We start from the raw sequence: 115343 nt of genomic DNA, 5'->3' as shown, positions 1-115343 counted from the left end.
AGGTCACGAGTAGTCATACGCTCACGTACAACCTTCTCAAGACGTGATAAACCAATTCTGTACTGGTTCTGTAATAACTCGCCAACAGCACGGATACGACGGTTACCAAGGTGATCGATATCATCTTCCTTACCAACACCGTACTCAAGATGCATGTTGTAGTTGATAGAAGCAAAAATATCCTCAACAGTAATGTGCTTTGGAATAAGATCTGCTACGTTTCTTTCGATAGCATCTTCGATATCTTCTTTTGTTGTGTTCTCAGAGAGAATTCTCTCAAGAACTGGGTAGTAAACAAGCTCGGTAATGCCAAGCGAAGCTGCATCACAATCAACAAACTTTGTGATGTCTACCATCATATTAGAAAGAACCTTGACATTGCGTGTCTCAGTCTGAACATATACATGTGTAACTGCAGCGTTCTGGATTTCATCAGCCTTCTCGATAGTAATCTTATCTCCAGCCTTTGCGATGATTTCACCTGTTGTTGTATCAACAACATCCTCTGCCAAAATCTGACCTGCGATACGGTTACGAAGCATAAGCTTCTTATTAAACTTATAACGACCAACCTTAGCAAGATCATAACGTCTAGGGTCAAAGAACATACCGTGGATAAGTGATTCAGCACTATCCTTAGCAAGTGGCTCACCTGGACGAAGCTTACGATATAACTCTAAAAGGCCGCCTTCATAGCTACCCTGTGGATTCTTTTCTGTGATAGAAGGATCCTTTGCAAATGTAGCAAGAATCTTTGGTTCCTCACCGAAAACATCTATAATTTCCTGGTTTGTTCCTAAACCAAGTGCACGAATAAGTACTGTAACAGGTACCTTTCTGTTACGGTCTACACGTACATAGAAAACGTCATTGGAATCTGTCTCATACTCTAACCAAGCACCACGGTTTGGAATTACAGTACAAGAATATAACTCCTTACCAATTTTATCGTGACCGATTGCATAGTAAATACCTGGTGAACGTACCAACTGGCTGACGATAACACGCTCTGCTCCATTGATTACGAATGTTCCGGTCTCAGTCATAAGTGGTAAATCACCCATAAAGATTTCGTGCTCCTGCATATCGCCGGACTCCTTGTTAACAAGGCGCACTTTCACCTTTAATGGCGCAGCATAAGTTGCATCTCTTTCCTTGCACTGTGGGATTGTATATTTCACCTCATCCTTGCACAGTGTAAAGTCAACGAAATGTAACTCAAGCTGGTTACCCCTATCCTGAATAGGAGAGATATCTGCGAATGCTTCTTTTAATCCGTCCTTAACGAACCAGTCGTAACTGTCCTTCTGGACCTCGATTAAATTAGGCATCTCAAGTACCTCTTTTTGTCTCGAGTAACTCATACGCAAGTTCTTTCCAGCTTTCACTGGACGTATTCTGTTTTTCTCCATTGACGTTCCACCTCTCATAATATTTTAAATTTGGAAAAATCTTACCTAAATCATGTGTGAAAATCTGTACATAAAAATAAGCATAGAAGTACACACTGCACCATAATAGTGCAAACTACATTCTATGCCAAAAGCAACAATAAAGTCAAGTATTTATTTGTATATTTTAAAAAAAATTTGGCAGGCCCTTACGAACCTGCCAATAATTAACAATCGAGTTTAAATTACTTTAATGTAACCTTTGCACCGATCTCTTCAAGCTGAGCCTTGATTGACTCTGCTGTAGCCTTGTCAGCTGCTTCCTTGATTACCTTTGGAGCACCATCAACAAGTTCCTTTGCTTCCTTAAGACCAAGTCCAGTTGCCTCACGAACAACCTTGATAACCTTAACCTTCTCAGAACCTACTTCTGTAAGCTCTACGTCGAACTCGTCCTTCTCCTCAGCTGCTGCTGCACCGTCAGCTGCTGCTGCAACTACAACGCCTGCTGCTGCAGAAACGCCGAACTCTTCCTCACATGCCTTTACAAGGTCATTTAACTCTAATACGCTAAGCTCTTTGATAGCTGCGATAAACTCTTCTGTTGTCATCTTTGCCATGATTATTTTCCTCCATTAAATGATTAATTAAAAAATAAATTAAATTACTCTGCATCTGCTGCTGGAGCTTCCTCTGCTGGAGCTGCCTCTGTAGATGCATCACCCTGCTCTGCGATCTGGTTGAGTACGCGAGCGAAGTTTGTGATTGGTGACTGTAAGCTTCCAAGTAACTTTGAAAGAAGTTCCTCTCTGCTTGGTACAGCTGCTACTGCTGTCATGCCCTGTGCATCGTAGAATGTTCCTTCTACAACACCTGCCTTGATCTCAAGGTTCTGAGCTGTCTTACCGAACTTAGCAAGAATTCTTGCTGGAGCTGTAGCATCGTCCTTAGAAACAGCGATTGCGCTTGGTCCCTCAAGAACTTCGTCAAGCTGAGCAAAATCAGTTCCTTCAAAAGCACGCTTCATAAGAGTATTCTTGTATACCTTATATGTAACGCCTGCTTCACGAAGCTGCTTACGTAACTGTGTGTCTTCTGCAACTGTAAGTCCACGAGCGTCTACAACTACAACTGAAGCTGCATCCTTAATCTGCTCTGAAATCTCGTCAACTATTGGCTGCTTTAATTCAACTTTTGCCACGAATTTTTCCTCCTTATAATTTTCTTTGTGTTGCTTATATGAGGATAAGTAAAAAACCTCTATGCCATAAAGACATAGAGGTGATTAATCGATAAATACTTAATCGTCCTCGGCTGGTAGATAAAAATCTTTACGGCTAACGCCACCTGCTGTCTTCGGCAACAACTTTGTGCATTATATCATTTTGTATATTGTGCTGTCAACTATTAGTTTGAAACTTTAGCAACATTAAGCTTAACGCCAGGTCCCATTGTAGGAGCAAGTGAAATGCTCTTAATGTACTGACCCTTTAAGCTTGATGGCTTAGCCTTGTTGATAGCGTCCATAAGAGTCTGGAAGTTGTCCGCTAACTGCTCCTCTGTGAAAGAAGCCTTTCCGATAGGTACATGGATAATGTTTGTCTTATCAAGTCTATACTCAATCTTACCAGCTTTGATTTCTTCAACAGCCTTTGCAACATCCATAGTAACTGTACCAGCCTTAGGGTTTGGCATAAGTCCTCTAGGTCCAAGTACACGACCGAGACGACCAACAACACCCATCATATCTGGAGTAGCAACTACAGAATCGAAATCAGACCATCCTTCGTTCTGGATCTTTGGAATGAGTTCCTCACCGCCTACGAAATCAGCGCCTGCAGCCTGTGCCTCGTCAAGCTTAGCACCCTTAGCGAATACTAAAACTCGAACTGTCTTACCTGTTCCGTGTGGAAGTACAACTGCTCCACGGATCTGCTGCTCAGCGTGACGTCCGTCACAACCAGTTCTGATATGAGCTTCAATTGTCTCATCAAATTTAGCAGTAGCATTCTTCTTAACCTGAGCGATTGCTTCTGCTGGATCGTATGCAGCTGACTTATCATATGAGCTAACAGCTGCTACGTATTTCTTTCCTCTTTTCATGTTTACCTCCTGTGGTTTATCGAACCGTTTGGTTCTCCCACTCAATTAATTAATAGTAAGAACGTTGTTTTCGCTAAGCTGTGATTACTCTACAACCTCAACGCCCATTGATCTACATGTTCCTTCGATCATGCTCATTGCAGCTTCGATAGATGCTGCGTTAAGGTCTGGCATCTTTGTCTCTGCGATTTCCTTAACCTGAGCCTTTGTAATCTTTGCTACCTTTGTCTTATTAGGTGTGCCTGATGCCTTAGCAATCTTGCAAGCCTTCTTAATAAGAACTGGAGCTGGTGGAGTCTTTGTGATGAAGCTGAAGCTTCTATCTGCATAAACAGTGATGATTGTAGGAACGATTGTGTCTCCCATATCTGCTGTCTTTGCATTAAACTGCTTTGTAAACTCCACAATGTTTACACCATGCTGACCAAGTGCTGGACCAACTGGTGGTGCTGGTGTAGCTTTACCAGCTTGAATCTGCAACTTGATATAGCCTTCAATTTTCTTTGCCATGATATTCCTCCTGCTTAATAAGCGTTAGCACCTTCGTACCTTTTTATGTGTGCTAACCTAATCCATCTTTCGTACGTCCGTGAAATCAATCTCAACCGGTGTTTCACGTCCGAACATTTCAACGCTGATTGTAACTGTCTGCTTCTTAGCATTGATAGACTTAACAACGCCGACAGTATCTTTCCAGGTACCATCTACGACGCTAAGTGTATCGCCGATTTCGAAGTCTACCTCAACGTTTACTTTTTCAGTGTTAGAACCTAGTAAGTATGCCTGCACCTCTGCTTCTGACAATGGCACTGGCTTACTTCCTGGTCCAACGAAGCCTGTAACACCTCTAGTGTTTCTGACAACGTACCAAGTTTCATCATTCATAATCATCTCAATAAGAACGTAACCAGGGTACATCTTCTTTGAAACTTGCTTTTTAACGCCATCCTTAGTTTCGGTAACCTCAACCATAGGTACTCGTACATCAAGAATCTGCTCTTCGAGATGCTGTGTCTCGATTGCCTTTTCAATGTTTGTCTTGACTTTGTTCTCGTAGCCTGAGTAAGTATGAACTACATACCACTTTGCCTCTGCCATATGCGATGCCTCCATTAAAAGTTAACTAGGATATTAACACCCTTGTTGATCAATGCATCTAATACGATGATGATCACTGCTACAACTACTGACACAGCAACAACTGCTGTTGTCTGCTTTGACACGTCCTTAGGGTCTGCCCAAACGATTTTGTTAAATTCCGCTTTCAGACCTGCGAAACGTCCTGACTTTACCTTCTTCTCTTCTGCCATTTTGCACCTCCGCTAGACTACTTTGTCTCTTTGTGCATAGTGTGCTTCTTGCAGAATCTGCAATACTTCTTTGTTTCCATTCTGTCAGGGTGAGTCTTTTTGTCTTTTGTCATGTTGTAATTACGCTGCTGGCATTCTGTACATGCCAATGTTATCTTTGTGCGCACAACTTCCACCTCCGTTAAATTTCTACTTTGGTCCCCTTATACTCACTCACTTTAGCGAACAATAAGTGAGGCGAAAAAAGAGCATAAAAAAAAGACCTGCTTTTCTTAGTCGCTAGCTAAATTTATCATAGCTTGCAATAAGTGTCAAGTCTTTTTTTATTAGTCAATATTAACCCTTTACGCCACCGAGTGTTACGCCACCTACGATGTGCTTAGAAAGTACTAGGTATACTATTATAACAGGGAAGATTGAGAATGCAATCATCATGTAAACCTGTCCCATATCAAACTTAAGCCAGTCTGCGTTACGGAGCTGAGCAATAAGAATAGGAAGAGTCTTCTTTGCATCATCATGAAGTACAAGCGCTGGTGTGAAGTAATTGTTCCAGCTACCTACGAAGCTGAAGATTGCCTGTACAGCAATAGCTGGCTTCATAAGTGGTACAACAATCTGGTTAAAGGTTCTAAATTCTCCTGAGCCATCGATTCTGGCTGCCTCTACAAGTGATAGAGGAAGTGTAGCATCCATGTATTGCTTCATATAGAAGAATACTGCAGGGGATGCTATTGCAGGTACAATAAGAGGTATTGCACTGTTATCAAGCTGCATCTTACCAATTAACTGTAAGAAACCAAGTACAGTTACCTGTGTTGGAATCATCATAATCATTAATATGAAAGTAAAGATGAACTTCTTACCCCTAAAGTCGTATGCGTGAATAGCATAGGCTGTCATTGTTGAGAAATATGTAGCTAAGGTTGCTGTTAAAAATGCAATTATTAACGAGTTGAACATACCTCTTATAATAGGTAAAGTTCCGTTTTTAAGGTTTACCCAGTTCTCAATAAAATGATTACTTGGGATTGCTGTAAAGCCTGCACTCAATTCTGAATTACTTCTTGTAGCGTTAATAAACAATACATAGAACCAGAATAAGCATAGGAAAGATATTAATATTAATACAATGTAGGCAATTAGTCTTCTGGCATGAATACCACCGCCGGATTGTTTCTTTTTTTCTGCCATTGTTATTCTCCTTGTTTATTTCTTTTCTGAATTTGTAAACTTATAAACAATCATGCTTAGTATTCCAGTGATTATAAACATGTATACTGAAAGTGCACCGGCAAGACCGAAGTTCTTGCTAAACAAATGCTTGTTCAAGTACATGATAAGTGTCATTGATGAACGCATTGGATCACCAGTACCGTTTGTTAAAATCTGTGGAACATCAAACATCTGTAAACCACCGATAAGTGATGTAATCATTACATATACCAAGATTGGTCTAAGTAATGGCAGAGTGATTTTATAAAAAATCTGATTAGCAGTTGCTCCATCTACCTGAGCAGCCTCAAAAAGAGATGGGTCGATTCCCATCATACCTGCCATCAGAAGAATAGTCGTATTTCCAAACCACATAAGGCAGTTCATTGTAGCCACAAGTCCTCTAACAGTTCCTGCGTGGCTCATAAACTTAAATGCTTCCTTAAAAACGCCAATCTGAATTAATAAAGAGTTGATTGGGCCGCTGTCAGCGAATAATGTAAAGAATAACATTGCAAATGCAGATGCCATGATAAGGTTAGGCATGTAAATTACAGTCTTGAAGAATGTCTGGCACTTTAATCTAAGTGATGGATCTGTAAACCAGGCACCTAATAATAATGAAAGAACAATCTGTGGAATGAATCCTAAAATCCACATAATCATTGTGTTCTTAAAGTATAATGGCAAGTCGCCATTTGTAATTATTGTCTTATAATTTTCGAGTCCAACAAAGTTAGGACCAATCTGTGTTAATCCCGAACGATAATTCTCAAAAAACGAATTGTATATTGTAGATACTAAAGGTATCAACTGAAACAATATAAATACAACAAGGAAAGGAATAAGGAATATGTAGCCCCACTTGTTATATCTAACTACTTTACTTTTCTTAGCCATAAATGCTCCCTTTTTCTTTTAAATAGGGCGCATAGAGCCTATCCCCCACGCGCCCTAAATTTAATTATCCATCAATTGAGTATATTGATTAGTCTACTGTTACATCTGGATACTTCTCATGAACAGCCTTCTTGAACATATCAAGAGCCTCATCCTTTGTAGCGTTGCCGAGGAAGTAGTTCTTCATAGCCTTCTCAAGCTCTTCTGTACATCCCTGATCATAAGCAGAAAGGTTAGAAAGGTCGATCTTCTCTGCACCTTCAGCAAGCTGTGCATATGGGTTCTGTCCGCCAAGAAGCTCAAGGTTACCTGAATCATCAGATGCAAGCTCCTTAAGAACTGTCTTAGAGTTTACGCAGTCAGCATCCTGCTGAGCGATTTCCTTAAGAACAGCCTTGTCTGTTGTCATTGTAAGGATGATATCCTTTACAAGGTTAGCATTATCTGTACCTGTTGCAGCGCAGATCCATGTACCACCCCAGTAGTAAGACTGTGGTCCAACGCAGTAGCCCCAGCCACCCTGGTTAGCGATTGTGCCTTCTTCGTCAGCTGCAAGGCAGAAGTTGAAGAACCAAGCTGGTCCAAAGTAGCAGAAGATGTTTCCTTCTGGTCTCTTACCCTTTGCCCAGTCATCACCCCAAAGGTCATCTGTTGTCTCAGCCTTAGCATCAACAAGCTCCTTAGAGTCATCGATCCACTTCTCGATGTTCTTATCCATTACTAACTTGCCATCCTGTACCCACTTACCAGATACGTTGTTTGAATATGTACGATATGTATCAAATGCTGAGCACATCTTGTAACCAGCAGCAACAATCTTATCTGATGTCTCTTTGAACTTATCCCAATCAGATACAAGTGCCTGTACTTCATCAGGATCATCTGTTCCAAGAACTTCCTTAGCCATCTCTCTGTTGTAGATAAGACCAGCTGAGCAAGCCTGCCATGAAGCACCCTTTAAGTTACCGTTTGAATCTGTAACGATATCCTGTGTGTACTTGTACTGATCAGCAAGGTCAGCATCTGTAATACCAAGGTCCTTAAGAGGCATAGCATAATCTGTATCAACATACTTTAAAGCGTAATCAGCTTCAACAAGGAATAAATCCACCTTGTCGTCTGCAGATGCAGATTCCTGAGCTAAAAGAGCTTCATCAAGGTTGTTCTGATATGCGTTGTCTGTAGAAGGTGTGATTGTCCAAACAACATCAACATCACCAATCTTACCATGAGTAGCATCTACTTCTTCATAATCCTTGTAATGTGATTTAAGTCTTGACTGGAACTCATCATTCCAGCAGTGAATGTTGAGAACCTTACCTGTGTCCTCAGCAAGTTCAACTGCAGCATCAGCTGATTCTGTTGTTTCATCAGCAGGTGCTTCTGTAGAAGCTGATTCTGTGCTTCCACATCCAGCAAACATAGTTGCTGTCATTGTTGCTATTGCTAGCAAACTCACAATTCTTCTTTTCATTTGTGTTCCTCCCAATTTTTACGCGCCTTGCGCGTTTTGATTGATTGTTCTTGCATTTATATTAAGTTGATTTCTCAACCAAATGCCTAATTTAGTTTTTGAAGTGTATCGCCTTCGAGCAATCGTCCCTTTACTACAACCTGTTTAACAAGTGTTGTCTTTGGTCTTTCGATTAAATCAATAAGATTTTTAGCTGCCTGCAAACCAAGCTCATCTGCATCCTGTCGGTATGTAGTAAGTCTTGGTCTGATGTGTCTGGCAACTTTGATGCCATCGAAGCCTACAACTGAAACATCATCTGGCACCTTTAATCCCTTTTCCATGACAGCTCTCATTCCGCCATAAGCTGCATAATCATCTGGATAAAAGATGCATGTTGGTCTTTCTGGTAAATCCAGAAGTTCAAGTGTTGTCTCGTAAGCCCCATGTGTATCTCTATATGGTGACTCCCTCATATATTCATCTGGAACGGTAATACCATGTTCTTCTAATCTCTTATTGAAAGTAATGATTCGTGTTCTTGTAACTGAAGAATCAGCTCCATGTATATATGCTATTTTCTTATGACCATTTTCCACTACAAAATCAACCAGCTTATTAATTCCATCTACATTATCTGAAAGGATTGTTGTTGTATCATTGTAGATGTGATCAATTGTTACAACTGGAATATCACTCTTTACCAGTTCCACAACCTCTGGGTCATCGAAATGAACATTCGCAATTATGATTCCATCAAATCTTCTGTATCTGGCATGATTAAGATATGATGTTCTGCCTGGTGTGTTTCTATCATTAGAAATAAAGGTGATGTCGTACCCTTCTCTTTCAACTTCTTTTTTGAAGCTCTCGAGTACGCTAGCGAAAAAGTCGTGTTGCAATCCACTGTTTGCATCATCCATGAACAAAACTCCTAAGTTGTGAGTTCTATTTGTTTTCATAGACTTTGCTGCCGCATTTGGTACGTAACCCAACTCCCTAGCTGTCCTTCTGATTCTTGCTTTTGTCTCTGCTCCGATGTCACTATGATCATTAAGTGCTTTGCTGACAGTTGCTACGGATACATTACACTGGCTTGCAATATCCTTTAATGAGACCATTATTCCTCCCTTTTCCCTTCTGAAAACGCTTAATCGTTTTCGTAACTTAAATATAGCTCTATTTTCGTAAATCCACAAGAGATTTTCGAAAATTTGTGTTTTCGTGAAAGTTTCGTTAGTCGTTTTAGTGAAACATGCACAAATATATTGTACCCCATTTGCTTTTTAACCTCAATATGTTATTCTTAGTGCGTGAGAAGTATGCCTAATCGCTTAATCGTTTACGTACGATTTTGCCCACATTTTACGTACTTTTCTAATAGTAGACTACTTAAACGTTTACTATCATTAATTTCAATTTAAGTTTAGGGAGGATCATATGAAATACGGTTTTTTCGATGATAACAATAAAGAATACGTTATCACCACTCCAAAAACTCCTTTGCCTTGGATTAACTACCTGGGCTGTACGGATTTTTTCACACTGATATCTAACACCTGCGGTGGCTATACCTTCTATAAGGATGCAAAGCTTCTTCGTATGACTAGATATCGTTACAACGACACAACACCAGATACTAACGGAAAATATTTCTATATTAAGGATGGGGATACAATCTGGAACCCAGGTTGGCAGCCTACAAAAACTGAGCTTGATTCTTACGAATGTCGCCATGGTATTGGCTACAGCAAATTCACAGGCGCAAAGAACGATATTAAGGCTAGCCTTACAACATTCGTTCCAATTGGTGACCCTGTAGAGCTTACAAAGGTTACATTAACAAACACAGGCTCAGCTAAAAAGGACATTACACTTTTCTCTTATGTAGAATGGTGCTTATGGAATGCTGATGATGATATGAAGAACTATCAGCGTAACCTTTCAATTGGTGAAGTTGAAGTAATAGATTCTACTATTTATCACAAGACAGAATACAGAGAGCGCCGTAACCACTACGCAGTTTACTCTGTAAATACAAAGATTGACGGCTTTGAAACAAGCCGCGATGAATTCCGCGGTGCTTACAACGGACCAGATAAGCCAGCAGCTGTTATCGAAGGTAAGCTTCATAACACAATCGCTTCTGGTTGGTATCCAATCGCTTCTCATCAGATTAATGTTAGCCTTGAAGCCGGCGAAAGCAAGACTTTCGTATTTGCTTTAGGATACGTTGAGAATGCTGAGGATGATAAGTGGGAAGCACCTGGTATCATCAATAAGAAGAAAGCTAACGCTCTTCTTGCTAAGTACCAGACAACAGAAGATTTCGATAAGGCTTTCGCAGCTCTTAATACATATTGGAATGACCTTCTTAGCAAGTTCCACATCGAATCTAAGGATGAGCATGTAAACCGTATGGTTAACATTTGGAACCAGTATCAGTGTATGGTTACATTTAACATGTCACGTTCTGCTTCTTACTATGAGACAGGTATTGGCCGTGGAATGGGATTCAGAGATTCTTGCCAGGATCTTCTTGGTTTCGTTCACTTAATTCCTGACAGAGCTAGAGAGCGTATCATTGATATCGCTTCAACTCAGTTCCAGGATGGTAGCGCTTACCATCAGTATCAGCCTCTTACAAAGAAGGGCAATTCTGATATCGGTTCAGGCTTTAACGATGATCCATTATGGCTAATCGCTGGAACAAGCGCTTATATTCGCGAAACAGGTGATACTTCAATCCTTAAGGAGATGGTTCCATACGACAATGATATGTCAGTGGCAACTACTCTTATGGAGCATTTGAAGCGTTCATTTGATTATATTGTTAATCACAAGGGTCCACATGACCTTCCACTTATTGGTCGTGCAGATTGGAATGACTGCTTGAACCTTAACTGCTTCTCTGAGCATCCAGGTGAAAGCTTCCAGTGCTTCGGACCTTCAGAGGGACCTGTTGCTGAATCAGTATTTATTGCTGGTATGTTTGTAAAATATGGCCGCGAGTACGCAGATCTTTGCAAGCTCATGGGCGACAATGCTGAAGCTGACAGAGTTTTAGCTGAGGTTGATAAGATGATTAAAGCCATTGAGAAGGATGGCTGGGACGGCGAGTGGTTCGTACGTGCTTATGATGCTTACAGCCACAAGGTCGGTTCTAAGGAATGTTATGAAGGACAGATTTATATTGAGCCACAGGGTATGTGCGTAATGGCTGGTGTTGGTATCGAGGATGGCAAGGCAAAGAAAGCCCTTGATTCAGTTAAGGAAAAGCTTGATACAAAGTATGGTGTTATGATTCTTCAGCCTGCTTACACAAGATATCATCTTGAGCTTGGTGAAATCACATCATATCCACCTGGATACAAGGAAAATGCTGGTATCTTCTGCCACAACAACCCATGGATTTCTATTGCAGAAACATGTATCGGTCGTGGCGACAGAGCATTTGAAGTTTACAAGAAGACTTGTCCATCATATATTGAGGACATTTCTGAGATACATAGAACTGAGCCTTATGTTTACTCACAGATGGTAGCAGGAGCTGATGCTAAGTTCCACGGTGAGGCAAAGAACAGCTGGCTTACAGGTACTGCTGCTTGGACATTTACAAATATCTCTCAGTACATTCTTGGAATTTATCCTACACTTGAGGGACTTTCAGTAAATCCATGCATTCCAGCAGAATTCGGCGATTTCAATATCACACGTGTTTACCGCGGTGTAACCTACAATATTGAAATCAAGAACCCTAACAAGGTTCAAAAGGGCGTTGCATCACTTACAGTTGACGGCGTAGAGGTTAAGGGAAATGTAATTCCTTTCGACGGAAGCAAGAAGACTGTAAATGTAATCGCTACAATGAATTAGTTTCTTTTTCTTCATTAAATATTATTATTCTCCTTCTATGAATGAGCCAGGCATTGACATGCCTGGCTCTTCTGCTTAATAATTATCCTTATGAAAAGAACATTAAAATACGAAATAGCAACTGAATACGATGGATTTCAGATAGATAAATATCTTAAAGCTCAAGGTTACTCTTCTGCTAACATCACCGCCATCAAAAAGATGCCAAACAACGTTGTAATCGATGGCGAGTGGGTTCATATGAACTATAAGCTAAAGGCAGGAGAGATTTTGACTGTGAATATCACCGAGGAGGATTCTTCTGAAAAGATTCCTGCTGTTAAGATGGATTTAGATATTGTTTATGAAGACGAGGATATTATTGTAATAAATAAGCCTGCTGGGCTGCCTATACATCCTAGTCTTAATCATTACGAGGATTCTTTGGCCAACGGGCTGGCCTATTATTATGAGTCCCAAGGTAAGCCTTTTATTTTCCGTTGTGCCAACAGATTAGATAAGAATACTTCTGGCCTTACTGTTATAGCCAAGCATTTGGTTAGTGCCAATATTATTTCTACAGCTGTTAAAAACAGACAGTTTCACAGGGAATACTACGCTATTGTAAGAGGTTCCTTAGAACAAAAGGAAGGTACTATAGATGCGCCTATTGGGCGTGTTGGAGAATCTATTATTACCAGACAGGTTGATTTTGAAAACGGTGAGCGTGCCGTTACCCACTATAAGGTTGTAGAGGAAATGAATGGGCATAGTCTTGTTTCCATACATTTGGAAACAGGGCGCACTCATCAGATTAGGGTGCACTTCAAATATATCGGACATCCGCTGATTGGGGATTATTTGTATAATCCGGATTTTGAATGGATGGATAGACAGGCGTTGCATTCACGTAGGATTGAGTTTAGGCATCCGATAACAAAAAAAGAGATGTCATTCACAGCGGATTTGCCAAGTGATATGGCTGCTGTAGTAGACACCTCATCCGGTCCTTCGGACCACCTTCCCCTCAAGGGGAAGGCATTTTAATTCATAGACTCTTTTAAGTCTTCGTATTCGCGGTTTATCTCGGCCACGGTGGCGTTGTCGCCGGACTCGCCATCTGGGTGATAAATCTTAATCAAATCCTTATAGCGCTTTTTAAGCGCTTTCTTATCAGATACACCAGAAAAGAACATCTCTCCTTGGACGATGTTGTCTGGTTCATAGTATGGCTCCATGTAGCTGGACTGAACCTGCTCATAGAATTTTTTTCTACGCTCAAACTGTTCTTTGTCTTCAGCGAACCTGGCGGTTTCCTGAATAAGCAAATCCCATTTAAGCTTAAACTGTTTCTCTCTTTGTTCAAGTGCGTGGATGCGCGCCTCAAACTCTCTTCTTTCCATTAGCAAATCGTTCCATGCTTTTTCTAACTCTTTATGTCGATCCTCAAGTGCCTGCATGTCGATATTGCTTTGACATGTGCGATCTTTTGCCATAATAACTCTCCCGTATAACCCAATTACTAGTGCAGGTCTGCTGCTAATGTCTATATATTGTACTACTGCCTAAACTTATACTGATTATACTAAATGCAAAACTACTTGTAAAATACAATATAAGCTCTATCTTTTGTACACTATGCCAGTATATGGTGTGAGCTCAACATGTATATTTCCACCTTCAACATTTATATCGGTCGGCATAATGGAATAGCCAACCTCGTTGGTCAAAATAACCCTTTCCATTTGAGAATTCATTGGTATGCCAGCAATCCAAACTGGTATATCCACTTCCATGGAATTTCCATTGGAATTGATTACCACAACAACCTGCTCGTTGGAATTAAATCTGGCATAGCTAATAAATCCCTGACCACATTTAAGAAATCTAAAAGAACCATCCTTAATAGCACGACTCTGTTTGTGAACCATAATCATATCACGGGTGTAATCTATAAGATTGTAATCGCAGTGACCCCAAGGGAAGGTACGACGGCTATCTGGGTCGGTAAAACCACATACCCCTGCCTCATCTCCATAATACAGGGTAGGAGCTCCTGGCCAGGTCATCTGTACCATTTCTGCCAGCTTCATAATAGGGATGCTTACACCGTCTTCTGCGGCTCTGGCGCCCTTAGAATCTAAACGTCCTACAACGTGATTAGTACGGGTCAAAAATCTGGAATGGTCATGGTTTGATAGCTGATTCATAGCACAGTACAAAGATGGTGTCTTCAATCTTGCCATAAAATGCAGCATGGTATTTTTAAATCTTTCGCCATCACCAATGGCACTAGGCTGGAATTCATCTGAATGCTTTTCCATTCCTGTTAAAAAGAATGTAAGCGGTTCCATAAATGCATCATAGTTCATTACCGTATCCCACTGGTCACCCGCCAGCCAGGCACTAGGATTGCCGTAATGCTCCGCAAGGATGATTGCATTAGGATTGGCAGATTTTACTACATCTCTAAAATCATGCCAGAATTTATGATTGAATTCCTCTGAGTGACCCAAATCCGCTGCAACGTCAAGTCTCCAGCCATCGCAGTTATAAGGTGGGCTCACCCATTTCTTTCCAATGTTGAGAATATAATTGTAAAGCTTTTCTGAAGCCTCATAATTAAGCTTTGGAAGTGTGTCATGACTCCACCAGCCATCATATGATTTGTTATCTGGCCAAGAGTCTTCGTAAAACCAGAAAAAGTCGTGATATGGACTATCCTTGCTTTCGTAAGCTCCCGGTTCATAGCCTTCTTCCTTGGAATAAATTTTCTCTCTATTAAGCCATTTATTAAAGGAACCACAGTGATTGAATACACCGTCAATAATAACTCTGATTCCCTTTTCATGGGCCTCAGTAACGAAATCTGCAAAGAACTGGTTACTAGCCTCTAAGTTCTCTTTGTTTGTAACTCTAAGCTTGTATTTGGTGGCATGACTGTTGTCATAGTCACCGTTCTTCAGGCATTCTCCTCCATCATTTTTGATGATAGTGAGATGTGGGTCGATATAATCATAATCTGATGTGTCGTATTTATGGTTAGAAGGGGATACAAATAGTGGATTGAAATAGATTACTTCTACCCCCAGACTTTTCAGATAGTGGAGCTTCTGCCTAACGCCTTCCAAATCGCCACCGTAGAAACGTCCAATATCCAAGTTAGCAGGAATACTATCCCAATCTGTGACACGCTGCACAGGAGCACCTACATAATGATATTCGTTTGTCTCTACATCGTTAGATTCGTCCCCATTGTAGAATCTATCCACGAGAATTTGGTACATAACTGCACCTTTAGACCATGCAGGTGTGGAAAACCCTGGAGTGATTGAGAAGTCATAGTGCTCACGTGGGTCACGCCATAGTCCAACCCTGTCGTAATAATAGACTCCTGCATCGCCAGATATTTCAAAATGATATCTTAATTCCTGGTCCGAAAGCTTTACATCGCAGGAATAATAATCAAAGTCTCCCCTTGTTCTTTCAAGATGAAGTCGTTTAGGGGCTTCTAGTTGTCTGGAAACCAAATAAGCCTCTACATCCTCTTGATGAAAGACTCTTAGCCTGATAGTTACCAAATCATAAGGCTCTGGCTCCATTGGCGTTCTGTATTCTGCTGTTCCATCTGAATATATTGCTTGGATATTCATAACCGAATTCCCCTTTGAATATTTTTAGATAGTAAAAAAGACAGCTACGATCGCTGTCTTTTTAGGAGAAGGTATTTTTACTATGGGGTTAGTAAAAATTATATAATGTATTGGGGGGTTTTTACGATGTTTATTATATGGCGGTGCAACACTTAAGTGTGCACAAATATAACAAAACATCATAACCATTTTTGTGCATATCGCACTAAACTCCCCGGATTATTCCTTCTACAGCGATTGTTTGCTAGTTTTCACTATCAAATAGTGCTTCGAATTCGTCTCTACCAATTCTTTCGTTCTCTATTAATAGATTAGCACATTTATGTAGTATCTGTTCATTTTCTTTAAGAATTTTCACAGCTTTTTCATAACATTCATCGATGATGTTTTTAACTTCGTCATCGATAGCCTTCGCTGTAGCATCGGAAAAGCCCTTGGCATGGGCAAGGTCACGGCCTATAAATACTTCCTCTTCATCGTCGCCATAGTGAACCATGCCGATTGTCTTAGAAAATCCATATTTTGTAACCATGTTTTTGGCCATCTGAGTGGCCTGTTTAATATCATTTGATGCACCTGTGGTAACATCATCAAAAATAAGCTCTTCTGCAACTCTACCGCCCAATGAAACAATAATATTCTGGAGCATTTTGCCCTTGGTGTTAAACATATTATCGTTTTCATCTATAGGCATTGTATAGCCTGCTGCGCTCGCACCTGTAGGTATGATAGAAACAGTGTAAACTGGACCTACATCTGGAAGCACATGGAATAGAATGGCGTGTCCTGCTTCGTGATATGCGGTGATTCGCTTTTCTTTGTCAGAAACCACTCTACTCTTCTTTTCTTTACCAATTCCAACTTTAATGAAGGATTTCTTAATATCCTCTTGTACTATGTACTGTCGATTCTCACCTGCTGCAAGAATGGCTGCTTCGTTAAGAAGATTTTCAAGGTCTGCACCTGTGAAACCAACTGTCGACTGCGCAACCTGGTGCAAATCAACATCATCACCTAAGGCCTTGTTGGTAGCATGAACCTTAAGGATTTCCTCACGGCCCTTAACGTCAGGTCTGCCAACATAAACCTTTCTGTCGAAACGTCCTGGACGCATGATAGCCTGATCAAGGATATCTACGCGGTTTGTAGCTGCCATAACAATGATGCCTTCGTTGACACCAAAGCCGTCCATCTCTACAAGAAGCTGGTTAAGTGTCTGCTCACGCTCATCATGGCCGCCACCCATACCAGTACCTCTGCGTCTGGCAACTGCATCTATCTCATCGATAAATACGATACATGGTGCATTCTGCTTGGCCTCTGCGAATAAATCACGTACACGGGAAGCACCCACACCAACAAACATCTCAACGAAATCAGAACCTGATATTGAGAAAAATGGAACTCCTGCCTCGCCTGCAATAGCCTTGGCAAGAAGTGTTTTACCTGTTCCTGGAGGGCCTACTAAAATAACACCCTTTGGAATACGTGCGCCAAGCTTTGTGTATTTGCCTGGGTCCTTAAGGAAATCAACAAGCTCTTCGACTTCTTCCTTTTCCTCTTTAAGACCTGCCACATCATCAAATGTGGTATTGATGTCTTCTTTGTTAGTCATCTTGGCACGACTTTTGCCAAAATTCATCATTTTAGCATTAGTTCCGCCGCTGCCGCCTGCGTTCTGAGCATTCATCATTATCATAAACAGGATGAATACTGCACCAAGCACAACAAGCATTGGAAGTAACTCTGATATCCAGCTGTCCTTTGGAACATCTGAAAGTGTGTATGTTATCCTTTCTTTTGCTAATGTGTCCTGTAAGGAATTAACATCTGAAACATACAAAATAACTGTGGAACCATCGGAAAGCTTTATGTTTGCAGCTCCTGTTGGAACCTGTTCGTTCTGAGTGATAGCAACGGATTCGACTTCGCCCTGCTTTATTGCTGATTTAAACTGTGACATTGAATAGGTTGTTGTTGATTTGCCCATGCTTGTGTACAGCATAACCAGCACAACAGCAACAAACAATGCATAGATTATCATTCCTGAAGCTCTAGATTTCTTCAAATTATCCTCCTAGTCTAGCTCCACTACGCCGATGTATGGAAGGTTACGATATTTCTGGTCGTAATCTAATCCGTAACCAACTACAAACTGGTCTGGAATAGTGAAACCTGTGTAATCAACGTGAACATCCACTTCTCTGCGGTCTGGCTTATCAAGCATAGTAACCATACGTACTGATTTTGCTCCGCGGTCCTTGAAATAATGACCAAGGAAGTTAAGTGTATTTCCGCTGTCTATAATATCCTCAACAATGATGACATTCTGTCCTGTTGGGTCTAAATCCAACTCTTTCTTAAGCTTTACAACACCTGTAGAAACTGTGCCGCCTTCATAGCTAGATGTAGCGATAAAATCCATGATAACTGGAACTGTGATACGCTTAGCAAGCTCGCATGCAAACATAGCTGCGCCCTTCAAAACACATACCAAAAATACTGATTCGCCTTCATAATCCTTGCTAATCTGTGCTCCTAGCTCTGAAATTCTTTCAGCCAATTCCTCTTCTGGTAATAGAACTTTAATGTTCTCACTCATTTTATTATTCCTCCGTGTAACTTATCTCTAATACTCGAGTGGTATTTTCAGAAATCTTGTAATATTCGCTAACCCTGTGGCCTACAACCCACATAACATGATTGCCATCACAAACCAATGGCACTTCGTCTCTCATGTGGCGAGGGATTTTCTCATCAACAAAATAATCTTGAATAGATTTGCGATTTCCTTTAGAATCGATGACCAGATAGTCCCCTTCAGCACGGGTTCTTATTACAATATTAGCCATTATTCTATCACAATCGAACCATTTCGTATAGGTTTCTTTAGGGTAATTCATGGCTTTTTCGTAGGCAAATTCCCTGTATTCAAAATGAGGTTCACCCTTTTTTTCATCCTTGTCTATCACGTACAGCTTCTCGTATGAAATCACCAATGTTTTCTTGTATGGAAGCTGAACCTGGCGCTCGCCGTCCTCGTTCAAAAGCTCCAGGATAGAATCGATGTGAACTGCCGTAACATCCTTCTGATATGGCATGAACTGGCTTAGATATTCCTTTAGGGCCTGGCTTGCAATAACATGTGGCGCAGTTGCAATTGCGCGCTTCCTTAGTGAGCCATCCTCTTCCTTAGCAATCTGAAGCAGACCATTAGCCTCGAAGGAGATGTATTCTGCCACCTCAGAAAGTCGTTCTGTCATGTCAAATATGTGCTCAAGGGCCTTATCGTTAATCTTTCCAAGCTCTGGCATGATATTGTGTCTGATTCTGTTTCTATCGTAATCCACCTGCTGATTAGTGGCATCAATGCAATAGCCGATGTCGTTAGCTTCCAGGAAATCAAGGATATCCTTTTTAGGAACAACTAACAGTGGCCTGATAATGCCATCCCTTACAGGGGCGATACCACACATGCCGTCTAAACCTGTGCCTCTGGCCATGTGAAACAGTACTGTTTCTGCATTATCGTCTGCATTGTGGGCAACTGCAATCTTTACAGGCATTCCATTCGTAGCCAGTTCCTTAGACACCCTGTCAAAAGCCTCATATCGTGCCATTCTAGCCTCTTCTTCGATTGAACGGCCGCTTGCCTTAGCCAGTGAAGGAATATCGATTTTTTCAACGATTAAAGGCACTTCAAAGTCGTTGCACAGCCATCTGACGTATTCTTCATCCTCATCAGCATCCTTACCACGTATCATATGGTTAATGTGGACTGCGTTTATTGTAAGATTGTATTCCTCCTTAAGGGCTAAAAGTACAAAAAAGAGGCATACGGAATCTGGCCCTCCTGACAGGCCGAGCACAACTCCATCGCCTCTAGTTAACATATTGTATTTCTCAATATATTCTTTAATTTTCTTTTTCTTTAAAAATGATCCAATTGTCATGTGTTAATCCAAGCTTCTCAGATGCTTCTTTTTCTATATATTCGTCACTACCGACGTATTCTTCATCTTCTTTTAATTTGTTCTGTTTCTTTTTAGCAGTCTCAAGCTGCTTTTCAAGGGCCTCTTCTGTCCTTTTGTATTCCTGGTTCTTTCTGTAAAGATTAACCATTTGGACAGTCATAGCACCAATCATGAAAAGCATGATTACAGCTACATATATTCTACCTGTGGAGGTTTTCTTTCTTCTTCTAACTCTTCTAACTCTTCTACCCTTATTAGACATACTTAAATAGCTCCGCTGCTGCATCCTTCTTAGTGGTATCCTGAATATCCAGGACTTCTACTTTAACATTTTTATTACCAAATGCTATTTCAATTATATCACCAATCTTGACGTCAGTGGAAGCTTTCGCAATTTTTCCATTAATTTGTACTCGGCCGCTGTCGCATGCCTCGTTGGCTACGGTGCGTCGTTTTATAAGTCTACTTACTTTCAAATATTTGTCTAATCTCATTTTATCACCTCATCAGTCAGCAAAGCTGACAGCTTCCCCTCAAGGGGAAGCCTTTAAAAAAGGGGTTCGGCAATGCCGAACCCCACCATCATCTAATAGAAATCAAGAAATATATTAGTTGATAGAATCCTTAAGAGCCTTACCAGCCTTGAACTTAGGAGCCTTAGATGCAGGAATCTTCATCTCTGCGCCTGTCTGTGGGTTTCTACCTGTACGAGCTGCTCTCTCAGAAACTTCGAATGTACCGAAGCCTACAAGCTGAATCTTCTCACCCTTCTTAAGTTCTTCTGCTACTACCTCTGTAAATGCCTTAACAGAAGCTTCTGCGTCTTTCTTAGAAATGTTAGCCTTGCTAGCGATTGCTGCTACTAATTCTGTCTTGTTCATTACTATTCCTCCTCGAGAATTTTATTTGATTTATAGTTGGGAACTCCCTTTGACTACAATATCCTTTATAATTGTTTTAGATTATCATGTCAACAATAAAACCCTAAAAAATCCCGATTTTATAAGGTTTTTATGGATTATTACAAAAATTTTGCGGAATTTTTAAACATTATTACTATTTACAAACCCTTGATTTTTCGGGAAGTTCACATCTTTTTCACATTATGTCAATTCATGAGATTGCTGATAAGGTCTGAAATTGTCGACAAATAATCGACCTCATAATCATAATTGTCCTTTATAGTGCTTCCAGCCGTTTCTTTTTCTGACAAATTTCTTCTTGGTTGTTGACTAGTATCTGTCGTATTTGTGGTCTGATTTGCAGTGTTTTGTTCTGTGCTTTGTTCTGTATTTTGTTCTGTATTTTGTTCTGTATTTTGTTCTGCACTTGGAGCCGGTTTTTCAGCCACATTTGATGCTGATTGTTCATCACCAGACTCCATGGCAAGAGTGATTGTGGCGGACTCTGAATTCACCACTAAAGTCTTGTTCCATGATGTGTATCCATCACACTGAACCACAAGCTTGTGAGCACCGTACTGTACTTCCTGTGGCTCCGTAACATCTACCTGCTTTCCATCAAGAAAAACATAAGTGTCTGGTACTGTAACTAAAAACGTAAGCAAACAGAAGGATGGGCCCTCACCCTTTAATTCATCCAGATTAACCACCGTGGTAGTGTTTCTTGCAATTGTGTATTCGCCGCTTCCGCCCCAGCCGTTATTAGCAACTGTAACCTTATACGTGCCCTCAGGGACCTCTATAAGCTCATCGCTATATACTGTGGATACGATTTTATTTCCAATAAAAATCATACTTCCATCAAATAACGATGTATTAGCGAGCTTAATATAGCCGTGACCTGTTGTAACAGCTATGGAAATAACGTTCTTTTCCTGGCCTACAACAGTGATTTTGTCATCCTCATCAATATCAGACGGCTGTATCTTCAGATTATCGGAATAAACCTTGGTTTTATCGGTAATCTTGTAGTTATGGCCGTCGATGGTGATAAGATTTCTGTCGGCCTCCAGCTTGTATTTGGAAATATCTTCATAAATCCAAACATCACCACTCTTTTGGATTGATGCTAATGCTCCTGAAGCTGGTAGGAAATCACCTATAGTTACAACCGTGCCGTTTGTGAAGCTGGCCCACACGCTATTTGTACCAAATTTGTCCAAAAATCGGGTAGTCATGTTGTAATTGTAGCGAAGCTGCTTGTCCTCATCCAAAGAATAAAGGGATATTGTCTCATCATTCATGTCTAGATTTTCTACTACAAATAAGGCACTATCCTTTTTTTCAAGCTCGTCATCAGCTAAAGTCTCGGTAGTTTCCACTTCTTCCTTATTCTGCCTTATGGCTGAGCCTGTATGGTTGGTAACAGTGGCATTATTGGGATGCTTTCCGCAACCCATAAGCGCAAAAGCCAGCACCATTACAATAAATATTAATTTTTTCGTTTTTGGTGTAAAAATCCCTCTCATAACATTATTGTAGCATATCTTTAACTCGATTTAGCAAATAATCTCTGTCGTTAAGCTCAGGATTATCTACAACCTCATCAAAAACTGCTTTTAAAATCTCCCCTATACGCTGTCCCTGTGGGACTCCCATATCTATTAAATCCTTGCCGTTCACCTTTAAATCCTTGATTCTAAGGCAATCTCCTGCTGCAATGACCTGTCTGTAAACCTGTTCCAGCTTATCGATATAAGCAAGCTTCTCTTCACGGTTATACATACTCTGAGCCAGGCAATCAGCACGTTTAACAGCAAGTAAATCATCGAAATTATCCTGTCCAACACGTATTATCATCCTGCGGACATTACGCTCGTTGATTTCTGGTCTGTCGTCATGATTCTTAACCAGATTACAAACCTTATCTGTAGTATCATTATCAAACTTAAGGCGTCTAAGAATATCTCGCGCCATCTCGGCTCCCCTTACAGGGTGCATTTTAAAATGGTCCTGCCCATTTTCATCGGTAGTCTTGCAGGCTGGCTTAGCCACGTCATGAAGCATCATTGTAAGGCGAATCACCTTGTCAGCAGGTGCTAGTTCCATAGATTTAATAGTGTGCTCCCCTACTGTGTACATGTGATGTTTGTTATGCTGCTCACATTCTAGCATCACATCAAGCTCAGGGAAGAATACTTTGGAAAGGCCTGTGTTATATACCTCTCTAAGGCGCTCTGGATGGTCTGATGTAACAAGCTTCACCATTTCTACCTGGATACGCTCTGCGCTGATTCTATCTAAGGTTGGCGCCAGCTTGCAGATAGCATTATAAGTCTCAGGCTCTATCTCAAAGCCTAACTGGGCTGAGAAGCGCAAAGCTCTAAGCATACGAAGTGCATCCTCTGTAAAACGCTCTGTAGGATTGCCAACTGCCTTGATAATGCCTGCATCCAAATCCTCCTTGCCACCAAATAAATCCACAAGGCCTCTGTTTTCACTGTAGGCCATGGCGTTGATGGTGAAATCGCGGCGCTTAAGGTCTTCCTCTAAGGATGCTGTAAATGTGACCTCCTTAGGGTGACGGCCATCCTCGTATTTGCCATCCACGCGATAGGTGGTTACCTCGTAGCCCTCGCCGTGGAGCAGTACAGTAACGGTGCCGTGTTCAATTCCAGTGTCAAAGGTTCTATCAAAAAGAGACTTTACCTGTTCTGGCAAAGCCGATGTTGTGATATCCCAATCGTGTGGAATTTTCCCTAGAATGCAGTCACGGACACAGCCGCCTACTGCATAGGCTTCGTGTCCGTTAGATTCTAAAATATTTATTATTTTTGAAACGTCTGCTGGTAAATTCATATTAATAAGCTTTACCCCAATATACTAATTTCTTAGCTGGCTTGCCGCAGCATGCACATACATCAGAAATGTGTTCCTGATCATTGAATGGCATACAACGTGAAGTTACAGCTAAATCCTCTTTAATCTTGTTCTCACAAGCTACATCGCCGCACCACATAGCACGAATGAAGCCTGGCTTGTTGTTAGCGATTTCTGTGAACTCAGCGTAGTTGTGAGCATCCCATATATGGCTATCACGGTGAGCCTTTGCTCTTTCAAACATATCCTTCTGGATTGTCTCAAGAAGCTCTGCTACCTTTGTCTCCACCTGATCAAGTGGGCACTCTATCTTTTCACGTGTATCACGGCGAACAAGTACGCACTTGCCTGCCTCGATATCCTTTGGTCCAAGCTCTACACGAACAGGGATACCGCGCATCTCTGCCTCAGAGAACTTCCAACCTGGTGACTTATCTGAATCATCAAGCTTAGCACGCATTGTCTTACCAAGGCGTTCACAAACCTCGCCTGCCTTCTCAAGTACGCCTTCCTTCTTCTGCTGAATAGGAATAACTATTACCTGTGTAGGTGCGATACGTGGTGGAAGTACAAGACCTGAATCATCACCATGTACCATAATGATAGCACCGATAAGACGTGTAGTCATGCCCCAAGATGTCTGGTGAACATACTGAAGCTGATTGTTCTTATCTGTGTACTGAATACCAAATGGCTTAGAGAAGTTCTGGCCAAAGTTATGTGATGTACCTGACTGTAAAGCCTTACCATCATGCATGAGTGCTTCGATTGTGTATGTAGCCTCTGCTCCGGCGAACTTTTCCTTATCTGTCTTCTGTCCACGAACTACTGGCATAGCAAGTACTTCCTCGCAGAAATCAGCGTAAAGATTAAGCATCTGTACTGTACGTGCCTCTGCCTCCTCTGCTGTTGCATGAGCTGTGTGACCTTCCTGCCATAAGAACTCACGTGAGCGAAGGAATGGACGTGTTTCTTTCTCCCAACGAACTACTGAGCACCACTGGTTGTAAACCTTTGGTAAATCTCTGTGAGAATGAATAATATCCTTATAAAAATCACAGAAAAGAGTCTCAGATGTAGGACGAACGCAAAGACGTTCCTGAAGCGGGTTAAGACCACCATGTGTAACCCAAGCTACCTCTGGTGCAAATCCCTCAACATGATCCTTCTCAACCTGAAGAAGACTCTCAGGGATGAACATCGGCATGTACACATTCTGTACTCCTGTCTCTTTGAATCTTCTGTCTAACTCGTGCTGGATGTTTTCCCAAATAGCATACCCATCGGGCTTGATAATCATGCATCCCTTTACTGATGAATATGCAATCAAATCAGCCTTAACAACTACGTCGGTATACCATTGTGCGAAATCCTCTGACATAGAGGTAATCGCTTCTACCAGCTTTTTTTCCTGTGCCATTTTAATCTCCTTATCTATTTTTCAAAATATGCTAACTACAGTTAGCTCTCCCATTTTAATACAAAATATAAAACAAGTCCACCCCTTACAAGGGATGGACCAGTCATTAATCTAAATATATATCTTCGAATCGTTTTACAGGAAGAGGTCTGTCAAAATAATAGCCTTGTAGATAATCGGCTCCTGTTCCTACAAGATAATCAACCTGTTCTTTAGTTTCTACTCCTTCGATAATAACCATCATTCCAATAGCCTTAGCCAGTGAAACGATTGTGTTTACAATCTTGCGGCCCTTGTTCTCATTCTTATCCATTGAAAGGAATGCCATATCCATCTTTAAGATATCCGCTGGCACCTCTTTAAGCATGTTAAGTGAAGAATATCCGCTTCCGAAATCGTCTATTTCAATCATAAAACCGTACTGCTTAAGAGAGTTAAGAATATCAATCTGTCTTTCCTTTTCATTCATGAAGATTGACTCAGTAATTTCCAGCTTAAGTCGTTTTGGATCGATATTATATTTTTCTACGATACTAACTAAGGTCTCATACAAATCGATATAGTAGAAATCCTTTACCGATATGTTTACCGAAAGAGATAAATCAGTCTCGCCAAGTGTTGTCCAATAAGCCAAACGCTTTGCGGCCTGCTCCCAAATATACGTGTCCAGCTTGTATATGTAGCCAGTTTTTTCCAACAGTGGAACGAAAGCCGCCGGAGCGATTATGCCTCTATCTGGATGAATCCAGCGTACCAAGGCCTCTGCAATAACAACCTTCTTGTCCATATTTACAACCGGCTGTAGGAACATAGCAAACTGACCTGTCTGCAATGCTTCTTCAAATTCTGCGATAATCTTCTGCTCTGTAAGAGCCTCGCGGCGGAGCATATCGCCGTAGTATGCTATAGAATTCTTGAAGTTATCTTTTATCGAATCTATTGCAAGGAATGCACCATCCACCATAGATATTACAGGAGCATCCCTGTCAAAAATATCGTATACACCAACAAGAATAACCATGCGATAGTGCGCGTTGTTGAGATAATTGCTCACCAGATTCATGCCTGTCATGAAAAGCTCCTCAGTGTATCTGCTCTTTGGCATAAGCACTGCAAAACGGTCTGCCTCTAATCTGGCAAAGGTTGAACCTTTCTTAATTCTTTCCCTGATTGTATCGGCACATCTGATAAGAAGCCGATCAGCTTCCTCAGGTCCGAACATATCATTAACAAGCTTGAAACCTTTGATATTGCAGCAAACCATGATGTAATCCACTCCAGGATTGTCGTGCAACAAATTCTTAACCTCTTCGTAGAATGCCTCTCGGTTAAGGGCGCCTGTCAGGCTGTCATGAGTGCTTCTGTATTTTTCCTCCTCGTATGCAATGAAATCTCCCGTAACATCATAGAAGGATAAATAGCAACCACAGTAATAGCCGCGCTTGTCATAAATCTTGTTGAAATGAACATCAAATCTGTACTCATCACCATTTATGTTGTACAGCTGATTGAAGCTTGTGTTTGAAATGGAATTAGCTTCCTTGCCATCCTTCCATTTTCTAAATCGATTTTCGTAAACTCGCTTATTACCATTAGGTGAAAACAATCTGTTGGCGAACTGGTTAGCATAGATGCAATTGTCGTTTTCATCAAATGAAATAAGCGCACAATCCATTCTTTCTGTGATGGTTGTAAGCATATATTCCACGAAAGATTTTGGGTTGTACAGCAGTGAATAATAACCTACAAAGCCTGCGCCTAAAGCATAGAAGCATATGGATACATCTATTGGGAAATCAAAGAAAAGATATAGCACATTCAAAAGGATGATTCCCATAAACATTATTAAAATAGATGAATATCTGCTTCTATGAAAGCCACTGGTCTGCACTGTCTTTATAATAAAGACAACTATTATCATGGCAACCATTATGTAGCAGAATATCAAATGAACCAAATAATAATCATTGATATTAAAATCATAAAACCATTCAGCTCTATTTAAATAATAGACTCGCATGGTAAAGGCATGATGCCATCTGATATTAGTTAGTAGGCTAATATTATCTAATATTGCTATTGTTGTAATGAAAAGAGGCGCCGTCGTGTTGTCTAACCACACTCTGGTATATCGCCTTGCATACAATAAAAAGCTTACTAGAATCCAGTCTATTCCTGAGAAATAAATAATGTATCCTATCTCAGCTTTCAGGAAGTCATGGTTCGCTATAGCGTAAGAATAACCAAGGGCCGTGACGATTGCCACTGTGAATAGCCTAATTATGGTTCTGCTAAGCTTACTGTTTTTAATTGAATGTCTGGTTCCAATGTACACTGCACACGCCAATAGGATGAATGCAGTAATCATGAACAGTAGAATATAAAACCTAATCAAAAGTTGCCCCCTTAATTTATCCAGCTATTCTACTATCTTCAAAATCTTCTCCCTTTGGCCTGATATCAAATCCCATTCTTTCCCCAGTGACAGGATGATTAAAGCCAATATAATGCGAACAAAGAGCAAGATTATGTCCTGTAGAAACTCCGCCATATTTAACATCTCCTATAATAGGCGCAGTACGGCTAGCTAGTTGGATTCTAATTTGATGATGTCTGCCTGTGTAAAGGTCAATATCTAAGAGCTTTCTATCATCCCATTGCTCCACAACTCTGTATCTAAGAACTGCCTTCTTTGCACGTGGGTCTGACTCCTTAACCACCTTAGATAAGTTGGTTCTATTGTCCTTTACAAGATAATCTGTAAGCTCGCCTTCATTTGGAAATGCCTCGCGGCTGATAATTGCATAATATTTCTTTTTAAAGGTGTGCTCTGTAATCTGTTTTGTCAGCTTATTTGCTGCATCTGCTGTCTTGGCGAATACCATAACACCTTCAACCGGCTGGTCCAGTCTATGTACCACGTGTGCTGTAGGCTTTTCATTCTTTGATGCAAGATAGTTGTTCACAAGGCTCAACATATCCTGCTCGCCAATGTTTTTCGTCTGAGTTGCAACGCCAGCTGGCTTGTAGCATACGATGATGCTGTCATCTTCAAATAATACTTCCATAATTATTACCCTCCCCTAAAAGGTATATATCTATATTATAACTAAATTACGTATTTGTTACTAGACTTTAAATCTGTAGCCTACGCCCCAAATAGTTTCTATGTATTGAGGCTTCGATGTGTTTAGCTCAATCTTTTCACGGATTTTGTTAACGTGCACTGTTACTGTGGAGATATCTCCGATAGATTCCTCGCCCCAAAGAGTTTCAAAAAGCTGCTCCTTAGAGTAGATTACGTTAGGATTCTCTGCAAGGAAGGTAAGCAAGTCAAATTCCTTGGCTGTGAAAATCTTTTCCTCACCATTAATCCATACGCGGCGGCTGGCCTTGTCGATTCTAAGGCCGCGGATGCTGATTTCGTTTTTCTGAATGGCTGGAGACTGAACTAATCTCTCATATCTGGCCAGGTGTGCCTTTACGCGGGCAACAAGCTCACTTGGTGAAAATGGCTTGGTGATGTAATCGTCTGCACCAAGGCCAAGGCCTCTGATTTTATCGATTTCTTCCTTCTTGGCTGTAACCATAAGGATTGGTACGTTCTTGACCTCGCGGATGCGCTTGCACAGCTCAAAGCCGTCTATTCCAGGAAGCATTAAATCCAGGATATACATGTCGTAGTTTCCAGCTAAAGCCTTCTGCAGGCCCTTCTCGCCGTCTGCCTCTATATCCACCTCAAAATTTGAAAGCTCTAAGTAATCCTTCTCAAGCTCTGCAATTGCTTCCTCATCTTCGATGATTAATATCCTACTCATTTACGACCTCCTCATTTTCAATGAATTTTCTAATAACGAAATACATGGTTGTGCCTTCGTTTTCCTTGCTGGTAACCCAAATCTTACCACCGTGGTCCTCGATGATTTTCTTTACTATTGAAAGACCAATTCCACTACCGCCTGCTGCAGAATTGCGGGAAGTGTCGGCACGGTAAAATCTATCAAAAACATATGGCAGGTCATGGGTTGCAATGCCCTTGCCATTATCTGAAATCTCTATCTGAACAAAATCTCCTACATCCTTAAGCACTATGCCAACGCGGGATGCCACATCAGCTCTCATGTATTTAACTGAATTGCTGACGATGTTGTGGATGATACGCCCAAGCTGCTCTGGGTCTGCGATTATCAGTACGTCAGGGTCTACAAAATTAGCATAATCAAGTCTAATGTGCTGATTTTCCAAATCCATGCCCAGCTCTTCGATACAATCCTCGAAATAAGCATGAAGATTAAGCTTCTGGAAATTGTATGGGATTTTATTGGTGTCAATGTTGGAATACAAGGTAAGCTCATTGATGAGTGTGTTCATCTCTCCAGCCTTGTTGTATATGGTGCGGATGTATTTTTCCTGCTTTTCTGGTGTATCTGCCACACCATCAAGCATGCCTTCTGCATAGCCCTTTATGGCTGTGATTGGAGTCTTAAGGTCATGGGCGATGTTTGAAATTAGCGCTCGCTGCTCGGCCTCATCCTCTAATCTGTCCTTGGCATTATTCTTAAGACGGATTCGCATATCCTCAAAGGCATTACATAGTTCGCTCATTTCGTCTTTGCCTGTTGATGCCACGCTGAAATCCAGATTGCCCTCTTTGATATTGTTAGCAGCTGCCTTAAGAAGCTTCAGCTGTGGGGCAATACCTCTATAAATCCATACAACCATGATGATTGCAGTCAATATCAAGATAACAAACTCTGCCACGCAAAAATTCAACACCAGCTGGTCGAACTTTCCCGCCTCATCCATGTAGTTTTTCACTGAATGGATGATTTCGTTTGTAAGTATTTGTTCCTCTGTGGCTTCCTTTACGATACCCTTTAATCCAAGCATAAGAGAACTAAAGATAGCTACGGGGACAATTGTTATTATTAGGAATGAAATTATAAGTCGGTTTTTAAGTTTCATACACACCTCATCCACCGCTAAAGCGGTCCCCCTTCCCCTCAAGGGGAAGGCTATTAAAAAAAGCAGCCACGCTACGTGACTGCTTTTATTATAGCATATTTGACAATATTAAAGATATTTCTTTAATGCATCCACCTTATCTGTGTGCTCCCAAGGTAAATCAACATCTGTACGACCGAAGTGACCATAAGCTGCTGTTGGGCGGTAGATTGGACGACGAAGGTCGAGCATCTTGATGATTCCTGCTGGACGAAGATCGAAGTTCTCGCGAACGATTTCGATAATCTTCTCATCTGAAAGCTTTCCTGTGCCGAATGTGTCTACCATGATAGATGTAGGCTCTGCAACGCCGATAGCGTATGAAAGCTGAATCTCGCACTTATCAGCAAGGCCTGCTGCAACGATGTTCTTTGCAACGTAACGTGCTGCATAAGCACCTGAGCGGTCTACCTTTGTGCAATCCTTACCTGAGAATGCACCGCCGCCGTGGCGAGCGTATCCACCGTAAGTATCAACGATAATCTTGCGGCCTGTAAGACCGGCATCACCGTGTGGTCCACCAATAACGAAACGGCCTGTTGGGTTGATGAAGAACTTTGTCTTGTCATCAATCATCTCCTTAGGGAGAACTGGGTCGAATACGTATTTTTTGATGTCTGCGTGAATCTGTTCCTGAGTAACATCTTCATCATGCTGAGTAGATAAAACTACAGCCTCAAGTCTAACTGGCTTGCCAGCCTCGTCATACTCTACAGATACCTGTGTTTTGCCGTCTGGGCGAAGGTACGATAATGTACCATCCTTGCGGACATTGGTAAGCTGAAGAGCAAGTCTATGAGCAAGAGAAATAGGATAAGGCATGAGTTCTTCTGTTTCGTTAGTAGCGTAACCGAACATCATACCCTGGTCACCAGCACCTGTATCTAAATCATCTGCTAGTGAACCTTCCTTTGCCTCAAGAGCCTTGTCAACACCCATGGCAATGTCAGCGGATTGTTGATCAAGAGCGACCATAACAGCGCAAGAGTTTCCATCGATGCCTTTCTTTCCATCGTCATAACCGATTTCAAGAAGAGTCTTGCGAACAATAGCTGGAACATCAAGCTGTGCCTTTGTTGTGATTTCTCCTGTTACAAGAACGAATCCTGTACATGAAGCAGTCTCACAAGCAACACGGCTCATTGGATCTTCAGCTAGGCAAGCATCGAGGATGGCATCAGATACGGCATCACATACCTTATCTGGATGGCCTTCTGTTACTGACTCTGAAGTAAAAAGTAACTTTTCCATTTTTTGACTCTCTTTCTGTAAAAATAAAAATAGTTGCCTAAGCTTATATAGTATATCGTCAATATGTCTTTTCTTCAATATACAACTTAAAATTTTTGTTAGCAACGAAGACACGGAATTTTCAGAAATTTTATTAGTTCATACGGGGTAATTTCTGTTAGAATTTAGATGTACAATATATATTCAGATATTTATTAGACATTACAATAAAGGTTGATGATTTATGATTACTTTGACTGTAGACAATTTAACACCTGGAATGATTGTGGCATCTCCGATTGTCACTAAGCGTGGACAAACTATTTCTAAGCCTGGGGAGAAACTGACTCCACAGCTTATTGCCAAGCTTTCATTTTATAAAATAGACGTTGTAACTGTTGAAGGCCAGGCGTCAGCACCTGTTGATACCGATGTAAAGCCTAGCAAGCCTGAGCCTAAAGAGGAAACGAAGGCAAAAAAGGAAGAACCTGAGAAGCCTAAAGCTGAAGAGCCAAAGCCTGCTCCTAAACCAAGAGAAGAATCCCGTGTAAGCGACCAAATCACATACACACAGCGCCTAAAGCAATCCAGCCATTTCCAGAAGTTCCAGTCAGATTACGCAATTAACATCGCTAACCTGCAGGAACATTTCAACACTATCATAAACGGTGGTAACGCCGACTGCTGCACAGACCTGTTAGAGCAATGTGAAGCCTTATTCAAATCAAAAACCAATTTGGAGCTTTTCGATATGCTTGCCAACATGCGAAATCTGGAGGACCCAATTTATTCTCATTCATTAAATGTAGGTCTGATTTCCCGTGCTATTGGTAAATGGCTTCGCCTTCCAAAGGCTGATTTAAATACGCTTACACTGGCTGGACTTTTGCATGATATCGGAAAAACACAAATTCCAGAAGATATTTTAAATAAGCCTGGTAAATATACCGACGAAGAATTCGCCATCATGAAGACCCACCCACTTTTAGGCAAAAAGATTCTTAACAACAAGGGTTTTGACGCAAGAATCCTCTCCGCCACCCTTCAGCATCACGAACGAAGTGACGGCAGCGGTTATCCAAGAGGCCTAATGGAGGATGAAATAGATGATTTTGCAGCTATTGTTGCTATTGCAGATGTTTATGATGCCATGACTTCAGCCAGGGCTCACCGTGACCCGCTTTGTTCCTTCCAGGTTATCAACCAATTTGAAAGAGATGGTCTTAACAAATATCACACTAAATACGTGCTTACATTTTTAGAGCGAATAGCAAACATCTATAATAACAGTCGTATCATGCTCAATAACGCAAAAACAGGCCGCGTGGTCTACATCAATAAGAGTAACCTTTCACGACCTGTTATTCAGATGGACTCAGGTGAAATAATCAACTTGGCCGATAATAAGCATAATGATATTTTTATCAAATCTATTCTCTAAAGGCTTCGTCTATTCGGCTTCTTAGTCCTGAATAGCGTTTTGCCTGAGAAGTATTATCAACCATTGAATAAAACACATTTGCGTCGCCTACCATGGTGACGCATTTTTTTGCCCTGGTGATGGCTGTGTACAGGATATTTCTGTTCATCAGCATCTTGGGGCCTTCCATTATAGGCATTACAACAGCAGGATATTCCGAACCCTGGGATTTGTGGATGGTGATTGCATAGGCAAGCTCCAGTTCGTCCAAGCTGGCAAATGGATAAACTACCTTTCTGCCTTCTTCGTACTCAACAGTGATTGTCTTGGCCCAATCGTTGATATCCTTGATGATTCCCACATCACCGTTAAATACCCCAACGCCCTTTTCAATAGCGATGTTATAGTTTCCCGTAACCTCCCATTCAAGCTGATAGTCGTTACGAATCTGCATAACCTTATCGCCCTCTCGGAAGATTCTGGTGTCCCCACTCCATTCCTTTTTCTTAGGAGATGGTGGATTAAGGAAGTTCTGCAAAATACCATTTAATCGTTCAACACCTATCAAACCCTTTCGTGTTGGGGTTAGCACCTGAATCTCGCTGATTCCCGCATCTACGTATTTAGGCATTTTATCTCTAACCAATGTGAGCATTACCCTGATGATGGTATCTGCGTCATCCCTCTTTAAAAAGAAGAAATCCTTTGATTTGTTATCAAGCTCCACATGCTCACCCTGATGAATCTTATGGGCGTTCATGACGATGTCACTTTCCTGAGCTTGGCGGAAAATCTTTTCCAATGTAACTGATGTAAAATGGCCCGATGCCAATATATCCTTCAGCACGTTTCCAGGGCCTACGCTTGGGAGCTGGTGCTCATCTCCTACGATGATAAGCCTTGTTCCTGGGGAAATGGCCTTCAAAAGAGCGTACATCAAGGACACATCTACCATGGACATCTCATCGATAATGATAACGTCGCACTCTAATGGATTATCCTCGTTGCGCTCGAATCTGGCAAAGGATGTGTTATCGTCATCATCGCTGATATTTCCTGTTACCTCTAGCATTCGGTGGATGGTTCTGGCCTCGTAGCCTGTGGCCTCGCTCATTCTTTTGGCGGCACGGCCTGTTGGCGCAGCTAAGAAGATGTTGTAGTTCTCTTCTTCGAACAGCTTAATCATGGTGGTGATGGTGGTTGTCTTTCCTGTACCAGGGCCACCAGTAAGGACGAAAAAGCCTCTTTCAGCTGCTGCAATTACAGCGTTCTTCTGCAGCTCATCCAGCTCTATTTCCTCTTCCAGCTCGATTCGTCTGATGGTCTTTGACAAATCCTCTTTGTCCACCTTGTATTTAACATCCAGCTCCTTCAGCATACCAGCAATGGATTCCTCCATCCTGTAGAAGGATCTGGAATAAACCTGGCTTTCTTCCTCATCCTTTTTGATGATGAGCTTTCTATCCATGGCAAGATTCAGAATCTGTGCATGAATGGAATCCTGGTCTACCCCAAGCAAATCCTGGGACATCCTTATAAGAGTCTCCATCGGAAGATATGTATGGCCCATGCCTGCACCCTGACTTAGGATGTACTGGACGCCGCCTTTGATTCTGAATTCTGAATCAACCTTTATGCCTACCTGGCTGGCTATTTCATCGGCTGTCTTAAAGCCTATGCCCGATATTTCATCTGCCAGCTTGTATGGGTTGGACTGAATTACATTGTAAATCTCATTTCCAAATCGATTATAGATTTTGATTGCCTTGTTGCCATGCAATCCGTATTTATCCAAAAAAATAATGGCATTACGGATATCCTTCGCACCAACTATCTGGTCGGAGATTTCCATAGCCTTTGTGATGGAGATACCCTTAACCTCTGCAAGGCGTTCCGGCTCATCCTCAATAATCCTGAAGGTATCAGCCCCGAACTTCTTAACCACACGGGCTGCCAGCTTTGGTCCGATTCCCTTGATTGCGCCAGAGCCTAAATATCTTTCCATGGAAAGCTCATCTGCAGGTGCCTCCACCTCGTAGCTTGCCACCTTGAACTGCTTACCATAGGTAGGATGATCCACGAAATCGCCTTTTAATAGGAGGTTTTCGCCCTCGCCTATCACTGGGAACAATCCTGTACAGGTGATTAAATCCTCATCTGCCACGAAATCCAATACCGTATAACCATTATCTGTATTTCTAAATATTATGTTTTCTACATACCCTGTTAATTCTTCCATAGGATATATGATAGCATAAAAAAACCACCATGTCTTTACATGGTGGTCCTTGTTAAGCCTTTATAGATTGTACTGTTGAAGTGTTGGTTTGGGCGATATCTTCTGACACCTCCGCATTGTCGAGACCCGCCGTCTCTGTAGGTGCGCCAGTTGTTCCTGTGATTCCATAGTTTCGCATAATCTGGTCTACAAAATCATCGGTTAAATCGCCACCGATTTGGTCAACAAGTCTAGAAGCCATTTCTGTGATAGCCTTATCCATATACAAATCCTTGTACATGCCGATGGTATCGCTCTTGTCTTCCTCACCAACAAATGATTCCTTCACCTGTTTGATGACTTTTTCTACCATGAAGGTTTCGAAGCTTTTTACTGCGTTTTCGATTTCCTCACGGGACGAATCCTTTGAAATGCCACCGATTGATTTGGCTGTAGCTTCTGCCATTGCCTTGTTTTGGTTTGCGTACTGCGTTTGCAGATACGTGCTTGTTCCTAAAACATCCATTTTTTATCCCCCTGTTAATAGTTTACTTTATCTCTTCAAGTTATTAGCCTGCTCCAACATAGTATCTGAAGTAGTAATAGCCTTTGAATTCATTTCGTATGCACGCTGTGAAATAATAAGATTAACCATTTCGTCAGCTACATTTACATTTGAGCCTTCCAGATAATACTGGTAGACCTTACTTCTTGTTACCCCCTGAGTGTTCCATTCATTTATTGGTTCACCTGATGCTTCACTTTCGTCATATAGATTCTCACCTATTTTCTCTAGGCCGACTCTATTTGCGAACTGGAATATTGCCACATTCTGGCCTGTTGGAACATCACGGCCTGTATTATCTCTAAGTGTTACCTGTAATGTATCAGGATTAACCTTGAAGCCTTCTGTTCCTGCTGTTCCTGGTATGGTAATTGGACGGCCGCCCTGATCAAGAACTCTATAGCCTTCTGCTGTTGTAAGAGTTCTAGAACCATCTGCCTCTGTAGACCAGCCGAAGTTACCATTTCTTGTGTAGTGAATCTCTTCACCGTCCTGCACAGCAAAGAAGCCATCGCCTGTGATGCACATTGCGGTGTTGCTATCGTTTGCCAGCTGGGCACCCTGTGTGAAATTAGAATTAAGAGATGCTACTCTTGTTCCTAATCCCACCTGAGCGCTGGTTGGCTTTGTCTCGCCCTGAGCATTTGTACTTGGAGACTGCATTGTCTGGTACAACAAAGTCTTAAACTGTGTGCTCTGGGATTTATATGCTGTAGTGTTTACGTTGGCTAAGTTATTTGCAATTGTATCTACGGAAACTTGCTGGCCCTTCATGCCTGAAGCACCAGACCACAATGCTCTCATCATAATTTCTGTACCCCCATAGTTATTGGCTCGCCTGTTACGCTCTCAAGCCTAATTATTTCCTTCGTCGACTAACATGTCTCCTCAGAAAACAATTATGCTTGATAGCTACAGGCTATCTTTACTTTTATCTTACAGAACCTACATTATTTACGGTTTTGTCTAGAGTTGCGTCTTCGGTTTGGATCATTTTTTGGCCGGCCTCGTAGGCTCGGGCTATGGTTATCATGCTGACCATCTCGTCTACTACGTTGACGTTGGATGCTTCTAGCATTCCCTGTTCCATGTAGGCGTCGCTTTCTATAATCTGACCGCCATCAATTAAATCGTATAGGTTCTCGCCGTATTTATTGATGTAGTCGTAATCTGCTATATCTACAAGTCCGATGGTGTCCACCTCTTGTTGATTCTGAGTAATGGTTCCATCCTTTGCGATGGAATATTTCAGATTAGGATCAATCTGTACATATGAATCCTCGCCCAATGTAGAATTAAGGGCTGCATCCTGATTCAGTACATAATCACCATCAGATGTTCTAAGATATCCTTCGTTATCTACTGTGAAAGCCCCATCTCTTGTGTATTTAATAGAAGTTTCACCTGCCTTGTTTGTAAAGGCAATTGCGAAAAAGCCTCGTCCAGCAATAGCTACATCGGAATCCTTGTCAGTGATTTGGAATGCGCCCTGGTCCCAATTGGTATAGGTTTCACCAATCTTTGCACCAAGAGAAATGTATCCAATATCTTCTGGCATGTTGTTGAGTGCCGATGTGTCCTTGATTTTGATTGCAAGTCTTTCATCAAAGGCCTGCGCAACCATTGCTTCCTTCTTATAGCCTGTCGTTGCTGAGTTTGCGAGGTTGTTAGTCATAACATCCATTCGCCTCTGCTCGTTTACCATTCCGGTATAGGCTGTGTATAGTCCTTTTACCATGGCGCCCCCTTTTTAGCTAGCTTACAATACTCTCCATCTCATATATCGGACTCCCAAAAATAAAATTAACCCCTCTTATGAAAAAAATTATATAAAATAATCTTTTCCACAAGAGGGGTTCTGATTCATATTATTTATTTAATTAGTCATCTGAAAGAAGCTCTACATAACGACCTGTTCCGATAGCTACGCAAGTAGTAGCATCGTCAGCTGTCATTGTGTTGATGCCTGTGCGGTCTTCAATGAGTTCCTCAAGACCACGAAGAAGTGCACCGCCACCTGTAAGAACGATACCTCTGTCAGCTACGTCAGCTGCAAGTTCTGGTGGAGTACGCTCAAGTACTGAGTGGATAGCTTCAACGATCTGCATTGTAGATTCCTTGAGAGCTTCCTCTGTCTCCTCTGATGATACTGTGATTGTCTTTGGAAGACCTGATACAAGGTTACGTCCTCTAACGTCCATTGTCTCTGGCTCGCCAAGTGGGAAGCAACGACCGATTTTGATTTTGATATCTTCGGCTGTACGCTCACCGATAAGAAGGTTGTGCTTCTTACGCATATAACGAACGATAGCCTCATCGAAATCATCACCAGCAACCTTGATAGATGTGCTGACAACTGAGCTGCCAAGTGAGATAACAGCGATATCTGCTGTACCACCACCTATATCTACAATCATGTTACCCATTGGAAGTGAAATATCGATTCCAGCGCCGATAGCTGCTGCGATAGGCTCCTCGATAATCTTAACGTCACGTGCGCCTGCTGCAAAAGCTGCATCCTCAACAGCACGCTTCTCAACTTCTGTAGCTCCAGAAGGAACGCAAACAGCGATACGAGGCTTACGATAGCTCTTCTTGCCCATTGCCTTCTGAACGAAGTACTTAATCATCTTTTCTGTAACTGTATAATCTGAAATAACGCCCTGACGAAGTGGACGAACTGCAACGATGTTACCTGGAGTACGTCCAATCATAAGACGTGCCTCCTCACCGATTTCTTTAATTTTGTTAGTATCTCTATCAAAAGCCACAACTGAAGGCTCTTTTAAAACAACGCCTTTACCCTTTGCATAAACGAGAACGCTTGCTGTACCTAAGTCAATTCCGATATCTGATGCTGCCATATTTCCAATCCTTTCTATTTACTAAATAAAGTATATCAAATGCCTAAAAGCAAAAAATACGCAATTTCACGTTTCTATTATATACAAAAATCTCCATCTTTCAAGAGGCTTTTCTTTCTATAATATATACGAAATTGCGTATAGATTGGTAATTATTACTATATTTAATTAAAAGCACTTATCGCAAAGCTTGCATGCAGAAGGTGTTATTGCGCATCCTCCCTTGGCTGTCTCTCTAAATTCTACTGGAAGACGACGGCCTACATTGTACATGCAATCTAACATCTCATCTAAAGGAATCATTTGGGTGATTCCAGAAAGTGACATTTCTGCAGCAACTAATGCGTTAGCGGCACCAGATGCGTTTCTGTTTTGGCAAGGATATTCCACAAGTCCCAGCACTGGGTCACAGATAAGCCCCAGCATATTCATAAGCACTGTGGATGCTGCATAGGTGCATTCTCTAGGAGTTCCACCCATCAGTTCCGTAGCTGCTGAAGCTGCCATTGCTGCAGCCACGCCAACCTCTGCCTGACATCCTCCAACTGCACCCGATACTGTAGCATTTTGCATAGCAAGATATCCTATGGCGCTGGCGTTGAACAGTCCGTCGATGATTCTATCATCGGAAATATCGTACTCCTCCTGAAGGGCAAGCATCACTCCTGGCAACACGCCAGATGAACCTGCTGTAGGTGATGCCACGATAAGGCCCATGGACGCATTCACTTCAAGCACTGCCATGGAATAGGTAATGGCCTTTGACATCAGGCTTCCTACTATTGATTTTCCTGCATTTCTGTGGTCGTTCAGCTTTTTGGCTTCGCCACCTATAAGGCCTCCCATAGATTTAACTGCAGTCTTTGTTGGGCTGGTAGCAGATTCCTTCATAATCTTCCACGCCTGCTGCATCTTATTTTTTATTTCATCTTCAGTTGTTTCAAACTGACTACATTCTCTCATTTTCATAACCTGCGATATGCTATACCCGTTTTTTTCGCATATCTCAAGCATTTCTTCTGCCTTCTTAAAATCCATTTCACTACCTCTATATCTGTACAAGCATTACATCTTCAACATATTGATTTTGCTTGATAGCATCCTTTAATTCCTCAGGCAACGCGCCATCAGTTTCTACGATAGTGTAAGCCCTCTCGTGCTTACCCTCTCTGAACAATCTCATGAAAGCGATGTTGATATTTCTGTCGCTTAATGTGCTTGCTATGTGGGTGATTACGCCTGGCATATCCTTTTGAACAACGATTGCTGCGCTGTACTCTCCAGTGAAATCTACTGGCACATTATCAATTCTGACGATTCGACATTTGCCGCCTCCGATGGATTCGCCACGAACATCAAGAGTTTTGCCATCACCTGTGACGATATGGATATCCACCGTGTTAGGATGAACATCTGTCTCTGTCTCGTTAGTAGAAAAATCGAACTCTACGCCTCTTTCTTCAGCTATTTTAAAGGATTCCCTAATTCTTTTATCATCTGTCTTAAAACCAAGGATTCCACCCAGCAACGCTTTGTCCGTACCGTGGCCATGATAGGTCTCAGCGAAGGAACCGTATAAGGTAAAATCAACATGCTTTATATCCCCACCTGCCATCTTCCACGCTAAATAAGCAATGGAACTAGCTCCAGCTGTGTGGGAGCTGGATGGACCTATCATATTTGGTCCTAAAACATCAAAAACACTAATAGAACTCATAATGCCTCCAGATATATTTTTACACTATTTTCATACTAACAAAAAACACCAGCGCATTCAAACGCTGGTGTAATATTCGGGGAGTGCGACCAAAGTTTCCTCTGGTCGCTGAGTTATGAAAAATTTGGTATTAGCTTTCCGCTAGTACGGTAAGTAATATAACGCCTTTATGTGAAGACTGAGTGAAGATTGAAAAATTTTTTCACAAAATAGACAAACTTACTCACTTATTTTTGTTTGTGGTCTACAAATATTCCTTCAAATACTGTCCTGTATAGCTCTTCTTTACCTTTACAATCTCCTCCGGGGTACCCTTCGCAATTACGGTACCGCCTCTATCTCCTCCGTCTGGGCCCATGTCGATGATGTAATCTGCACACTTGATTACATCAAGATTATGCTCGATAACAACTACCGTATTTCCAGAATCAGATAGCTTACGCATGATTTCTACAAGCTTGTTAACATCATCAAAATGAAGACCTGTTGTTGGCTCGTCTAAGATGTAGATAGTCTTGCCTGTAGCACGGCGCGAAAGCTCGGTAGCAAGCTTGATACGCTGGGCCTCACCACCTGATAATGTGGTAGATGGCTGACCAAGCTTGATATAGCCAAGTCCTACATCATACAAGCTCTGAATCTTGTTAAGAATGCTAGGTACATTCTTGAAGAACTCTACCGCCTCCTCAACTGTCATATCAAGGATATCGTAAATTGTCTTTCCTTTATAATGAACCTCAAGAGTCTCACGGTTGTATCGCTTACCACCGCAGACCTCGCATGGTACATAAACGTCTGGCAGGAAGTGCATCTCTATTTTGATGATACCATCGCCTGAGCATGCCTCACATCGGCCGCCCTTTACATTGAAGGAGAATCGTCCCTTGCTGTAGCCACGCTCCTTAGCCTCAGTTGTTCCTGCAAACAGGTCACGAATCAGGTCGAATACACCTGTGTATGTGGCAGGGTTGGAACGTGGTGTACGTCCGATTGGAGACTGGTCGATATCGATGACCTTATCTAGCGCCTCTGTTCCAATAATATCATCATGCTTTCCTGAAACCTTACGGGCACGGTTCAATCGCTTCGCCAAATCCTTGTAAAGGATTTCGTTTACAAGAGAGCTCTTTCCTGAGCCGGAAACACCTGTTACAACTGTCATGATACCAAGTGGGATGTCCACATCGATATTCTTAAGGTTGTGCTCTCTGGCTCCCTTTATAGTAAGCCAACCGGTTGGCTGTCTACGCTCCTTTGGAACTGGGATGCAAAGCTTGCCGCTAAGGTATTGGCCTGTGATGGAATCTGGACATGCCATGATTTCCTCCGGAGTTCCTGCGGCGATAACTTGTCCACCGTCCTTGCCTGCGCGAGGACCGATATCCACAAGATAATCCGCAGCCTTCATAGTATCCGCATCATGCTCTACTACGATAAGGGTGTTGCCAAGGTCTCGCAATCCCTTAAGGGATGCTAATAGCTTGTCGTTATCCTTCTGGTGCAAGCCGATTGATGGCTCGTCCAAGATATAGGCTACACCAACCAGGCCTGAACCTATCTGTGTTGCAAGGCGGATACGCTGAGCCTCACCACCTGAAAGTGTGGCTGTGGCACGGCTAAGTGTAAGGTAATCCAAACCTACATCCACCATGAATTTAAGTCTTGCCTTAATCTCCTTTAAAACAACAGCACCTATCTTTTTCTGTTGCTCTGTAAGATGCAGATTATCTATCATGTTATAAAGCTCATGTACTGGGTACTGAGTCATTTCGAAGATGTTCTTGCCATCTAATGTAACTGCCAGTGATTCCTTCTTCAAACGCTGACCGTGGCAGCATGGGCAATCACTGTAGAACATGAACTCTTCGTATTCTTTTTTAGCTGATTCAGAAAATGTTTCCTTATATCTGCGGTTAACATTTTCAATTAATCCCTCGAAAACTGTAGGGTAAACGCCACGGCCCCTTTGGCCCTGGTAATGCACATCTACCGAACGGTCAAAGCCATGGATAAACATGTATCTTATGTTTTCAGGAAGCTCCTTGTATGGAGTGTCCAGTGAAAAATCGTATTCCTTTGCAAGTGCCTCCAAAAGTGCGTGTGCAAAGCTGGTGCTCTTGTTTGAAGACTGCCAGCCCATTACCTGAACAGCTCCCTGATTAAAGGAAAGGCTCTTGTCTGGAATCATCAAATCCTCGTCAAATTCCATTTTGTAGCCCAAACCAAAGCACTCTGGGCAGGCACCAAATGGGTTATTGAAGGAGAAGCTTCGTGGCTCTACCTCATCGATGCTGATTCCGCAATCAGGACATGAAAAGCCCTCGGAAAATCTGATCGGCTCCCCATCGATAACATCTACAATCATCAGGCCATCAGCCAGCTTAAGCACAGCTTCAATGGAATCTGTGAGACGCTTTTCAATGCCTTCCTTTACAACCAATCGGTCTACTACTATTTCTATGTTATGCTTGATGTTCTTATCAAGCTTTATTTCTTCGGAAAGGTCGTACACATTGCCATCTACGTTGACACGTACATAGCCGGATTTCTTAGCTTTTTCAAAGAGCTTTTCGTGTGTACCCTTGCGGCCTCTAACGACAGGAGCCAACAGCTGAATCTTGGTACGCTCTGGCAATGCCATAATGGCATCCACCATCTGGTCTACTGTCTGCTTGCTGATTGGCTTGCCACAGTTTGGGCAGTGTGGCACACCGCATCTAGCGTACAAAAGACGCATGTAATCGTATATCTCTGTAACTGTACCAACTGTAGAACGTGGGTTGTGGTTGGTGCTCTTCTGGTCGATTGAAATGGCTGGTGGCATACCTTCCATGTGCTCTACATTTGGCTTTTCCATCTGGCCTAGGAACTGGCGAGCGTAGCTGGAAAGAGATTCCATGTAGCGTCTTTGGCCTTCAGCAAAAATTGTGTCAAAGGCTAAGGATGATTTTCCCGAACCTGACAATCCTGTAAGCACAACGAACTCATCACGTGGGATGTCTAAGCTGACGTTTTTAAGGTTGTGTTCGTTAGCGCCTTTGATTTTTATATATTTTCTTTCTTTCATTTTATAAGTCCCTCAACATATTTTTCAGTTCAACCATCTTGTCGCGGTATTCGGCGGCGGCTTCGAAGTTCAGCTCGGCGGCAGCCTTTTGCATCTTCTTCTGAATGTCTGCAATCAGCTTCTCAAGCTCCTTCTTATCCATTTCCTCAGGGTCCTTCTTGAACTGCATCTCCTTGTGGGCAATATCCTTGGAAATAGATATAAGCTCGCGGACGGATTTTTGTATAGTCTTAGGAGTGATGCCGTGTTCCTTATTGTAGGCCTTCTGAATCTCGCGACGACGCTCTGTCTCGGAGATGGCCTTTTCCATGGATTCCGTGATGGTATCAGCATACATGATAACATGGCCTTCGGAATTTCGGGCTGCTCGTCCGATTGTCTGAATCAGCGAGCGCTCACTTCTAAGGAAGCCTTCCTTATCTGCATCAAGGATAGCAACCAGCGTAATCTCTGGGATATCCAAGCCCTCTCGAAGCAGGTTGATACCAACTAATACATCAAACACATCCAGGCGCAAATCTCTGATGATTTCTGCGCGCTCCATGGTATCAATGTCTGAATGCATGTATTTAACTCTGACGCCAAGCTCTGCCAGATAATCTGTAAGGTCCTCCGCCATTCGCTTGGTAAGAGTGGTTATCATTACCTTATTTTTCTTTTCAACTTCCTTTTGGATTTCGTTGAAGAGGTCATCAATCTGCCCCTCAACTGGCCTTACCTCCACCTCAGGATCAAGCAAGCCTGTTGGGCGGATAACCTGCTCTGTTCTAAGAAGCTCGTGCTCCTCTTCATAGTCACCAGGTGTTGCACTTACAAACATAATCTGGTCAATCTTTGATTCGAACTCTCCAAAATTAAGCGGTCTGTTATCAAGCGCTGATGGCAATCTGAAGCCGTATTCAACCAAAGTCTTCTTACGTGCTTGGTCACCTGCAAACATTCCCCTTACCTGAGGAAGAGTGATGTGACTTTCGTCCACAATAATAAGGAAATCATCATCGAAATAATCTATCAGGCACTTAGGTGGCTCTCCTGGCTGCTGATTGGTCATGTGCCTACTGTAGTTTTCAATGCCGGAGCAAAAGCCTGTTTCACGAAGCATTTCTATATCAAAATTAGTACGCTCTGCTATACGCTGAGCCTCTATAAGCTTGTCCTCTGACTTGAAGAACTTCACCCTTTCATCCAGCTCTGCCTCGATGCTGGCGCAGGCCGCGTTAATCTTATCCTGCGGAATAACGTAGTGACTGGCTGGGAAAATGGCTACATGCTCAAGCTCACGCTTCACCTGCCCCGTCATAATATCCGTCTCGCAAATGCGGTCTATCTCATCTCCGAAGAATTCGATACGGATGCCGTAGTCGCTAGTGTTGGCTGGGATAACCTCCAGCGTATCGCCTCGCACTCTGAAGGTACCGCGGTCAAAATCCATGTCGTTTCGCTGGTACTGGATGTTGATAAGCTCATGGATAACATCATCTCTGTCCTTGAAATCTCCTGGGCGAAGGCTAACCATCATGTTCTGGAAATCATCTGGCTCACCAATACCGTAAATACAGGAAACTGAAGAAACGATGATAACGTCACGGCGTTCTGACAAAGAAGCTGTGGCTGAAAGGCGTAGCTTATCTATTTCATCATTAATAGAAGAATCCTTCGCGATGTATGTATCCGTACTAGGCACATAGGCCTCTGGCTGATAATAATCGTAGTAAGACACGAAATATTCCACAGCGTTCTCTGGGAAGAATTCTTTAAATTCGCTGTATAGCTGGCCCGCCAAGGTCTTGTTGTGTGCAATGATAAGGGTAGGCTTGTTCAGCTGCTCAATGACATTAGCCATGGTGAAGGTCTTACCAGAACCTGTAACACCAAGAAGTGTCTGCATCTGGTTACCTTCCTTGAACCCCCTTACCAAATCTGCGATAGCCTGTGGCTGGTCACCTGTTGGTTTATATTCTGAATGTAATTTGAAATCCATAACTGGCCCTCGAAATCTACATTATTGTTGATTGTTAATTGTTCTTTCTGATTGGCGGCGCAATTTTAATTGTGCACAATCGTATGTATTTTATTATATCATAGCTATGGGATATGTCAAACATTTGTTTGTGTTTTGTTTTTATGAGGCTGTCGTTATTTTGTAGTTGACATATTGTTGATGGCATGTTATATATAACATTGTGTTATTCACAGGACACACCGCTGTAATTTCATACAGCATCATGCAATTTCATCATTGCTTTAGCAGCAAGCACATGATGACATATAACTTCAGCAAAAGTTATAGTTTGCATCCATTGCCTTTATCAGGCAATTAATACCCACCATTAATATGAATATTGACGCGTACTGGGTCTTTTTGCGCTTTTTTATGAATTTAGACGCAACCCCTGGCTAGTTTTTGCTTGCAAAGTTAAGTTTTTTTCGGAATTCTAAATCTCCACTTAAAAATTGATTTTGCTGTTAAGTTTCTATGAGAAAAAAATATTTTCACTTAATTATCGTTAAATCATTTTAGCTATTTTTAAGTTTAATATGCATTTCTAAATATTCACTTAACATTGCAAAGGATGTTGTTAAGTTTCTCCCCAAAACTAATTTTTCCACTTAACAATCTACCTTTTTATTCTAATTTATTTAAGTTTATTTTTATAAAATCTATTTAAACTTAACAGCAAAATCAGTTTTTAAGTGAATTTATATTTTTCCTAATTTCACACTTAACTGGCCCCCAAAAAGCTCCTGGCCACGCCATAAACACCATTTTTAAGGAGGAAACATGTTAACAACACCAACAATAGACATCAATAAGCTGGTTCAATCTATCTACCAACTAATGGATATCGCAGATAAAGAGCTACATTCATCACCAAAGGGTTTTATCCGCTTGGAGAGCAGCAAAGGATATCCTAGATTTTATTACTACAAAAACCGCTCTGATACCAAAGGTAAATACATGTCCGCTGACAATATAGGATTTATCACAGCCATCTGTCAGAGGGATTATCTAATGAAAGTTTCAAAGCGAATGCACGAATTGATTTGTAAGGTTAAAAAGGGAATTCATGTGGATTTATATGTAGAGCTGGATAACATCTACTATTCCTTTAATCCAGGAAGAAGGTCGCTGATTACGCCGATTATTCCGGACATCGAAACCTTTGTGAAAGACTGGTATAACGATAATCCCAGCTGCCAGAACACTTACCTCATAGATAAGGGCGTCTACACTAAAAACGGGGAGCTGGTTCGTTCCAAATCAGAAAAGATTATCGCAGACAGACTTTTAGATTTCGAAATACCTTATGTGTATGAACCTAAGATTGTTTTAAGCGACAATCTTAAATATCCTGATTTCATTACGCTGAACAAGCGAACCAGAACCACTATTATCTGGGAGCATTTTGGACTATCTGATGACCAAAACTACAGTGTCAACAACATGCTGAAGCTATCTTTATATGAACAATCCGATTACCATCTAGGTAAGAATCTTATTGCTTCCTTCGAGACTAGCGATGACCCGTTGGATTCTTTTATTGTGGACAAAAAAATAGAGGCATTCCTATTATAGGATGCCTCTACGATAAAGCTATTTAATAATGTAAATCCTCGTCCTCTTTGGCGATGTCTTCGGCAGACATGTACTTGCGGAAGACCTTCTCAAGGATTGGATGAAGTGCGCAGGCGAATATGCCTGGTGCAAATACGATTAATATCATGAATCTGTACATCAAAAGCACTAGTACGATAACAACTGCAATAATTGCTATGCTCCAGCCGATGTTAGCAATCATGATGATTGCGGAAATCTTGAAGGATTCCTTGAAGCTGTTGGCGAATCTGGCGATGTATGCGAAATGATAAATTGACCAAACGATAGTGAAAATCAGTAATACTAGGAAAAATACTGATGCTGCAGCCATTGGGCTGTTGGCCTGGATGAAATTTCTAGTGACGTAAATGTCTGCTGAAAGAACTCCAAATAATACCATGAAAATCAACCATGACAATGTTGACTGCTTGAAGTTATCCTTGAATGAACGGAAGAACTCTGTGGTGTAGCCACGTCCTCTGAACACAGATTTGTGGATTGCGTAGTACAAAGCTGTTGAGCTAGCGCCGATTGTAAAAATTGGTAAAGAGCATACTATAAAGTAAAAACCGATTAGCATGACATCAGTTACCTTTGTTATTCCGTCAAAAATCTTACTGTTAAAAAATCTTCCCAAAACTATTCTCCTTCTATCTCATATAAGAGCTTATAAAAATTATCCATGTATTCTTCGCTGCCGCTTAAATCAGCAATTACAAGATAATTAATGTTATCCGCTAAGCCAAAATATTCATGGATTTTACTATCAGAAATATCTACCGCAACATATCCTGAATAGGTTTTGCCATCGTCCCCAACAACGGATGCTTCGTATAATCTGTCATCGCCCCACTGGGATAACAGGTAATCCGGCACTGTTTCCTTAAGGTCTCTGATAGCGCCCATGTTGACTAAATAATCAACGCCGGCCTGGTCCGTAAATGCGAAGTCCAGCTGACCTGACATAACATAGATATCAAGACGATTGCCGTATCCTCCCATGTTGGCACTTTCGTCTGTGTAAAGATCCGCTGTTATGTTAACTCCGTCGTGCTTTGCCATCTTAAGAGTGTCGTGGAGAGTATCATTTAGCTCTTCGTTAAACTGGCTTGAGTTAATTACCATACCGTATATACGATATTCTACATAGGTCATGGCGTGATGCACACCCCAGGTGATGGCTCCTAGTATTAGTAGAATTACAAGGATGTGTAACTTGTAGTAAGCCCATATGTATTCGAGCTTTTCGTCGAAGCTCATTTGACTGAGCTTTGCCTTTTCCCCCGCCCAAGTTTTCTTAACTGCTTCTTGTTCTGTATCTGTATATGCCATAATTCCTCACTCGCCAGTTACGGAAACAAGCATTTATTTACTACGTTCAACCCATGTTTCACTTTAGTAAATAAATAGCTTGTTACCTACTGGCTACTTCCAATTTACGTCTAAACCATATCCTAGCGTAAAAAAATGGCTACCGCAATACACGGTAGCCATTTTTAAGAAACTTTTTAGATATCAAGAAGCTTTGCGTAAGCTGCAAGAGCATCTGATGTATCGCCAGCAAGTACCTTCTTTGCAAGTACCTTTCCAAGCTGAACACCTTCCTGATCGAATGAGTTAAGATTCCATACGAAGCCCTGGAACATAACCTTGTTCTCGAAGTGAGCAAGAAGTGCACCAAGTGTCTCTGGTGTAAGCTGCTCGCCAACGATGATTGAAGAAGGTCTGTTACCTTCGAAGTATTTATTTCTGTTGTCATCATCCTTACCGCAAGCGAAAGCCATGATCTGAGCTGCAACGTTAGCCTTAAGCTTCTGCTGTGATGTGCTTCCCTCGATAACAACGTCTGTTGCCATCTGGCTCTTCTTGAAGCCTACGAACTGAAGTGGAATGATGTTTGTTCCCTGATGTAATAACTGGTAGAAGCTGTGCTGACCGTTTGTACCAGGCTCACCAAAGATAACTGGGCCTGTAACGTAATCAACTTTTTCGCCAAATCTGTTAACGCTCTTACCGTTTGACTCCATGTCGAGCTGCTGTAAGTGAGCAGGGAAACGGCTAAGTGCCTGTGAGTATGGAAGAACTGCTGTAGACTCGTAACCGAGTACGTTTCTTTCATAAACACCAATAAGTGCATCAAGAAGTGCTGGGTTCTTGCGAATATCAGCGTTCTTTGCAAGAGCATCTTCTGCTGCTGCACCATTTAAGAATCTAGCAAATACATCTGGACCAAATGCAAGTGAAAGTACTGCGCCACCTACTGAAGATGTAGATGAGTAACGGCCACCGATGTAATCATCCATGAAGAATGCATCTAAGTAATCAGCAGACTTAGCAAGTGGTGATGTCTCAGATGTAACAGCGATCATGTGCTTAGAAGCGTCAAGACCAGCCTTTGCAAGGGCATCCTTAACAAATGACTCGTTTGTAAGAGTCTCAAGTGTTGTACCTGACTTAGATACAAGGATGAAGATTGAGTGAGCAACATCAACGCCAGCAAGTACAGCTGCTGCATCGTCAGGGTCTACATTTGAAATGAAGTGAGCCTCCATCTTGAATGTGCCTGTAACCTTTGCCCAGTTCTCAAGTGCAAGATACATAGCGCGAGGGCCAAGGTCAGAACCACCGATACCAATCTGAACTACTGATGTGAACTTCTCACCCTTTTCGTTAACGATTTCACCTGCGTGAACCTTGTTAGCGAAATCAGCGATACGCTCCTGCTGCTTTACGTAAAATTCTCTCTTGTTAACACCATCAGCTATAACATCATCGCCAAGCTGACCACGTGTGAGCTGATGAAGAACTAATCTCTTTTCACCTGTATTGATAACCTCTCCGTTGTAAAGGGCTGCATACTTGTCAACAAGCTGTGCCTCATCAGCGAGCTTTGCAAGTGCATCAAGAACAGTGTCATCCACCTGCTTTGAAGCAAAGTTGTAAACCATTCCGTTAGACATTGGAACTGAATACTCAGCTACACGCTTAGCACCGTTTGCTCCTGCCATTGCAGACTTTAATTCTACTTGATTCTTAAGCCCCTGGAGAGTCTTGTAAGACTCGAGCTTATCAAAATTCTTCCATTCTATCATTTTGATCACTCCTTTATATGTTATGCGTTTAACTTAATCGATTTCAGAGAAAATTTTATAATAAAAGAGTCTTGATTTCAAGAAATAGGGCTGCTTTTTCACATTATTTTTCCATTGTCCAATTCCTTTTAAGATTTGTTTTCCTTTCTTCTTAAAGCAGCTATTACAGTATCCACACTTGCTTCATTCACTACACCTTTATACTTATTATCTATGTCCTGAAGATCTTCTAAGGTTTTATTCTCATCTTCTTTTATCTTTGAATATTCATCACTAAGTTCACTTTCATTCATTGATGAATATTTTTTTACTCTTTCTATAACCTCACTCTTAATATTCTTTGTAGAATCATAAAGCTCTATTATTGCATTTTCAATAGTTCTATAGGCTATAGGGTTATTATTCTGCATTGCAAATAACAAAATTCCCACAATATCAGACAAATCATTTCTATATTGCCTTGCCGATATCATTTTCATAGCAATTAGGTATTCATCTTTAACAGTTCTTATTTCCAGCGAATTATGATTAAACGAAAACATATGTGAAGATACCTGCCTTAGCTTGCTAGAATAAGAAATCGTGCGTTTAAAATCTGTATTCATCCAATCATTAGGTAGATTATATTTATCTGCAACATAATGAATAATATTTTTTATGTCTGCCCCGCCGCCACTTATCATTATGTCAAAATCCTGGGTAGATTTTCTAAAGCCATAATTAAGCATTATACTTCCACCACCTACGATAATTATCTCAGCAGGAGCTTCACCATTTTGCCTTTTATATTCGTTAGCAAAAGCTTTTAATATCCCATACGCATTTTCATTAGTGATTAAGGTTTTGTCTGAATTATACTGCATCTGTCAACTCTCCTTCGTAGATATTATGATTTTTAAATTCCATAATATACTTGGGATTACTAGCTTCAACTAAATCTCCTACATAAAAAGGTTCCTTAAGTTTCTTATTTCGCAAATTGGCATAATCCTCACAAAGGGCTATTTCATTTATTCTGCAGACATAGTCAACCAAGCTCAAAAGATACAAAGCCTTTACAATATCATCATTCTGATAATAGTAATCAATACGTTTTCGCTGTAAAACATCTGCCGCAACTTCTAGAAGGCCACTATTTTTTATTTCATGATGAAGATTATTCCTAAAAGTTTGAAAGTCCTCTTTCTCATAAACTAAATCATCTATAGATATCTTCAAAAATAAAGAAAGTTTCTTTAAAGTCTTGTATTTGCACTCATATAAATCAACCTTCTCATTAACTATATCTGAAAGTGTTGTATAAGGAATTGTTGTGATTTCAGACATTGTTTTAAGGGATATGTCATTTTCTTTTAAATATCTTTTAATATTCATAATGCAACCTCCTCCATTAATTATATCGGTTAACCGTTATAATAACAAGAGACTAGTTATTCTCAGGCAGTGATTTTCCAGCTCGTCCGATATATGCCCAAATTTCCTTGGTCTTTGTGAAGGTGAATGGAAGCTGATGTAAAGCCTGCATCATTACAATTCTGCAAATTTAGTTGCGCCAAAATCCTCAAACTTCACCCAATAGTTATCCAGATGGTTGTTACCATTGTTTTTCCTGATGTATAAGTCAAAATCCATCTTATCCATGCCAAGCGCCCTTAGATGCTCACGATAAAACATACAGCCTTCCCTTATGGTGCGGCGCTGAAAAAATCTAACAAAGCTACCATACGAAACACCAAGCATCGCAAGCTCATATGGATATAACTGATGGCCACTTAAATCATCTGCCTTTATAAGTTCTCTATCCTTTATTTCAAAATCTAAAAGGGGGTATCTAGAAAGTAAAGTATGCCCTTTAGATTGTTAATTAATCTAACTTCTGCCATAACGAGCGCATCCTCCTTTCGTATTCCGAAGCAAATGGCGTGTTTAAACAATCCCATTCCATTATCTCTGCCTATACCAAGCTAAATATTTATCTAACTGACACCAATTTTCTGCTCTTCCGAGAGCACACCATAGACTTTTATCTCCATTCATAAGAATATGATTATTATCTATACACGCATTACCGGTTAATATGCTAAAAGTTTCTAGCAATATTATCAGTTCTTGAGCATTACTTTTCTTATATTCTTTTGAAAAAAGATGACCTTCTGGTAAATCTCCATTCCATGCTGCTATATAGAGCGAATACATATCCATTATATTTATGCTCTCTCTTGTATCTATAACATTAAAATAATTGCTTATCAATTTGGATTGTACAGCATTATGACTCGTCCAATCATAAAACTCTCTACTAATGCCAATTTTCCCACGATAGCCTACAAAAGGAAGTGGGGTGCAAAACATATCATCATTCTTGCAAACATATTGCTCAAGCAATAGAAAATCCTCACGATTAACCCACAAACAGATTTGGTCATCTCGCTTTACTTTTGAAACTTTTGCATAAAACATTGTATGGCAACAATTTAATAAATATGTAACGATATCTGTAAATACCACCCCTAGCTGTTCAATTCTAACTACTGTCAAATATGCCTTAACCAATGAAATATCAGCACAATCCTCAGGGCATTCTTTATATTGTGCTTCAAATCGCGCCCAATAACTATCATCCACATTGATTTTGCAGTACCTGATGTTTGTAATAGAATCTGCGATTTCTTTTAGCCTGACCAACATTTCTGTTGAATCGAACTGCAACCTTTCTTCACGTTTCAAATTCTGAATTTTATCATAGATTATCGACCAGTCATAAGTAGATTTATTGCTATCATATAGCGTTCTGAGATAACTGTTTAATTTGTCAACTTTGTCATCATCAATTTCTAATTCAGGTAGCCCTCTAACACCTGCAAAATCTGATGGTACCTGCTCAAATCCTTTAAATGAAGCCGCGTACTCAATTTTCTCTTTTTCTTCGAACTCCTTTTTTGCTTTTTCTATCCTTTCTTTTTCAGCCTTTATCCATATTCTTTTTTCCGATATTATTTGGCTAAGAGCCTCGTCAAAACATACTTCCGGATTTGGCTCTGTTATTTTCAAATCAATACATCTAAAGTATTCATCACAACATTCAACTAAGCTAATCTTATTGGGAAATTCACCTCTCCAACTAACAATATCTGGATTGATTGGTTCTAAATATATATTGTTATCGTTACAATATTTAAATAAGACCTCTACACCATTCACTGCCTTGTTACTGATATATTTATATGTATAATCAACATCCACATTAGGAGGTGCAAATGATGTGGTATATATTCCACCAGTAAGTTCGTAGTGATCAATATCCAAGAATTCCTCAAAAAATGTATTAACTTGATTATAAAAGCCATACTTGACTGAACACATAACTGGATTAGCGATATCATCTACAAATATCATTGGTCTATCTTCTTTTTTTCCTATCCTAAAATCCAGTAATCCTATTAGATCAAATAAACTACTTTTTAATAAAAATTCCCCTGGATTTCCTTCAACAATATCTAGACAATTCTCTAATTCACAAATATTAGTTAACTCATTTATCTTTGGAATTATTATCTCGATATACAAGCTAGCCATTTTCCGAGCCAGGTAACGGATAAAATCATCATAGCTTGTGACCATACAGTCAGAGAAATCAAGAAAAAGTATTGGATGTTCCTTTGAATAATAATTCATTATGGCCCTTAACCAACTCGTTTTCCCTGATTTTCTAGGGCCACAGAGATTCTTGTTCGTAAAATATATACAATCTAAATATCTTTCGTCAAAATAATCTTGCAACATAAAACCTCCATGTAACATCGATAGCCACTCATTGCGTGGTTTATGATATTACATGGAGGTACAAAATGCAAGTCTTTATCTATACAAATCTTCTATTTCTGTCATATCTATATACTCAGCATCCTTGTCTTTAAATAACACATTTCTGCCAAGAACATAATATACAAGAAATCTGAGTACATACTCTGGCATCTTTCTGTTACCTGCTTCCCACTCTTCTAGGGTTCTTAGCGGTATACCTACTAACTTAGAAAATTCTGTTCTATTTAATCCTAGTTTAGCTCTGAGTTTTTTCAGAGTTTCAACTTGTTTTTCTGTGGTATCTAGCATTTTAATTCCTTCCTTATTGCAACATCTTAAAATCAATCTAGATAGATTTATGGTTGACACATGATAATTCATCACTGTTTTAGTGTAATTTTAGATTAAATTAAATAAAAAATCACTTTATTTTAGAAAAACATTGATTTTTCCAGCTCGTCCGATATGTATTCCCCAATATCCCTGATAAATCTAAGCACTGTAGGCTTCATGGCCTCAGGGAAAGATGTAAGCACTGGGGCTGTTTCAAAGCTGAGCACTCCCTCAAAGCCTATGTCCTTCAGTGCCTGGATAAAGGCTGGCCAGTTGGTAGAGCTAGTGTTCTCCCTAGTCTTTGTAAAGGTGAATGGGAGCTGATGTAGGTCTGCAATTCCATCGTTATCATGAAGATGTAGAACCTTTAAGCGTGGACCAAGTGTTCTGAGGAAATCATAGAAATCCAACTTTACGATGTTGGCATGGCCGATATCAAAGCAGAAGCCAAGGACCTCTGAACCGTATTTCTCATTGAACTCATCGATACGGGCAGCGGCTTTTCTGGCGTCACAGCATGGCCCCTCCACTAGATGGGTAGATTTGCCGTCGTTGACACTGTTGTATAGATTTTCGATGCAGATTGTGATGTGATTTTCTGCTGCAAAGCCTGCTATAGAATCAATAAACTCCGCAGTCTTTTCCCATTCCGCCTCTTCGCTGCCTAGCTTCTGAATCAGCTTTACGCCGTGTATAACGATGTTTGGGCACTCTAGAAATTTACAGATTTCCATGCTCTTTGGTGCAACCTGCTCCCAAAGATATTTGTTCATGCCCACATCGCCGTCCGGCACAAGGATTGGGTATGGCATGTGCATCTGGTTGATGCAGATGCCAGCCTGCTTTGCAGCCTCTTTGTGGGGCGTGAAAAATTCCTTAAGCTCCTCCACAGATTTGTCGAAGAAGGGATTGATATCACCGGCGTAAATATTTTTGTTATATAGATAGGCGTTTAGGCTGAAATCGCAACAGGTAAAACCTGCATCCCGTAGCATCATAAAGCCCTCTAGTGGATTGTCATCCCTCACTACATTTTTTGTCTGTACTCCAATGTCAAACATAGGCACTCCTTACAATATCTCGTCGTTAAATCTCTCTATTGGATTAGGTATGTTCATAGCTTTAAGCTGGGCAGTGATTTCATCATAAAAGGTGTTACAGATGAAGATTGCAGTGTCAGCTGGTAATTCCTTCAAAGCTTCTGGCGATTTAATCTGAAGTCCAAAAGCTTCACTTCCCCATATTCCACTATTATTGTCGCAGGTAAATGCAGGTGGATAATTCTCTCCGAATTTTTCCATATAAATTCGGCACATATTTCCTGCACCAAATAACACTCTACTATCGTATTTACGAATTGTCCTCTCAAGGTTGATTTGCCAATCTATATAATCCGTTAATGTCTTTGTGTAATTCACATAGGCAGGCTTAAGCGGGCTTGGTACTTTCCAATATATTCTATCTCTGTCAATCATCACGCCGCCGTCAAATTCGCATTTACGAAGTGACAATATCAAATACTTCAGATTATCTTGCTCGCTCATGTCCACTATATCAATCAAGGCAGCCCACTGGTCAATTAACTCAGATAATCGCTGTCCCAAATCATTCACGACTTCTGTATTAAGAACCATTCCAAAATGCTCACCGCCAGCCTTTTCATTTAGTGAATCAATAAATTCCACAAATTGGTATTTATCTGAAAGAATGCCTCTATAAATGTTGCCATTATAAAGAGTTGGCTGGTTTGGAATTAAAATCTTAACATCCGATTTAAGAGCATACGGAATCAATGAGTCATAAAATAGCTTTGCCTCTTCATCAGTCATTGGATTTTTAACATCCACGAAGTAAGGATTCACTATAATAGCTTTGCACCCCAATGCCTTAGCCACATCAAATGACTGGAAAAACAATTCCTCAAGCCTTGCTCTTGGATAAAGCTTTAGCTCATATGCAAATGATGGTGCCTTTGCCACCTCCACAGTTATGCCATCGGCCTTGCATTGATTAACAAATCCTTCGCAAAGATAACGTATATCCTCTTCACCTTCAAGGACTTCCTCGGTCTTAAAAGCGTCGAAATCCAGCATGAAGTTGTTAAACCCAGCCTGCCTGCGTTCCTTATATGAGTTTGATATTTTTTCTGTAAAACATGTGCCTGTAGAAATCGTTCTCATTATTTTTCCTCTTCCTGTGATGAATCTCTAAGCTGGCCTTTTAGCATGGTGGAGCTGATTTCTTCTGTGTATGGGAAGAATACCAGGTCGCTGCCCTGCTGATGCAACCACTCCTTCACTGCCAGCCAATTTGGGTCATCCGCATAATCACTGCCGGAAAACTGGGCATCAAATCTGTAGGTGCGATAAGCATATTCCGTGCTGGCGTTGTCGGCAGGAATCGTCACCGCCTCATCCACATATCTGCAGCCTTGCACTATGGCGTAGCGCTGTTCAAAAGGAATCACGGGCCTGGTCTTTTTGTTATGCATAATCTGCTGATCCGTAACCACTCCAACAATCAGATAATCACACTGCTCCTTGGCACGGCGCAGCAGATTTAGATGACCAATGTGGAACATATCAAACACCCCTGCCACATAGCCGATGTGGTATTTTTTCGCTGCCTTTCCCTCGGTGGCCTCTGCCACATGCTTAAGCGGCCTTGGATAATCCAGCCTTGGGTCAAATACGGCGATATTAGGAATGGCCATATCTTTAAGCTGGGCAAGCACATCATCATAAAACTTAATGCAAATGAAAACCTTGTAGCCTTCAGTTTCATTTACCAAAGTCTCTGGCGAGCAGATTGGAATGCCCTCTACATCAGTGCCCCATTTGCTCCTATTGTTGTCGATGCAGGCGGCGATTTTGTATTCGTTTCTAAATTTTTCTATAAACTTTTTCGCATAATCACCAGAGCCGAAAAGATAGATTTTCTTGCCCTCTACATCCTTGAAAATATCAGTGAATAACTTTTCATACTGGTCCTGTGTATAGTCCATCCTAAAACGATTGTTAACGATAGTATTGTAATCCGCTCTGACCTTTCTATTGTAGGCAACCAGCTCCTGGTCATTTATGAAATCGATAAGATTTTTGCTAACCTGCAGCCTGAATATTTCAGCGTTGGTTTTTAGATTAAAATAATCCAGCACCTCATCCATTGGAAGTAGCCGATAGCCCTCTGTCCAGTATGCATATACCACCTCTATCAGCCTTAGGAATATGGCGTTTGCTGGAATCTGTGGCACATAGAATTCCTGGTCGAAAAATACCGGGCCATCATCTGTCATGAAGCAGTTGATTGGCGCCAAATCCAGGTAGCCTCGCTCCAGGATGATGCCTATGGCTGCCTTGTCCTCAGCTGTGCCGTTTGCTAAATCCCGCCATTTGTATAGCTCTGGATCGTCTAACTTTCGCTTCTCCCAATATGGATCAAACTTGGTCCAGTCTACCTCGTCGTAGGATAGGTGGCGTGATGAGTTTTCAAATATATTTTTAAACTTTGACAGCTCGGCTAAGAAGGCTTCACGACCTGCATTTATAAGAATGTCACGTAGGTATTCTGTTAGAATCTGTCCCTTTATAAATGAGGTTTCGTAACCTGATTCTGTAAGCTGGCCTTCCACAACATGTACTCCATGAGCTCTAAGATATTTGGCATTATCATCGATTTTTTGAAGAGCAGTAGCTCCCGCTGGATACATATTTTTCTTTATTACTTTATTCGTATATACGATAGTTGCCATGGCAGATTGTGGAATGCGGCCTGTCTGTACAGTGATTTCATGGATATCGTCTAAATTATTTGTTTGTTCTGTTTTGCCCCCTGCCTGTGATTTGCTGCAAATATACAAATATCCATCTGCCATCTGATGTAGCAAATCATTTTTCATAAAATCATCATACAGATTGTTTTTATTAAGATATAGGGTCTCAGGAGAATTGTACATTCCCTGGATTCTTGCGTCGAATCGCTCGTTCGGCTTTTCGCCGTATCGCACCATAATCTGAGGCCTGAAAAGACTTGGGAATACGCTAAATACCTGAGGTGCTGTCATCCCCACTGCTGCAACCATCTCGTCAATCTCCACCTTAGAATAGCTATGGCCGCCAATTTCCTTCATTCTCTTTTCACTTACCTGCGCATAGTTATCAATGCCATCTAACACATGACCTGTTGTTACATCCTTATCCCCAAGGAACTGCCCCAGGTTGAAGCGGTTAAAAGTGGCTAGGAAAAGCGTACCATCATCCTTCAGATTGGCCGCCGCAGCAGCCATCAGCTTGCTTGGCTCTACAGTACTTTCCAAGCCTGCTGCAATCACCACATAATCATATCCACCACTAACCTGTGATAGACGTGGGATATCCACAACATCCGCCTTTATTCCCACATCCTCAAATACAGAAAAAAGCACCTCAAAGGCAGGGAAGTTCCCTGTGATTAGAAGTGCTTTTCCATTCTTTTTAAAGTTATACCAGCTGATTAGGCCACGGGCCAAATCGCGCACAGAATCTGTTGTGTTCATACTCGCTCCCGCCTATACCATATTAATCATAAACTCTTTTATAATTCAAAATCCCCATAATCTATTATATATTCAGCAAAAAATGGCAATGCCAACGATACTGCTCTTGTCTTACTCTTGATAATTCCTTTTTTTAACAAACGGGAACGATATACTGAATAATTAGTTGGCTTATCTAATTTTTCTATTATATCTTCCCTAGTATTTTCATCTTTATCAATAAGACATTTGCAAAAGATTCGATCACCTTCAGACATCTCTTCCCAAATCTTTTCATAAGAATATGCAAACAATTCTTCTTTTAAATCTGAAATAATCCTGTCTAATTTCTCTAGCTTACTATTCTTAAAATATAGAACTCCCAGTTCTTGAAAGGCATATGGATATCCTTTTGTTAATCTTACAAGTTCTTTGGCAGTATCTAAGTCTATTTTTAATTCACGCCTATAGGTTTCTACCATCTTAACGGCATTTAATGGTTCTGTTTTTATAGTTGTTGCACGTCTGAAGAAGGTAAGATTTTTCACGTTGTATAATTGTTCTATGTTTTCATAGAGACCTGTGCAAACCAAATAAATGCTATAGCCTGCACGTAACCATTTGGAGAATTCCAGTGCAAATACTAGCATCTCATCAGTTTTAGAAACCTCATCTATTCCAATAAGAATTTTCTTCCCTTTTTGCGTAGCAGATTCTAGAGCTTTTTCTATTTTTATTCCAATATCAGAATACTGTTCATCTGCCTTAGTAATATTTATTCCAACTGGAATAGATGGTACAGATACACTTGCACTGGCTTTCAACGCCTTAACCTGCATAAGCTTCTCTTCTATCATATAAGTAGCCAGCTGGCTTAACATATCTCTTCCTGGAGATATTCTAAACACGTACCATCCTTCTTTTTTTCTAAAATCTTTTTTAAACTCTTCCTCAACCTTTGCAAGAAGTACTGTTTTACCAGATCCTCTAACCCCTGTAATTTTATATACAGACTCAGAGGGTCTTTCATATGAAAAATTATCTATAATTTCACGTTCTTGTTCAGTAGAAATATATGTTTCAGGTATCTTTGAAAACGTGGTTGTAAATGGGTTCTGCATACATCCTCCCTTTAGCGATACTCAATACAATATCTATTTTATAATTATAGATTTCTTTTATTACGGTTTATAATTGCCACCATTTGTTCACTTTCTTTTATAATGGTTTATAATTTTGTTTTTATTTTATAAAAGCCTTTCGAGGATGTCAATGATTCTCATAGGCTATACCTCACCTCGTCACTTAAAAATAAAACATTTTCTATTCCCAGTCTCTGCATATTTTGAAGCATTTCATACTGTTTTTCCTCTTTTACAGTGATAATAAAAATAGTATTTTCACCACTACCTTTAAACTCATCAATTTGTTTAACCGGTATACCATCTTTTTCATCTTGATTATCGGATTTTGATGTTACTGCAAATGTGAGTTGCGATTTTTGAACTCCCCTATTCAGCAATTCATCTTTAATCTTGCTTCCTACAACGCCAGCTCCATATAAAACTATATTCTCATATGGGATAGCTTTTGATAGTATCGCATCTTTATACACGCTTGCATTCATAGTTCCTTGCCACAGTCTGCTATCAAAAATCTTTTTCCCTGTTTTTTTGTAAAATGCATCTTTATCAACTATTATTTCTTTTGCAGTGGCTACCGATTCATCATCCCATATATCTGCAGCAAAATCTCCTCGCGATTCGTATATACGAAGACGACTGGCAAGTTCGTTTAGCATGACAAATTGGTAGGCCGGTACTGCCCATTGATAATTTTCATATAAAATCCTAAATGCCAATCTTGACAGAATTGGTTCTAACGCTTTCCTATCTTTTCTTTGACCTATAAACTCCTCTATGTAATTAATCTCAGAGCACAATTTATCTAGTTTATTATCCATCTTCATAGAAGCATTAGGATTTGAAACACGATAATGATAATATGCTCTATCGATTAAATATATTTTCTTAGCATTTGTCATTACTTTAAATGCAAAAGATACATCTTGAAAAGATGCACCTGGGGTTTCATGGAAGGTTATATTGTTATCACTCAAGAAATCTCTTCTATACAGCGCACTCCAAAGAGACTGCCCAACCAAAAATATCCCCTGTTCTTTTAACGGATTAAACACCATATCAACAGGAAGATTCCTTAAATTATTGCTTTTCTTGTTGTCCAAAGAATCATCGAAACTAGAATATTTATAGTCAGACTTCACAACATCTGCCTGTGTCTTTTCTATTACAGATAAAAGGTCATGCATCATGCCAGCATCAATGTAATCATCACTTTCAACAATACCAATATATTCACCCTGCGCTGCTGCAAGTCCCATATTTAATGAGTTTCCATACCCTGTGTTTTCTTTATCTATCAGCTTAAATCTAGAATCTCTGCTAACATATGATTCAATAATAGATTTACAATTATCAGTAGAACCATCATTAATACAGATTATCTCCATATCAGACACCGTCTGCGCCAGCAGAGAATCCAAGCACTCCGGTAAATATTTTGATACATTGTATATTGGCACTAAAATTGATAGTTTCATACACTCCCCTTACTAACCTACCATATTAATCATAGTATCTTATTCTATTTGGTTTTCTCCAATAAATCTTATCCCTTGGAATACCCATATTTATCAAATCTTCAATCGATGATTCATACTGGCTTTCCCCAACTGCTACAATCACTGCATCATAATTCAACGATTTAATAATTTCTGGTTCCATTATTTCTGGAACAGCGGGATATCTTATTTGCTCATAGTTTTTATCCACCCATGCCACTAATTTGAATTCATCAACACTTATTATTTCCCTATAGTAATCTTTTCCGATATTTCCTGCTCCATATAAAACAACTCTTTTTCCTTCAAAATCTCCCCAGTAAGGAAATTCATAAGTTGGCCTATTTTTTACACAGGAAAACTGCATGTAATGAGGTGCAAGCTTTAATCTATAATTAATGTATTCCTCTATTTGTATTTTGATTTCACTTTCATATTCATTATCATGAGCTTGTTTTAAAATGCTATTATATAGCCGCTCAAGACTATCCAAATAATGATTCATTTTCTGATGTGTAATCGAATCAGCTCTATGGCAATAATTATAGAAAGCCCCATGTGTTATGCTGATAGATTTGCTATTTAATAAATACGTAAATACGAATTGCCCATCTTCACAAAACTGCATTTTTTCATCTAGTTTACTGAAAATGCTCAATGCCAACTCTTTCTTATACAGCTTACATACCATATAAGTAAGAATCCCTCTATAATAATCCTCTGGTCTACCATAATTGAATATCATATGTTTATAAACATCCTTGAGAGACTCATCCTTATAGATCTTTTCCTTGAAATTATCTGTTTCAATATGTTTAGATTCATCTATGTTTACCCAAATACAGCCACTGGTACACACATCGCATTCACCAATATTATTTACTAGATTCAGTACATAATCCTTTTCAACATAATCATCAGAATCTACAAAAACTACATATTCACCATTTGCTTTTTCTACTCCATACCTTCTAGCTGAAAAAGCCCCTTGATTTGTTTTATGATAGACAACAACATTTCTATTATCAGACGCATATTCATCGCATATAACCCCAGACCTATCACTAGACTCATCATCCACAAGCACTATTTCCGTGCTTGAATATGATTGATTTAATAGGCTATCAATACATCTATTTATGTATTTTTCGGTATTGAAAACTGGTACAACTATGCTTACTAATTTTGTCATTGTGTCACCTATTTACTCATACGATTTAATATAACGTAATAGATTTATATTGCATATAATACTGTTTCATAAGGAGTAGCCCAATAATGTCTTAGATACAATTTGTATTCTTGATTAAAGCTTAATATTATCTGAGGAATATCTATAATGTCTTCTGGCTTATGATATACACAAATTGCCAATTTAGGCTTTTGTTCAATTATTATTCTTTTTGCTCCCAACAAAGCCTCATATTCCGCCCCTTCAATATCCATTTTTATAAATGTTACTTTTTTGTCTCTTATAAAATCATCTAGTGATATAACTTCAACTGCTGTATCGCCAGTTCCATTTGTACTCACTCGACTACTATTGCTATTTGAATTAAAACTCAGTTGTCGTGTACTCCCCCATAATCCCTTATTTATTATTTCCCATTTTTCACATTGCTTATCACATATTTTTTTATAGTTTTCGTCATCTGGTTCAAAAGAATATATCTTGTAATCTTTACTAGAGCACCATTTCAAAAAGTACTGAACTGTTACACCATCATAACAACCAGCATCTATAAATACTTCCTCTTCCTTTTCGCATGACAATTCTCTTAACCCGAAATACTGAGTACGATTTAGTTCATTCAAACTCTCACCGATATTTATGATTCTTTCCTTTTGAACTCCAAGTTCATAAAGTTGATTCACTATTTCTTCTGAGTTAAAAGTATTAGCAACAATAATATTCGACTCTAGATATTTCTCCTTTAATACATCAGGAGATAGTATAGGTTTTTGGCAGATATAGCTCCCTTGTTTAGATGTATCACTGTCAACTAGCGCTATAATCTCATCACTATAAAATGCCAATAATGACTGCGCTCGAGCCCCTGCACCAAATAAAATATTATTACTTTTGCATATTTGCTTCGGAAATTTCTCTAACCCCTCTGCTTCACTAACTAACTTAAATAAATCTTCTTTTGAATTACTCAAATTGTAATTTAGTCTATTGCAAAATATCCGTTTTGATTTGTCATCAGATAATCTAGAATATATTTTTCTAATAACATCAAACTCATTTTTCATATACAACCCCGTCTATTTTTCTATTAAATTCAAAATAAAATCTGCTGCTCTTTTTGCAGCTTTTCCATCCTCATGAACCCCATATTTATCAAAGAATTTCCGCAAACCGATACAATATTGTTCATTATTAAATTCCATGATATTTTTGCAAAGCTTTTCATTTGTATCCGCAGAAGCAAATGGCAACTCTTCATAATTTATATAAAAGCCACGTTCTTCAGATAAATACTTTTCCTTATCAGGTGCAAATAGAAACACTGGTCTATTAATATAGGCCGGTTCAAACATGATACTTGAATAATCTGTAATCAATGCATCTGATATACCTACAAGCTCTTCCCCATCATAATAATCACTTAAATCAATAACATAATCTGGTTTAGGAATCAGTTTACTTTGTTTAGCTACAAATGGATGCAAGCGTAGCAATATATTCCAATCTCCACCGAACTTTTTATCTAGAGCAGCTTTAAGTACTGAAAAATCCAATTCATTTTCAAATATTCCATCAATCGAACCTGGCTCTTTTATTCTAAAAGTTGGAGCATATAAAATATATTTTTTATTCTTATCCAATGAATACTTGTTTATTACTTCATAATAATCATATTCATCATCAAATAATATGTCTGATCTAGGTGAGCCAACATAAATAGCAGGACCATCATACTTGAACCCACTTCGACACGTTTTTTCGTCAAATTCACTACCAACTAGCAGATAATCAATATTATCCCAACCATGTACTCCATACTTATCAATATCTGTTTCGCCACGATATCTTAATTCATCATAGCCAAACATTTTTAGGGTAATACTAGACCAATGTTTTAGTTGGATTAAGATTTGTCCAGGCCTTGAATTCGTGCACCCCGTATCTGATACAATATATTGTGCTCCATAAAAGTATTTATAATATCTATCAATATCTTTATCAGATACTGTTTCTACACCAAGTAACTTTATATCTGTATCCGATTTTATATACCAACCAATTTCAATATCATTTCTCTGATTGATTATGTTCTTAACTATATTTTTACCATGACCTGCATAATCAACAGATGTTATTAGTAATACACGCTTTTTATCTAAGGGTTTTGATTCATACTTTTCTTTATAATATTCAGCATCACTTTTCAGTAGCAAATACTCTTTTATATCCCTTTTATATAGTTCATTTTTTATATCGTCACGATTCTTTCCAGCTACTGCAACAATTAATACATCGCCAGTCCTCTTAGTATAACCTTCCAAGTCATACAATGGCCTACCCAGAACCGATGTGATTTGTTCCTTATTTGATACTACATACTCAAAATAAGAAATTCCAGCCTCTAATAATTCTAGGCCAAATTGCTTACCCCAATTTCCAGCTCCATAAATAATTACTCTTTTTGATTCTCTTATACGATTTATATAATCACCTAAAAATATATTGAAAAGATTTGGTTCTTCTTTTATAAAGAACAAATCTTTCAACTGAATCATTTCTAAATCTTTGTTTCTTGCTATATTTTGTGGATGCTTGATTGGAAAACACATTCTATCTGTCTTATTCGTTTCAATTGCTAATCTACTATCTTCGTCAACAGTATTGCAATGAGTTGCTGCACTATTAAAACCTGTATACCTGACCAGATTATAACTTGGATATATATGTAACCGCTTTTTCAAAAAAGAGCTAAATAGAAACTGATGGTCCCATGAAGATGTAATTTTCCCCGAATAACATTCATCAAACCATCTATACCAAAAGTTAGCTATCATTCTATCGTTATATAGTTTATATAAATAATCTGTTTCAACTACCTTAGGATACTCTTGCAATTCATAATCATAATCTTCCCAGGCTCGCTTCCAAGTTGCCCATCCCCAAGTGTTATTTAAATAAGTAAAATAATAATCCGCACTATTATCCTTAAGCCCAAAACTCATCCCTGAAACAGAAAAAATGCGCTCATCATCCTTATATCTTTCTAACATTTCCTGGCAAAAAATGTAGAAATCATTAGTTGGAACACAATCGTCTTCAATTATAATTGCTGAGTCCTCATGGCAAAATACTTCTGTTATCCCAGTCGCTGGGCGTTTTCCACAACCCATATTTACATCAGAATAAATCCTTTTTACTTGACACTCCCAATCAATATTACTAACAATATCTCTACACTCTTTGCATAATGTTTTATCATCGGGATGGTCAAATCTAGGTCCATCTGCTACTATATATAATTTTTCAGGTTTGGCTGCTCTTATACTTTCAAAACTTTCTTTAACACAATCTGGTCTGTTGAAAATAATAAATACAACCGGGGTGTGAAGCTTGAAGTCTGTCATACACTTCTCCTTAGAAAGATGATATTTAATCTAGCCAAATATGCACATTTTTCGCACCTAATCGTATTATTTCATCTGCGATTTCTTCTGTATAATTACCACTTACTATATAATCATAGTCGGGGAATTCTTTAACAGCGTCTTCTGTATTAATTATTACTATTCCATCAAATGACCCACTGTTTTGGTTATTTATATCTGTAAATAGTTTTACGTTGAGCCCTCTTCGCTTTAAATGGTCATATACCTTTTTCCCACGTTTTCCTGCCCCGCATATAATAATATTGCTTTTTTCATTTAAATATTTATCGGCTTCTGCTTCTCCAATATATTTCAAGACTTGGCGTTTACTGCTTTTTCTCACTTTTATCGTGTATATAAGTGGATAGTCTCGATCAATTAATGAAAAATCATCTGCTTCTAGCTCCTCACAGCAAAGACCGTACATCATAGCTGTCGCAAGTTTTACATTTCCGTACGTTTGAATCGAAACATTCTCTTCCCCAAAATATGGAATAAACATTTTTTCTAAAGCGTTATAATCAAATCTCCAATAACTCCCCCATCTATCTGCATCATATCTCGATATTTGTGATATTCCCGCAACAGTTATTAATGCAACTCCATCATCTCGTAAAACTTCATAGATGTTTTTGACAACCTTGCCTATATTAAAAATAAACATGAGTACTTGAGTGAGTATCAAGCAGTCGTAAGTATTAGCTGTTAATCCTTCTCCTGTCTCTAAATTTCCTTTAAAAGCGTTATCGCCCCACCCCTCTACATGCATTATATGAGAAACATAGTTCGTCCCATATGTCCTGGTATAATAGTTATCACCAATCTCCAACACATCGCCATGGATATGATTTTTATTCTCATTTAAAAACTTTTCAATAAATAACCTATCTATTGCTTTTCCTCGGTTGGTGCCAAAATCCCTAGTAACTGGATAAATGCTCAACTTTTGTATCATCTTTACACTAGATGAATAGATTATTCTTAAGATTTTATTTTTCGCATCTATGTAATCAGTGCTGTCTGTTATTTCCCATTCAGTATTCGATATACTCTCTTTTAGATACTTTTTTCCTGATTTATAAAAAATGAAAGAATTCTCTTTTATAATTCTTTCACTTTCTGTATCATCCTCCCAAATTTCATTTTCACCTAGAAAAATTTTATCTTTCGGAAAACCCAAATCTTCCAACTGGCACAGAATGTCCCAGGCATTTTTAACCATTAAAAGTACCCCTATACTTGTGTCAATCAAGTCCTTCGTTGGCTGTACAATTCCTTCATTACCATTGGCATTATTATCAAAGACATTGAGTACATCGTACTTTCGCTTTAGTTCTTTTTCTTTATTCTTATAAAATCTTCCACCACCAAAAACATAAATTTTTTCCATTTATCTATGCTTCCTCAATCCACTTTAAATAGGCTTTAAATTCTTCTATGTTTTTATTATTTATTCCGTTTCTTTTTATATTTAATAATCCATCTTTTGGATTCCAAGCTCCAAAGTTTGTTGCAAATGTTTTTTCTATTCCATTCTCCTCGCAATACCCATTGGCTATCTCATCATAATCTTTACCATATACTCCAAAAGGATATGAAAATACTGTAGTCTTTCTTCTTATAGTATTTTCCAACTTACGAATTGAATCCTTAATTTCTATTTGTTGTTCATCTATAGATCTATTTTTTAATGCACTATGGTTTAGTGTATGGGCACCTAATGTTATATAAGGATTCTCTGATAATTCTATTATTTCTTCATCAGAAAGCATCTTATATCTATCAATCAGCCTGCGTTTTTCCCTCTTCCATAGCCACATCTGATTGAGCCATTCTTCCCGCTTCTCACTACTTATGAGATTTTTCATTAAAAAATGGATTTGTTTGTAACATTCATCTTTATTTTCATTACAATCCAATGACCATTCATAATCAAATATTTCATCCTTTAAATGAAGATATGGAGGTGTGTATCTATCATAAATTAAATACTCAAGTTCATCCCACCACATCATTCTATTTGAAACATCTTTTCCATTAGTAATAAAAACTGTAGCTGGGATTTTCATTTCCTCTATGATAGGAAGCGCCTTTATATAAAAATCCTCATAGCCATCATCAAAAGTAATTACAACTGCATCACGGCCTTCAGACTCCCAATCGTCTTCAGCACTCAATATATCATAGTTCCCTTTTAACCATCGCAAATGTTCTCTAAAATTTTCTTCTGAAACAGCTAATAGATTTTTGTCCAAATCTAGAGTATTAATTCGATGGTAGCATAGTACGATTACTTTTCTTTGCATATCAATTAGCGTCCCTTCGATTAACTATTTGTAGGCAACTATCAAACAATTATTTATATTTGATGCTGTTCCCTTAATAACTGATAGTTCATCAAATACATCACTTCCTAAGTCTCTCTCAACAGCCTCCCAGTCATTAGGCCATACCTCCTTTATATTCTGCACAGAATAAACAAAAAAACCGGCTGCTTTAAAAAGATTTCCTAATGTCAAACAATTCCACGTATACAAATGATTATCTATATCACTTCTTTTATAATCGACATCGCATGATTCATTTGGCACATAAAACACAATTTTGCCACCTGTTTTTAACACTCTATATAATTGTCGCAGTTCATCTAAAGGTCGTTCTACATGTTCAAGTACATGTGTTGAAATAATGATATCAGCATAATTATCACTTATTTCGTTTGTATACTTAACGCTTTTTATCCCTTGCTTACTGCAATATGCTCTTGCAAAATCATTAACTTCTATACCTACTTTATTATTGTTTTCAAATTCTTGTAACAGATATCCACCTGCACAACCAAATTCAACCAACGTATCAGTATCCTTTACGTAAGGTTTGAATCTTCTATAGCTAACTTTTGCACCAAATACTCCCATCGGTTTTTGCCATTCAAAATAACGCTCATCATAATGCTCTACACCTCCACCAAAATCAACTTGATTAACCGATATAAAATTAGTTATCCCAACCTGGAGACATTGCATTTTTATTTCTCTTTCTTTATTACTGCAAATTACTATCATGCTATTTTCTTTATCTATAGTTTTCAAATAACTTTCAAAAGAGAAAACATTCCATCCCTCGTGCTCTCCATACTTATCCTTATTATTATCAATAAATCCTTTAACTTTTATTTTTTCATAATCAAATTTCTGAGCTAGTTGTTTACCTTTTTCACAAAATCCCCAAATATATACATTTTTTAGCTTTAAGAAGTTAATCCAATCTATTTCATTACTAATATACATAAATCCCCCATTTTTTTATAATTCACTGTATAGTTTTAAAGTTTTTTCTTTAATATCTTCTTCCGAAATTAAACTTGCTTTCGCTATCTCATTTATTGAAACCTCTTTTGCCATCTCACTATCTTCAAAAATCTTTATTATTTGTGATATCAAAATCTCTGAATTGTCCAAATCATATAAGAACCCTGTTTGCCCATGTTCAATTAGTGATGGTATGCCACCAACATTACTAGCAACAATTGGTATTCCTATAATCATTGCCTCTTGTACAGAATTTGATGAATTCTCAATTGTCGATGCCAGCAAATAAACATTTGCTTTTTCATACTCCTCAATCATTCCGTACACATCACAATTTCCGATGAATTCAATGTTTTCATATAATTGTAAACATTGAATTTGCTCAAATATATATTCTCCATATTCTTTGTTTGCATCAAGTGGGTTTACTCCAGCAATTCTAACCATTAAATCTGGATATATTTCTTTCAACTTGGCAAATACTTTCAATACAAGATGTAAGCCTTTTAATGGATAAGATGCTTGACTCATAAAAATAGTATGTGGTTTGCACTCGTCCACTCTCCATCTTCCTTGAGCAGCATATATTTCATTTCTCATTATTTCTTTGCCAACATGATATTGTGCATAAGGTGCCAGCTTCGTACTCCACTCCTTATCCCATTGTGTTCGGCCAATAATATGCCTTGCCATTTTGAGCGCTTTTTTTTCACATATTCCGGATTCTCTGAAACTATTTTGGTAATCAATTATACTTTTCATAAGCTTATCATCATGTCGCATTTCACTTGTCAATCCATTAAACAACGACTCGCCACATTGCGATATTAATCCTTGAATGTGAATTACTGTTTTATCCAAAATGCCTTTATTTTCACATGCTAACATCATTGCATATGTATGGACATATTCGGTTCCCCATATGTGTACTATGTCAGGTTGGTAATTATCAATGATTTCTTCGAACCTATTAACCATTTGGTCAATATTTTCTTTCCCGCATTCTAAAAAAGAATAATATTTATTACTAGCTAACTCTCCATCTTTACAGTTTTCCGCTTTTTGGATTGGAACGCAAATAGCGAAACTATAATCCTTATTATTGTTGACCAATCGCCAAATGGCGCTCATCCACCCTCCAAAATTTGTTTGCTTAATCAATAAAATATCAGCTAACTCGGGAAGAACGATATTACCTAACCAAAGAACTTTTTTTGCTTTTTCTTTTTTAACGTTTTCCTCTATTCTCCTTCTAATCAAGAGTCTTTTATAGTATTCCTCGCCTATTCTAAAAGCATTCAATGGGTTATAAACAGCTTTTTTCGCTTTCAATAATATTTCGTCTGTAATAGTGCTACTAGTTATCGCATCTAAAAGCTCCCTTACAAAATACATTCTATCTTTATCATTAAGAGCATAGTTCTTTAATACTGAATCTGCCTTTCTTAACACATAGCGGTCAAAATCTTCTTTACCATTAATATTTATGACTGCATCCATTAATGGTTTAGTTATATTGGTTGAAAACAAGCACTCTATTTTTTTCGAGCAACTAATATCTGACTCTATTATTTTTTTTACTTCTATTGCTTTGAAATTGTTTACTCTTTCATTTGATAATTCATATAATGCTTCCTCTGTTAACATACTAAAATCTATTAATACGTTTTTCATATTAATAAAAAACTCATTAAACATACTATTCTCGTATCCATATATTTTTGCAGAAGCATTACCTTTATTGTTTTGATGCTCATAATATAAATATAGAGGCTTTTTTAACACGACGCACGATTCTATAGATGGCAATAACTCAATATTAAATAGTGTATCAGCACCATAAACATCATTTCTAAACGATACATTTTTTATTATGTTTCTTTTATATAAGTTCGCCTGATTTAAAGACAATTTCTTTCTCTGAAATAAAATTGAATTCCTACGTACTTCATACTTTGTATCACAATATAAATCTTCTACTCCTCCCGACAAAACATATTGACTAATCAATTCATCACTGTCATTAAGAATATTGACAATCACATCTGTCCATATCAAATCTGGCCAATTATATTTGCTTATAGCTTCTGCCATTATTTCTAATGCATTTTCAATAATTCGATCATCTGAATTAAGAAAATAAATATATTCTCCACGTGAAATTGAAACTCCATTATTCAAACTTGCGTATATCCATTGATTATCTTGATGAATTACACGAATTCTACTGTCACGCTTCATCATTAGATCTGCTATATCACCTGTATCATCTGTTGAACCATCATCAACAATAATCATTTCCCAATCTTTAAAGCGTTGATTAATAACACTCTCTACCGCTAAAGGAAGATACTTTCTATTGTTATATACAGGTGTAACAATTGAAATTAAGGGATTGTTCATTTAAATTACATTCCTTCCATAATATGGGCAACATTATTAGCAAAAACATCTAATGAGAATTGGTTCTCATATAATTTTCTTGCCCTAGTCCCCATTTCACCTCTTTCCGAAGGATTATCTATTAACCATTGCATTTTTTCTGCCAAATCCTTCGTATCACCATTTTTAAAAACAAATCCTTCTTTACCACTTTTTATGTACTCACTTATACCAGTCGCATCTGAAACAATAACTGGTATATTATTCATCATAGCCTCGATAGTTGTTAAACTTAATGACTCCACAAAAGAAGGGCATACTAAAACATCTATATCTTTATACATTAAATTCAATTCACTTCTTGATAATTCCCCTAATAATCGAACTCCTCGCACATTATTAATTAACTTTTCTACAACACAATTATACTCATTATCTGTAAATTTTTTCCCAATTAACCAATATTCGACATCGTAACCATTATTATTTATCAAGTCCGCTGCATTAAGGAAAACATCTTGTGCTTTAATTTTTACTATAGAGCCAATAACTGCAAACACAATCTTTTTATTCTTTGAGAAATTCCCCTCTTTCATTGTGTTTGGAATGCCAACAGGCAATATCGATACACTTTGCTTATTATATACTTTATTATATTCTTCCTTTGCTATATTGCTTACCGCAAATACCTTTACTTTTAATTTATCCTTATTTACTCTCCAATCAATTTGTCTATATCCCTTTTCAATAAAATCCTTTTCCCCTTCGTGAATCCACCAAATAGTCGGCTTGATTGCTCCAATTTTATATGCATAATTTGCCATTTGAGCAGTATTAATCCAAATGTAATTGTAATCTTTTAAAAATTCTATTTCCTCGCTTCCTAGAATCGAAATGTTGGGATAAATTATTACCTCAATACTTAAACTTATTTCTTCTACAAGCTTATTATCTATTTCTTCTGTGATTATGCTTACTCCATAACCGATTTTCTTTAATGCAAGTGCTAAACTCATAGCTGCTATACTTCCGCCATTATAGCCCATTGGGCATGTAATAATTCCAACTTGTTTTGTCTTCTTTAGGTCTTTTTTGCCTACAATTTGTGCTTTCCCATAACCATTAAGCTTTAAAAATTTTTGCCAAGTTAAAATCTTATTTAGACATATCCCCATTTCAACAAGTTGTTTTTCCATCGCATTTTCGCTTATGCTCATTAATAGAATATAATCGAAAGTAAGTTCTTTAATGCATAATGGATTTAAAATATCTATTTCATCCATTTTCATCCCATATGCCTTATTATCTATAAATGCAACTATTTCTGCAGATGGACAAATATCATATAATTCTTTTATCTTTTTTTTATAAAAATTTCCAATACCGAATATAACTAATTTCATTGTCCCCTCAGACTTATATTATTAATTGATAAACCTTGCTATTGTTTCACATTCATCAATATAGTCCATTATCCAATGAACTTTTTCACTATTTTTTAGTTCTTGAAAAAGTTGCTTCTTGATTGTTTCACATTTTTTTTCATCTTTTACACATATCAAGTAATAATCTATGTTTTCATTTTTATTACAAACATAGGCATATGAATACACCCGATGCCCTCCATATTTGCCAATTTGTTTATAATCTGAATCACATAAATACAACTTTTTGCACTTTCTTCTTGCTATAGAATAAATTCTTCGCCCTATCTTTCCCATTCCACAAATAGCTACTCTTTTCCCTGAAAACAGAATGAAATATCGATTCCATATCTCTTCCGTAAGTTGCATATCTCCTTGCCAATTTCTTGTGTTATCAAGTACCAGTCTGTGCCCTCTATATGAATTGATATATTTTCTTATGGATTTTATTATTATTTCCCTAGTTGTCGACGAATAAGGAACACCATATCCTCCCGACATACCTTCAAACCAAATCTTTATTGGTAATGACACTATTGAAATATTTGATTCCTTTATAATACTTGGATATAGTTGTTCAATCGAATTACATTGATAATTAATTTTTGTTATATATTGTTTTTGAAAGAATAAACGAAAGACATCCACTTTCATAGCAAATAATCTCGAATCTATTATTTCTACATTTCTATCCCCATATGCATCAAAATAGTTACGATCAGCCCCAATCATTGCTAACAACACATTAATATTTTTTACTAATAACCGACCCGTAATTTTTATAAAATAATTTGCTGTCTTTAACAAATAACTGGTTTCAAATGCATAATCTAATATTTCTGATTCTCCGTATGATTTTCCATATTCAATTGTTTTTTTGATATTGCCATTAAAAGTAATCCACTCAAAATCGACTCTATGATTTTTAGCCAACTGCTTAATGCTCGGTGGACATTCTTCTCCTGAGTTCTCACAAAAAACTATTTTTTTCACTTTACTCTTGGTTATATAAAATCTAATTGCATCTATATACTGAGTCCTTCTCTCATCAGCATTACTTAAAGATAAAAAAGGTACTTTACTAGATGTATTAATCGTTCCAGTAAGCAATATCACACATTCTTTACAAACCACAAAATCCCCCGCTTTGCTTAATAATTACAATTTTTTCTCTCAAAATCTAACTCTAGTAATTTACTACTATTTTTATACACTTCAGTCTGCCATGAAGCATCATAATGATGAATTGCTTTTGTATAGTCCGTTAACATTATTCTTTTAGTACTAGCACTTTTGCCAGTAAGCATTTTTTCCGGAAACACTGTTATACCGTCGAGTATCTGATATGCCCCGTTTTTTATCAACCCTCTTTTTTCAAGTACTCTGGTTTGATGAATAGGACAAGGCGTTAAATCCATAACTCCTGAATCATTAATAAAAGAAATGTTATTATAATAGTCTAACATTTCTCCTATAACTTTATTTCCTTTTTTCCCTCCAAATCCCAAACCTGTAGCAACTCTATAAGGTGTCTCAAATGCAACAAATGCATCTTGAAAAAGCATATCATCAAAATTCTTTACTATTTCAACATCAACATCGAAATATAACCCTCCATTATTGTAGACTACATCCAAACGTACATAATCTGAAACAAATGCCCATTTCTTTGAATCATACGCTTCTGAAACATATTTTGCTTTTCTAATATCATAATTAGATTCATCCCATCGTATAATCTCGTAATCAGGACAATACTTCCTCCATGACTGCATCCAAATTAAATTCTTCTCTGGAATAGGTGAACCACCAAACCAACAGTAATGTATTATCTTTGGTATTTGTCGTGTAGAATAAATACTTAAATTATCCGGAATCTTTTGAAGTAAATCTTCTTTCTCTTGTTCATAACCATTAATAAATATAAGACAATGTGTTTCTTTTAAAGCTAAATTAGTAAATTTTTTTAATTCTTCATTAATCCCGATATAATCAACTGCCGTGATTAGTAAAATTACATTCCTACCTTTAACATATTCATTTGCCCCCCGATATGATATGACCTTTTTTTTCTTACCACCAATTATTATTCCTTCTTCTTGTATCCTGATGTCCCTATCAACAAAAACGACTATTTTTTCTAAAAATTCTAATCCAAAAACTTTCTCCAATGTATGCGCATTTTTCCCAGCGCCAATACATATTACTCCGTCAGGAAATTCATTTGCTTTTTTAATAAAATCTTCTTTTTCAGAAACAACTATCATTTTTTGATACCTTTATTATTAATGTATGTTATATACTCATCTGCTACACGTTCCATTTTAAATTTCTTAGAATAGTCTATGATATGCTTATAATCCCATTCTTTCTCGTACCATTGTTCAATAGCCCTAGCAACGCTTTCATCTGAATGATCTTTTATTAGTATCACTGCTTGCTCATCATTCACATCCGCTGCTGTTTCGTTATCGCTAAACATTATTACTGGCTTGCCAAATGTAATTGCTTCTAATGCTACTAAACTCACCCCTTCAGCCAACGCAGTCATTATTAATCCATCTGTTTCTGAATAGACCTTATTCATTTCTTCAGACTCAATTGCACCTATTATTCTTACGATATCTTCATAATTATTCTTTCTTATTTCATCTTCTATACGGTTTCTATAAACGTCATTTTTTAGTGCTTTTCCTACAAATATAATAGAAATGTTTTCTAAAACATCTTTCCTTACATACTGTAATGCTTTGACTATTTGTATCTGATTTTTTCGTGCTTGTAATGATCCTGAACAAAGAAGTATTTTTTTATTATCTTTTCTTAAACGTATATCCTCCAAATAGTTATTCTTATCATTCTTTATTTTTGTGCCATTAACGATTACATGTATATTTCTAGATTCAATTTTCAGCTCTCTATTTATACGACTTTTCATCGCATTGCCAACTGTTATAATCTGAAGGTCGGGTATGCTTAACACTCTTTTTTCCCAAACATTATCTTTATATCCCTCTATTATTTTTCGTTTATCTCCTATATACAAATGACAAACAAATGCACTCTTTTGTTTTTTCTTCATACATAAATTTAATGCATTATAAGTGAACTCTCCTCCACCCTGTACAAAAACCATGTCTGGTTTTAAATAATCAATAATTTCATTAAGCTCTTTAATCAGCCCTTCTTGCCATTCATCTATTGTTTCTTCATTTCTTACTTCTGGGAGATAGCTGGTATTTTTTAAAAGTTTTATATCTCCTATTTGCACATCCTCGTGAACTGCAATATTTCCTACGTATAAATAACTTTCCTCCTTTTTGCCTATGAACTCACATATATCAGCAATCATAATAGAGCCACCATTTTTCAACACCCTATATTCATTATTGCACTTCTCATATACATTCCAGGCAACAGATAGTATTTTCATAAAAAATATCCCTTTACTATTCAATAATGCAACTAACTTCTATTCCTGAATTACCTCAATACAGATTTACGTATTTTTCTTCTTCACTCATCCACCATTTCATCCTTCAACACTGTATCAATCTTAATAGTAGTATTAGCCTTCTTTCCTACAATATCTTCAAACCTATCTGCTGATATTCCATTACCAGGTCTCTTAAATGTCAGCATGTCCTCTGTTATAATATCGCCCTTTTGAATTTCTTTTGCTGCCACTAGTGACCGTCTCGCATTTAGTCTTGCTTTTTTCTCACTTTCCAAGCATTCTAATGTCCCATTTCCCAGCAATGTCCTAATGTAAGATATCTCTTTTATAATTTTTCTTACATCATTTGGGTCCATAGCATGGTAATGATCATTTCCTTTCAATGTTTTGTCTAGGGTGAAATGTTTTTCTATAATATTTGCGCCTAATATATATGCCGTTTTCAAGACTTCGTAATTACATTCTGGTTTTGTATGGTCTGAATATCCGATATTACAGTCTTCGAATGTAGATTTTATAGTTTGTATTTTATTAAGATTAGCATGCTCATATGGTGTTGGATATTCTAAAACACAATGCAAAAGTGTTATCTTTTTATCATTGTATTTTTTTATAAGCTCTACACTTCTAGAGATTTCATCTTCATTAGAGGCACCAACCGAAAGTAGTATAGGCTTATTTTTTTTAGCAATATATTCTACAAACTTAATGTTATTTAAATCCGAAGATGATATCTTATATACATTCATCAGCTCGTTTAAATAATCTGCTGATGCTACGTCAAAAGGTGTAGATAAGAATTCAACATTGTACGTTTCGCAATAATCAGCTAATTCTTTATATTCATCATAACCAAAGGAATCAAATTTTTTAAAAAGCTTATATTGTGAATCTGTTGGTTCTTCATTGATATCCCAATAATGTGGAGAATCTTTTGATGCCAATGTTTCGGCTTTGTATGTTTGAAATTTAACTGCATGTACTCCTGCTTCTGCTGCTTCTTTAATCATCAATTTTGCTGCTTCCATTGGAGTTATATTTTCTTTGGCTGCGATATCATAATAGTTAACCCCTATCTCAGCAATCAAAATAAATTTGTTGTCATTAATTCTCTTATTTATGATATCAATCATTATTCTCCCCTCACAATGCATCAACTAAAGCCTTTATTCTTTCTCTTCCATGAGATAAATTTGTCTTAAGCATTTTTTTGTGCATTTGAATTCTGCTCTCGTAATCTAATTGAATAAACTTCCGAAGCGCTTCTATTATTTCATTTGTATTCGAAATACCGTTTCTGATAAACCCATTTTCTTCGGAAACAAATGAATGCATTTCCTCTCTTATGTTTTGTGCAAATGACATAGTTGGTATTCCAAGAAAAGCAAGCTCAAAACATGTCCTGCCCTGAGAGGTAATTGCCATATCTGCATTAGACATTAATTCAGGCATATTTTTTACATCATATTTTATCGAAACATTATCCGTCTCTAATTTTAATAACGATTCATAATTTTCTTTTGCCCTGCCCAATACAACAGTAAAATCGTATTTTTTATATTCTTCCTTTTTTATTTCTTCTAAAATTACATCTGTATAATTTTGAGGGTCCGCACCACCAAAACAAATAAACACATTCTTTATATTTCTATTAATGGTTATTGGTTTGTATAATAGAAACAATTTCGGTATTAAATAATAATCTGGACCTATATATCTATTACTAGTTTTATCATCATATAGAGAATTTATTACTGTATCAGCATAATCAGCTCCACTACCTACATCCTCAAAATTAACAACTTTTAATCCAAGATTTTTTAATCTGATTACATAATCTTTTTCAGTATCCAATTTATCATTTATCAAAATTGTAAAACTGTATTCTTCTAATTTTTCTAATAGTTCATCCATAGAATCATACCCAACAAGCGAATATGTAGTATCGCCAAATGATTCTATTTTCGTTTTGTTTCTATCAAAAAAGAATATTGGTTTTGTATAGAACATATCCGCCAATTCGAGCATTCTGCCTATATGTCCCAAACCTATCTCATTATTCCCATCAACAGCTATAGCTATTCTCTGTTCACGAAGAATATTTTCAGCGACTAACATATCATGAAAAGTATCTATATCAATCGCTTCGCTTTCAGAGACTTCAAATACACTTACTTTTTCCCCTATTCGTGAACTTTCACTAACAACTCTCTTTTTTGATATTACAAAAGCTCCTGTCTCTTCATATCTTTTTGGTAAATATTGTCTATTTAATCTCTCTACATAATCAGGAATAATCTTCCCATCTTTTTCCATCCAAGCTAGATGAGGTTTATTTACTACAGATATGAGAGTGTCCAAATCATTCTTTATTGCATATTCAATAGCATTATCTAATGTTTTCCATTTTAACGTTGGTGAAGTCGGTTGCATTGTAATAACATAATCGCAATCTATATCTTTACAAGCATCATAAATAACAGCATCCAACGTGACATCATCTGCACAGAGTTCTTCATTTCGTTCCTTACAATTAACCTCGTAGTAATTTGAAATCAATTTTACTTCTTCAGAATCTGTACTAACGATTACGTCATTTATAAACTTACTTTTTTTTGCATTCTCGATACAATATGCTATTAATGGTTTTCCGTTAAGTATTCGAATGTTTTTATTCGGAATACCTTTTGAACCAGCTCGAGCCGGAATAATAGCTATTACTTTCATCTAAAATAAGTCTCCACAATACAAATAATTTTTAACTAATCAAATAAATCTTCAAATTTTATTCTTTCAAAACTCTCAAGTTCTCCTCCTCGAGATGCATTGTATATTTTTATTCCTTTCTCTAATGCATATATTTTTGCTCTTTCATATGCATTATATACATAGCTTCCAAAGAATTTAGATTCCAATTTATCCTCTTTAAAAAAATGAGCATACTTGTCACCTTTATTATTTTTCACAGAATTATCCATTCCCAATAAAAATATTTCTTTAGCTCCCAAATATGTCGCAAGCTGAATGCATGTATATGTTACAGAACCACAAGCTACAGCTCCATTAACTAGATTTTCTGAATAATCTGGTAGTTTATCACGACTCCAGTCTCTGTATTCGTGCAATTTATAGTACCTGTCTCCTAGTTCGTTCTCTAACTTATTAGCAATATAATTTCCACATGTATCACCAATTATAAAATTGTCTACATCAACTTTTGTATAATAATCAAATTTCTCTAGTATAAAATTGGTATCACTAATCACATAATAATCAGGTCTCCACTCAGTATTTTCAAATATTCGATATATAGCATTCATGCTTATAGAAATTTCATTATGCATTCTAAGCACTTCTAAATCTTCAGTATTTAAACTTGGCCCAAGGCCTATAATAAACATTCGCTTGCCTTTATGTTTATCCTTTAATTCTTTTAATTTTTCATTTCGATACTCAGGGATATTTTTATAACAATTATTGATATTTACAATATTATTTTTTTCAATTTCCGTCTTTGTCGCGTTGTAAATAAGTTCAATATCATTATTCATATTTTCAGCAGGGACAAATTTCATGTAAGCAAATTCATCTGATAAGTCCTCAACTAACCTTTTGTTTTCTGATTCATAATAAATTTTTATCTGCGCATTGTTTTCTTTATGCAATCTTTCTGCTGTTACTATACTAAAAAAATTAAGTCCTAAAATTGAATAGCTGGTATTTGATGCTAATGTTTTTTTTAAATATTCCTCGTATTCTTCACGCAAAGATTCTTCAATCCATTCAGCCGGACAATCATTGCAAAAGAAATAACGTGTAATATTGTTTTGTTGCAAAAGATAAACAGCTTCTTCACTCATTAAGTGAGTTATTACAATGTACTCATTCGTATGATTTGTTAAATATTCCTGAAACGAAATAACTTTCTTTCCCTCTATCAATGTTCCATGCTTACTTTCGTCATTATCTATGAATCCTATAACTAAATCATTTGGAATATGCTTTAAAAATCTTTTTCCAAATGCTCCAGCCCCCCATAAAAAAACCTTCATAGTTATTCTCCAATGCACATTTATTCAAATCTTCCTAATATTTTTTCTGCCCATGGATCCAATAAATCAGCCTCTGTCGTAATATCATTTGGCATAATGCAATCTTTACAATATGGATGCTTAAATCTTTCACCTCTTAATTGCATTTTCAAAAACTCATTACGTCTTTTTCCATTCCATATAGTGATAAGTGATTCTTCATTTATATTCCCGAACTTAATATCATGGAGTTGATCACAACAAGCTGCTGTAACATCTCCATTTTCTCGGACTGCTAATCTATAGAACGGTCTATGACATACTTTATTTATTTTTGTTTGGCATACATTTTCCCTTCCATTTATTGCATTATCAATTATTCCTTTATCAATAGTGTTATATTCAACATCACCATATATAGGTATTATGGATTCAATGAAAATTGTATCTGCAAGTGAAGAAAACATTTCTCTGAATACCTTTTCCCCATCTTTAATATTTTTTATAGCAATATCTGCAATTTTCATTGAAATTTTGCATTTATCTTTATGGTCATAAAGATATTTAAAATTATCTAGCATTTTTGAGAAGTCTACTTTTGTGCCTGCATAGTTTTTATATGCCTCTGCATCCAAACCTTGTAAAGATATTCTTATGGTATCTGGCATTCCATTAGCTACCAATTCATCAACTTTGTCTTTAGTAAATAACAGACCGTTTGTTGTAAAGTCAATTGTTTTAGTTACACCACTTTCTCTTAAAAACTTTATCATCTGCGGCAAATTTGGATTACATAAAGGTTCACCAAAAAAATATAATTCTACCTTTTTTAAAGGTTCATGGAATTCTTTAAGTTCTTCTACAATCTTTTCAAATAATTCCATGCTCATATTCCGTTCCGGATATATATGCTTTGAATGACCGCAATACACGCAATTCAAATTACATAGTGTTGATGTCTCTATGCACACGTTATATGGCTGTTCTAACGGTATAACGTCTTTTAAACATGTTCTATTTTCATTTCTCCACTGCTTATATTCAGCCATATATAAACACCACCTACTTGATATTTTGATTTATAAGCTCATTAATCAAATCTACAACACGTTTTGTCGCTTCCCCATCTGCAATTATTCCGCATCTATCAATAAATCTTGCCGCCTCTTCTCGATATTTCTCTTTATCAAAGTCTAGGATGTTTGCCACCAATTCATCTGTAGTTCTTGCACATGAAAAAGGTATCTCATCCAATGAAAACATCAGATTTCCTCTGTCAGCTACGTACTCTTCTATATCATCAGCAAATATAAAACCTGGTTGTCCTGTCAAAAAGCCTTCGAAAATCACTGTAGAATAATCCGTTATTATTGCATCTGTAGCAGCCATAAGCTCATTCATATCATCAGCTTGCGTAACATCTATAATCTTTGAATTCGTATTTACGATATTCATCTTTCTAACTGAGTCTGCAAGTTGCGGATGTAATCGAAGAAACAGATACCACTCTCCGCCAAATTTTTTCTCGAATGCATCAATAACTCTATCAAAATCTAAATAAGCTTTTTTCTCATTTACACTTCTATTTAGCGTCTGGCTACCGCCTCTAAATGTTGGCGCGTATATTGCTATCTTTGCATTATTTGGAACCTCATATCGTTCTCTAATTAATTGATGCTTTTCCTTAACACCATTTATTAATACATCAAATCTAGGTGTTCCAATCTCTTTTATTTCGCCATCATAAATCAAGCCATCAGGCCACATATTGGTACACCATCTACTCCCTGAAACGGCAATATCAATTAAATCAGAATCTGCTTTGCTTACTAAATAGGCTATCTTACAAAACTTATCCCCTCTGTATTTTCCTATTGATTTAAGGCTAATAGAACCATGCCACGTTTGAATATATGTTGTTCCTTTTCTTTTTCTCGTTCCTAAAAATGTTCTTGTATTTCCAATCCAGACTCTTGCTGTTGACATATGAAATGCCCTATTCCAAATAGTATCTTTAACAACCTTTATATCACTTGGGAATCTATGACCATCTTTCTTAGTAATCCAAACTAGCTCGTAATCTGTTTCGCCTTTTGCATTTCTTTTAAGTATTTCCTCCGCAATATATCTTGGATTGCAACTATAGCCTCCATTTCCTTCCAGTGTCCAAAGTACTATCTTGTTCCTTTGAATAGGAAAAACTCTACAAATATAGAAGGGTAGGCTATAAAATAATGCCTTTATCTTCCTTTTTTTTATATATTTTTCTTCAGCGTTGCCTCTTGCCATTTTTCTATGCATCTATTAAATCCAAGAATCTTTCTAAACTATACAGTAACAATCTTTGTTCACCAGTTAATTCATTAATGCAATTATCTTTAAACTCTTTTCGTTTAGGCCCGCCCCAGTTTTTCATCCAAGCCTCCGCTGGTCTCGACATAGGTTTCTTTTCTGGTATCTCAAGCATTGGATATCTCATTTTAAAGAGCTGACGAATCAAGTATTTACTCTCTCCATTTCTCACTCGCTCTAAATCTAAAGGCTCTGCCATCTTCAAATGTTCAAATGGATCTATAAAATTTAATCCAGCACAATCAAATGCATTTGTTAATGCTCCAGCTGCTGATACAGCATAAGGTCCCTGAATATAACCTATAAAATCAATATCCCCATTAGGTTTTCTATATTTTTCATAAGTATCCATTGCTATACTGCCATCTTTTATAACTTTAGAAGCATCTAAGAAAGTAAATCTATTAATCCATTCATCATACTTCCAATCCCTAGATAACAGTCTATCCATGCCACCAAATTCTGTGTCAGCGCAATCTCCATAGACTATCAGAATGCACCCATCATTTTTCGCTCTTAATGCTGCTTTATAGGCCTGTGGCTCGTTTGGAATAATAGGAGAACCATCATGAAGCATTAGTTCATCCATTTCGTTTACATAATCATCCCATGTAACATCTACAATCACATGCTCCAACCCGTAGATATCACAATACTTTCTTGCCTGTTCAGTTTCATCAACAGCATTTTCTCCAATACATCTTGCTGTATAGCACTTAGTTCCTTTAGGCATATATGAAGCAAGAATAGCTGAATCCATACCACCACTAAGCAGCACTCCTGCTCTTGATAAATCGACCTTTTCTAGCTGATTTCTGATACCTCTATCTATATCTTCTGCAGTTTTACAAGGAACCTTTTTATCTAGTGGAACATCTGGATGCTTTTTTGGAATGATTCCTTCCTTGAAGCATTTGTTTTCATCATATACATATCTCACTGTTAAATATGAATCCATACAGTACTTTTTATCTTCCATCATTCCTTACTCCTCACATGCTTTCGGTATCTCAACTCTCAGTCCCGTTGATGAAACGCTAGGTGTATGTGGCAGATACACTACGTCAGCACCCAGCTTTGCCAAATCTTCCTCTGTTTGTTGCCAGCGTTCATTACCTTTCCAATCGTCGCCTATGAACACTGCATCAAATCTATGAGCCTTATAGATTTCCACCTTATCCAGGGTATCTACAATTATTACATCATCCACCGCACGCAGGTTTCTGACTATCTCAGCTCGGTCATTCTCGTTAATTACTGTCGTCTTATGTTTATACTGCTGCACAAGCTCATCAGAATTGACCCCCACAATAAGCCTCTCGCACTGTGCTTTAGCGTTGTTTATTAAATTAAGATGCCCAACATGGAACATGTCAAAAACGCCCTGCGTATACCCAATTTTATACATGCTATCTACCTATTGTTTATATCGACCAATTTCCACTATTACAAAGGGCTCCGCACCCTCAGGTGCGAAGCCCTATAAAACTCCTACTATTCCTATACTCCCCACCATTCATGCAATTAAACCCCAAGCTGAAAAACCAAATGTAGACACTTCCACAACTTAGTTTTTCTATGGTTTAATTATAGTGAATATGGGGCTTTTGTTCAATCAATTCGCGTAGAAACACAGAATTGTCACAAAATATCTTTTATACACAACATTCAACCTATATTTACATAAAGCCATAGATATTCCTATATCATTATTCTTAAGAAACAAATGGCTTCGCAGCATCAGCCGCGAAGCCATTTTCATCTTTCTATCCTTGTCCAACTGTTTTTGCCAAACGTTCTCTTCTATATTCATCAGCAATATAATCAGGTCCATTCATCCACATATCTGTGCTTTCATCAAATAGCATGGCCGCCGTTTGAGACTTCATAAATCGAAAAAAAGCTTTTGTTCTAGATATTTTTTGTTCCCTAGCTATATTAATTGATGCCATAGCTGCCAAAAGTTGCATTGTATATTCGTATTTGCTAACCTTCATTAGCTTGTCACCTTCTTTCATTTATAATCTGTTCCTTATAATCAATAAAGGATAATTTATTCATCGCCTTCTCTGTCCTAATGCATATTTGATTAGTCAACTTGTCAGGTAATAATAATCCAATTGCTATCTCATCCGCTCTTTCAGAACCAACTTCTCCATATAGGCCTTCCATGTAAGCAGTAATCACCTGATTGGTAGTGTCATCTGCTATTTTCCCGGCTATTATGTCGTATTTCTCCCATTTTTTTATTTCATCTTTAAACAACTGACTCCGTCTATGAGCTGCCACACAGTGAAGCCACTCTCGATCTGCTGTAGCAAACTCGTATACCTCTAAATCCTTAAAATCAGTCATCGTATATATATTTAAATAACCATTTGATGCATCGCCTACCAAATACCCATTTTTCTTAGCTTTACCTATTGAAGACTTTATAAATCTTTCTGCCTGTTTCGCCTCAGTAGTAACGTAAAATCCGAGTCCAAAATCCTTTCCTGGCATACATAATGCCAAATCAGGCTTCTCAACTATAGCATAACTTCCATGATACCAATTCTTACCTTCTTCAAGAATCATATTGATAATCCCTTCACTTTAAGATAATGTTCCAAATCTGCTAGATTCGCCTCATCCCCCTGAACATGATATTCCTCATAACAAGTTTCAATATACTCATTTAATCCATATTTTTTAAAAATCTGCTCACACTCCTCAGCAGATTTATTCCACTTTAATTGCGCTAATCTAAACAATCTCACTTGAAGCATAAAGATATCGTCTCTTTTATTTAATCCCATTCTTCATTTCTCCATTATTTCGTTTATACGATTATAACATAGAATCTACAACTTTCATAAACTCAACATCTCTAAAATTGCCGCAAAAAATCAATCCTATATTCTCGGCTACCGCCAACATCAAGCACTAATGCTGTGCTCTCTGTTGTTTGACCTTGATTCATATTACCGCAACGAATTCCATAATAAAATATAGTTGCTCGCTCATCTATTATGTCTTCATCTTGCGACGACATTAGTCTGTTTATCGCAGGATTTATATAGTTTTCCTTTATTCTTAGCTTTGTATTCTATTTTATCAGATTTAAGATTTTCTCTGTAGACATACTATCATTTTCCAAAACTGCTTTTTGAAAATCCTTTAATATATCCACAGCCTCATCAGTTTCAAGTCTGCTTTTAAAAAATGTTTTATTGTCACCTCTTGCGTATGAGCCAAACAAAATAATTTTCTCTAGATTTGAACCATAAATCTGCTTTATTATTTCTATGTAGTTTGCTAGTATTACATTTACTTCCACATCTGCTCTCCCCTCAGGCTTTCCCAACCTCTTTCACCTGCATTTTGCAACTTTTCCAACTTATCCTAGATTATAGCATAAGAAACAAATGGCTTCGCAGCATCAGCCGCGAAGCCATTTTCATCTCTACTTCAATACCCCAGACACATCCTTCGGAAGAACTCGTAGTATACTGTCCTTATTCTTTCCCTCTAGATAATATTCACCTAAATGTGCTTTCTGATATCTTTTAACAGAATCATCCTTAGTAGCATCCTCTAATAGTTTTGTATAGTATCGCTCCCAACTAAAGAAATCGCTACTTTCAACATATTCTTCAGTGTGCTCTAAAATATCATCTATTCCTTTGATATCAATAATACCGGACTTTAAAATCAGCCATTCAAAAGACTCAGGAAAATACATACCTACATTTCCACTCATATTTGAATGAGCTACCACTTGTGCAACATAGGCACCAAAAGCTGCGCCATCAGCTATAACAATAACTGGATTATCACTTGATAATTCCTTCAATTTCGGAATTATATTAGAATTTCCACCTGCGCTAACACACTTATTTTCATTTAATATCTTGGCAAAAAACTGAAAACCTGATTTTTCGTCCTCAACTAAAATAACATATTTCTTTTTATTAACTTTCAGTGGTGAATAAATTGGATATAACTCATTATATATTTTTTCAGGGAAATGGTATTTCCCCGTTGTCCTTATTCCATATATCTCATTTACACTATATGGCAAATTATATAATGGCTGTCTAGTTATCAAAACATAGTAATTTGATGTATTTTTAATTACACTGGCAAATTCTTCTGTGAAAACAAACGAATAGTCTTCATCGATAAACACTATTGTATTTTCATAAGATTTTATTAGCACATCCCATATACTAGAATCACCAGTAAAAGCAACACAAGGAACATCTGAGGTTATTCTTATCCCTGACTCTTCCCTGAATCTTCCATAGGTCTGCAACAAATCAATTAATGTAGTCTTGCCCGTAGCACTATTGCCTTGGATTACTGTGATATTTCTTTTTATTGTAAACTCATATTTAAGTCTTTCGGCTTCTATTATTACTTTATGTTTTCCCTTCATACGTTCACCTTAAATATAATCTAATGCTACGTCTGTATACTCATCCATATTCGTAACGATAACATCATTATTCAATATTTTAATTTTAAAAGGTTCCATATCATTGAATGGCATAAAATATCTCAGATTTACAGTAATATCTTTTACTTCTCCTATCTTCAGCAACCATTTTGCACAATTTTCACCACAGCTTGTTGCATTAAAAACTAAATCCGGTCTACCATAAGCACTAATCAATGTCTGAACGCCACCTGACAATCTTTCAGGAGGGATAGGCCCAAGAACTTCACTTTGTATCAATTGATCACTTACAACCTTTGATTTATCAATATCTTCAATCATTTGCTGAACTAACTCATCTTTAAACCATTCCGGATTGTAATTAAACTTAAACCATGATGGACCGTGCATTACATTATCTTTTTCTCCAAAATATATTGAAAGCATTCTGTCTCCTTTATAATATATAATCAACCATTATTACTTAAATCGAAGCTCATTATCGATATTTTTCTATTTAATCCAGTTCTTCATTTCTCCATTATTTCGTATATACGATTATAACATAGAATCTACAACTTTCATAAACTCAACATCTCTAAAATTGCCGCAAAAACTCAAGCCTATATTCTCGGCTACCGCCAACAAGCACTAATGCTGTGCTCTCTGTTGTTTGACCTTGATGCATAATACCGCAACGAATTCTCTAATAAAACATAGTTGCTCACAATTATTAGCATATATCCTCTATCGAAATTTGGTAGTTCTTTTTGTTTTCTAATCTTTATTGTACTATAAATGATTTATGTACTGATATATTTTTCTACAAGGTTCCATAACCAACTTTTCTAATAACTCCCATATTTTAGACTCTTTCATTTTAGTATTTTCGGCATTTTCATTTTAGTAATTTCGGCACTTTTATTTTAGTAAATTCGGATTTAACCCCAGTCCAAGCTACCAATCCAAAACCCAGGCCACACAGCTCAGCCCCCAGGAACCCAACACAAGGCCAGGGCTATCACCCCCTGGCCTTCTCCATAACCTTCGCCATAGCCACAGACATATCCTCTAAATCTACTGTAGCCTCTGCGCCATTTATCCTATCAACAAACTCCCTAATCTCGTAGCGCAGGCCGTCGCCGGCGAAGTCTCTGTCGTAGGAAATAATATCGTTAGGGTCCTCGAAGCGAATTTCAAAATGCCTAGTAAGCCACCATGGTGCAGGCACACTGATATATCCCTTTGTTCCGGCCACTACCAAGCTTCCGTCGCTCTTAACACCAAGCCCTGCGTTAACACGAGCAATACCGTCGGCGTATGTAAAATTGGCTGTAGTGAAAACATCCACTCCGTCACCGTTTAGCAATTTATCAAACTTAACTTCCTTGTAATCTAACCCAAGGAAAGTAAAGGCAGCCAACATGCCATAGGTGCCAAGTTCAATGAAACTTCCAGCCACATCCTTATCCTGCAGCTCCCTGCTATCCTCAGGCACTAGCTTGGTAAAGGTAGCCTCTACATACTTCACGTCGCCAATTACTCCGCTATCCACCACTTCCATTAGCTTTAAAAAGCCTGGACAATAGGCAGTCTTCAAGCCTTCCATCAGAACCAACCCCTTCTTGTGAGCCAGCTTGTATATCTTTTTAGCGTCCCCCTCTGTCAGGCACATCGGCTTTTCGCACAGTACATGCTTGCCATGCTCCAAAGCCTCCTTGGCGTAGTCAGTATGTGTACCATGAGGGCTGGCGATGTAAATGGCATCCACCTTGTTCCACATATCCTCTATTTTATTTACAGGCTCTGGCAATGAATATCTGCTAAGGCCGTTAACTGCTGATGGCACCAGACCTACGATATCATCCTGCAGCCTTGATACAAATTCCATTGCACTTCCACCATGTGGATTGAAAACAACTGCTATTGACGTTCCATCCACATGCTCCATTTCCTTCAAAAATCTTCTAGCAATTCTACCTGTTCCAATAATCCCAAATCTAATCACAACTCTAATCTCCTTGGACTTTCTTTCTCTGTTCCATGAACTTTTCTACTACCTTAGCCATTGCTCTGGATTCCCCAGCTGTCAGCTTGTAATCCACACTTTCTGGGTCCCTGATTTTGTTAATGAATTCCGAAATCTCGTATCTAAAGCCTCCTCCTTGGAATTCCGCCTTGTGGCGCTCAATTCGCGAAGGGTCCTCGTAGCGAACCTCAAAGCTGTCGGCCAGCCACCATGGCGACTGCACCAAAATATATCCTAAAGTGCCCGCAATAATAAGCTGACCTTCGGATTTCACACCTGCTCCAGCCTTTGCTGTAGCAAGGCATCCATCATATTTAAAATGGGCTTCCGTGTAGATGTCGATTCCATTCTCGCCCAATATTGATTCCAATTCCACCGATTCGTAGTCCACACCCAGCAGCTTAAAAATAGGTAACATTCCATAGCTACCATACTCTAAGAATGCGCCACTATATTTATAGTCGCACTCCTCTCTTGAACCAATATCAGGAAGACGTGAAAAGCAAGCCTCCACGTTGCAAATCCTGCCAATCGTTCCCGACTTTGCAGTAGCGATTATCTGCTGGAAGGCAGGCAGATATGCGGCCCTGATTCCTTCCATCAGCTTTAGTCCCTTGGACTTTGCCATGTTATATAGTTTCTGGGACTCTGCAAAAGTAAACGTCATTGGCTTTTCGCACAGCACGTGCTTTCCAGCCTCTAATCCCCTTCGCACGTAGTCCGCATGGGTTTCATTTGGAGATGCCACATAGATTGCATCCACCTTATCCAAAAACTCGTCGAATTTTTCCACATATGTCGGCAATTGATATTTCTGATTGAAATCCATTGCCGATTCCACATCCGGATTGTACGCTGCCACTACTTCAGCGCCTGATACGTAGCTTGATTCCTCGAAAAATCTAGGAGCCACACGACCAGTTCCAATGATACCGATTCTAATTAAAGTGCCCCTGCCTTCCCTGATGATAGAAGATGAAATATCAGGTGTACGCTCTAAATAAATAACCTTGCAATATGCATTCAGATAGTCAAATTTGCCTGTCCAATCTGAACCCACTGTAAAGATATCCACACCATACTTTTGGATATCCTCTATTTTTTGGCCATCGTGATCCTCTACAATGATTTCATCTGCAAACCCGGTGGAGCGCACATTCTCGATACGTGTCATGATTGGATCCACCAGATTAAGCTTGCCACGCATAGTATCAAAATGTTCAGTTGTAACTCCAACGATTAAATAATCCCCCAGAGCCTTAGCACGCTTCAATAGCTTGTAATGTCCCTCATGGAACAAATCGAAAGAACCGTATGTAATAACTTTTTTCATGAACTCACCTGTCCCCTTTGCGCTATTACTTCAAGTATTCATACACCTTCTCACCGCAGTCACCAGCAGGCGATGCATTCACCTGTGTGTACTCCATTAGTTGCTCTTCCTTGTCAAACTGATGGCCGTGGATGTTGTTATCAATCAGATCAACTAACGTATTGAACAAATCCTCGTTACAGCAATATCTTTGCAGATGTGATGAATTGGCAAAGCCCTTTGCATGGCTATAAATCTCATCCTTGTCAAAATACTGCTCCTCTAAGGAGATTTCTTTGGTATTTATATCGATGTGATATTGCTTTCTGTTGATTGCGTCAAAATAGCTGTAAACATCATCTCCCAAATCCCATCTACGGATAAAATAGCCTGCACCATAGTTTTGAACATATCTATCTTTATCCTCAAATGTAACCGCAAATGGGCTATCCCATGGCTTCACTTCACCAGTTACCCTATTTAAGCTTACAAACACATTGCCCCAATATGGAGCAAATATAATTTCATCTCCGTTAAAGGCCATGCTAGCAAACAATCTTATAGCAGCCTGGCATTTATTGATTCTATCGTATCCATTAATGCCTGGTACCGCCAAATCATAATCCCTAAAGCCACCATTTTTAAAATTAAACAGCCTAAATACAGTGCCTTCATAAGGAAATAGCCACACTTCATCTGTGTCTACACTTTCCATGCCGCCAGCCGTGTATAGCCCTGTAAATCCTGTATCTGTCACCTCCGTAGCCATTGTCTGCTTATCTATTTTAAGCAGCTGACTACCGTCCACTGACAGGATATAGATTGAATCTCTATTTGACCATCTGGCAGATATTATCCGCTCCCCTTCCATGGTCTGCAGGATGTTAAAATCAGCCACATTGCTAAGCTCTGCAATCTCATTGTTATCCATGTTCAGCCTAATCATGCTGCCGTATCTGTCTGGGCACAGATAGATGTAATTCTTTTCCAAGTAGAATCCTGAAAAGGCAGCACCCTGGGCTACTCGCTTTTCAAGCTCAATCTTTCTAATATTCTTTTTCTTATCAATGATTAATATATCCTGCGCCACATAAGGCACCACATAGATATTGTCCTTATATTCAATAGCACGTTGATAGTAACCGCCACTGCTGTAGTCCGATAGCTTGCAGAAAAACTCAAAATGCATATCATCATTTGGCGATACATACAGCTCGTTATATGGACTTACAAAATATTTGTTGTGCCTCTCTCCATCAAATGTAACCATGTGCCCTTGATAGAATGACGCCTTCCAATCGTCCTCCTCTGGTAACTCATTAAGGCTATTGTTAAGGATGAACATAGGCTTTCCAGCCACGCCAAACAGTGATGTTACGCTGGTTCCCGAATCGCCAATATACACATCAGATAAGGCTATCGTATTTTCGATACTTGGCGTTGTATCATAAATACCCCAGCCTTCCCTGATATACCTATCCCTGATATCGTGATAGATTGGCAAAAAACCTGGCTCCATGGATTCAAGGGTAGATTCAAACAGAGGATGTGGACGCCAGATTAAACACACGTCCTTTCTTTCCCTGAATGTATTGAATACATAGCTCATCTTCTCCATGAAATTCTTTGGATTGTCAAGCATGCCACTAAGGCTAGTATTATAGAAAAACACGCGCTTGCCAGCCATCTTATCCTTCCATTCAGCCGGAGCCTGTGGAGGATTTTCACATTTCTTTATTACCGCATCAAATTTAGGAGAGCCCAGTGGAAGAAACTTCTCCCTAGGCACTCTTTTATAAAAATCAATGATGGCCTTAGATTGAACCACCAGATAATCTGCGTTATCGTAGCTAGGCAAATAAGCCTGGCCCTCTCCCATGCCTCCTGCTGTTGCAAAATAAGGCACGTAAACCAGACAATCTGTTACAGTCTTAAGCTTTTCTGAATAGAAAAATGGATGAACGCTAGTTACATAGTTGTACTTATCGTATGGATTATGGAAAAAGATTACATCAGGATGCTCCTGACCAAAATCGAACTCATCATATTTTGTGATAGGGATTCCCTCTGGAAACAGGTCAGCTTCATAATGCTCCCTTGCAAAAGAACCATCAGGATTTTTGTCGTAATAAGGGATTGGAATTACAAGAGCTCTGCATGTTTCGTCGGCATTAGCAGCCATCCAAATGCTTTCCATGCTATCCCACATGGCTGCCTTGTATGGCAAAAATACCCATAGCCTCTCTATCTTAATATCAGATTTTGCACTCTTTTCGATTAAGTTGATACTATGGTCAACTCTCCCCTTAGCCGAATCGGCAGACAGGCCTCTTTCACTTTGCAGCTCCTCGTGGACCTGAAAGAGTACCTCGCAAAACTCCTCTAAAGTCTTTACTGTGGCATGCCCCTCTCCTTCATCTGCCTCTATGTATTCTCCCAAATCGATTGCCTTCTGCTGACAGATTTCCAGATATTCCAACGCCTTGTCTATACCAGCTCCATTCTTTGAAAGGGCTTGATATATACCTTCATTTAGCTTTCTAAACAATGCAATATAGTTTTCTACCTGTTTGAACCTATACTTTCTCATATCCCTGAACCTCCCAGTGTGGCAACCCTACACTTATACGATTTTATTTTAACCCTTTCTGTCCCAAAATACACTTTTATTCACAGAATGTTGCGAATTTTCTTTACAAATTGCTTTTCACAGCTAATTCATAGAAGCATGCTATATTACACTCATGGAAAACATTTTAAGCAAGGTTGCTAACCTACAAATCAACAATAACATTATTTACGTTGTACTCTTCTTATTGGCTGTATACATCTGTTTTAACGGATATACAGTTTATAAGTTTGTGCTTGGAGTTTTAGGCTTTTGGGTTGGATTCACCAATGTCCATAAGCTTATCGAATTCTTTGATTTAAACTTAAACGATAAGCAGATGTTGTTTTTGCAAATCCTTTTTGGTGCTGCTCTTATGCTGCTTTCATGGTTCATCAGAAAGCTCGGCCTGTTTATCGTAATATTTGACTTTGTTTACATATATCTTTCATCTATCGTTATTGAATTTATCGCAAAAAAAATGGATATATCACCTCAGATATATCCATACTTTTCCGTGCTATTTGCTTTTATAATAGCTCTTATTCCAGCTTTACTTGCAATAAAACACGAATATTCAATTGTTATCATAGTCATGGCCTGGATAGGTGGATTTGCAGCTGTTCATTATCTACAGCTGTTCCTTACAAATGGACCTATCCATATTAGTTTACTACCAGTATTCCCTGCATGGGGCTGGTATTTCCTGCAATGCTTTGTTTCATTGTCTGGAATGATGACCCAAGGCACGGGTCAAGACAATTAATCTATTATTTCTCAACAAATTCCATTATGGCTTCAACTGTATCTGTAGTCTGTTCCTGCACGCTGATTGTAGGTGTGCCATCACCTGACTGTGCACCGTAATCACCAAAAAATGCATGGCATCCGCCATCTATTACTACTTCCTCAAAATCTGATGGAAGATTCTTTTTGCACTCCTCATACTTCTCCATGTTCAGGACACCATCCTCCGATCCCCTGATAGAAAGAGTATGCACTGCAGGCTCATCTGTTAAATCCTTTGTAGAATAAGCTGCAAGAAGAATCAATCCTTCGTATTCGCTTTGGTGTCTGTCTGCATACAAAGATGCCATTGCTCCACCAAGGCTGTGTCCGCCGATGTACCATTTATCAATCTCAGGATATTTTGCCTGAATTCCTCTGGCGCCATTAGCATCAAACATGGCCAGGTAATGTGGCATTTCGACAATCACACCAAAGATTCCCTGTTCTGCAAGCTGCTCCATAAGTGGTGCATAAGCCTCTGTCTCTACCAATCCGCCTGGATAAAAGATAAATCCGGCAACTGGATTTTCAGGCTCAAACAAAATGGTGTTATCTACACGTTCAACCTTTACACCCTCAGCTGGCTCATTCATAAATGTCCACGCTTCATCCGTTGCCATGTAGTAGTTATTCACAAAGCTAAAGCATTTACACACAATGGCAACCACTATGACAGCGATTATCGCGCCTATAATTATCTTTCGGGTTTTCTTATTCTTCATTTCTGTTTCCTACCGCCAATCTATTTATCTGTGTTGCTGTATAGCCTGCCCCGTATCCATTATCAATATTCACAACAGAAATACCATTTGCACAAGAATTTATCATTGTTAAAAGTGCTGATATTCCACCCAAATTCGCTCCATACCCTACACTGGTAGGAACTGCGATTACAGGAACCTTTACAAGGCCTCCAACAACTGATGCCAATGCACCTTCCATTCCTGCCACTGCCACCACGCAGTTAGTACGATTCAATGTATCCACATTTTCAAGTAGACGATGTATTCCACTCACTCCAACATCATACACGCGGTTAACCTTAGTACCAAAGTATTCTGCCGTCTGCGCAGCTTCCTCCGCAACAGGGATATCAGCTGTTCCTGCTGTAACCACAGCAATTTCTCCAACAAGCTCGGGCAACTTAATATCTGGTGATACCGCCTTCAAAATCCTGCTGACCTTATCATAGGTCACCTCTGGAATAGCCGCTTTTACAATATCATACTGATGCTCAGTTGCCCTTGTGCCAAAAACCTGACCATCTCGTTCATACATCTTTTTATATATGTCTACTAAAAACTCGTCAGGCTTTCTCTCACAGAAGATTACCTCTGGAAATCCTGTACGATTTTTTCTGTCAAAATCCAAATTTGCAAAATCCATGTAAGCCTCCTCCTAGGTGAGATTATTATATCAAAAAAAGGGACCGGCATAAACCAGTCCCTTGATTATCATATCATCTCCATATATGCTTCTGCGACTCTATTATAGTCAATCTGATTGGTGATTTTCTCAACCTTAAAGTCATCCTCGCCAACCTTTATTCGATAAATAAAACACCCTTCATCGCTAACCGTATCGCCTTCAACTAATGCTGCTGCAACATATGCTTTATTTTCGAATTCAAATTGATCTATGACCGCCATTTCTACTTCGTCGCCATCTCTGGTGCTAACCACAAATGTAATATACTCTTTAAATTCATTGCCCATAGGGATCCTCCTTTTAGGATTCATAGCTCTCCCGTTATATGGCATTATATTACATCATAATTGTGTATATAGTAAGCATAATCTATGAAATATTAGTAAATCACCTATTTACGTGAGGTACAATTCACATATGATTCATAAATAGCGACTATTAGCCCTTAACAGCACCACCTGTAACACCTTCAACGTAGAACTTCTGCATGATGATGAATAGGATTGAAATAGGTACCGCAATCATCAAACCACCGCAACAGAAGTATGCGAAGTACTGGTTAACAAGCGCTCTCTGAAGCAAGTTGAAAAGTCCTAAAGCCATTGTCCAGTCAGCTGCATTCTTTGACTTAATCATAAGTCTTACCATTACGAAGTCCATCCAAGGATTAAGGAAGGAGTTGATGACTGTATAAACAATCATTGGCTTTGAAAGTGGCACAACAATCTTAGCAAATATTGTTGCCTCTGATGCACCCTCAAGCTTTGCTGCCTCGTGAAGTGAAGTAGGAATTGTATCGAAGAATCCCTTCAAAATCAGGTAACCAAGGCCTGATGCACCTGAATAAAGAATAATAAGTCCTACTACACTATCAGTAAGTCCAAGCATCTTCAAAATGAAGTACATAGCAATCATTGAAAGTACGCCTGGGAACATACCAAGGATAAGAGAAAAGCTCATAAGCTTCTTTCTACCCTTAAATTCAATAAACGAAAATGCATAAGCTGTCATGATTACAAATATTGATGAAACAAGACAGCTGAATACACCAATAATCATTGAATTCTTAAACCATGCAGGGAAGTTTGCTGCTGCATCTGGCTCAAAGAAAAGCTGATGGTAGTTTGCAAGTGTCCAATGTTCTGGGAAGAAATGATTTGTATTAATTCCCTTTTCTACACCAAATGTTGTAACAACCAACCAAAATACTGGTATCAACCAAATAAATGCAAGTACTGCAAGAACAATATGTCTTCCAACTATTTTCCATGTTTTTTTCATTATCTGTATACCCCCTCTTTATCTCCACCTATCATTCTTGAGAAAGTAAGAAGTGAAAGGGCTGCACAAACTACGAATGTTACGATACCAATTACTGATGCCATCTTGAAGTTACTGTACTCATTTGTAAGTCTGAATAACCAGGTGATAAGCAAGTCAACCTCGTTGGCATGTGAATTAGCCATAGCCATATTTGTTGTCTGGTAATTGTATGTAAGTAAATAAATAACATTAAAGTTATTGATGTTACCAATGACTGACTGAATAAGTGATGGGCCAGTAATGAACATTACATAAGGCATTGTTATCTTCCAGAAAATCTGGAACTTGTTTGCACCATCAATCTTTGCAGATTCAATCTGGTCTGATGGAATATTCATAAGAATACCTGTAGCAACAAGCATCTGATACGGAATACCAACCCAGATATTTACAAGAATAATTGTTATGTGTGCCCAACCTGGACGCGATAAAAATGGGATGCATGCATCGCCTGCATTAAGCAATCCAATGTTCTTGAAGAAATCAAGGATTCCTACATTTGAACAAAACGTATTTACGATACCATTATCACCAAACATCTTACTGATAAGAAGAAGTGTAACGAACTGTGGAATACCGATTGTGATTACAAAAAGTGTTCTCCACATTCCCTTGAATTTAGTGTCCTCATGGTTGATAAACTGAGCAAGAAGGATACCACCAAGGAATGTTGTTGCTGTTGCAAGAACAGCCCAAATCAATGTCCAAATTAATACTCTAACAAATGCATAACCAAATGTGATTGTCTGGCTTGTTGTAAATAGATTTACGAAGTTTTTAATACCAACCCATGTAAACAGGTATGTTGGTGGCTGATGGTTTTCATCATAGTTCGTAAATGCGATACATACCATGAATAAAATAGGTATGATGTTAATAAGAATTACACCTAAGCTTGGAAGTGTAAGGAGTGTAATGTGAAATCTTTCATTTTTGAAGGATGTAAGGTCATCCATAAATGTATTTAGCTTTTCACCATTCTCCTGCATCTTCTGGATACGATAAGTTGCTTTAATGTTACCAATATATAATGCGATAAATGCAATAATTACAAGGATTCCAATGATTCCATAAAGAAGAATCAAAAGGGAATTATCGTAATCATTTACAGTTTTTTTCATAGTTACGATGTCAAACACCTCTTCACGCTGAACAGTTCCAAGAGTGTTTAACTTTGACATATAAGGTGCGAATACACCGAAAATTGATGCCAATACTCCAACCTGAAGTAATGTCATTAAAATACCGCGCATGATCTGCTTTCTACCAAAGTAGCCTGCGCCCATTATGATTAATGATAGCTTCACCCAGATGTCGCCGTGAGCTATTGCAAGACCAAAGTCTTTAAAGTAGTTGCCTATTTTCTTCATATTTATCCTCTTCAAACAAAAGGCTTCCCCCCTCTGGGGGGAAGCTATAACCTTTTCCCAAAGGGGGAAGGCTTATTCATTACTCAACTGGCTGTGTAATACCTGCTACTGCATCATCAAGTACCTGCTGGCTTACCTTGCCTTCAAGAATGTTCTTTCCAAGTGACTCTGCTGGTGTCCAGTAGTTACCACCAACTCTCTGAAGGTCTGCGAACTCAGACTGTGCTGCAAGAGCATCAAGTGCTGGAGAAGATGCCTTTGAAAGTGCCTCTGTGTTTGAAGGACCCTCACCTGTTGCTTCGTAAACAGCTTCCTGAGATGTTGCATTTGTAAGGTACTCAGCAAGAAGCATTGACCAACCTGTGTTCTCTGCATATGCGTTAACACCTACGAACTTGTATCCTGAGTAAGAAGCCATCTGCTTGTCTTCACCATTTACCTTGAATGTAGGAAGCTTTGTAGCTGCATATCCATCACCATAAGCCTCTGAGAATGCGTTTACATTCCATGTACCTGATACATAAGCTACAACCTTACCATCGTTAAGGTTTGCAAGAAGGTCATCGTTTCCGTAGCTCTTGTATGCCTTAGAAGAAGCGATTTCCTGAAGTGATTCAGCTGCTGCAAGACCTGTCTCATTGTTCCAATCGCAGTTGTTTGACTGATCTTCGTTCTCTGTAAGGTTGCAACCAGCGCCCTTGAAGAATCCATATAAGTACCAGCCGTTTGCTGTCTCACAACCAACTTCCTTACCAAGCTCCTCAGCCTTAGCTGTAAGTGCTTCCCAAGAAGCTACATCTTCGTCTGAAAGCTGATTCTTATCATAGTACAAGAAATATCCGTTTGAAGCTGTGAATGGGTATGCATACTGCTTACCATCGTACTGTCCAGCCTCAACTGTAGCTGCTGTATCTGTCTCGTTCATGTCGTATGTATACTGAGCTGCTACTTCGTTAAGAGCGCCTGCCTTAACAAGTGCCTCAAGCTGATCATCTGGGAATACAAATACATCAGCTGCTGCCTCAACGTCCTCTAAAACTCTATCCTTCATGTCAGCTTCTGAAACAGCACCAAGTGTGATGTTGAAATCAACGTCTGGATACTGTGCTTCGAAATCATCGCAAAGCTTCTTCATAACTGTCTGGTATTCTTCTGTTTCTGAGCACCAAAGGTCAATGTTAACTGTGCCTTCTGTTGATGCGATAAGGTTTGCAATAGCGTCATCGCTAGATGCGCCTTCTTCTTCTGTTGTTTCTGTTGCTGCACTGTCAGTTGTCTCTTCTGCTGTAGAACCGCATCCTACGAATGCTGTAGCCACCATAGTAGAAACAAGAAGTGCTGAAACTAACTTTCTCTTCATTTTTACTCCTCCATTTTCTCCATAATCATTAATTTTTTATACTACCAGGCCGCAAAATGTGCAACCGGTTGTTCTACATAAATTATCCTATCTCTATAACTGTTTTTCGTCAACATAGCAAAATACACAAGTATTTTCGTTAAATTTTGGCTATTTTTACGCATGCCCCACCTAATTACGCAATAGGACAATATCTATTTGCGCAATTATTTTGTGCTGTCGCGCATCTGAATATTAAAATCTGTGAGAATTTCATTTGTGATACTTTCCCCATCAAGGCCACGCATAAGAATCTCTAGACACTGACCGCCCAGCTTCTTTGCATCGAAATAAAGGCTTGTGATAGATGGTTTTGATGTAGAAAGCAAGTTAGAATCATAAAATGAACATAGTTTGATATCCTCAGGCACTGCAATTCCGTCATTATGCAAACAATTGAGGACAGAATTACAAAGCATATCATCCATACATACGATACACTCTGCTCCTTCAGAAATAGATTCCTTTAAAACAGAATCCATTCTGGCACTTTTATGCATATTTAAGAAAATAAGAGATTCGTCAGCCTTTAGACCCTTGTTAATAAAGCCCTGTCTAAAGCCTGCTAATCTACTGTGGGTAACGTTAATGTTTTCACCACCACCGATTAGTGCCATTCTCTTAATGCCTGAATCTATAAGGGTTTCTATCATTCTGGTAGCTGCCCCTTCGTTGTCGTGATCCACATAAGGAACACTTTCATCCATAGGATTTCCTACAACTATGTATGGAATATCAGATTCCTTTAAGAAATTGATAACCTTAGAATCTCTTTCACAACGGCTTACAATAACTGCATCAATCTTTCTGTTTAAAACAGCATGGCGCAGCGCTGCAATACCGTCATTATCTGCAAGAATAATTAACACATCATACTCGAAATCCATTGCTCTATCGCAAACTCCAGTCATGAGTGTCTGGAAATATGGCATTTCTCCTAATGCAGAATCCGCAGGCACTACTAGTCCCACGTTATATGTGCGATTCGCTGCAAGAGAACGTGCTACAGCACTTGGTCTGTAGTTAATTTCCTTGATGTATTCATTTACCTTCTTTCTGGTTTCCTCAGAAATACGGCCTTTTCCTGATATTGCGCGGCTTACAGTTGTCTTGCTAAGCCCTAATTCTTTTGCTATTGAATCTAATGTATGACCCATAATCATCCTCTTTTCTTTTCCTAATTTCTTAAGTTATCACATTAAATATACAAATGCAATCGGTTGCGCACATTTCGTAAAAAAGAAACAAAAAAAGTCTTCACATCTTGTGAAGACTTTCTATGCTATTATTTTACATTGTCTTAAAGTGAGATGTCTTTTCCATCAGTATATTAGCTTCTGCAGAAAGCTCCTCAAATACTGAGCGCATCTCCTCTAAATTGCTAGATTCATTGATACCCATTGCAAAGCTTTGTAGATTAATTGCTGAGAACTGGATATCGCTGATTATATCATTAAAAGAGGCTTTAATTGAGTTAACCGACCTTGCAATCTCATTTAATTCGCCTGGGAAGTTCTCAATATCCTCTACAACAAGATTTCCCTTTTCCATCTCTGATAATACGTATTTCTGCTTCTGGATAACCTTTGAAAGCTCCTCTAATGAAGCTGCCAGCTTATTTTGCATATCCCCTATTTCATCGTTTGCGGTTGCAAAATTAAGCTTAGTGGTAAAATCGCCTAGCATAATTCTATCCATTGCAGGATTCATCTTATCTAAAGGCTTTAACACCTTTCTAACTGTGTAGGTTATATCACCCAGTGCAAATATAATACAGATAATAGCAACAAATATACTAATTCTAATGCCTCTATCTACATGTGAAAGGAAATTAGATTCTGGATATGCCACTGCCACTGTCCATCGACTATCTTCAAGCTTTACTGCCGAATAAACCATGCTTGTACCCGTGTAATCCTTGGCTGTAACATAGCCATCATCTTTACCAGCTACAACCTCTTCAAGCTCTGGCATTACCTCGAATGCAGGTGTTATTTTTTCTGAGGTTGGATTGTATTTGGAATTTGGATGAACAATTATATTATTCTGACTATCTAAAAGAAATCCATAAGAACCTTCTTCAAAATTAACTGTACTCATAAAATTTTGAATAGATTCTATATCAGCATCTACACCCACTACACCAATCATCAGCGTTCCCTGATATACAGGAGTTGCAACTGTAGCCATCATAACATCTGGCCTGGTTGCACTGGCATAAGGGTCAATTACAACTGTGTGTCCTGCTGATGAAGCCTTTTTATACCATCCGCGGTCTCTAGGGTCCACACCTTCTGCGAACTTCACGCCACGAGCCATTGTCATATTTCCATCTGTATCTGAGAAATATACGTAATACAATTCCGGATGACTATTTGCCACGTTATCAATTACAGACCTTACTGTATTCTGATTCAAATCACCCAAAGCAGCAAGTGTACTAGCCGTATCCTCGGTAATAGTGGCCATACCATGAACCCAATTGTCTACTTCATTGGCACTTATCTGAGTGGCCAATTCAAGCTTCATTTCCTGCTCCTCTATAATTCGTCTGGATAGGTAAATCAGATTAACTACTGTAATAAAGCCAACTGTCAAAATTATGGCAAATACCACATGCTTTGTAATTCTGCTTTTTACAGTAGTACGCTTGGTCTTCTTCATGTTTTCCCCTCTTTCAGATAAAGACACACTACATGTGTTATATATCATTTATCATATTATATAAATAAGGGTTTTCCGTGAAAAAAGATTGCCATTTGATGAATTATACACAAAAGACTACTATCTTGCGTAAACCATACAGTCGTACCTGATTGCCTTGCCCTCTAGGCTATAGCTAGGCTTTCTGCCTGCAAGATATGGGCCCTTTAATGGACGTTTGATCACTATTCTCTTGGACTGAGCTGCCTCTGCAGCCTCTAAAAGCTCCTCCTCCATAGAACAAGGGCTTTCTAACTTCTGCAGTAGTTGGAATTTTTTCTTAATCAGAGCGCTCTTCTGTCGTTCAGGGAACATTGGATCCAGAAGCACTATATCTGGCTTATAATCCAGCTCTTTCATGGCCTTTACGCTATCCCCGCACACTAATGTCATCCTGCCCACTGCATCCTTCAATTCAGGTATTTCTAGGGCTCTTTCCATGCAATCCTGTAGTAATACAGCGATAATCTCATCCATTTCGTACAGGCGCACCTGAAAGCCTGCTGCTGCAAGAATCAGGGAATCCTCCCCAAAGCCTGCTGTTGCATCGATTAGAGTCTGTGGCATAGGCTGCCCCTTGATTCTAGCGGCCTTCACTAACATTTCTCGCTCTAGATTACTCTTTTTAAGCCTTGGCAGCATTTCTCTAAAATCCGCCATTATAGAAAGCTCGCCAGAGCTAAGGCTGAGCCCTTCATCTGTTTGAATCAGAGCCAGCCCCTTATCTGCGAGCTTTAAATTATAGTTTTCTATCAGTTCTTTTGATATCAATTCTATTTATCCTCTTTACGAAGAAGGTCCATCTTCATGTTGTAATAAGCAGGAGTCATATCCAGATAATGCTTGTGCGGGTTCTCAAAACGCTGTTCCTCAGGCCATACGCTGGTCTCAAGCTGTTTCTGTACTCTTGCACGGATTGTCTGCATATCCTCGTCCTCAGATGCTGCCTTACCGCCTACGATAAGTGGCTGCTGAAGCAATTCTGCTGTACAATTTTCAAAGATATGAGTGCTCTTCCATGGCTGCTCTGGGTCAACAAATTTGTAGCCGCCCTCGGCAGTCATATCTATCTTTTCGCCTTTGATAGCAAGCAAATCTGCTACTGCACGTCCGCTTTCATCCTTGATACGATATACATCCTTAAGGCCTGGGTTTGTAATCTTTTCTACAGTTTCAGATATCTTAATCTTAGGGATGATTTCGCCAGTCTTAGGGTTCGTAACAGCGCAAAGCTTGTATACTGCGCCGAAAACAGGCTCAGACTTAGCTGTAATTAATCTTTCACCTACACCGAAGGAATCTACCTTTCCACCCTGCTGAAGGATAGATGTGATAGTGTATTCGTCAAGGGAATTACTAACGATGATTTTAGCCTTTTCGAAGCCTGCATCATCTAACATCTTTCTAGCCTTCTTTGTAAGATAAGCAAGGTCGCCTGAATCGATACGGATACCGAAGCTCTTAGATTCGATACCTGCTTCCTTCATCTCCTTAAATACCTTTATAGCGTTAGGAACGCCGGATTTAAGTACGTTGTAAGTATCAACCAGAAGAATACAGTTGTTAGGATAGCTCTTTGCAAAGCTTCTAAATGCTGTAAGCTCTGATGCACGATAATCGTTATCATCTGATGTGAAATACATAACGTAGCTGTGGGCCATAGTACCGCCAATAGGGATGTTGAAATACTGACCTGCAGAAACTGTTGCTGTTCCACTTGCGCCGCCGATATAGGCCGCTCTTGCACCGTATATTGCTGCATCGTTATTGTGTGCACGTCTGGCACCGAAATCTGATACTGCACGTCCTGCTGCAGCTCTAACTATTCTGCTGGCCTTTGTAGCGATAAGAGACTGATGGTTAACCTGTGCCAATATTTCAGTTTCTACAAGCTGAGCCTCAATGATAGGTGCTGTAACTGTGATGATTGGTTCGTTTGGATACATGATAGTTCCCTCTGGGAATGCATCCACATCACCTGTAAATTTAAAATCCTTAAGGTAATCAAGGAAGTCATCTGTGAAATGCCCTACACTTCTGAGATATTCAATATCCTCCTCAGTAAAATGCATATTCAAAAGATAATCCTTAACCTGCTGCAAGCCCGCAAAAATAGCAAAGCCGCCTCCATCTGGATTTACTCTATAAAACACATCAAAGCTGACCCTTGCATTATTGTCGATAGTAGGGTCGTTAAAATAAGCATTAGCCATTGTAAGCTCATACTCATCCATCATCATTGTTAGGTTTCTAGCCTTATCCTGAGTTTGCTTCATAATTAGCCTTCTTTCTTACTCTCCTGGAGCGCTATTGATAACTTTACCTGTATTCCAAAGCATAGCAGATTTCTCTGCTGCTGTAAGCTTTCCATCTTCACTCTTGTAGCCAACTGTACCTGTGTAGCTACCGCAATCTAAACATGCAACATAAAAGCCCATGTCCTCTTCCTCTAAAATACCTGCCCCTCCGCAGATTGGGCAGTCGTGTAAATCGATTTTTTCTGAAATATCCATTACAAAACTCCTTAACAATAAAATCCGATAAAAAGGGGTGCAGCATTTGCTACACCCCCTGCTACCTTTTTCTATTGTACACGTTTTTTTACTTGAGCGCCATCTCTTCCATTTCTCTTGCGATTTTATTGATAACCTCAAGTGTATTATTCATGTTTGTAAGAGCATCCATTGCCTCATCACTTACAGAACCAACAGTATCTGTAGCTGCTGCAACCTGCTGTGATGTAGCAGATAGATTTGTGATGTTATCCATAATCTGTGTATTAGCGCGAATAACCTCTTCAACAGATGATTTAACCTGAACAACGCCCTCTCTAAGCTCGTCTGTACCTTCCTTGATGGTATCAAGCTTAGAACCCGTTTCTGTAATCAGATCATTTTGTCTGCTTGCATATTCAGCTGATTTTGACATTGCATCTGCTGCAGTACGTGCCTCAGATGTAAGACGCTCGATAATCTTTGCAATCTCTTCTGTAGCCTCTCTTGTGCTTTCAGAAAGAGCTCTGATTTCATCAGCAACAACTGCGAAGCCCTTACCAGCTTCACCTGCTCTGGCTGCCTCGATAGATGCGTTAAGAGCAAGTAGGTTTGTCTGGCTGGAAATACCAAGGATTGTTTCTGTAATACCCTGGATATCCTGAATACTATCATTAAGAGCCTTAGTTGTGTTACTTGTCTCGATGTTGATATTTTCAACCTTTTCAGCCTGTGTCTTAAGCTGATTGATAAGGTCTACACCTTCGTTTACGGAATCCTCAACTTTTGCAGATACATCATCAATGTTGTTGGCCTCATTACCTACAGACTGGATGCTTTCCTGAATAACAGCTGTCTTATTAGTCTGATTTTCAACTGCTTCTGCTGTATTCTTTGTGCCTTCAACGATTTCAGCTACCGAATCATGAACCGTCTCCATGGATTCATTTAATCTAGAAGATACATCATTGGCTTCCTCAAACTTCTTGTTAAGCTGTTCTGCCAAATCAACAATTGTTTCAGATGTCTCTTTAAGGTCTTCTGCATGATCCTTGATTGTATCAAGAGCTTCTGTAGTTTGTCTTCTCTGCTGTTTACATACTACAACTGCTATTGTGCAGGCTATAATACTAAAACCTAATTCTGTCATTACATCACGGCCAGAAATATGTCCTCTGTGAATCTCTATAAAGCCCGAGGTTATAAGACATACATTGGCAATTATACATCCTATCCTTACCGTGCCAGCCTCTCCATAAATCATAACGATAAGTATAATAGGATACATAAACAAGTACATATGGTTATCACTAGGTACATATATATTCAACAAAAACATCGCAACCATAGATAACGTGATGCAGAACTTATAACGATATTGCTCGCCAAAGCTGATATAACATACCTGAAATAATATAATATCAAGAACTGCTAAAACTAAACGCACTCCATCTAGCGGATTAATGCCGTCCATTATAAGTGATCTGACAGCAAAAAATATCAACGCTATACATGTGATTGTACCGCAATATCTGGCCAAACGGTTCTTTTCAAGCATCTGCTTGGTTTTGATATCAATTTTCTCAGCTTCTTCATTCATAATTGAGGCCCTCCATATATCTCATCATATTTTCCGCTGGATACTTTCGTTATTACACTAAGTATAACAACTTTTTTTTGAAAATAATGTGAATTTGCAGAATCTTCACAAAACTTTCACCTGACCACATATTTTAGAGTTGAAGAGACCGTGCTGGGCTATAAACTCAACACGGCCTCCTCTATATGATTATGTAGCGCTACTACCTAACTCATGCTATTTGGATTGGTATCACTTTCAATTTTGAATTTAGAAAGCTCATCGTTAATAGCAAGTGCAGAATCTGAAACCGAATTAGCAACATCTTCTACGCCCTGGCTCTCTGTTGCAATTTGATTTGCACTTTCTGTAAGTGTATAGATTGTAGCTGTAATTTCTTCTGAACTAGCTGACTGCTCTTCTGAAATAGCCGCTACGGACGATGCAATATCATTAACCTCGCCCATCATATTAATCATGTTCTTCATTACGCTTGCAGCTTCGTTAAGGTCATCGTAAATCTTGCTGAAGCTTGTACCAGCCTTTTCTACTACCTCACCGCTGGCATTAATTGAATCCATGTTATTCTGTGACTTTTCTGCCAAATCAGAGATAAGTCCTGTAATCTGTTTGATAATATCGCCGATTTCCTTTGCCGCATCCTGAGAGTTCTGAGCTAGCTTTCCGATTTCATCGGCAACAACTGCGAAGCCCTTGCCTGCCTCACCTGCTCTGGCAGCCTCGATAGAAGCGTTAAGAGACAACAGGTTTGTCTGCTCTGCAATAGAATCAATCATCTGAACAATATCTGTAATCTGCTTAGCAGATTCGCCTACAGTAACTACAACATCGTTCATCTCGCTCATAGACTCGTTGATATTGTCCATGCTGCGTTGAACCTCTGTCATGTCTTCCTGACCAATCTTAGCCTGGTCTACTAAGGCAATCATGGTTTCGTTTGTGCTATTTCCATTATCGGTCAAATCTGAAACTGCATGAGCAAGATTTGTTGCGTTCTCAGCAAGCTCGCCGACAGCGTTTGAAATATCGTCCATTGTCTCTTGAATCTGACCCATTGATACTGACTGGTCGCCAGCCTCTGTACTCATCTTGCTAGATGCATTCTTAGAGCTCTCAGAATCCTCCTGCAGCTGTTCTGCACGGCCCTGAATAGAACCAATAGCTCCATTCATAATCTGTACGAAACGCTGCATTTCCTTACTGATAAGACCAATCTCATCGCCTCTGTCATCTGGCATTCTTGTTGTGAAATCACCATCGGAAATCTTAAGAATGCTGCTTGAAAGACCAGATACTGGTTTTGTAATAACCTTGTTGATTGTAATAAGGATAACTGCTGTAATTACAGCTATTAACAGAAGCATAGCAATAAAAGATACAACCATAAAGTGGTTTGCTTCCGCCATTACATCATCAACTGAAACTGATGAAATAAGTGACCATGTTGTTCCTGGGATTTGTGAAACGCATACATAATAGTCTGTATTTGTTGAATCCTGGTTGATTGTAACTACTTCTGTGTTTCCGCTATCAACTAAAGCCTTAACCTGCTCTAGATATTTACTACCTGATTCAGATACAAGTGTTCCATTGTATGCATTATCGAAGTAAGAGATGATGTAATCACCATCAAGCACCATTGAACCACCGGTCTTCATTGGTGTAAGCGCATTAACCTTTTCCTGAAGGTCTGTTAAGAAAACGTCAACGGCAGCAACACCCTTTTCGCCATTTGCACAGTTAACAGAACGTACAAATGTAACGCAAAGCTGACCATTGTTAGCATCAACATATGGTTCTGTACATACAAAGTTTTCCTGGCCCTGGCCTTCTGAATACCAACCACGCTGTGTTGGGCGCCAGTCAGCTGGCTGAACCTGATGATTAGCAAAGAAATAAGAATCATCAGAAAAACCAATGTATATACCTGTATTTTCAACTGTATCATAATCTGCAGATGGCTCTACATATTTAAGCATTGCTTCGTGATCTTCAAAATATACTCGTTCCAAAGTATCACAATACTGTCCATCTTTGGCTGTAAGCATTTCAAATACTGTGCCTAAATCACTAGCATTGGCTTGCCCCTCAGCCTTTAAATCCATAAGGGAAACTTCGGTGATAACCTGACGTGCGTTGTAGGAAATAAACACAATTATACATACTACACCAATAAGAATAATAGGCAATAAATAAATTAACAGTGTTTTTCCTATTCCTCGCTTTACCTTCAAAGCAGAGTTTTTGACATTAACATTCTTAGCCATGACCTTCCTCCTATTAATACAGACTCCCCCTTGTCTATATTCTCTATATTGAGTCCATCATAGTCTAAAATTGTTATATTTCTGTTAACTTAATTCATTTCTTAATTTTTTCACTATTTCTTCATAGTTTTCCTTTTTATGTGGTCTTAAACAGTTTACACAAGATTTTATCCCCTTCTCTGTGTAATAAAAGTTTCCACCACAATCTTTGCCCAAATGATAAAGTGGACAATAACAAAAGAGACAGTTAAACTCTTCTGGTTTATCTGTCTCATGGCAAGGAAAATATTCGCATTCTCTATTTTGAAAGAACTTGTAATGTTCCATATGTATACTCACCTATATTTTTAACCTACCTTAAGTTTGAACTTCTGTAAGTCGTGTTCGTTGTCGACTTCTGCGAAGGATGCTCCAAGCTTTGTAAGCTTTCCTGCGATGTCCTCATAGCCACGCTGAACGAATTTGATATCGTCGATAGTGGTTATTCCATCAGCTGCAAGTCCTGCAATGATAAGAGCTGCACCTGCACGAAGGTCTGGTGCGCATACCTGTGCTCCTGTGTAATGGTCTACACCATTAACGATAGCTACTGTACCCTCAACCTTGATGTTAGCACCCATTCTTGCAAGCTCATCTACATATTTGAAACGAGTCTCAAAAATAGATTCTGTAACTGTGCTGGTTCCCTCTGAAATAGCGAGAACTGCTGTGATTTCAGGCTGCATATCTGTAGGGAAACCTGGGTAAGGAAGTGTAGTAACGTGTGTATGTGTAAGCTTACGTCCCTTAGCAATAACTCTAACTGCATCATCATATTCTTCGATAACGCATCCCATTTCAATAAGCTTAGCTGAAGTAGCCTCTAAGTGCTTAGGGATAACGTTCTTAACAACAACATCACCATGTGTAGCTGCTGCTGCGCACATGTATGTGCCTGCTTCAATCTGATCAGGGATAACTGCATAAGTTGTACCGTGAAGCTTTGATACACCAACGATACGGATAACATCTGTACCTGCACCACGGATGTTAGCTCCCATACTGTTAAGGAATGAAGCTACATCTACAACGTGTGGCTCCTTAGCTGCATTTTCGATAGTAGTCTTACCTTCTGCAAGTACTGCAGCAAGCATGATATTGATAGTTGCACCAACAGATACCTTATCAAGATAAATATGGTTACCCACAAGCTTGTCTGCTCTAGCAGACCAAAGTCCGTAAGATACATCAACATTGGCACCAAGAGCCTTTAAGCCCTTAACGTGTAAATCGATTGGTCTTGAACCAATAAGGCAGCCGCCTGGAAGTGCCACCTCTGCACTTTTATATTTACCAAGTAGTGCTCCCATTAAATAATAAGAAGCACGAATCTTTTTAATGTATTCATAATCTACGGAAAGTCTATTGATAGATGAACCATTAATCTCAACAGTGTGTTCGTCCACACGATTGATTTTTGCTCCTATATCTTCAATAGCACCAATTAAGACATTAATATCTTTTACATTTGGTAGATTTTCAATTGTAACAGTTTCGTCTGCCATAATGGCTCCAGCCAAAATACCTAACGCTGCATTCTTGGCACCGCTTATCTCTACCTCTCCCGTAAGCGCTGTGCCACCTTTTATAACATACTGTTCCATCTTGTCTCCTATAATCTCTAACTTAAGAAACGAGCCGTAAAAGAAGAATTACGCAGACTCCTCTTTATACTGACTCTGATATAATTTAGCATAAAAGCCGTTTTTCTGCAACAACTGAGTGTGATTACCTTGCTCAACAATGCTTCCGTCCTTTACGAATAAAATTACATCTGCTTCTCTAATAGTAGAGAGTCTGTGAGCTACAATAAAGGTAGTTCTACCCTTCATCATTTTATTAAATGCTGATTGTATTTTCTGTTCTGTTCTAGTATCAATTGAACTGGTTGCTTCATCTAGTATTAACATTGGCGGTATATTAAGCATTACCCTTGTGATACATAAAAGCTGCATCTGTCCCTGGGATAATGAACCATTATCTGTAGAAAGAATTGTGTCGTAGCCGTAAGGCATTCTTTTAATAAAGCTGTGGGCATGTGTTGCCTTGGCTGCTTCTATTATTTCTTCATCTGTGGCATTTGGATTTGCCATTTTCAGATTTTCTTTTACAGTGGCATTCTTAATCCAGGTTTCCTGAAGCACCATTCCAAAATTCTTTCGAAGATCTTCTATAGGAATATCCTTTATATCAACACCATCTATTGTTATCTGGCCTGCATCAATATCATAAAATCGCATTAGAAGATTAATGATTGTACTTTTTCCTGCCCCTGTTGGTCCTACGATGGCGATACGCTGACCGCTCTTAACAGATAGGTTCAGGTGCTCAATAAGCTTTTTGCTCTTATCGTATGAGAAGAATACATCCTTAAATTCAATTTCGCCTTTGGTGTTTTCCATAGGAGTTGTTCCTGTGTCTTCCTCCACCTCAGCATCAATCATCTCAAACAGTCTGGCTGCACAAGCTAAGGCATTTTGGAATTCAGTGATTACACCAGAGATTTCATTGAATGGCTTAGCATAAGTGGTCGCATAAGATAGGAAGCTAGTAAGTCCACCTACAGTAATGCCACCTGCGATTGCCATAATGGCGCCAAACACACCTACTGCAGCATAAATAATGTTGTTGATAAGTCTTGTGCTTGGATTAACTGTAGAAGAATAAAAGGTTGCTTTCATGGATGCATCCCTAAGGCTGTTGTTCATAGTCTCAAATTCTTCTATAGCTCTAGACTCAAAGTCCATGTTTCTAACAATGTTTTTACCAGTTATCATCTCTTCGATGTAGGCTGTTTCAGTTCCTCTAAGCTTTGCCTGTTCCTTAAAGAACTTGTAAGTCTTTTCAGAAATGAATTTTGCCAAAAGAAGTGATGCTGGTGTTGCAATAATTACTATTAAAGCAATCCTTGCAGAAATCATTACCATAAAATAAATGGTACCAAGTATTGTAAGGACTCCAGTGAAAAACTGGGTAAAGCCCATTAAAAGTCCATCTGCAAATGTATCTGCATCTGAAACTATTCGGCTTACGTAATCTCCATGTGGATGTGAATCTATCATGGAAAGCTTCATTTGCTGTAATTTTGCAAATGCTCTGTCTCGAAGACTCTTTGTTACATTATAAGTAATGGCATTGTTAACTCTGTTCATTATCCACTGAGTGAAAAATGTAGCCGCAACAGTAACTGCCATTTGCTGAAGCACTGCTATCAGCCTATCGTAATCAATCTCGCCTGGGCCGATGATGCAATCAACAGCTTTTCCTGTAAGGATTGGAATCCTAAGAGTTAGATAAACAGTAGCAAGGGCACATATAAGCGAAACAATTATGTGACCGCTATAGCTTTTTAGTTCTATTAAAACACGATTTAATATCTTAGATTGAGACTTATTATTCATTAGCTGCCTCCTCTCTAGGATACTGACAATAATATATTTCCTGATATGTTTCGCAGGTCTTTAGTAGCTCGTCATGTGTACCATTGCCTACGCATTTACCATCATCAAGTACCAGTATCTGATCCGCCTCTAACACAGAAGATGCTCGCTGAGAAACAATTATCAGTGTTGGATGCCATGGAAGGTTCATAAGTGCCTTTTTAAGTCTTGCTTCTGTAGCAAGGTCTAGAGCGCTGGCTGAATCATCTAACATAATGTATTGTGGCTGCCCAATAAGAGCTCTTGCAATTGTAAGACGCTGTCTTTGGCCGCCTGAGAAGTTAGCACCTCTACCTTTGACCTCTGTATCAATGCCGCCTTCCTTTGCCTCAACAAAATCCAGCGCCTGTGCTATGTTAAGTGCTGATTTAATTTCATCATCATTAGGGTTTGTGCCATTCATTTCCATATTGCTTCTGACAGTGCCACTGAATAGATAAGCCTTCTGTGGAACTATACCAAAGCATTTAGCCAAATAGCTATCATCAAACTGATTTACATTTGTGCCTCCAATTTCAACAGCACCCTTTGTAACATCATAAGTATGATTTAGCAATTTAAGAAGTGTACTCTTGCCGGAGCCAGTACCACCTATGATACCCAATGTAGAACCTGCTGGGATTTCTAAACTAATATCCTCAAGGTCCATATCTGCTGTACCATTGTAGCTAAATGATACATTTTTTATGGAGATTGCTTGAGGCGCATCGGAACCGCCTATAATTAAACCGTTATTTAATTTATCATCAAAGATTCTTTCATCCGATTTCATCTCCATAAGCTCCTGAACTCTGTCTGCTGATGGAAATGCCTTCATCAAAAGTACGATTAGGTTGGCAAGCTTAATTAGCTCTACTAATATCTGGCTCATGTAGTTTACCAGTGCTACTACATCACCCTGTAGGATAAATCCATTATCAACTCTGCCCATCGCAACATAGATTAATGTAACTATACCCAAGTTAACTGCTACGTAGGTAACAGGATTCAGTAATGCAGATATCTTTCCTGTGTTTATCTGCATTGCTGTAAGCTCACCAGTCTTCTCCTCAAAGGTAGCCTTCTCGTCCTCTACCTGGCAAAAGGCTCTAAGAACTCTTGAGCCTTCCAGATTCTCAGACACGGCGTGAAGAACTTTCTCCAGCTTTGCTGCAATGGATTTATATCTTGGCAATGTATATCTCATTATGAAATACACGATTATAGAAAGAACTGCCACTACTAATATAAAAATAAATGCTGATTTAACATCTACGATAAATGCCATTATGATGGCTCCACCTACTATAAATGGTGAACGTAAGAATAATCTTAGAACCATGTTTATAGCATTCTGGATTTGATTAATATCGTTTGTGATTCGAGTGGTAAGAACTTCCTCGCCTATTTTTTCTTTTGTGCCCTGTGACAGCGACATTATTTTTGCAAACAATGCCTGTCTGATTTCTGCTGCTGTAAATACTGCAACATAAGCACTGAAATACTGGGCTGTGATTGAAAACATAAGGCCAACAACTGCCAGTAATAAAAGAACCCCACTCATCTTAATGATGTAGTGGGTGTCAGAGCTTGCGATACCCTTGTTAATGATTGATGCCATAACAAGTGGTACTAAAAGCTCAAATACCGCCTCTAACATTTTGAAGAGTGGGGCTAAAAATGCCTTGATTTTATATTTTTTGAGATAGTTTAAAACAAAACTCATAAATTACTCCGCTTCTGTTTCCTCAGTAGTCTCATCTGTTGTTTCTTCAGATGTTTCCTCTGTCTCCCCGTCTGCTGTTGTATCTTCCTGGTTTGTTTCTTCTGTAGTTTCCTCAGTTACCTCAGTAGATTCTTCTGGAGCTGTTGTAGCTTCAGTTTCCTTTGAATCTTCCTTTGTTTCAGGAGCCTTGAAAAGTGAATCGAACTGAACCTTTTCCCAAGCCTTATCATTTACTTTCCAAGTGATAGCTTCCTTCCACTCATCCATAAGCTTGTCAAAAGCTTCAGATTGAAGTGATTCTCTCTTGCTGTTTGAAGCATCCTCATCATGGTCTGATGTAAGCTTAATTACATACATACCTGTACCTTCAACAACGATAACGCCTGACTGTTCGCCCTCTTTAAGCTGTTCAGCTTCCTTGATAACGGACATGTCCATTGTTTCATCCTCTGACTCACCCTTAAGGTAAGAGAAGTTCTGAGTAGTAAGGCCAAGCTCTTCAACCTTTGCATCAAAATCCTCCGATGTAGAAAGCTCCTTTGCCTGAGTCTTCATTTCTGCAATTTCGTCATCAGTTAAGTCTGTCTTATTGCCATCTGCATCAGTCTTACCTGTTGTATCAAATAATACGTAGCTAAATGAACGCATCCAGCAATCCTCATCCTTAATATCAGCATCAGATGCATCCTTTGCTGCTTCACTTACAAGTGCATAGTAAGTTCTGTACTCAAGATATTCTTTAACGTATTCCTCTGTTGCACCCATTGCCTTAAGAGAGTCTTTATCATTATCAGAAATGAACTTCTTTGCTGCTTCTGCAATATCGTTCTTCTGATCCTTAGATATTTCTACCCCATAATCGCTGGCATGGACCTTTGCAAGATACTGTGCTTCCATATCCTCAAGCACGCCATCCTTTGTATCTTCCTGAAGTGTCGAACCACTTCCTGACATATCTGACTTCCACATATCTTCACCGTAATATGCAAGAAGATACTGGTCATACATAGCCTGCTGATATCTTGCCACAAAGTTACCATAACCTAAGGAAATAGTATCCTTTGTTCCATCCTCTGTCTTAATTGTAACAAGTGTCTCATTAGAATTAATCTTACCACAGCCGGTCATCATAACTACTGCTGATAGTGCAGTAAGCCCAGCTGCCTTAACCATTTTTTTATTCATTATAAATTCCTCCTGAGTGTCCCCACCCAAATATTTTCAAGCCTTTTTATTATAATTAATCCTCGTGAATTATACAAGGCATGCCATGCATTAAGGCTGTTTTACGTAGCATTCTCCCTATTCCTCCACCTTCAGGGTCTTCAAATCCAACAAAAAGTCCTGCAGGTACTCGAAAACCTCGGATGGTTTGATGCGTGTGTTGGCCCGGGTGTTGAATATGAAGGCTGGGTTCTTAGGGTCTGCCGCAAAGGTAATGTGTGGATTGTTGCGCTCTAGGAGAGCTGGAATCTGAGCCACATCTATCTTGGCCTTTTCGTACATGACGATACGGATGATGTCGCCCTTTTGCTCGATGGCTGTAACATAGGCATCGTGAGCCTTTACACGAAGCATGGCCACCCAAAGCAGATTCTGGACGCATCGCTTTGGTTCACCGAAGCGGTCCACAAGCTCGTCAAGCATATCGTCTCTGGCTTCCTCGCTGTCGATAGCAGCAATACGCTTGTAGATATCGATACGCTGCTCTTCGTTGGAAACA

At 38.7% G+C, this 115343-nt stretch carries 101 protein-coding genes and 1 other annotated feature (2 of these 102 cut by a window edge); of the genes, 5 read left to right on the top strand and 96 right to left on the bottom strand.

Annotation, left to right across the window (positions count from 1 at the left end; genetic code table 11):
* The 12 genes from G611_RS0106455 to G611_RS0106400 form a co-directional block, all read right to left on the bottom strand.
* Window positions 1–1412 carry the start of a DNA-directed RNA polymerase subunit beta gene (locus G611_RS0106455; RefSeq protein ID WP_028242925.1) on the bottom strand. 2497 nt of this gene lie to the left of the window's left edge, so the window shows 1412 of its 3909 coding nt (coding positions 1–1412); its start codon is at window positions 1410–1412; its stop codon lies off the left edge, out of view.
* A gap of 224 nt (window positions 1413–1636) precedes the next feature.
* Complete coding sequence (gene rplL / locus G611_RS0106450; protein WP_028242924.1) at window positions 1637–2011, bottom strand: 50S ribosomal protein L7/L12; 375 nt, start codon at window positions 2009–2011, stop codon at window positions 1637–1639.
* A 44-nt stretch (window positions 2012–2055) separates the two neighbouring features.
* The gene (gene rplJ, locus G611_RS0106445; protein WP_028242923.1) at window positions 2056–2592 is read right to left on the bottom strand and encodes a 50S ribosomal protein L10; all 537 of its coding nucleotides are present in this window, start codon (window positions 2590–2592) and stop codon (window positions 2056–2058) included.
* 41 nt (window positions 2593–2633) lie between these two features.
* Window positions 2634–2769 (bottom strand) — a sequence feature (ribosomal protein L10 leader region).
* Window positions 2770–2798: 29 nt separating this feature from the next.
* Window positions 2799–3494 (bottom strand): 50S ribosomal protein L1, encoded by a 696-nt coding sequence (gene rplA, locus G611_RS0106440; RefSeq protein WP_028242922.1) that lies wholly within the window; start codon window positions 3492–3494, stop codon window positions 2799–2801.
* Between the two features lie 84 nt (window positions 3495–3578).
* Window positions 3579–4004, bottom strand: a complete 426-nt coding sequence (rplK, locus tag G611_RS0106435) for a 50S ribosomal protein L11 (RefSeq protein WP_028242921.1) — start codon at window positions 4002–4004, stop codon at window positions 3579–3581.
* A gap of 57 nt (window positions 4005–4061) precedes the next feature.
* On the bottom strand, window positions 4062–4592 hold the full coding sequence (gene nusG, locus G611_RS0106430; protein WP_028242920.1) for a transcription termination/antitermination protein NusG: 531 nt from the start codon (window positions 4590–4592) through the stop codon (window positions 4062–4064).
* 14 nt (window positions 4593–4606) lie between these two features.
* Window positions 4607–4804: a preprotein translocase subunit SecE gene (secE, locus tag G611_RS0106425; protein WP_028242919.1), complete on the bottom strand. Its 198-nt coding sequence runs from the start codon at window positions 4802–4804 to the stop codon at window positions 4607–4609.
* A 17-nt stretch (window positions 4805–4821) separates the two neighbouring features.
* The gene (gene rpmG / locus G611_RS0106420; RefSeq protein WP_028234592.1) at window positions 4822–4971 is read right to left on the bottom strand and encodes a 50S ribosomal protein L33; all 150 of its coding nucleotides are present in this window, start codon (window positions 4969–4971) and stop codon (window positions 4822–4824) included.
* Window positions 4972–5140: 169 nt separating this feature from the next.
* A complete protein-coding gene (locus G611_RS0106415; protein ID WP_028242918.1) occupies window positions 5141–5998 on the bottom strand; it encodes a carbohydrate ABC transporter permease in 858 nt (285 codons plus the stop codon).
* Window positions 5999–6013: 15 nt separating this feature from the next.
* Window positions 6014–6919 (bottom strand): carbohydrate ABC transporter permease, encoded by a 906-nt coding sequence (locus G611_RS0106410; protein WP_028242917.1) that lies wholly within the window; start codon window positions 6917–6919, stop codon window positions 6014–6016.
* Window positions 6920–7007: 88 nt separating this feature from the next.
* A complete protein-coding gene (locus G611_RS0106405) occupies window positions 7008–8393 on the bottom strand; it encodes an ABC transporter substrate-binding protein (RefSeq protein ID WP_028242916.1) in 1386 nt (461 codons plus the stop codon).
* Between the two features lie 86 nt (window positions 8394–8479).
* Window positions 8480–9493: a LacI family DNA-binding transcriptional regulator gene (locus G611_RS0106400; protein WP_028242915.1), complete on the bottom strand. Its 1014-nt coding sequence runs from the start codon at window positions 9491–9493 to the stop codon at window positions 8480–8482.
* A gap of 319 nt (window positions 9494–9812) precedes the next feature.
* Here G611_RS0106400 and G611_RS0106395 point away from each other — a divergent pair, with 319 nt between their 5' ends.
* Both G611_RS0106395 and G611_RS14145 read left to right on the top strand, forming a co-directional pair.
* Complete coding sequence (locus tag G611_RS0106395) at window positions 9813–12248, top strand: GH36-type glycosyl hydrolase domain-containing protein (RefSeq protein ID WP_028242914.1); 2436 nt, start codon at window positions 9813–9815, stop codon at window positions 12246–12248.
* 90 nt (window positions 12249–12338) lie between these two features.
* Window positions 12339–13274 carry an RluA family pseudouridine synthase gene (locus G611_RS14145; protein ID WP_051195132.1) on the top strand — a complete coding sequence of 312 codons (936 nt, stop codon included), beginning with the start codon at window positions 12339–12341 and terminating at the stop codon, window positions 13272–13274.
* On the opposite strand, the gene G611_RS14140 is transcribed toward G611_RS14145, so the two are convergent.
* From G611_RS14140 to metK, 16 genes are all read right to left on the bottom strand, one after another.
* A complete protein-coding gene (locus G611_RS14140; protein ID WP_051195130.1) occupies window positions 13271–13723 on the bottom strand; it encodes a hypothetical protein in 453 nt (150 codons plus the stop codon). The genes G611_RS14145 and G611_RS14140 overlap by 4 nt on opposite strands.
* A 126-nt stretch (window positions 13724–13849) precedes the next feature.
* Entirely contained in the window at window positions 13850–15880 is a 2031-nt protein-coding gene (locus G611_RS0106380) for a glycoside hydrolase family 13 protein (RefSeq protein ID WP_028242913.1), read from the bottom strand.
* A gap of 244 nt (window positions 15881–16124) precedes the next feature.
* A complete protein-coding gene (ftsH, locus tag G611_RS0106375) occupies window positions 16125–17924 on the bottom strand; it encodes an ATP-dependent zinc metalloprotease FtsH (RefSeq protein ID WP_028242912.1) in 1800 nt (599 codons plus the stop codon).
* Window positions 17925–17957: 33 nt separating this feature from the next.
* Window positions 17958–18482 carry a hypoxanthine phosphoribosyltransferase gene (hpt, locus tag G611_RS0106370; RefSeq protein ID WP_028242911.1) on the bottom strand — a complete coding sequence of 175 codons (525 nt, stop codon included), beginning with the start codon at window positions 18480–18482 and terminating at the stop codon, window positions 17958–17960.
* A 4-nt stretch (window positions 18483–18486) separates the two neighbouring features.
* Window positions 18487–19773 (bottom strand): tRNA lysidine(34) synthetase TilS, encoded by a 1287-nt coding sequence (gene tilS, locus G611_RS0106365; RefSeq protein ID WP_207636289.1) that lies wholly within the window; start codon window positions 19771–19773, stop codon window positions 18487–18489.
* A 22-nt stretch (window positions 19774–19795) separates the two neighbouring features.
* Complete coding sequence (locus tag G611_RS0106360; RefSeq protein ID WP_028242909.1) at window positions 19796–20116, bottom strand: FtsB family cell division protein; 321 nt, start codon at window positions 20114–20116, stop codon at window positions 19796–19798.
* Window positions 20109–20348, bottom strand: a complete 240-nt coding sequence (locus tag G611_RS0106355) for an RNA-binding S4 domain-containing protein (protein ID WP_028242908.1) — start codon at window positions 20346–20348, stop codon at window positions 20109–20111. Before G611_RS0106355 ends, G611_RS0106360 begins: the two co-directional genes overlap by 8 nt.
* A gap of 114 nt (window positions 20349–20462) precedes the next feature.
* The gene (locus tag G611_RS0106350; protein WP_028234604.1) at window positions 20463–20735 is read right to left on the bottom strand and encodes an HU family DNA-binding protein; all 273 of its coding nucleotides are present in this window, start codon (window positions 20733–20735) and stop codon (window positions 20463–20465) included.
* Window positions 20736–20962: 227 nt separating this feature from the next.
* Window positions 20963–22285, bottom strand: coding sequence for a hypothetical protein (locus G611_RS0106345; protein ID WP_155942260.1), 1323 nt, complete (start codon window positions 22283–22285; stop codon window positions 20963–20965).
* Between the two features lie 4 nt (window positions 22286–22289).
* Window positions 22290–23621 carry a CCA tRNA nucleotidyltransferase gene (locus tag G611_RS0106340; protein ID WP_028242906.1) on the bottom strand — a complete coding sequence of 444 codons (1332 nt, stop codon included), beginning with the start codon at window positions 23619–23621 and terminating at the stop codon, window positions 22290–22292.
* Window positions 23617–25056 (bottom strand): proline--tRNA ligase, encoded by a 1440-nt coding sequence (gene proS, locus G611_RS0106335; protein WP_028242905.1) that lies wholly within the window; start codon window positions 25054–25056, stop codon window positions 23617–23619. Before proS ends, G611_RS0106340 begins: the two co-directional genes overlap by 5 nt.
* Window positions 25057–25162: 106 nt before the next feature.
* Complete coding sequence (locus G611_RS15290) at window positions 25163–27451, bottom strand: EAL domain-containing protein (RefSeq protein ID WP_155942258.1); 2289 nt, start codon at window positions 27449–27451, stop codon at window positions 25163–25165.
* A gap of 16 nt (window positions 27452–27467) precedes the next feature.
* Entirely contained in the window at window positions 27468–28124 is a 657-nt protein-coding gene (locus tag G611_RS0106325; RefSeq protein WP_028242904.1) for an RluA family pseudouridine synthase, read from the bottom strand.
* A 60-nt stretch (window positions 28125–28184) separates the two neighbouring features.
* Window positions 28185–28874 (bottom strand): response regulator transcription factor, encoded by a 690-nt coding sequence (locus G611_RS0106320; RefSeq protein WP_028242903.1) that lies wholly within the window; start codon window positions 28872–28874, stop codon window positions 28185–28187.
* The gene (locus G611_RS0106315; protein ID WP_028242902.1) at window positions 28867–30021 is read right to left on the bottom strand and encodes a sensor histidine kinase; all 1155 of its coding nucleotides are present in this window, start codon (window positions 30019–30021) and stop codon (window positions 28867–28869) included. Before G611_RS0106315 ends, G611_RS0106320 begins: the two co-directional genes overlap by 8 nt.
* Before the next feature lie 108 nt (window positions 30022–30129).
* On the bottom strand, window positions 30130–31311 hold the full coding sequence (metK, locus tag G611_RS0106310; protein ID WP_028242901.1) for a methionine adenosyltransferase: 1182 nt from the start codon (window positions 31309–31311) through the stop codon (window positions 30130–30132).
* 223 nt (window positions 31312–31534) lie between these two features.
* On the opposite strand from metK, the gene G611_RS0106305 reads away from it, so the two are divergent.
* Window positions 31535–32731 (top strand): HD-GYP domain-containing protein, encoded by a 1197-nt coding sequence (locus tag G611_RS0106305; RefSeq protein WP_028242900.1) that lies wholly within the window; start codon window positions 31535–31537, stop codon window positions 32729–32731.
* On the opposite strand, the gene G611_RS0106300 is transcribed toward G611_RS0106305, so the two are convergent.
* The 9 genes from G611_RS0106300 to uvrB form a co-directional block, all read right to left on the bottom strand.
* Complete coding sequence (locus tag G611_RS0106300) at window positions 32721–34949, bottom strand: ATP-dependent RecD-like DNA helicase (RefSeq protein ID WP_028242899.1); 2229 nt, start codon at window positions 34947–34949, stop codon at window positions 32721–32723. The two genes, G611_RS0106305 and G611_RS0106300, sit on opposite strands and share 11 nt — an antisense overlap.
* A 52-nt stretch (window positions 34950–35001) precedes the next feature.
* Complete coding sequence (locus G611_RS15285; protein ID WP_051195127.1) at window positions 35002–35454, bottom strand: hypothetical protein; 453 nt, start codon at window positions 35452–35454, stop codon at window positions 35002–35004.
* Between the two features lie 27 nt (window positions 35455–35481).
* The gene (locus tag G611_RS0106290; RefSeq protein WP_028242898.1) at window positions 35482–36300 is read right to left on the bottom strand and encodes a flagellar hook-basal body protein; all 819 of its coding nucleotides are present in this window, start codon (window positions 36298–36300) and stop codon (window positions 35482–35484) included.
* Window positions 36301–36424: 124 nt separating this feature from the next.
* Window positions 36425–37231 carry a flagellar hook-basal body protein gene (locus G611_RS0106285; RefSeq protein ID WP_028242897.1) on the bottom strand — a complete coding sequence of 269 codons (807 nt, stop codon included), beginning with the start codon at window positions 37229–37231 and terminating at the stop codon, window positions 36425–36427.
* A 142-nt stretch (window positions 37232–37373) separates the two neighbouring features.
* Window positions 37374–38357: a rod shape-determining protein gene (locus G611_RS0106280; protein ID WP_028242896.1), complete on the bottom strand. Its 984-nt coding sequence runs from the start codon at window positions 38355–38357 to the stop codon at window positions 37374–37376.
* 168 nt (window positions 38358–38525) lie between these two features.
* Window positions 38526–39395 (bottom strand): L-serine ammonia-lyase, iron-sulfur-dependent, subunit alpha, encoded by an 870-nt coding sequence (gene sdaAA, locus G611_RS0106275; protein ID WP_028242895.1) that lies wholly within the window; start codon window positions 39393–39395, stop codon window positions 38526–38528.
* Window positions 39396–39405: 10 nt separating this feature from the next.
* Window positions 39406–40074, bottom strand: a complete 669-nt coding sequence (gene sdaAB, locus G611_RS0106270; protein ID WP_028242894.1) for an L-serine ammonia-lyase, iron-sulfur-dependent subunit beta — start codon at window positions 40072–40074, stop codon at window positions 39406–39408.
* A 244-nt stretch (window positions 40075–40318) separates the two neighbouring features.
* Complete coding sequence (uvrA, locus tag G611_RS0106265) at window positions 40319–43141, bottom strand: excinuclease ABC subunit UvrA (protein WP_028242893.1); 2823 nt, start codon at window positions 43139–43141, stop codon at window positions 40319–40321.
* 1 nt (window position 43142) lies between these two features.
* Window positions 43143–45122: an excinuclease ABC subunit UvrB gene (gene uvrB, locus G611_RS0106260; RefSeq protein WP_028242892.1), complete on the bottom strand. Its 1980-nt coding sequence runs from the start codon at window positions 45120–45122 to the stop codon at window positions 43143–43145.
* An 801-nt stretch (window positions 45123–45923) separates the two neighbouring features.
* Here uvrB and G611_RS15280 point away from each other — a divergent pair.
* The gene (locus G611_RS15280; protein WP_028242891.1) at window positions 45924–46718 is read left to right on the top strand and encodes a hypothetical protein; all 795 of its coding nucleotides are present in this window, start codon (window positions 45924–45926) and stop codon (window positions 46716–46718) included.
* A 22-nt stretch (window positions 46719–46740) separates the two neighbouring features.
* On the opposite strand, the gene G611_RS0106250 is transcribed toward G611_RS15280, so the two are convergent.
* The 40 genes from G611_RS0106250 to G611_RS15840 all read right to left on the bottom strand — a co-directional run bounded on the left by G611_RS0106250 (window position 46741) and on the right by G611_RS15840 (window position 93047).
* Window positions 46741–47376 carry a YesL family protein gene (locus G611_RS0106250; protein WP_028242890.1) on the bottom strand — a complete coding sequence of 212 codons (636 nt, stop codon included), beginning with the start codon at window positions 47374–47376 and terminating at the stop codon, window positions 46741–46743.
* Window positions 47377–47378: 2 nt separating this feature from the next.
* Window positions 47379–48071 carry a hypothetical protein gene (locus G611_RS0106245; RefSeq protein WP_028242889.1) on the bottom strand — a complete coding sequence of 231 codons (693 nt, stop codon included), beginning with the start codon at window positions 48069–48071 and terminating at the stop codon, window positions 47379–47381.
* A 176-nt stretch (window positions 48072–48247) separates the two neighbouring features.
* Window positions 48248–49831 (bottom strand): glucose-6-phosphate isomerase, encoded by a 1584-nt coding sequence (locus G611_RS0106240; RefSeq protein ID WP_028242888.1) that lies wholly within the window; start codon window positions 49829–49831, stop codon window positions 48248–48250.
* Between the two features lie 128 nt (window positions 49832–49959).
* Entirely contained in the window at window positions 49960–50694 is a 735-nt protein-coding gene (locus G611_RS0106235; protein WP_028242887.1) for a DUF6036 family nucleotidyltransferase, read from the bottom strand.
* Window positions 50684–51205, bottom strand: a complete 522-nt coding sequence (locus G611_RS0106230) for a helix-turn-helix domain-containing protein (RefSeq protein WP_028242886.1) — start codon at window positions 51203–51205, stop codon at window positions 50684–50686. The genes G611_RS0106235 and G611_RS0106230 overlap by 11 nt, the downstream gene beginning before the upstream one ends.
* A 153-nt stretch (window positions 51206–51358) precedes the next feature.
* The gene (locus tag G611_RS15725) at window positions 51359–51571 is read right to left on the bottom strand and encodes a hypothetical protein (RefSeq protein WP_028242885.1); all 213 of its coding nucleotides are present in this window, start codon (window positions 51569–51571) and stop codon (window positions 51359–51361) included.
* 204 nt (window positions 51572–51775) lie between these two features.
* Complete coding sequence (locus tag G611_RS0106215; RefSeq protein ID WP_028242884.1) at window positions 51776–53614, bottom strand: hypothetical protein; 1839 nt, start codon at window positions 53612–53614, stop codon at window positions 51776–51778.
* A gap of 75 nt (window positions 53615–53689) precedes the next feature.
* A complete protein-coding gene (locus G611_RS14120) occupies window positions 53690–53944 on the bottom strand; it encodes a helix-turn-helix domain-containing protein (protein ID WP_036948399.1) in 255 nt (84 codons plus the stop codon).
* 122 nt (window positions 53945–54066) lie between these two features.
* Window positions 54067–55029 carry a sugar phosphate isomerase/epimerase family protein gene (locus G611_RS0106205; protein WP_028242883.1) on the bottom strand — a complete coding sequence of 321 codons (963 nt, stop codon included), beginning with the start codon at window positions 55027–55029 and terminating at the stop codon, window positions 54067–54069.
* Window positions 55030–55038: 9 nt separating this feature from the next.
* Window positions 55039–56148 (bottom strand): hypothetical protein, encoded by a 1110-nt coding sequence (locus tag G611_RS0106200; RefSeq protein WP_028242882.1) that lies wholly within the window; start codon window positions 56146–56148, stop codon window positions 55039–55041.
* Window positions 56148–58502: an adenylyltransferase/cytidyltransferase family protein gene (locus G611_RS15970; RefSeq protein ID WP_242824262.1), complete on the bottom strand. Its 2355-nt coding sequence runs from the start codon at window positions 58500–58502 to the stop codon at window positions 56148–56150. The genes G611_RS0106200 and G611_RS15970 overlap by 1 nt, the downstream gene beginning before the upstream one ends.
* A gap of 38 nt (window positions 58503–58540) precedes the next feature.
* Window positions 58541–59602 carry an ATP-binding protein gene (locus G611_RS0106190; RefSeq protein ID WP_028242880.1) on the bottom strand — a complete coding sequence of 354 codons (1062 nt, stop codon included), beginning with the start codon at window positions 59600–59602 and terminating at the stop codon, window positions 58541–58543.
* A gap of 158 nt (window positions 59603–59760) precedes the next feature.
* The gene (locus G611_RS15275) at window positions 59761–61101 is read right to left on the bottom strand and encodes a glycosyltransferase (protein ID WP_051195125.1); all 1341 of its coding nucleotides are present in this window, start codon (window positions 61099–61101) and stop codon (window positions 59761–59763) included.
* 25 nt (window positions 61102–61126) lie between these two features.
* Window positions 61127–62314, bottom strand: coding sequence for a glycosyltransferase (locus G611_RS15270; protein WP_051195123.1), 1188 nt, complete (start codon window positions 62312–62314; stop codon window positions 61127–61129).
* 44 nt (window positions 62315–62358) lie between these two features.
* Window positions 62359–63378, bottom strand: coding sequence for an FkbM family methyltransferase (locus G611_RS15265; RefSeq protein ID WP_051195121.1), 1020 nt, complete (start codon window positions 63376–63378; stop codon window positions 62359–62361).
* A 12-nt stretch (window positions 63379–63390) separates the two neighbouring features.
* Window positions 63391–65718 (bottom strand): CDP-glycerol glycerophosphotransferase family protein, encoded by a 2328-nt coding sequence (locus G611_RS15260; protein ID WP_051195119.1) that lies wholly within the window; start codon window positions 65716–65718, stop codon window positions 63391–63393.
* 25 nt (window positions 65719–65743) lie between these two features.
* The gene (locus G611_RS0106165; RefSeq protein ID WP_028242879.1) at window positions 65744–67129 is read right to left on the bottom strand and encodes a hypothetical protein; all 1386 of its coding nucleotides are present in this window, start codon (window positions 67127–67129) and stop codon (window positions 65744–65746) included.
* A 4-nt stretch (window positions 67130–67133) separates the two neighbouring features.
* Window positions 67134–67994 (bottom strand): polysaccharide deacetylase family protein, encoded by an 861-nt coding sequence (locus G611_RS0106160; RefSeq protein WP_207636288.1) that lies wholly within the window; start codon window positions 67992–67994, stop codon window positions 67134–67136.
* Window positions 67995–68069: 75 nt separating this feature from the next.
* The gene (locus tag G611_RS0106155) at window positions 68070–69029 is read right to left on the bottom strand and encodes a class I SAM-dependent methyltransferase (protein ID WP_028242877.1); all 960 of its coding nucleotides are present in this window, start codon (window positions 69027–69029) and stop codon (window positions 68070–68072) included.
* A gap of 15 nt (window positions 69030–69044) precedes the next feature.
* Window positions 69045–71453 carry a glycosyltransferase gene (locus tag G611_RS0106150; RefSeq protein ID WP_028242876.1) on the bottom strand — a complete coding sequence of 803 codons (2409 nt, stop codon included), beginning with the start codon at window positions 71451–71453 and terminating at the stop codon, window positions 69045–69047.
* A gap of 5 nt (window positions 71454–71458) precedes the next feature.
* A complete protein-coding gene (locus G611_RS0106145; RefSeq protein ID WP_028242875.1) occupies window positions 71459–72835 on the bottom strand; it encodes a glycosyltransferase family 4 protein in 1377 nt (458 codons plus the stop codon).
* A 21-nt stretch (window positions 72836–72856) separates the two neighbouring features.
* Window positions 72857–73990 (bottom strand): hypothetical protein, encoded by a 1134-nt coding sequence (locus G611_RS15255; protein WP_051195118.1) that lies wholly within the window; start codon window positions 73988–73990, stop codon window positions 72857–72859.
* 17 nt (window positions 73991–74007) lie between these two features.
* On the bottom strand, window positions 74008–75123 hold the full coding sequence (locus tag G611_RS15250) for a glycosyltransferase family 32 protein (protein ID WP_051195113.1): 1116 nt from the start codon (window positions 75121–75123) through the stop codon (window positions 74008–74010).
* Window positions 75120–76289, bottom strand: coding sequence for a glycosyltransferase family 4 protein (locus tag G611_RS0106130; protein ID WP_028242873.1), 1170 nt, complete (start codon window positions 76287–76289; stop codon window positions 75120–75122). Before G611_RS0106130 ends, G611_RS15250 begins: the two co-directional genes overlap by 4 nt.
* Before the next feature lie 83 nt (window positions 76290–76372).
* The gene (locus G611_RS0106125; RefSeq protein WP_051195110.1) at window positions 76373–77446 is read right to left on the bottom strand and encodes an N-acetylneuraminate synthase family protein; all 1074 of its coding nucleotides are present in this window, start codon (window positions 77444–77446) and stop codon (window positions 76373–76375) included.
* A 10-nt stretch (window positions 77447–77456) separates the two neighbouring features.
* A complete protein-coding gene (locus G611_RS0106120; RefSeq protein ID WP_028242871.1) occupies window positions 77457–79040 on the bottom strand; it encodes a cytidylyltransferase domain-containing protein in 1584 nt (527 codons plus the stop codon).
* A 35-nt stretch (window positions 79041–79075) separates the two neighbouring features.
* The gene (locus tag G611_RS0106115; RefSeq protein WP_028242870.1) at window positions 79076–80365 is read right to left on the bottom strand and encodes a 6-hydroxymethylpterin diphosphokinase MptE-like protein; all 1290 of its coding nucleotides are present in this window, start codon (window positions 80363–80365) and stop codon (window positions 79076–79078) included.
* 20 nt (window positions 80366–80385) lie between these two features.
* Window positions 80386–81393 carry a radical SAM/SPASM domain-containing protein gene (locus G611_RS0106110; protein WP_081656991.1) on the bottom strand — a complete coding sequence of 336 codons (1008 nt, stop codon included), beginning with the start codon at window positions 81391–81393 and terminating at the stop codon, window positions 80386–80388.
* A 13-nt stretch (window positions 81394–81406) separates the two neighbouring features.
* On the bottom strand, window positions 81407–82633 hold the full coding sequence (locus tag G611_RS0106105) for a CDP-glycerol glycerophosphotransferase family protein (protein WP_028242868.1): 1227 nt from the start codon (window positions 82631–82633) through the stop codon (window positions 81407–81409).
* A 4-nt stretch (window positions 82634–82637) separates the two neighbouring features.
* A complete protein-coding gene (locus G611_RS0106100) occupies window positions 82638–83678 on the bottom strand; it encodes an asparagine synthase-related protein (protein ID WP_028242867.1) in 1041 nt (346 codons plus the stop codon).
* Between the two features lie 3 nt (window positions 83679–83681).
* The gene (locus tag G611_RS0106095) at window positions 83682–84104 is read right to left on the bottom strand and encodes an adenylyltransferase/cytidyltransferase family protein (protein ID WP_028242866.1); all 423 of its coding nucleotides are present in this window, start codon (window positions 84102–84104) and stop codon (window positions 83682–83684) included.
* Between the two features lie 358 nt (window positions 84105–84462).
* Window positions 84463–84714: a hypothetical protein gene (locus G611_RS0106090; protein ID WP_051195107.1), complete on the bottom strand. Its 252-nt coding sequence runs from the start codon at window positions 84712–84714 to the stop codon at window positions 84463–84465.
* The gene (locus G611_RS0106085) at window positions 84701–85273 is read right to left on the bottom strand and encodes a DUF3990 domain-containing protein (protein ID WP_028242864.1); all 573 of its coding nucleotides are present in this window, start codon (window positions 85271–85273) and stop codon (window positions 84701–84703) included. Before G611_RS0106085 ends, G611_RS0106090 begins: the two co-directional genes overlap by 14 nt.
* Entirely contained in the window at window positions 85270–85494 is a 225-nt protein-coding gene (locus tag G611_RS0106080; RefSeq protein ID WP_028242863.1) for a DUF3791 domain-containing protein, read from the bottom strand. The genes G611_RS0106085 and G611_RS0106080 overlap by 4 nt, the downstream gene beginning before the upstream one ends.
* 290 nt (window positions 85495–85784) lie before the next feature.
* Entirely contained in the window at window positions 85785–86042 is a 258-nt protein-coding gene (locus G611_RS0106075) for a nucleotidyltransferase domain-containing protein (protein WP_028242862.1), read from the bottom strand.
* Between the two features lie 99 nt (window positions 86043–86141).
* The gene (locus G611_RS0106070) at window positions 86142–87116 is read right to left on the bottom strand and encodes a hypothetical protein (protein ID WP_028242861.1); all 975 of its coding nucleotides are present in this window, start codon (window positions 87114–87116) and stop codon (window positions 86142–86144) included.
* 9 nt (window positions 87117–87125) lie between these two features.
* Window positions 87126–87563, bottom strand: coding sequence for a DUF4869 domain-containing protein (locus tag G611_RS0106065; protein WP_028242860.1), 438 nt, complete (start codon window positions 87561–87563; stop codon window positions 87126–87128).
* 574 nt (window positions 87564–88137) lie between these two features.
* On the bottom strand, window positions 88138–89124 hold the full coding sequence (locus G611_RS14090; RefSeq protein ID WP_051195105.1) for a Gfo/Idh/MocA family protein: 987 nt from the start codon (window positions 89122–89124) through the stop codon (window positions 88138–88140).
* Window positions 89125–89128: 4 nt separating this feature from the next.
* A complete protein-coding gene (locus G611_RS0106055) occupies window positions 89129–90478 on the bottom strand; it encodes a Gfo/Idh/MocA family oxidoreductase (protein ID WP_028242859.1) in 1350 nt (449 codons plus the stop codon).
* Between the two features lie 25 nt (window positions 90479–90503).
* Window positions 90504–93047 carry a hypothetical protein gene (locus G611_RS15840; protein WP_196801545.1) on the bottom strand — a complete coding sequence of 848 codons (2544 nt, stop codon included), beginning with the start codon at window positions 93045–93047 and terminating at the stop codon, window positions 90504–90506.
* 154 nt (window positions 93048–93201) lie between these two features.
* Here G611_RS15840 and G611_RS0106045 point away from each other — a divergent pair, with 154 nt between their 5' ends.
* Window positions 93202–93831, top strand: a complete 630-nt coding sequence (locus tag G611_RS0106045; protein WP_028242858.1) for a DUF4203 domain-containing protein — start codon at window positions 93202–93204, stop codon at window positions 93829–93831.
* Between the two features lie 4 nt (window positions 93832–93835).
* Here G611_RS0106045 and G611_RS0106040 read toward each other — a convergent pair whose 3' ends face one another.
* From G611_RS0106040 to mfd, 19 genes are all read right to left on the bottom strand, one after another.
* Window positions 93836–94576 (bottom strand): alpha/beta hydrolase, encoded by a 741-nt coding sequence (locus G611_RS0106040; protein WP_028242857.1) that lies wholly within the window; start codon window positions 94574–94576, stop codon window positions 93836–93838.
* Window positions 94566–95240: a nickel pincer cofactor biosynthesis protein LarB gene (gene larB / locus G611_RS0106035; protein ID WP_028242856.1), complete on the bottom strand. Its 675-nt coding sequence runs from the start codon at window positions 95238–95240 to the stop codon at window positions 94566–94568. Before larB ends, G611_RS0106040 begins: the two co-directional genes overlap by 11 nt.
* Window positions 95241–95308: 68 nt before the next feature.
* On the bottom strand, window positions 95309–95569 hold the full coding sequence (locus tag G611_RS14080) for a DUF1292 domain-containing protein (RefSeq protein WP_051195103.1): 261 nt from the start codon (window positions 95567–95569) through the stop codon (window positions 95309–95311).
* 151 nt (window positions 95570–95720) lie between these two features.
* Window positions 95721–96563, bottom strand: a complete 843-nt coding sequence (locus G611_RS0106025) for a sugar ABC transporter permease (protein WP_028242855.1) — start codon at window positions 96561–96563, stop codon at window positions 95721–95723.
* The gene (locus tag G611_RS0106020; RefSeq protein WP_036948394.1) at window positions 96563–97975 is read right to left on the bottom strand and encodes a carbohydrate ABC transporter permease; all 1413 of its coding nucleotides are present in this window, start codon (window positions 97973–97975) and stop codon (window positions 96563–96565) included. Before G611_RS0106020 ends, G611_RS0106025 begins: the two co-directional genes overlap by 1 nt.
* 79 nt (window positions 97976–98054) lie before the next feature.
* Window positions 98055–99335, bottom strand: coding sequence for an extracellular solute-binding protein (locus G611_RS0106015; RefSeq protein ID WP_028242853.1), 1281 nt, complete (start codon window positions 99333–99335; stop codon window positions 98055–98057).
* A gap of 206 nt (window positions 99336–99541) precedes the next feature.
* Window positions 99542–100531 (bottom strand): LacI family DNA-binding transcriptional regulator, encoded by a 990-nt coding sequence (locus tag G611_RS14075; RefSeq protein ID WP_036948390.1) that lies wholly within the window; start codon window positions 100529–100531, stop codon window positions 99542–99544.
* 133 nt (window positions 100532–100664) lie between these two features.
* Window positions 100665–102038 (bottom strand): methyl-accepting chemotaxis protein, encoded by a 1374-nt coding sequence (locus tag G611_RS0106005; protein WP_028242852.1) that lies wholly within the window; start codon window positions 102036–102038, stop codon window positions 100665–100667.
* Window positions 102039–102158: 120 nt separating this feature from the next.
* The gene (locus tag G611_RS14070) at window positions 102159–102848 is read right to left on the bottom strand and encodes a class I SAM-dependent methyltransferase (protein ID WP_242824261.1); all 690 of its coding nucleotides are present in this window, start codon (window positions 102846–102848) and stop codon (window positions 102159–102161) included.
* 2 nt (window positions 102849–102850) lie between these two features.
* A complete protein-coding gene (locus G611_RS0105995; protein WP_028242851.1) occupies window positions 102851–104353 on the bottom strand; it encodes a nicotinate phosphoribosyltransferase in 1503 nt (500 codons plus the stop codon).
* Between the two features lie 15 nt (window positions 104354–104368).
* On the bottom strand, window positions 104369–104590 hold the full coding sequence (locus G611_RS0105990) for a Lar family restriction alleviation protein (protein ID WP_028242850.1): 222 nt from the start codon (window positions 104588–104590) through the stop codon (window positions 104369–104371).
* Window positions 104591–104678: 88 nt separating this feature from the next.
* Complete coding sequence (locus G611_RS0105985) at window positions 104679–106169, bottom strand: methyl-accepting chemotaxis protein (protein WP_028242849.1); 1491 nt, start codon at window positions 106167–106169, stop codon at window positions 104679–104681.
* Window positions 106170–106375: 206 nt separating this feature from the next.
* Complete coding sequence (locus tag G611_RS0105980) at window positions 106376–108436, bottom strand: methyl-accepting chemotaxis protein (protein WP_028242848.1); 2061 nt, start codon at window positions 108434–108436, stop codon at window positions 106376–106378.
* Between the two features lie 84 nt (window positions 108437–108520).
* Window positions 108521–108763 (bottom strand): cysteine-rich small domain-containing protein, encoded by a 243-nt coding sequence (locus tag G611_RS15590; protein ID WP_081656984.1) that lies wholly within the window; start codon window positions 108761–108763, stop codon window positions 108521–108523.
* Between the two features lie 20 nt (window positions 108764–108783).
* Window positions 108784–110079, bottom strand: coding sequence for a UDP-N-acetylglucosamine 1-carboxyvinyltransferase (locus G611_RS0105975; RefSeq protein WP_028242847.1), 1296 nt, complete (start codon window positions 110077–110079; stop codon window positions 108784–108786).
* A gap of 48 nt (window positions 110080–110127) precedes the next feature.
* Window positions 110128–111876: an ABC transporter ATP-binding protein gene (locus G611_RS0105970; RefSeq protein ID WP_028242846.1), complete on the bottom strand. Its 1749-nt coding sequence runs from the start codon at window positions 111874–111876 to the stop codon at window positions 110128–110130.
* Entirely contained in the window at window positions 111869–113620 is a 1752-nt protein-coding gene (locus tag G611_RS0105965; protein WP_028242845.1) for an ABC transporter ATP-binding protein, read from the bottom strand. Before G611_RS0105965 ends, G611_RS0105970 begins: the two co-directional genes overlap by 8 nt.
* Window positions 113621–113623: 3 nt before the next feature.
* On the bottom strand, window positions 113624–114805 hold the full coding sequence (locus G611_RS0105960) for a hypothetical protein (protein ID WP_028242844.1): 1182 nt from the start codon (window positions 114803–114805) through the stop codon (window positions 113624–113626).
* 117 nt (window positions 114806–114922) lie between these two features.
* Window positions 114923–115343, bottom strand: the end of a protein-coding gene (gene mfd, locus G611_RS0105955) for a transcription-repair coupling factor (RefSeq protein ID WP_028242843.1). Its footprint extends 3107 nt past the window's final position; 421 of the gene's 3528 nt are visible here — the last part of the coding sequence; its start codon lies off the right edge, out of view; the stop codon is at window positions 114923–114925.

This window comes from Pseudobutyrivibrio ruminis AD2017 (assembly GCF_000424305.1).
Lineage (GTDB): Bacteria > Bacillota > Clostridia > Lachnospirales > Lachnospiraceae > Pseudobutyrivibrio > Pseudobutyrivibrio ruminis_B.
This window is presented reverse-complemented; position numbering and strand designations above follow the sequence as displayed.

Coding starts and splice junctions, on each gene's coding strand:
- G611_RS0106145 (WP_028242875.1), bottom strand. CDS start 72,835: ATGAAATTAGTTATATTCGGTATTGGAAATTTTTATAAAAAAAAGATA.
- G611_RS15725 (WP_028242885.1), bottom strand. CDS start 51,571: ATGCTTGGTGTTTCGTATGGTAGCTTTGTTAGATTTTTTCAGCGCCGC.
- G611_RS0106285 (WP_028242897.1), bottom strand. CDS start 37,231: ATGGTAAAAGGACTATACACAGCCTATACCGGAATGGTAAACGAGCAG.
- G611_RS0106380 (WP_028242913.1), bottom strand. CDS start 15,880: ATGAATATCCAAGCAATATATTCAGATGGAACAGCAGAATACAGAACG.
- G611_RS0106245 (WP_028242889.1), bottom strand. CDS start 48,071: ATGGCATATACAGATACAGAACAAGAAGCAGTTAAGAAAACTTGGGCG.
- rplK (WP_028242921.1), bottom strand. CDS start 4,004: ATGGCAAAGAAAATTGAAGGCTATATCAAGTTGCAGATTCAAGCTGGT.
- G611_RS15840 (WP_196801545.1), bottom strand. CDS start 93,047: ATGAGAAAGTATAGGTTCAAACAGGTAGAAAACTATATTGCATTGTTT.
- G611_RS0106235 (WP_028242887.1), bottom strand. CDS start 50,694: ATGCAGTATAATTCAGACAAAACCTTAATCACTAATGAAAATGCGTAT.
- G611_RS0105970 (WP_028242846.1), bottom strand. CDS start 111,876: ATGAATAATAAGTCTCAATCTAAGATATTAAATCGTGTTTTAATAGAA.
- tilS (WP_207636289.1), bottom strand. CDS start 19,773: ATGTTAACTAGAGGCGATGGAGTTGTGCTCGGCCTGTCAGGAGGGCCA.
- G611_RS0105985 (WP_028242849.1), bottom strand. CDS start 106,169: ATGAATGAAGAAGCTGAGAAAATTGATATCAAAACCAAGCAGATGCTT.
- G611_RS14080 (WP_051195103.1), bottom strand. CDS start 95,569: ATGGGCAATGAATTTAAAGAGTATATTACATTTGTGGTTAGCACCAGA.
- G611_RS0106015 (WP_028242853.1), bottom strand. CDS start 99,335: ATGAAGAGAAAGTTAGTTTCAGCACTTCTTGTTTCTACTATGGTGGCT.
- G611_RS0106150 (WP_028242876.1), bottom strand. CDS start 71,453: ATGAACAATCCCTTAATTTCAATTGTTACACCTGTATATAACAATAGA.
- G611_RS0106155 (WP_028242877.1), bottom strand. CDS start 69,029: ATGTATATTAGTAATGAAATAGATTGGATTAACTTCTTAAAGCTAAAA.
- G611_RS0106055 (WP_028242859.1), bottom strand. CDS start 90,478: ATGAAAAAAGTTATTACATACGGTTCTTTCGATTTGTTCCATGAGGGA.
- rplA (WP_028242922.1), bottom strand. CDS start 3,494: ATGAAAAGAGGAAAGAAATACGTAGCAGCTGTTAGCTCATATGATAAG.
- G611_RS0106200 (WP_028242882.1), bottom strand. CDS start 56,148: ATGAGAACGATTTCTACAGGCACATGTTTTACAGAAAAAATATCAAAC.
- nusG (WP_028242920.1), bottom strand. CDS start 4,592: ATGGCAGAGGCAAAGTGGTATGTAGTTCATACTTACTCAGGCTACGAG.
- G611_RS0106100 (WP_028242867.1), bottom strand. CDS start 83,678: ATGATGGAAGATAAAAAGTACTGTATGGATTCATATTTAACAGTGAGA.
- G611_RS0106355 (WP_028242908.1), bottom strand. CDS start 20,348: ATGAGATTAGACAAATATTTGAAAGTAAGTAGACTTATAAAACGACGC.
- G611_RS0106125 (WP_051195110.1), bottom strand. CDS start 77,446: ATGATTGATATCATAAATAAGAGAATTAATGACAACAAATTTATTTTG.
- G611_RS0105990 (WP_028242850.1), bottom strand. CDS start 104,590: ATGGATATTTCAGAAAAAATCGATTTACACGACTGCCCAATCTGCGGA.
- G611_RS15250 (WP_051195113.1), bottom strand. CDS start 75,123: ATGATAGTTGTTTCTGAAAAAGAAGATTTTATTAAAAAAGCAAATGAA.
- G611_RS0106350 (WP_028234604.1), bottom strand. CDS start 20,735: ATGAACAAGACAGAATTAGTAGCAGCAATCGCTAGCAAGGCTAACATT.
- sdaAB (WP_028242894.1), bottom strand. CDS start 40,074: ATGAGTTCTATTAGTGTTTTTGATGTTTTAGGACCAAATATGATAGGT.
- G611_RS0106360 (WP_028242909.1), bottom strand. CDS start 20,116: ATGTCTAATAAGGGTAGAAGAGTTAGAAGAGTTAGAAGAAGAAAGAAA.
- G611_RS0105965 (WP_028242845.1), bottom strand. CDS start 113,620: ATGAGTTTTGTTTTAAACTATCTCAAAAAATATAAAATCAAGGCATTT.
- G611_RS0106415 (WP_028242918.1), bottom strand. CDS start 5,998: ATGGCAGAAAAAAAGAAACAATCCGGCGGTGGTATTCATGCCAGAAGA.
- G611_RS0105995 (WP_028242851.1), bottom strand. CDS start 104,353: ATGAAGCAAACTCAGGATAAGGCTAGAAACCTAACAATGATGATGGAT.
- G611_RS0106165 (WP_028242879.1), bottom strand. CDS start 67,129: ATGGAAAAAATTTATGTTTTTGGTGGTGGAAGATTTTATAAGAATAAA.
- G611_RS15270 (WP_051195123.1), bottom strand. CDS start 62,314: ATGACAAAATTAGTAAGCATAGTTGTACCAGTTTTCAATACCGAAAAA.
- G611_RS15275 (WP_051195125.1), bottom strand. CDS start 61,101: ATGAAACTATCAATTTTAGTGCCAATATACAATGTATCAAAATATTTA.
- G611_RS14075 (WP_036948390.1), bottom strand. CDS start 100,531: ATGGGTCATACATTAGATTCAATAGCAAAAGAATTAGGGCTTAGCAAG.
- G611_RS0106395 (WP_028242914.1), top strand. CDS start 9,813: ATGAAATACGGTTTTTTCGATGATAACAATAAAGAATACGTTATCACC.
- G611_RS15590 (WP_081656984.1), bottom strand. CDS start 108,763: ATGGAACATTACAAGTTCTTTCAAAATAGAGAATGCGAATATTTTCCT.
- G611_RS0106085 (WP_028242864.1), bottom strand. CDS start 85,273: ATGATTCTTGAAGAAGGTAAGAATTGGTATCATGGAAGTTATGCTATA.
- G611_RS0106345 (WP_155942260.1), bottom strand. CDS start 22,285: ATGAGAGGGATTTTTACACCAAAAACGAAAAAATTAATATTTATTGTA.
- G611_RS0106405 (WP_028242916.1), bottom strand. CDS start 8,393: ATGAAAAGAAGAATTGTGAGTTTGCTAGCAATAGCAACAATGACAGCA.
- G611_RS0106110 (WP_081656991.1), bottom strand. CDS start 81,393: ATGGCTGAATATAAGCAGTGGAGAAATGAAAATAGAACATGTTTAAAA.
- G611_RS15280 (WP_028242891.1), top strand. CDS start 45,924: ATGTTAACAACACCAACAATAGACATCAATAAGCTGGTTCAATCTATC.
- G611_RS0106080 (WP_028242863.1), bottom strand. CDS start 85,494: ATGGGATTAAATAAAAGAGACGATATCTTTATGCTTCAAGTGAGATTG.
- uvrB (WP_028242892.1), bottom strand. CDS start 45,122: ATGGATTTCAAATTACATTCAGAATATAAACCAACAGGTGACCAGCCA.
- G611_RS15260 (WP_051195119.1), bottom strand. CDS start 65,718: ATGACAGACTTCAAGCTTCACACCCCGGTTGTATTTATTATTTTCAAC.
- G611_RS0106070 (WP_028242861.1), bottom strand. CDS start 87,116: ATGAAGGGAAAACATAAAGTAATAATAGAAGCCGAAAGACTTAAATAT.
- G611_RS15970 (WP_242824262.1), bottom strand. CDS start 58,502: ATGAACACAACAGATTCTGTGCGCGATTTGGCCCGTGGCCTAATCAGC.
- G611_RS0106300 (WP_028242899.1), bottom strand. CDS start 34,949: ATGGAAGAATTAACAGGGTATGTAGAAAACATAATATTTAGAAATACA.
- G611_RS0106205 (WP_028242883.1), bottom strand. CDS start 55,029: ATGTTTGACATTGGAGTACAGACAAAAAATGTAGTGAGGGATGACAAT.
- G611_RS0106240 (WP_028242888.1), bottom strand. CDS start 49,831: ATGATAGAATGGAAGAATTTTGATAAGCTCGAGTCTTACAAGACTCTC.
- G611_RS0106215 (WP_028242884.1), bottom strand. CDS start 53,614: ATGTTGCAAGATTATTTTGACGAAAGATATTTAGATTGTATATATTTT.
- G611_RS0105980 (WP_028242848.1), bottom strand. CDS start 108,436: ATGGCTAAGAATGTTAATGTCAAAAACTCTGCTTTGAAGGTAAAGCGA.
- G611_RS0105975 (WP_028242847.1), bottom strand. CDS start 110,079: ATGGAACAGTATGTTATAAAAGGTGGCACAGCGCTTACGGGAGAGGTA.
- G611_RS0106280 (WP_028242896.1), bottom strand. CDS start 38,357: ATGGCAGCATCAGATATCGGAATTGACTTAGGTACAGCAAGCGTTCTC.
- G611_RS0106020 (WP_036948394.1), bottom strand. CDS start 97,975: ATGAAGAAAATAGGCAACTACTTTAAAGACTTTGGTCTTGCAATAGCT.
- G611_RS0106025 (WP_028242855.1), bottom strand. CDS start 96,563: ATGAAAAAAACATGGAAAATAGTTGGAAGACATATTGTTCTTGCAGTA.
- G611_RS0106130 (WP_028242873.1), bottom strand. CDS start 76,289: ATGAAAATACTATCTGTTGCCTGGAATGTATATGAGAAGTGCAATAAT.
- G611_RS0106305 (WP_028242900.1), top strand. CDS start 31,535: ATGATTACTTTGACTGTAGACAATTTAACACCTGGAATGATTGTGGCA.
- G611_RS0106045 (WP_028242858.1), top strand. CDS start 93,202: ATGGAAAACATTTTAAGCAAGGTTGCTAACCTACAAATCAACAATAAC.
- G611_RS0106315 (WP_028242902.1), bottom strand. CDS start 30,021: ATGAAACTTAAAAACCGACTTATAATTTCATTCCTAATAATAACAATT.
- G611_RS14120 (WP_036948399.1), bottom strand. CDS start 53,944: ATGCTAGATACCACAGAAAAACAAGTTGAAACTCTGAAAAAACTCAGA.
- ftsH (WP_028242912.1), bottom strand. CDS start 17,924: ATGATAATCTATGCATTGTTTGTTGCTGTTGTGCTGGTTATGCTGTAC.
- G611_RS14140 (WP_051195130.1), bottom strand. CDS start 13,723: ATGGCAAAAGATCGCACATGTCAAAGCAATATCGACATGCAGGCACTT.
- G611_RS0105960 (WP_028242844.1), bottom strand. CDS start 114,805: ATGAATAAAAAAATGGTTAAGGCAGCTGGGCTTACTGCACTATCAGCA.
- G611_RS0106040 (WP_028242857.1), bottom strand. CDS start 94,576: ATGAAGAATAAGAAAACCCGAAAGATAATTATAGGCGCGATAATCGCT.
- G611_RS0106230 (WP_028242886.1), bottom strand. CDS start 51,205: ATGAATATTAAAAGATATTTAAAAGAAAATGACATATCCCTTAAAACA.
- hpt (WP_028242911.1), bottom strand. CDS start 18,482: ATGAGTGAGAACATTAAAGTTCTATTACCAGAAGAGGAATTGGCTGAA.
- G611_RS0106290 (WP_028242898.1), bottom strand. CDS start 36,300: ATGATGAGAGCATTGTGGTCTGGTGCTTCAGGCATGAAGGGCCAGCAA.
- G611_RS0106190 (WP_028242880.1), bottom strand. CDS start 59,602: ATGCAGAACCCATTTACAACCACGTTTTCAAAGATACCTGAAACATAT.
- G611_RS0106120 (WP_028242871.1), bottom strand. CDS start 79,040: ATGAAAGTAATAGCTATTATTCCGGCTCGAGCTGGTTCAAAAGGTATT.
- G611_RS0106410 (WP_028242917.1), bottom strand. CDS start 6,919: ATGGCTAAGAAAAGTAAAGTAGTTAGATATAACAAGTGGGGCTACATA.
- G611_RS0106115 (WP_028242870.1), bottom strand. CDS start 80,365: ATGAAGGTTTTTTTATGGGGGGCTGGAGCATTTGGAAAAAGATTTTTA.
- metK (WP_028242901.1), bottom strand. CDS start 31,311: ATGGAAAAGTTACTTTTTACTTCAGAGTCAGTAACAGAAGGCCATCCA.
- secE (WP_028242919.1), bottom strand. CDS start 4,804: ATGGCAGAAGAGAAGAAGGTAAAGTCAGGACGTTTCGCAGGTCTGAAA.
- G611_RS0106095 (WP_028242866.1), bottom strand. CDS start 84,104: ATGTATAAAATTGGGTATACGCAGGGCGTTTTTGACATGTTCCATGTT.
- G611_RS0106320 (WP_028242903.1), bottom strand. CDS start 28,874: ATGAGTAGGATATTAATCATCGAAGATGAGGAAGCAATTGCAGAGCTT.
- G611_RS0106065 (WP_028242860.1), bottom strand. CDS start 87,563: ATGCTTTCAATATATTTTGGAGAAAAAGATAATGTAATGCACGGTCCA.
- sdaAA (WP_028242895.1), bottom strand. CDS start 39,395: ATGGATTTTAAGAAGGCAGAAGAAATGCTTGAGATATGCGAAAAAAAC.
- G611_RS0106105 (WP_028242868.1), bottom strand. CDS start 82,633: ATGGCAAGAGGCAACGCTGAAGAAAAATATATAAAAAAAAGGAAGATA.
- G611_RS15265 (WP_051195121.1), bottom strand. CDS start 63,378: ATGAAAAATGAGTTTGATGTTATTAGAAAAATATATTCTAGATTATCT.
- G611_RS0106400 (WP_028242915.1), bottom strand. CDS start 9,493: ATGGTCTCATTAAAGGATATTGCAAGCCAGTGTAATGTATCCGTAGCA.
- G611_RS14145 (WP_051195132.1), top strand. CDS start 12,339: ATGAAAAGAACATTAAAATACGAAATAGCAACTGAATACGATGGATTT.
- G611_RS15285 (WP_051195127.1), bottom strand. CDS start 35,454: ATGGATGTTTTAGGAACAAGCACGTATCTGCAAACGCAGTACGCAAAC.
- uvrA (WP_028242893.1), bottom strand. CDS start 43,141: ATGAAAGAAAGAAAATATATAAAAATCAAAGGCGCTAACGAACACAAC.
- G611_RS0106325 (WP_028242904.1), bottom strand. CDS start 28,124: ATGGAAGTATTATTTGAAGATGACAGCATCATCGTATGCTACAAGCCA.
- G611_RS0106090 (WP_051195107.1), bottom strand. CDS start 84,714: ATGAAAGAAGGTGACAAGCTAATGAAGGTTAGCAAATACGAATATACA.
- rplL (WP_028242924.1), bottom strand. CDS start 2,011: ATGGCAAAGATGACAACAGAAGAGTTTATCGCAGCTATCAAAGAGCTT.
- larB (WP_028242856.1), bottom strand. CDS start 95,240: ATGGATTTTGCAAATTTGGATTTTGACAGAAAAAATCGTACAGGATTT.
- proS (WP_028242905.1), bottom strand. CDS start 25,056: ATGGCACAGGAAAAAAAGCTGGTAGAAGCGATTACCTCTATGTCAGAG.
- G611_RS0106005 (WP_028242852.1), bottom strand. CDS start 102,038: ATGAAGAAGACCAAGCGTACTACTGTAAAAAGCAGAATTACAAAGCAT.